Below are 111,911 nucleotides of genomic sequence, written 5' to 3'. Positions count from 1 at the left end.
GAGAACACGCTGCTCTTTGCCTTCATCGGCCAGGCGGCAGGCCAAGCAGGCATCCTGCTCATCGCCGCCTCTGCTGGCGAACATTGAGCCCCGCCGCCGAAAAGGCGACTACGTCAACGGCCTGTTACGCAGCGCGCAAAAAAACCGGGCGACGTGTTCCCACGCCGCCCGGCAGAAATCCCCATGCGTAGCGAGGATCAGAAGCGATAGCTGATCGTCCCCAGCACCTGGCGCGGGGCAATATAGGTTTCGTAGGTCTGCGCGCTGCCATAGGGATCGGAGAAGCGTGAATTGACGCCCGCCTTGTCGAACAAATTGGTCACGGTCAGGCTGAAGGCCAGGTTGGAGCCTTCCGGGGCATATTGCGCGAACAGGTTGACCTGGGCGTAATCGGGCGTGGTGTCGTAGATCGAGTTGTTGAACAGCCGATATTGATACTCGCCGCGATAAATCACCGTAGCCTTTGCGGTCAGCTCACCGCCGGCGACAATGTTCTGATAGCCGAGCGTGGCGCTGCCCTGAACCTTTGGAATCTTGGGCACATTATTGCCGTTGATGTTGGCGCGCGCGCTGTCGCGGGCGAGGGCTGCGGCGTAGAAATTGGCGAAGAACTCGCCGGTGCCGTAATAGCCAGCTGCATTCTGCGCGAGCACCGCCGCCGCCGGGTCCAGCGCCAAGAAATCGGCGTTGAACTTGCCGCGGGTGAACGAAACGCTGCCGTCCAGCGACCAGTGATCGTCGAACTTGAACCCGCCTTCGATCTCCAGGCCATAGATTTCGGCGCTGGGTGCGTTGGCGACCCCTTCGCCGAACAGGATCGCGTCCTCGTCCAGGAACTGAAGGTTCGAATAATCATAGTAGAAGGCCGACAGGTTGAGCCTGCCCTTGCCCCCGGCGAAGCTGTTCTTCGACCCCAGCTCGAACGAATTGACCGTTTCGGGCTGATAGGTCGGGCGGATGCCATTGGCAAAGCCCAGCACCTGCGGCGCCGCGCCCGCCGCCGATGCGTTCAGCCCGCCCGGCTTGAAGCCGCGCGTATAGCTGAAATAGATCATGTTGTTCGGCGTCAGCTTGTAATCGATCGCCGCCTTGCCGGTCCATTCGGTGGTGGTCAGGCCTGGGGTCGGGGTCGGCTGAAGATAGGCGCCCGCGGTGATGGTGGGGCCGCCGCTATTAGTGTCGGACACGCCCGAAAATGAATCGTGATTGTAGCGCAGCCCTGCGGTCAGCTTGAGGCCGTCGACCAGTTCATACGATGCCTCGACATAGCCGGCATAGGCTTCGCGCGTGATTTCGGACAGCTCGGCATAGGTGACGAGCGGGACGAGCGGACTGTTAAACGGCGTCGTAGCGGGTAAGGCGGGGGCATAGGGGTCGCCCGTGTTCGCCCGATATTCGACGATATATTGCGCGTTCTTCGACCACAGATACACGCCGCCGACGATCCAGCTGAACGGCCCGTCCCCGGTCGAGGACAAGTTGACCTCCTGGGTCCAACTTTCGGTATTCTGCTGCCACAAGGGGACGTGGTCGTAACGCGCGCCCAACCGCTCGGGGTTGCCGTTCAGCGCAGGCTTGTACCCACCCAGCACATTGCGCTCGAACAGATCGCCGGTCAGCCCGTCGCCGTCCCACGCCTGGCGGCTGTAGAGCTTCTGGTAGCTGGTGATCGACTTGGCGATCGCGAAACCCGTGTCGAACCGGACGACGCCATAATAAAGTTCGGTGTCGATGATCGACCGCCCCGGATAATCCTGGGTCAGCACGCGCGGGTCGGGATTGGGATCGAGGATGTTCTTCTGCGCCGGACCATGGGTGTCGGCTTCATACTGGATCGTCGTCAGCAGGACCGACAGAGTGTCGGTCGGCTGCCAGATCGCGGCCAGTTTCCAGCCAATCTCATTCTGATCGTCCAGATCATATTCGCTGGTGCCCGGCACCCCCGTCGCGACCGCATAGCCGTCGCGCTTCTGATATTGCACCGCGCCGCGGATCGCGAACTCTCCGACCGGAAGGTTGATCGCGGCGCTGCCCTGCGTCAGCCCGTAATTGCCCACCCCAACGCTGAGGTCGCCGGCAAAGCCGCTGGTCGACGGCTGATTGGTGACGACGTTGATCGTCCCGCCGGTCGACCCCTGGCCAAAAGTGGTACCCTGCGGGCCGCGCAGCACCTCGACCTGGGCGATATCGATAAAGGCCGCGTTGGCGGCGATCGAGTTGAAGATGTAAACGCCATCGACATGGAACGACACGCCGGGCTGGGTGTTGGCGTTTTCCGGCGTTTCGGACCCGACCCCGCGGATCGAGATCAGCCGCTCGCCACCGCCGCTGCGTGCGACGACCAGCCCCGGGACGGTCCCGTTGAGACCGGTGATTTCGGTGATGTTCGATTCCTTCAGCGTTTCGGCCGTGACGGCCGTGACCGACAGCGTCGCGTCCTGAAGGCTGGTGTCGCGTTTGGACGCGGTGATGACGATCTCGCCCGCCTGATCATTCTCGACCGGGTCTGCCGCCGTCCCCGTCTCCGCCCCCCCGGGCGCCGTATCGCGTGCCGCGGCAAGGCCGGGCGTCATTGCCAATGTCGATGCGGTCGCCGCCAATGCGAGCCGCCATGCCGTCACACCGAAGTTGCTAGATGCGTTTTTCATCGCCATCCCCCAATCGTGTTGATCCTCCCGCGATGGGGCTCCCGTTGGCTCAGGATGCTCCCGACAGTGACGGGATTGAGCCACCGCGCTGGGCTGGGGTCTTGTGCGCAAGCGAATAACTAATTGACCCGAAACCGACATAAACGGGCGGAGTCGCGCGCTGAATTGGTGTGCGATCGTTCGTAGTTTGTTGAAATGTAAGTGAAACAGATGGCCGGGCGGAGCGCGGCGATGTATCAGGCGTCCGTCGCTGCGCTGCGGCGCAGTTTTGCGAAATCCACCAGTTGCTGCCCCACCAGCGCGAGTTGCGCGGCAATCGCCGGGTCGCTGCATCCGTCATCCGCAAATCTGCACTGGCTCGAATTGACCGTGACGCCCAGCGGTGTCGGCCAGCCGCGCAAGGCATGGACGATCGCGCGCAGCGTGGCCAGCGTGCTCCCGGTCGCCTGCCACCCATAAGCGGTGACGATCAGCCCGACCGGCAGTCCGTCGAGATAGGGACGCGCGTCCCGTGCCGTTTCTTCGAGATAATCGAGCGCGTTCTTGACGATCCCAGAGACTGAGCCGTGATAGCCGGGACTGGCGATCAGCACCGCGTCGGCACCGCGCACGGCATCGACCAGCGCGCGCCCGATCGCATCATCCGCCGCGGCTGGCGTCAGATAATGCGGCAGCAGTGCGAGTTCGCCGCCGCCGAACAGCCGGGTCCGCGCCCCAGCCGCACCTGCTGCGTCCAGTGCCAGTCGCAACGCCGCTTCGGTCGAAGAAGATGGCTTTGCCGTGCCGCCGATGCCCACGATATTCAGCTGTCGCATGTGCAATCTCCGCTTCCCTCGACACCGCTGGCCGGGAGCGGACGGGATTGGTCAGCACAGCTTCATGGTCAATTGCCTGGTGGGTCGGTGCGCCTCAGCACAGATTTTCGTGCAACCAGCGCCAAATGCCGCCGCACTGCAGCGCGACGATATGCGAATGTGCGGGAGCATAGGGCGCGTTGGAGGCCCGAGCCGGAATCGAACCGGCGTGCAAGGATTTGCAGTCCTCTGCGTAACCACTCCGCCATCGGGCCTCGACAGCGAGGGCGCGATGTGCGCGGGGCAAGCGCCCGTGTCAACCGCTGTTGCGAATTTTGCGCCGGACGTTGCTTGGCGCGGACGGCGGCACGCGATACAAGCGCGCGAGCGAACAAGTGTATTGCATGACTATAACAGTTGTGCGAACAGGGCTGGAGTGATGATGACCGCGACCACCGAACCCATGGGCCATGAGGCCGCCCGCGCCGCGATGGTGGCGAGCCAGCTGCGCACCAGCGGCGTCAATGACGCGCGTGTGGTCGCCGCGATGGCACAGGTCGCGCGCGAAGAATTCCTGCCCGAATCGCAGCGCGCGTTCGCCTATCGCGACCGGTCGCTGCCGCTCGGCAATGGCCGGATGCAGAACCCGCCGCTTGCCACCGGCCTGCTGCTGACCGAAGCGCGGATCGAGGCGGGGGAGAAGGTGCTGATCGTCGGTGCAGCGGGCGGCTATGCTGCGGCGTTGGCCGCACGGGTTGGGGCCGCGGTGACGGCGGTCGAGGAAGATGCGGATCTGGCCGCACTTGCGCGTATCGCGCTGGGCGACAGCGTGACGCTGGTCGAAGGGCCGCTGTCCGCGGGTGCGCCTGCCGGTGCGCCCTATGACCTGTTGCTGATCGACGGCGCGGTGGAGCAGATTCCTGATGCGCTGGCGGATCAGGTGCGCGAAGGGGGGCGGGTGGTCACCGGCCTGTCCGATCGCGGCGTTACCCGCATCGCGTCGGGCGTGCGGACCGCCACGGGTGTCGGCCTCGCGAGCGTTGTGGATAGTGAATGTGCTGTTTTGCCCGGCTTTACCAAGCCGCGCGGGTTCCAGTTCTGAGGAAAGCGAACGTGATGCGATTGAGCCTGATCCTTGCCGGCGTGAGTCTTGCCGGTCTGACGCTTCCCGCGCTGGCGCAGACCGTGCCGCCGGCGGGGCAGGCGCCTGCCGCGCAGCCGACCGAGACGCTGCGCGAGGCGCTGGTCAAGGCCTATCGCACCAATCCGGATATCACCGCCGAGCGCGCCAATCTGCGCGCGACCGACGAGAATGTGCCGATCGCCCGCTCGCGCGGGTTGCCGGGCGTGTCGTCGACCGGTGCCTATAGCGAGAGCCTGTCGAACACCGATTCCTCTCCAGCGTCGGTGCCGCGCCAGGGTAGCCTGGGCGTCGACCTCAGCGTCCCGATCTTTTCGGGCGGCGCGGTGCGCAATTCGGTGCGTGCAGCGGAAACCCGCGTTGAGGCCGGCCGTGCCGGCCTGCGCAGCGTCGAAGCGGCGCTCTTCACCGATGTCGTCGCCGCCTATATGGACGTGATCCGTGACGAAGCGACGGTGCGGCTGAACCAGCAGAATGTCCGCGCGCTCGACGTCAATCTTCAGGCGACGCGCGACCGGTTCGAGGTGGGTGACCTGACCCGCACCGACGTGGCCCAGTCCGAAGCGCGGCTCGCGCTGGCGCAGAGCCAGTTGCAGGGGGCCGAGGCGCGGCTGATCTCCAGCCGCGAGAATTACATTCGCGTCGTCGGCACCGCGCCCGGCACGCTTGCCCCGCCGCCGCCGCTTCCCGGGTTGCCCGCCAATCCGGATCAGGCAGTTGCGACCGCGCTGACCGACAACCCGGCGCTGGAGGGCGCGCGCAAGGCGCGTGAAGCCAGCGGCTATGACGTCCGTGTCGCGCGTGCGGGCCGTTTGCCCACTGTCAGCGTTGGCGTCGGTGGCGACTATTATAACCGCTTTGGATCGGTTCCCGGGGCGGGGCAGCTCGCCGGCGTGCAGAATGACGGCTTTGCCACCTCGGCGGGCGTGAGCCTCAGCATCCCGCTGTTCCAGGGCGGCCGCCCGGCGGCGCAGGTGCGTCAGGCACAGGCGCGCGAATCGGCGTCGATCGAACAGGTTACCGCGACCGAACGTGGCGTGATCGCCCAGGCGCGCTCGGCCTATGCCGTCTATCAGTCGGCGCTGCGCGTGATAGAGAGCAGCCGCGTGGCGGTGCAGGCGAACCAGCTGAGCCTTGAGGGCGTCCGCGCCGAAAACAGCGTCGGCACGCGCACCATCCTCGACATCCTCAACGCCGAGCAGGAACTGCTCAACAGCCAGGTCCAGCTGGTGACGGCGGAGCGCGACGCCTATGTCGCGGGCTTCGCGGTGCTGGCGGCGATGGGCCGCGCGGAGGCCGAGGATCTGGGGCTCGACGGCGGGCCGCTCTACGACCCGGTCGCGAATTACGATCGCGTCCGGGGCAGCTGGTCCGACTGGCGCGACAATCCCACGCCGGAGGCAGAGGCAACCCGCACGGTGAACACACCGGCGCAGAATCCCAATGTTTCCGGTCCGGTCGATCCCCAGCCGCGTTGAACAACGCTTGCTGAAGAGTTGACATTCCTACCGTAAATCTAACAGGTGGCGGCGACTGCGATTCCTGGTTAAGGAATGATGATGGGGGACGTGAGCAACGAGCCGTCGATGGAGGATATTCTTTCCTCCATCAAACGCATCATCGCCGAAGAGGGCGATGCAGCGACTGCGAATCGTTCGCGCCGTCCGGCCCGCGCCGCCGCGCCGGCGCCCGCTCCAGTCGATGATGATGAAATTCTGGAGCTGAACCAGCCCGCGCCGAGCGAGCCGGCTCAGCCCGAGGCGCATCGTGCGCCGATGCCGATGCAGCGTGAGACGCCGCGCGTCGATCTGCGCGATGTTGCGCCGGAAGTTGCGCCGCAGCCTGCGCCCGAACCGATCCTCTCGCCGACCACCGCGCAAGCGACGCGCGGTCCGCTGGAGGCGCTGTCGCGGATGGTGGAGAAGCCCGAGCCCGCTCCGGCCCCGGCGATTCCAGCCGGTGAAACCTCGCTGGAGGGCATGGTTCGCGAGATGATTCGCCCGATGCTGCGCGACTGGCTCGACGCCAATCTGCCGCGCATGGTCGAGGAAATGGTTCAGCGCGAGATTTCCCGGATCGCCGCAGGTCGCGACTGACTTGCCTAACGTGTGTCGCCCGTTAGAGGGCGGGGCATGAGCGAACTTCCGAAGACCTTCGACCCCGCCGAGATCGAGCAGCGCTGGTACGCGCATTGGGAAGCCAACGGGCTGTTCCGGCCCGAGCGTCCGGGCGCGCAGCCCTGGACCATCGTCAACCCGCCGCCCAACGTGACGGGTTCGCTCCATATCGGCCATGCGCTCGACAATACGCTGCAGGACATCCTCGTCCGCCATGCGCGGCTTAAGGGAATGGACGCGCGCTGGGTGGTCGGTATGGACCATGCCGGCATCGCGACGCAGATGGTGGTCGAACGCCAGCTCAACGCGCGCCAGCAGAAGCGCACCGACTTCACCCGCGAGGAATTCATCGCGAAGGTGTGGGAGTGGAAGGCGGAGAGCGGCGGCGCGATTACCGGCCAGCTCCGGCGCCTCGGCTGTTCGATGGACTGGTCCGACGAACGCTTCACGATGGACGAAGGCTTTTCGAAGGCCGTGCTCAAGGTCTTTGTCGATCTCTACAATCAAAAGCTGATCTACCGCGACAAGCGCCTGGTGAACTGGGACCCGGGTCTTGGCACCGCGATCAGCGACCTTGAGGTCGAAACGCGCGAGGTTGCGGGCAAGTTCTGGCACCTGCGCTACCCGCTCGCCGATGGCAGCGGCTTCATCCATGTCGCGACGACGCGGCCGGAGACGATGCTGGCCGATATGGCGGTCGCGGTGCACCCGACCGACGAACGCTACACGGCTTTGGTCGGCAAGCAGGTGCGGCTGCCGATCACCGGTCGCCTGATCCCGATCGTCGCCGACGAACATGCCGATCCGGAGCTGGGTTCGGGCGCGGTCAAGATCACGCCGGGGCATGATTTCAATGACTTCGAGGTTGGCCGCCGCGCCGGAATCGAGGCACGCGACATGCTCAACATGCTCGATGCCAAGGCGGCGATCTGTCAGACCTCGGACGGGTTGATCCCGGCCGAGCTGATCGGCCTCGACCGCTTCGATGCGCGTGAGCAGGTGGTGGCGCGGCTCAAGGATGAGGGCTTCCTCGTCGCCTGGACCGACAAGGACGGCAACGAACACGACGCCGAACCGCGCAAGATCCAGACGCCGTTCGGCGACCGCTCCGGCGTGGTCATCGAACCGTGGCTGACCGACCAATGGTATGTCGACGCCGCGACGCTGGCGAAGCCCGCGATCGAGGCCGTGCGCTCGGGCGCGACCAAGGTGGTGCCGAAGAGCTGGGAAAAGACCTATTTCAACTGGATGGAGAATATCCAGCCATGGTGCGTCAGCCGCCAGCTATGGTGGGGGCATCGGATTCCGGCATGGTTTGCTGAGGACGGCAGCGTCTATGTCGCTGAATCCGAGGCGGAGGCGCAGGCGCAGGCGGGTGAGGGCGTTGCCCTGACGCAGGACGAAGACGTCCTCGACACCTGGTTCTCCTCCGCGCTCTGGCCGTTCGCGACGCTCGGCTGGCCCGAGAATGACGACCCCACGCTCGGCGGACGTTATCCCAACGACGTGCTGATTTCCGGCTTCGACATCCTGTTTTTCTGGGATGCGCGGATGATGATGCAGGGTTTGCACTTCATGAAAGAAGTGCCGTTCAAGACCTTGTATCTGCACGGACTTGTCCGCGCCGCCGATGGCGCGAAGATGTCCAAGTCCAAGGGCAATGTCGTCGATCCGCTCGGTCTGATCGACCAATATGGCGCGGACGCGCTGCGCTTCTTCATGGCGGCGATGGAGAGCCAGGGCCGCGACGTGAAGATGGATGAGAAGCGGGTCGAGGGCTATCGCAACTTCGCGACCAAGCTGTGGAACGCCGCGCGCTTCGCCCAGTCCAACGGCATCCGCGCCAGCGAACAGGTCGAGCCGCCCGCCGCGACCCTCGCCGTCAACAAATGGATCATCGCCGAAACGGTGTCGGCGGTGCAGGCGATGGACCTCGCCTTCGCCGACCACCGCTTCGACGGCGCGGCCAACACCATCTACCAGTTCACCTGGAGCCGCTTCTGCGACTGGTATCTGGAGCTGATCAAGCCGGTGCTGCAGACCGAAGGCGCGGAAGGTGCCGAGGAGACGCGGCAGGTCGCCGGCTGGGTGCTCGACCAGATCCTCGTCATGCTCCACCCGTTCATGCCCTTCATCACCGAAGAGCTGTGGTCGAAAATGGGTGACCGGCCCGACACGCCGATTATCACCGCCAAATGGCCGATGGCGGATGCGCGCGCGCTCGATCCCGAAGCGGCGCAGGAGATCGACTGGCTGATCCGGCTGGTGAGCGAGCTGCGCGCGGCGCGGACCGAGCTCAACGTGCCGCCGGGCGCGCGGCTGGCGCTGCATGTCCGCGATGCGCATGCCGATACGCTGGAGCGGCTGACGCGCCAGAATGCGGCGCTCGCCCGTCTCGCCCGCGTCGACCGCGCCGAAGGTGAGGCCCCGGCGGGCGGTGCGCTGCAGATCGTGGTGGACGAGGCGACCTATGTCCTCCCGCTCGAGGGCGTCATCGACCTCGACGCCGAACGCGCTCGCCTGACCAAGGCGATCGCGGCGGCGGAGAAGGAGCGCGACAGTCTGAACGCGCGCCTGTCCAACCCCGCCTTCGCCGAGAAGGCCAAGCCCGAGGCGGTGGAGAAGGCGCGGGCGGACCATGCCGAGAAGTCGGCCGAAGCGGCGCGGCTGAGCGCGGCGCTGGGGCGGCTGGGGTAATCACCTCTGTCGTCGCCCCGGCCTTGAGCCGGGGCAGTGCTTCTTCGCGTGGGAAGGTCAGCCCGGCCCCGGGTCAAGCCCGGGGCGACGGTGGAGGCGGTGGCAAAACCCGGCTCGTTCAGGGTGGATTTTCCGCTTTCCTACAAACCCCGGTCCAGCATATCTGGATGGTCCGATGACCCATCTGACCCACCCGGCGCTCGCTGCCCTATACCAGCCTGCGTCAAACACCGCCGATGGTGTAAAGCCAGTGTAAACTTACGCGACACCGCACCGCTTGCGACCGCGCGGGACTTGGCTCAAAAGCGCGCCATGTCCCACTATCCCGCACTTCGCCTCCGCCGCACTCGCAGCTCCGCGTGGAGCCGCCGCCTTCATGCCGAGACTTTGCTGACCCCGGCGGACCTGATCTGGCCGCTGTTCGTGACCGACGGGGAGGGGGTCGAGGAGCCGATCGCCAGCCTGCCCGGCGTGTCGCGCTGGTCGGTTGACGGCATCGTGGCACGGGCGAAGGACGCCGCAGCGGCGGGGATTCCGTGCCTGGCGCTGTTCCCCAATACCCCGCCCGCGTTGCGCACCGAGGATGGCGGCGAGGCGCTCAACCCCGACAATCTGATGTGCCGGGCGATCCGGGCGATCAAGGATGCGGTGCCGGGAATCGGCGTGCTGACCGATGTCGCGCTCGACCCCTATACTGCGCATGGCCATGACGGGTTGGTCGATGCGGCCGGCTATGTGCTCAACGACGAGACGGCGGAAGTGCTGGTCGGGCAGGCGCTCAATCAGGCGCGCGCCGGGGCGGACGTCATCGCGCCCAGCGACATGATGGACGGACGCGTCGGCCTGATCCGCGAGGCGCTGGAGGATGAGGGCTTCGTCAACGTCCAGATCATGGCCTATGCCGCCAAATATGCCTCGGCCTTTTACGGTCCGTTCCGCGATGCGGTGGGATCGCGCGGGCTGCTGAAGGGCGACAAGAAGACCTATCAGATGGATCCGGCCAATGCCGAAGAGGCGCTGCGCGAAGTCGCGCTCGACCTCGACGAAGGCGCGGACAGCGTGATGGTCAAGCCGGGGCTGCCCTATCTCGACATCGTGCGCCGCGTGAAGGAGCGGTTCGAGGTGCCGGTCTTCGCCTATCAGGTGAGCGGCGAGTACGCGATGATCGAGGCGGCGGCTGCGGCGGGTGCGGGCGACCGCGACGCGCTGGTGCTGGAAACGCTGATGGCGTTCAAGCGGGCCGGGTGCAGCGGGGTGCTGAGCTATCATGCGCTCCATGCCGCGCGGCTGATGGGCGGATGATCGAGACTGAACGGCTGATCCTGCGCCCGCCGGTGGAGGCCGATCACCCTGCGCTCTACGCGATGTGGGCCGATCCGGCGGTGATGGCCGATCTGGGTCCGGTCAAGGACGATGCGGCGAGCGCGGCGGCGCTGGCGCGGCATGATGGCTATCGGCACGAGGGGCTGGGGTTCCTGAGCGTTGTCCGCAAGGAGGACGATGCGGTCATCGGCTTTTGCGGGCTGAAGCGCGGCGATGCGCAGAACCCGATTGCGGGGCAGGTCGAGGCGGGGTGGATGCTCGCGCGGGCCTATTGGCGACAGGGCTATGCACTGGAGGCGATGCGCGCGGTGCTGGCGTGGGGGTGGGCCAGTTTCGACGTGCCGCACATCGTCGCGATCACGTCGCAGCGCAATGTCGCCAGCCGGGCGATGATGGAGCGGCTGGGCATGGCCTATATCGAAGGCGGCGATTTCGATCATCACGCCTTTGCGGCGGATGACCCCTTGCGCCGCATCGTCACCTACCGCATCACGCGGCCACGTAACGCGTAAGCCGGAAGGGGAGGCGATGAGCGCCGAAGCAGTCGCCGAACCACAATCGGGCGCCCCCGGATGGCTGAAGGGTGCGAGCGGCCCGCTGTTCGTCCTGACGATCTTGCTCGGCAGCTTCCTGCTGTTTCTGGTCCAGCCGATGATCGCGCGGATGGCGCTGCCGCGGCTGGGCGGTGCACCCGCGGTGTGGAACAGCGCGATGCTGATCTATCAGGCGCTGCTGCTGGGCGGCTATGCCTATGCGCACTGGCTGGGCCGGGTGCCGGTGCGGCAGCAGGCGATGATCCATCTGGGCGTGCTCGCCGTCGCGGCACTTTGGCTGCCGATCGGGCTGATGGCGATGCAGATGCCGGCCGATGCCGAGCCGGCGGTATGGGTGCCGTGGCTGCTGGCGGCGTCGATCGGGCCGCTGTTCTTTGCGATTTCGGCGCAGGCGCCCTTGCTGCAGCGCTGGTTCGCCGCCGCGTCGGGCGGGCGCGATCCCTATGCGCTCTATGCCGCGTCGAATGTCGGCAGCTTTGGCGGGCTGATCGCGTATCCGTTGCTGGTCGAGCCTGGAATGGCGTTGCACGCGCAAAGCTGGCTGTGGACCGGTGGCTATGCGCTGGTGTTCGTCGCGGTGGCGGCGTGCGCGCTGCTGTTGCCGCGCAAGGTGGCGCATGAGCCGCATGTGCATGCGACCAGCACCCCGCCATCGAAGCGGCGCGTGGCGCACTGGATCGCGCTTGCGTTCGTGCCGTCGGGGCTGATGCTGGCGACGTCGAGTTTTCTGACCACGGATATCGTCGCGGTGCCGATGCTGTGGGTGCTGCCGCTTGGCCTGTACCTGCTGAGCTTCACGATTGCCTTTGCGACGCGGCGTGGGGTCGCGGTGGTGCTGACGCGGTTCGCGCCGATCACGATCCTGTTGTTCGGCGGGCTGATGATCGCCGGGCACAATGCCAATCCCGAGCTGAATGCGCTGATGGCGCTCGCCCTGCTGTTCATGGTGGCGGTCGCACTGCACACGCATATGTATGATTTGCGGCCCGAGGCTGACCGGCTGACGGGATTTTACCTCGCCATGTCGGTTGGCGGTGCGCTGGGCGGCGTGTTTGCGGCTCTGGTCGCCCCTTTGGTGTTCGACTGGACCTATGAATACCCGATCCTGATCCTCGCGGCCGGGCTGCTGGTGCCGCAGGAGTGGCTGTTGCCCTTTTTCCGGCGGTTATGGGGCGAGGATGCGCAGGGGCGTCGCGTCCGCATCCTTGTCGTAGCGCTGATCGTTGCGCTCATCGTCTGGTTCGGGGTGTCGAAGGGTTCCGACCTGCTGGGCCAGCGGCAGGCGGGCATTCTTTACCTGACCCTCGCATTGATCGGGTTGTTCACGGTCGGCATGCGGGTGCCGTTCATGATCGTGCTGGCGGGGGCGCTGTTCCTGTTCGGCGGATTCCGGTCGATCGCGATGAGCTGGCAGGGCGATTTGCGCACGCGCAGCTATTTCGGGGTCTATACGATCACCGATCTGGCGGATCAGAAAAGGCTGGCGCATGGCACGACGCTGCATGGCGTGCAGCTGGTGGGGAATTCCGAGCGGCTGAAGCTGCCGACGACCTATTATGTCCCCGGATCGGGGGTGGGGCAGGCGATGCAGGCATTGCCACCGTTGTACGGCCCCAATGCCCGGGTGGGCGTGGTCGGGCTGGGGACGGGGACGCTGGCCTGTTACGCCAAGCCGGGCCAATCATGGCGCTTCTACGAGATCGACCCCGCCGTGGTGCAACTCGCGCGCGGGCCATTCCGGTTCCTGGAGCAGTGCCGCCCTGATGCCAAGATCGTCCTGGGCGATGCGCGCGTGCGGCTGAACGACGAACCAGCGCAAAGTCTGGACCTGCTGGTGCTCGACGCCTTTTCGTCCGACGCAGTGCCGATGCATCTGATGACGCTGGAGGCGTTCGCGACCTATGACCGCGTGCTGGCGCAGGACGGTTTGCTGCTCGTCCATATCTCCAACCGTTTCCTGGCACTGGAGCCGGTGGTCGAGCGCGCGGCGAAGCTGGGCGGTTGGTCGGCGGCCCAGCTGACCTATCACCCGCCGCTGATCGAGGAGCTGAACGAAGCGGCGACGTCGGACTGGATCGCGCTGTCGCGTTCGCCGCAGAAGCTGGCGCAGCTGACGGCGCGCGCGGATGGCTGGCGCAGGCTGGAGGGGCGGCCGGGCTTTACGCCATGGACCGACGATTATGCGACGATCCTGCCGGTGCTGCGGAGCTTGAACAAGGATTTGCCGTAGGGGCATCGACCTTCAATTCCCCTCCGTGAAAGGGAGGGGAGTGTAAAGCGGGATGCCGATGCGGGCCGGGACTATCCCGCCAGCGCGTCTTCGAGTGCCTGGACCTTTTCGGCCTGTTCGGCTGCCGCCCGGGACAGGCTGGCGATCGCCGCGTCGAGCGCGGGATAAGCGGGGGTGCCGGCCTGAAGCCGCGCGGCTGCGGTTTCCTCGAGTGCCGTCACGATTTCCACAGTTTCGCCGCGCGCGCGATTGAGGTCGGCGAGTGCGGTTTGCGCCGCGAGCCAGCTGTCGCTGCCCGGCGCGACGCCGCGCGCCACCGCGACGCGTGATTCGGCTTCCATCGCGAGTGAGCGGAAGCGGGTGGCAATGGTCTCGGCTGCCGCCAACTGCTCGGCCACGCGCGAATCGAGCGCGGCGTCCGGCGTGACGACCGGATCGGGGCGCACCACCTCACCCGCGTCGCGCGATTCGATCGGGCGCGGCAGCAGCGAGGGATAGCCGTCGCCAGTGGTGCTGCAGGCGCTGAGCGCTATGGGAAGCGCGAGGAGGGCTGGGTGTCGCATCGCCGCGGGTGTATGCCGCAAAGAAAGTCTGCGCAACGGGCTTGCCTTTCGCAAAAACCGCTTCTATCAGCGCCCCTCCACTGCGCACCCGTAGCTCAGCTGGATAGAGCATCAGACTACGAATCTGAGGGTCGGACGTTCGAATCGTTCCGGGTGCGCCATTCAAAGCCCCGCCAGGCAATCGCCCGGCGGGGCTTTGTTGTTTCCGGGTGCGCACACGGATTGGTGTGAGATGTCATTGCGATTACGCAACGATCCTCTAACTTTCTGGCTTTGTGGGCGTTTCCCGTGCTATCGGGTGGTCATGGGGACGCTGACGGTTATCACCTGTCTGATTCGCGGGCATCGCTGGACGCATAGTCGGACGCGTGAGGGCTATCGCACGTGCAAGCGGTGTCGGCGGCGTGAGCCCGATCCCGCTTACGGGCCGCTGCCGCCGCACGACGACTAAAAGCTATAGGGCACCGGGGCACGGATGTCGGGATCGATCCGGATCTCGCTCGCTGCCGGGGGGAAGGCGCGCTGGTCGCAATCGGCGCGTGGGCAGATGCGACAGCTCGTGCCGATCGGCGTGGCGTTGCCGCCCGGGCGCAGGCCGTCGGCATAGACGAAGTCGGCCGCATGCAGTTCTTCGCAGCCCAGTGCCACGGCATAGCGGCGCGGGGGACGGTCGTAGCTGGCCGATGGCTTGACCAGCCCCTTGGCCATGATGACGTAGCGTGCGCCGTCGGGCGTCTCGGCCAGTTGGGTCAGGATGCGGTCAGGGATCGCCACCGCCTCATGCACCACCCAGAGCGGGCAGGCGCCGCCGAATCGCGCGAATTCGAGGCGGGTCGCCGAATGCCGCTTGGTGATGTTGCCGGCCATGTCGATGCGGCAGAAGAAGAACGGGATGCCCTGTGCGCCGGGGCGCTGGAGCGTCGAGAGGCGGTGGCAAGCCTGTTCGAAGCTAGTGCCGAAACGCTGGCGCAGCCGGTCGATATCGTGGCGCAGCTCGCGCGCGGCGTCGCGGAAGCGGGTGTACGGCATCAGCAGCGCGCCTGCCGCGTAATTGGCGAGGCCAAGCGCGAGGAGTTCGCGGGCCGCCGGTGAGGCGAGGCCGCTGGCGTCAGCGACCGCGCGCATCTCGTTCGCGAATTCGAGCGCGGCGAGGCGTTGCGCGAGGAGGAAGGCGCGGCTTTCGGGGGGCAGGACGCCGCTGATCGCCAGCCGCCGGGTATCGGGGTCGAAGCGCGATAGGCGGGTGTCGTCGTCGCGCGCTTCGGCGATCGCGATGCCGTGCCAGCCGCGTAGCCGGTCCTCGATCGCGCGGGGATGGTCGAAACTGTCGGCCAGCGCCTCAGCGGCGCGGTCGAGCGGGTCGATGTAATTGCCCTCGGCCTGATACCAGTCGCGCACCGCCTCCCACGGCAGCGACCCGTCGCGGCCCGCGCCGCTTTCGACCTTGTCGTCTAGGACGCGCAACTGCGCCTGACTGCGGCGCCAGGCGTCGTGGAGCGCGACCATGCGGCGGGTGAGGGCGGGGTGTTTTTCGACCCCGCGCCGGACTGCGGCCTCGTCGAGCGTTGCGGTGGGGATGCTGGTGTCGGTTGCGGCGTCGATTGCGCGGACCAATTCGGCGGTACTGTCGTCGCTGCCGACCTCACCCCATTGTTCGGGAAATTCGCGGCTGAGTGCGACGAGCACCGGCGGGGTGAGCGGGCGTTCCTCATTCTCGATCTGCGAAAGATAGCTGACCGAGACGCCGAGCCGCGCGGCGAGTGCGGCCTGTGGCAGTCCCAACCGCTTGCGCAGGTCGCGGACTCGGTGACCGGCGAAGAGGCGGCGGCGTTGTTCCATGGTACAAGCATATATGCAGAGTCCTAAGATGCAACTTCGCAACATTGCATTTGCACGGATGCGCGTGTCCTGTGCAGGGGCTGGCCAAGGGAGTACGCCATGTCTTCGACGATCGAGGAACTCGAACGCCGCCGCGCCGCGGCCCGGCTGGGCGGGGGCCAGAAGCGGATCGACGCGCAGCACGCCAAGGGCAAGCTGACCGCGCGCGAGCGGCTGGAAGTGCTGCTCGACGAGGGATCGTTCGAAGAACTCGACATGTATGTCGAGCATAACTGCGTCGATTTCGGCATGCCGGATCAGATCGTGCCCGGTGATGGCGTCGTCACCGGATCAGGCACGATCAACGGTCGGCTCGTGTTCGTGTTCAGCCAGGATTTCACCGTGTTCGGCGGGTCGCTGTCGGAGCGGCACGCGCAGAAGATCTGCAAGATCATGGACATGGCGATGAAGGTCGGCGCGCCGGTCATCGGCCTCAACGACAGCGGCGGCGCGCGCATTCAGGAGGGCGTCGCGTCGCTGGCAGGCTATGCCGAGGTGTTCCAGCGCAATGTGCTGGCAAGCGGCGTGGTGCCGCAGATTTCCTTGATCATGGGGCCGTGCGCTGGTGGTGCGGTCTATTCTCCTGCGATGACCGACTTCATCTTCATGGTGAAGGATTCATCGTACATGTTCGTCACCGGCCCGGATGTAGTGAAGACCGTTACCAACGAGATCGTCACGCAGGAGGAACTGGGCGGAGCTGTGACGCATACCACGAAGTCGGGCGTTGCCGATGTGGCGTTCGAGAATGATATCGAGGCGCTGCTGGCGGCGCGCGACTTCGTGGACTTCCTTCCCGCGAGCAATCGCGAGAGTGTGCCCGAGCGGCCATGCAGCGACCCGTGGGACCGCATCGAGGACAGTCTCGACACGCTGATCCCGCCGAGCGCGAACCAGCCCTACGACATGCATGAGCTGATCGCGAAGACGGTGGATGAGGGCGACTTCTTCGAGGTGCAGCCGACGCATGCGGGCAACATCATCATCGGCTTTGGGCGGATCGAAGGGCGGACCGTCGGCATCGTCGCCAACCAGCCGATGGTGCTGGCGGGCGTGCTCGACATCAATTCGAGCAAGAAGGCGGCGCGGTTCGTGCGCTTCTGTGATGCGTTCGAGATTCCGATCGTGACCTTTGTCGATGTGCCGGGCTTCCTGCCAGGTGTCGGGCAGGAGCATTCGGGCATCATCAAGCATGGTGCGAAACTGCTGTTCGCCTATGCCGAGGCGACGGTGCCCAAGATCACGGTGATCACGCGCAAGGCCTATGGCGGGGCGTATGACGTGATGGCTTCGAAGCATCTGCGCGGTGACCTCAACTATGCCTGGCCGACCGCCGAGATCGCGGTGATGGGCGCGAAGGGCGCGGTCGAGATCATCTTCCGCGGGCGCACGCCGGAGGAGATCGCCGAGAAGACCGCAGAATATGAGGCGCGCTTCGCCAACCCGTTCGTCGCGGCGAGCAAGGGGTTTGTGGACGAGGTCATCATGCCGCATTCGACCCGGCGGCGGATCGCGCTGGGGCTACGGAAGCTGAGGAACAAGAGCCTCGAAAATCCGTGGAAGAAGCATGACAATATCCCGCTGTGAGTAAGGATGTCATCATTGCGGCTAGCCTCTTGGCAGGTGGGTTATGGTTGGCGCTCCATTATTTGAGCGGGGCTGTTGCGGCGCATCGGAGGGGCGTCGTTAAATCTCACCCGTTTGGGAATGAGATCAGGCGCGGTGGTCCGGGTTTTTCGTCAGCAGTATTTGCGAGTTACGTTGCATCGCTGATCGGTATGATTTTCGTTGTGGTAGGAGCAGGTATGCTGATCGCCCTCTTGGCAAGTACCGACTTGTGACACGCGGTCGCTTAAATCATGGCGGCATCGCGTTGGCGGGCGCGGTAGCGCTGCTGGCAGGCTGTCAGCAGGCACCCGAGAGCGGCAATACGACCGCGCCGACCCCATCTGCTACCCCGACCGTTGCCGGCGTGCGCGCCTTGCCCGAGGCGGAGCAGCTCAAGCTCGCCTTCCGCACAGCCTATGGCAAGGATGGGGCGGCGCAGGTGCGCGACGGTGATTCCGACGTCATCAATGTGAAGCCAGGACAGCTGTTGTGGATCGGCGACACCGCGGTGCTGCTAAGTCCCGGCGCGAACGAGTCCGATTGCCACGCCTGTTCCGGCGCACTGGCGATCGCCTATCTGAAGCCCGAGGGCGAGGGGTTCGCTGTAACCGGCAAATGGCCGACTTTGGTGCGCGGTTCCGGTTGGGGCGCGGAGCCGGAGTGGCGGGTGGCGAATGAGTTCACCGACAATCCGGCGATCTATGTCGAGAGCGGCTGGTCGGGGCAGGGCTATTCGTGCGGTGGCGCGTCGATCACCGAATTGAAGCCCGACGGGCCGGTCCAGTCGGAGCGTGTGTGGCTGTCGGCGTCGAACGAGGGTGCGGTCGATGAGACGACGGGTAAGACCTTTGGCGGCGAACCGCTGAGCAATCTCGAGGGCAAGATCGTCGATGTCGTGAAGGGCAAGTCGTTCGCGGTGCAGGCGAGCGGGACGGCGACGTTCGTCGAACGATACGAATATCGCGATGGTAAGTTCGTGCCGCTTCAGAAGGAGTCGCGGCTGTCGTGCTGAGTGGCTTCGTCCTTCAGTCCCCCTCCCGCTTGCGGGAGGGGTTAGGGGAGGGGCTGTCCTCCTCGATCAGAAGCGTCGCGTGCGGACAGGCCCTCCCCCGGCCCCTCCCGCGAGCGGGAGGGGAGTTGCAGTGAAACTCGGCCGTTTGAACCATATCGGCGTTGCGACGCCGTCCATCGCGGAGTCGATCGCCTTCTATCGGGACGTCATGGGCGCCGAGACGATCCACGAACCCTTCGACCTGCCGGCGCAGGGGGTGAAGGTGTGTTTCGTCGATACGCCCAACACCCAGATCGAGCTCATCGAGCCCTTGGGCGCGGACTCGCCGATCCACGGCTTTCTGGCGAAGAACCCGGCGGGCGGGCAGCATCATGTGTGCTACGAGGTGCCCGACATCCATGAAGCCAAGGCGTGGTTCGAGGCGAAAGGCGCGCGGGTGCTGGGCGAACCGCGCATCGGGGCGCACGGGACGCTGATCTTCTTTGTCCATCCGCGTGACATGGGCGGGGTGCTGACCGAGATCATGGAAACGCCGAAGGGAGAGGCGCATTGACCGACGAGACCGTCCTTTACAGCCTCGACAATGGCGTCGCGACGATCCGGCTCAACCGACCCGAGCGGCTGAACGCGGTGACGTTCGACATGCTCGACCTGATCCGCGCGTCGTTGCTGCGCGCGGTAAACGAGGGCGCGCGGGCGGTGCTGCTGACTGGCGAGGGGCGGGCGTTCTGCTCCGGCGCGGACTTGGCGGGACGGATGGATCGCGGGCCGGTCGATCCGGCGGAGAGCCTGGAGTTTCACTACAACCCGCTCGCCGAGACGCTGTCCAAGCTGCCGATCCCGATCGTCACCGCGATCAACGGGCCAGCGGCGGGTGCGGGCGTGGGCATTGCGCTGGGCGGCGACATGGTGGTGATGGCGAAGAGCGCGTATCTGCTGCTCGCCTTCAGCAATATCGGGCTGGTGCCGGATTGCGGCGCGACCTGGCTGGTCGCCAAGTCGGCGGGGCGGGCCAAGGCGCTGGAGATGGCGCTGCTGGGCGAGAAGATGTTCGCCGATGACGCAAAGGACGCAGGGCTCGTGGCGCGGGTGGTCGAGGACGATGCGCTGATGGTCGAGGCGGGCAAACTCGCCGCTACGCTCGCCGCCAAACCGACCATTGCGCTGGGCCTGATCCGCGCGCAGATCAAGGCGGCACTCAACAACACGCTGTCGGAGACGCTGAGCGTCGAGGCGGCGCATCAGCGGATTGCGGGCAAGACCGAGGATTTCCGCGAAGGCGTGATGGCGTTTCTCGGCAAGCGCGCGCCGGAGTTCAAGGGTAAGTAAATGCGTGAGAAACCGACCCCCGCCGACTGGAAGGCGCTGGCCGACAAGGAAGTGAAGGGCCGTGACCTGACCTGGCGCACGCCGGAGGGGATTGACGTCAAGCCGCTCTATACGGCGGACGACGTGACCGCCGATCCGGGTCTGCCCGGCTTTGCGCCGTTCACGCGCGGGGTGCGGGCGTCGATGTATGCCGGGCGGCCGTGGACGATCCGGCAATATGCGGGCTTTTCGACCGCGGAGGAGTCCAACGCATTCTACCGCCGCAATCTGGCGGCGGGGCAGAAGGGGCTGTCGGTCGCGTTCGATCTGGCGACGCATCGCGGATATGACAGCGACCATCCGCGCGTGACCGGTGACGTCGGCAAGGCTGGCGTGGCGATCGACAGTGTCGAGGATATGAAGATCCTGTTCGACGGCATCCCGCTCGACCAGATGTCGGTCAGCATGACGATGAACGGCGCGGTGATCCCGATCCTCGCCTTCTTCATCGTCGCGGGCGAGGAGCAGGGGGTCGACAAGAGCCTGCTCGACGGGACCATTCAGAACGACATTCTGAAGGAGTTCATGGTCCGCAACACGTACATCTATCCGCCCGAGCCGTCGATGCGGATCATCTCGGATATTTTTGCATATACCTCGGCCAACATGCCGAAATTCAACAGCATTTCGATCTCCGGCTATCATATGCAGGAGGCCGGGGCGACGCAGGTGCAGGAGCTGGCCTTCACCATCGCCGATGGCATGGAATATGTGAAATATGGGGTCGCGAGCGGCCTCGACATCGACAAGTTCGCCGGGCGGCTGAGCTTTTTCTTCGCAATCGGTATGAACTTCTTCATGGAAGTCGCTAAATTGCGGGCAGCGCGGGTGTTGTGGCATCGCGTGATGACGCAGCTGGGCGCGAAGGACGAGCGCAGCAAGATGCTGCGGACCCATTGCCAGACCAGCGGCGTGTCGCTGACCGAGCAGGACCCGTACAACAACGTCATCCGCACGACGATCGAGGCGATGGCAGCGATGCTGGGCGGGACCCAATCGCTGCATACCAACGCGCTCGACGAAGCGATCGCGCTGCCGACCGATTTCTCCGCGCGCATCGCCCGCAATACGCAGCTGGTGATCCAGGAAGAGACCGGCATGACCAATGTCGTCGATCCGCTGGGTGGCAGCTATTATGTCGAGGCGCTGACCCAGGAGCTGGTCGACAAGGCGTGGGCGATCATCGAGCGGGTCGAAGGCGAGGGCGGGATGGCCAAGGCGGTCGCCGCCGGCTGGCCCAAGGCGATGATCGAGGAAGCAGCCGCCGCCACCGCCGCGCGGATCGACCGGGGCGAGCAGGTGATCGTCGGCGTCAACAAATACCGCAAGACCGAGGAAGACCCGATCGACATCCTCGACGTCGACAACCATGCGGTGCGCGAAGCGCAGGTGGCGCGGATCGCGCGGGTCAAGGCGACGCGCGACGAAGCGGCGTGCCAGGCGGCGCTGGACGCGCTGCGGGACGGCGCGCGGGGGGATGGCAATCTGCTGGAACTCGCAGTCGTGGCGGCGCGGCACCGCGCGACGCTGGGCGAGATCAGCCTGGCGATGGAGGATGTATTCGGGCGGCACGGGACGGTGCCGACCCCGGTCAAGGGCGTCTATGGCGGCGCCTATAATGCGGACGATAGCTGGGAGCGGTTGAAGGACGGCGTTGCCGCGACCGAACGCCGGCTGGGCCGTGCGCCGCGCATGCTGGTCGCCAAGATGGGGCAGGACGGGCATGATCGCGGGGCGAACCTCGTCTCCTCCGCATTCGGCGATCTGGGGTTCAAGGTGGTGCCGGGTCCGCTGTTCCAGACGCCGCAGGAGGCGGCCGAGCTGGCGCTGGCCGAGGATGTCGATGTGGTCGGCGTCTCCAGCCTGGCGGCGGGGCACAAGACGTTGATCCCGCAGCTGATCGGCCATCTGCGCGACGCCGGGCGGAGCGATATCAAGGTGATCGCGGGCGGGGTGATCCCGGCGCAGGATTATCAGGTGCTGCGCGACGCGGGGGTGCAGGCGATCTTTGGCCCAGGGACCAATTTGGTCAATGCGGCGGAGGAGGTGCTGACGCTGCTCGGCCATAATATGCCGCCGCAGGGCTGGGGGGACGAATGAGCGTGAATCAGGCAAATGTCGAACAGGAGGGCTGTGTGCTCTTCCCTCCCGCCCATGACCATTTACTAGGCGCGACTGGCATCGCGCTGATCTCGGTTGGCAGCGCCGTCAAAGTGAGCTTGGCCCGCGACGCCGTTGATGGGATGGCGGCGCGGTGAGTATCGCGCTGCTCTTTCTCGCATTGGTGCAGCTTCAGCCCGATCCGGTGCTCGACGAGGTGGGCACGGCGTTCGAGCTGGTGCGCGATAAGGGACTCGTCGCGGTAAGTGAGGACCGTATCGCGTCTGCTGCGGCGCGCGCGATAGGCAGCGGCGATCCGGCGACGGTGCGGAGCAAGGCCGATCTGATGGCAGCACTGGCAGTCGCAACCGGGCGCGAGGGGAGCGATCCTCGAATATTGGCGGGGGTGGCAATCGACGCGATGGTAGCCGAGACGGGGTATCCGGGAGGGTACATCGACATCGACGCGGTGTTGCGTGCCGCCGAGCAGCCGCAGGGCCATGAAAATCGGAGTCCGGGGTTGGCGGTGCGGCGAGAAGGCGACGTCGCGATTGTGACCTTCGCTCGGTTCGAGCGGGATAGCCGGAAGACTGTCAATGCGTTGGCAAAGGAGCCTCCGGTCGCAACGGCGCGTGCAGTTGTGCTCGACTTGCGCGGCAATACCGGCGGACCGTTGTCGACCGCCGTCGAGATCGCTGATCTGTTTCTCGATCAAGGTGAGATCGTGAGGCTGTGCGGGCGGCAAGCCGGGGATTGCGAGCGGCAATTCGCTCAAAAGGGTGACGTCGCAGGGGGACGTCCGATCGCCGTGCTGATCGATGGCAAAGTCGGTGGAGGGGCGGAAATCCTTGCCGCCGCCCTGCGTGACCATGGGCGCGCGCGGATCGTGGGTGAAACCAGCTTTGGAAATGGCGTGATCCGGACTTTGTTACAGTTGAGCCGTCGCTCCGCCCTGAGCCTCACCACTGCGCAAGCGTTCAGACCGAGCGGTGCGCCGATTCAGGGCACTGGCGTAACGCCGGATGTGATGGTTCCGGCGACCGCTGATGGTGCCGACGGTGCACTTGCAGCCGCGATCACGCTGCTGGGAGGTGGAGCGTGAACGCCCGGCCCGACGATTTCCTCCTCCACTCCTTGCGTTTCGCCGCTGCACGCGAGAACGGTGCTTCGGCACGCATAGCAATAACGGAAATGACGATGACCACCCGTACCGATTGGACCCGCGACGAGATCGCCGCGCTGTTCGACCTGCCGTTCATGGAGCTGGTCTATCAGGCCGCCACGGTCCACCGCGCGCATTTCGCGGCGGATGAGGTGCAGATGTCGACCTTGCTCAGCATCAAGACCGGCGGGTGTCCGGAGGATTGCGGCTACTGCAACCAGTCGACCCATGCCGAGACGGGGCTGAAGGCGACCAAGCTGATGGATGTCCGCGCGGTGCTGCAGGCGGCGGCGCAGGCCAAGGACAATGGCTCGTCGCGCTTTTGCATGGGCGCGGCGTGGCGCAATCCCAAGGACCGCGACATGCCCGCCATCGTCGAGATGGTGAAGGGCGTGCGCCAGATGGGCATGGAAACCTGCATGACGCTGGGCATGCTGACCGAGGGTCAGGCGGCGCAGCTGGCCGAGGCGGGGCTGGATTATTACAACCACAATATCGACACCTCGCCCGAGCGCTATGGCGAGGTGATCACGACGCGGACGTTCGAGGATCGGCTGGAGACGCTGGACCATGTGCGTGATGCGGGGATCAACGTGTGTTGCGGCGGTATCGTCGGAATGGGCGAAACGCGCGGCGACCGCGTGGGGTTCATCCACGCGCTGGCGACGCTGCCCAAGCATCCCGAGAGCGTGCCGGTAAACGCGCTGGTGCCGGTCAAGGGCACGGTGCTGGGCGACATGCTCCACGACACGCCGCTCGCGAAGATCGACCAGATCGAATTCGTCCGCACGGTCGCCGTGGCCCGGATCACGATGCCGGAATCCATGGTGCGCCTGTCCGCGGGTCGCGAGAGCATGAGCGATGAGACGCAGGCCCTGTGCTTCATGGCGGGGGCGAATTCGATCTTCACCGGCGACAAGCTGCTGACCACCGGCAATGCCGGGGACGACAAGGACGCGGCGCTGTTCGCGCGGCTGGGGATGCGGGCGATGGCGGGTGAGGTGAAGGCGGAGCTGGAGGCGGCGGAGTGATGCGCCTCCAAATTTTGGTCGGCACCTACATCGTCGGATCAATCGCGTTGGCAGTTTTCGTGCTCGCGCACGGCTATGCTTACTCGGGTGCAGAGTTTCATTGCCTTGATCTGCGAGGCGACCTTTCTCGCTGCATTCGCTCAATCCAGCAACCAATTGAGATCAAGGCGGGCATCGCCGCGTTGATCTGGCTCGCAGCGACCGGACTAATCATCCGAGAGTGGAAGAAGAAATAATGTTCAAGAAAATCCTGGTCGCCAATCGGGGCGAGATTGCGTGTCGGGTGTTCCGCACGGCCAAGCGGATGGGGATTGCGACGGTCGCGGTCTATTCCGATGCCGATGCGCGCGCGCCGCATGTGTTGATGGCGGATGAGGCGGTGCGGCTGGGGCCTGCGCCGGCGGCGGAGAGCTATCTCAAGGCGGAGCTGATCCTCGCCGCGGCCAAGGCGACGGGCGCGGATGCGATCCATCCGGGCTATGGCTTCCTGTCGGAGCGCGAGAGCTTTGCCAAAGCGTGTGCGGAGGCGGGGATCGCCTTTGTCGGGCCGCCCGCCAATGCGATTGCGGCGATGGGCGACAAGATCGAGTCCAAGAAACTCGCCAAGGCGGCGGGGGTCAATGTCGTTCCCGGCTATCTGGGTGAGATCGCCGATACCGATGAGGCGGTGAAGATCGCGTCGGACATCGGCTATCCGGTGATGATGAAGGCGTCGGCGGGCGGCGGCGGCAAGGGGATGCGGCTGGCGTGGAGCGAACAGGACGTCCGCGAAGGCTTTGAGGCGACCAAGCGCGAGGGGCTGGCGTCGTTCGGCGACGATCGCGTGTTCATCGAGAAGTTCATCGAACAGCCGCGCCATATCGAGATCCAGCTGATCGGCGATCAGCATGGCAACATCGTCTATCTGGGCGAGCGCGAATGTTCGATCCAGCGGCGGCACCAGAAGGTGGTCGAGGAGGCGCCGTCGCCCTTCGTCACGCCCGAGATGCGCCGCAAGATGGGCGAGCAGGCGGTCGCGCTGGCGCGGGCGGTGGGCTATTATAGCGCGGGGACGGTCGAATTGATCGTCTCGGGTGCCGACAAGACCGGCGATGGCTTCTACTTCCTCGAAATGAATACCCGGCTGCAGGTCGAGCATCCGGTGACCGAGGCGGTTACGGGGTTGGACCTTGTCGAGCAGATGATCCGGGTGGCGGCGGGCGAGAAGCTGGCGTTCACGCAGGATGAGGTCACGCTGACCGGCTGGGCGATCGAGAACCGCGTCTATGCCGAGGACCCGTATCGCGGGTTTCTGCCGAGCACCGGGCGACTCGTGCGCTATGCGCCCCCGGCGGCGCAGGAGACCCCCTATGGCGCTGTCGGCGGCGACGGCTATGTCCGCGTCGATGATGGCGTTGCCGAGGGGGGCGAGGTCAGCATGTTCTATGACCCGATGATCGCCAAGCTGATCACCTGGGGCAACACCCGCGACGAGGCGGCCGATCTGCAGGTCGCGGCGCTTGACCGGTTCCAGCTGGACGGGCTGGGCAACAATATCGATTTCCTGTCGGCGCTGATGCAGCATCCGCGCTTCCGCTCGGGCGCGCTGACCACCGGTTTCATCGCGGAGGAATATCCCGAGGGGTTCGAGGGGGCGCCCGCCGACGCGACGCTGCTGCGCAAGCTGGCGGCGGTGGCGACGGTGCTGGACCTGGTTCAGGCTTCCCGGGCGGTCGAGATTTCCGGGCAGCTCGCCACGCCGACCATGTCGACCGAGCGCGTCGTGCTGATCGGCGGCGAGCGGTTCGATATCAGCGTCGATGGCCACGCCGGAGGGATGCTGGTCAACTTCGACCCGAATGAAGCGCCACTCGACATTGCCACGGGCTGGCAGCCGGGGCAGCGGCTGGCGCAATTCCGAATCGATGGCGAGGAATTGCTGAGCGTCGGCGTGCAGCGTGGCCGTGCAGGATGGACGCTGCGCACGCGCGGAGCGGCGCATGACGTCAAGGTCTATGCACCGCGCGTCGCGGAACTCGCCGGCCACATGATCGAGAAGATTCCGCCGGACATGAGCCGCTTCCTGCTCGCGCCGATGCCGGGGCTGTTGACCCGGATCGAGGTGGGCGAGGGCGAGAAGGTCGAGGCGGGTCAGCCGCTCGCCGTCGTGGAAGCCATGAAGATGGAGAACATCCTGCGCGCCGAGAAGGCGGGCGTGGTCAAGGCGATCAACTTCGCTGCGGGCGACAGCCTAGCGGTGGATGCGGCGATCCTGGAGTTTGAGTGAGGCTTGAGGCCGACGCGGCCTTGAGAAACTGAAGAAGAAGCCCCCCCCAACCCCTCCCGCAAGCGGGAGGGGCTAAGAAGAAGGTGGTCGCTCCGACCTCAAGCCATCGGCGGGGTTGCGGGCAGGACCACGGTGATGCGCAGGCCGCCGATCGGGGAGTTGCTTGCCTCGATCCGGCCGTGATGCCCCTCGACGATCGCGCGGGCGGTGGCGAGGCTGAGGCCCGATCCGCCGGGGGTTTCCTTGGCGTTGGCGCGGTAGAAGGGCTCGAACAACTGCTGGGCGAGCTGCACATCGATGCCCGGGGCATTGTCATCGACAATCAGCCGCCACGCGTCGCGCTGGCTTTCCAGGCCGAGCACGATGCGGCCGCCGCGCGGGACGTAGCGCATGCTGTTTTCGATCAGCGCGCCGAACAATTGCTCGATCCGTTCCGCGTCCCACTTCACAAGGATGGTGTAAGGCGGGAGATTGCTGGTTTCGAGGCGCACGCCCGCCGCTTCAGCGCGCTTGGCATGGCTGTAAATCGCATTGTGGATCAGCGCGCGCGGATCGACATCGGCAAAACGCAGCGGAAGGCGGCCGAGATCGGCGAGCGCGACGGCGTGAAGATCCTCGGCCATGCGGGCGAGGCGGTTCTGGTCGGCCTCGATCGCGGCCTTGAACTCGGGCTCGGCGGTCAGTGCTTCCTGAAGCTCCGACAAATGGCCGCCGAGCGAGGCGATCGGCTCGCGCAGCTCTTCGGCGATCATCACCAGCCAGGTGCGACGCGCGGTCTCGATCCGCTCAAAGCGGTTGGCGATGCGGCGCAGGTTGCGCATTGTACCGACGATCTCACGCGGGCCGCGCTCGTCGAAATAGATGTCGCCATCGCCATCGGCGACCTCATGGCTGAGGCGCAGCAATTCGCGCTGGGGCTTGGACCAGCGCCCGGCCAGCCAATAAGCCGCGCCGAGCAGCAAGGCGAGGAGGCCTGCGAGGATCGCGCCGATCCCGATATAATGGTCGCGCAGCAGCGCGCGGTCGCGATCAGCGAGCTGGGGCGACCGGACGATTCGGGCGCTGGCAACGGTGCGGCCACCGACAACGATCGGGCGGTCGAGCAGCGCAGGCCCGGCGGCGGGACCGCCGAGCAGCCGGTCGTCGGCACCGACGATCGCCACGCGGCCGCCGAGCACATTCGGGTCGCGCCGGTCGAGTTCGGCAACGATGCGATCATAGGGTTTGCCGGCGGCGGCGGCTTCAGCGGCGAGCGCGGCAAAGGCGTCGAGCTGTGCGGCATCGCGGCTGCGCAGCGCGCGCTCGCTGGTGGTGTAGACATTCCACAACAACAGCCCTCCGCCGACCGCAACGATCAGCAGCGCCTGCGCCGCCAGTGCCGTGAACATGCCCCGAAACAACCGCACTCTCATCTCCCCATCCGATCCGTCCCCCGACGGACCGGTCCCGAAAATCGCCTATTCGATCCCGGCATCGAGCGAATCCAGGATCCGCGCGCCCGCCATGAACACCGCGATGGGGCAGACTGCGAACAGCAGCCATCCGCCAAAGCCGGGATATTGCTCCAGATAGTGAATGCCGCGCTCAACCGCCCCGACGCCAAGACCGTAGATCACGGCAAACGCCTCGAATCTCGTCTTGATCGTGAAGAGGCGTTTGATGCGTGACAGCATGGCAATCGTTACGCAAGAGACAGGCCAAGTGCGGAAATGCGCGGCTTCGCATTAACGACTATGGTTACCTGTCAATTAACCCGACAGTGATGCCGGATCGATGTCGAGCGCGTCGAGCAGCGCGGTGCGCGCGGTTGCAATGCGGGCGATCAGCGTGGGGTCGCCGATCTGGTCCTGGGCGATGGCATCGGGCCAGTGCGTCTCGATCACTGCGGCGATGCGGTCGAGCTTTGCCGGATCGACGAGGAAGCGGGGGTCGACGGTCGCCGGGTCGGCAACGACGCGCAGGCGCAGACAGGCGGGGCCGCCGCCATTGGCCATCGATTGGCGGACATCGACCACTTCGAGGTGACGGATCGGCCCGTTTCCGGCGAGATGGCGCTGGAGCCAGCTCCATACGCTTGGAGTATCGCGGGCTTCGGTGGGGAGGATGAGGCCGGTCTCACCGCCCGGCAGCGTCACCAATTGGGCGTTGAACAGATATGAGCTGATCGCGTCGGCCAGGCTGACTTCGGCAGTTGGGACTTCCACGATTTCGACGCGGGGCATCAAGCGGCGCAGATCGGCGTAAAAGCTGTCCTTGTCGGCGAAGGCCAGTTCGTGCGCGAAGAGGATGTTGGCGTTGGCAACCGCGACGACGTCATTGTGGAACGCGCCGGCGGCGATCGCTTCCTCGGACTGCTGGACGAACAGCGTGCGTGCAGCGTCTAGCCCGTGGCGGCGGACGACGGTTGCGCTCGCCTCGCGATGCTGGCGGGCGGGGAAGGGGCCGCCGCTGATGCCATAGACGAACACCTCGACGCCGGGCGCGTCATGGTCGGGGGCAAGGCGCATATGGTTGGCCGCGCCTTCGTCTCCGAACGGGGCGGGGACGGGGCCGTGGACGCGGAAGGCATCGTGCGCGAAGGCGAGGCGGAGCTGGGCCAGCGTCTCGGGCCATTCATGGCTGCGATGCGGCATCGTGACGAGGTTGGCGACGGTCAGGTGGCAGCGTCCGTCGGCTGTGTCGGGCGCGGGGGAGACGGTGGCGGCGTTGGCGGCCCACATTGCAGAGGCCGACAGCGCCTGCGCCTGAAGGTGCGGCGCGGCGTCGGCATAGGTCGTGGCAAGGCTGTCCAGCCAGCGATGGTCGGGCCGGGCATGGGGCAGCAGGATGCCCTGGGTCAGCCCGAGCGCGAGGTTGGCGCGCATCTTGGCAATGCCCTGGAGCGCCGCCGCGCGGGGTTGCGACAACGCCCCCTGATTGCGCGTGGCGGCGAGGTTGCCGTGGCTTAAGCCGGCATAATTGTGACTGGGACCGATGATACCGTCGAAGTTGATCTCAACGCGGGGCATGGCACACGTCCTGGCCCACGCCGACGTCGAGCAGTGCGGCGGCGGCGGGGTCGAGCGTTACGCCCTCATCGCCGCGCTTGATCCGGCCGTGACACGCGCGGAACTCGGCGAGCGTGCCGCGCGCGATAATGCTCGCGTCCCCGCCGGGCGCGATGTGCGCGACTGGCTGGGTCCGGCAGTCGCGGATCGTCACGACATTGTCGGTCCGTGCGGTCATGGTCGGGCCGCCGTCGAAAATGTCGATGTAATTCTCGAACGCGAACCCCTCATGCTCGAGCATCCGCATCGCCGCGCGGCCGGAGGGGTGGGGGACGCCGATGACGCTGCGCGCATGGTCGGTGAGCATCGCGGTATAGACCGGGTGGCGCGGCATCAGGTCCGCGATGAACTGGTTGCCGTGGATCGCGTTGAATTCGTCGGCCTGCTGGAAGCTCATCCCGAAGAAACGCCCCGCAACGCCGTCCCAGAAGGGCGATCCGCCCGCCTCGTCGATCACGCCGCGCAGTTCGGCGAGAATGCGGTCGGCGAAGCGCGCGCGGTGCATCGCGATGAACAGATAGCGGCTGCGGGCGAGCAGCATGCCAAGGCCTCCGGCACGCTCGCCGGGGTGGAGGAACAGCCCGCCAACCTCGCTCGATCCCTCCAGATCGTTGACGAGGTTCAGGATCTCCGCGCGGAAGGTGCGGCCGAGCGCCTCGCTATGCTTGGTCACCGTGCCCATGCGGTAGGAGTAGAAGGGCCAGCGCTGACCGACCTGGGTGAAGATCTGGCACGTGCCGCGCACCTCCTGCGTCGCGGTGTTTTCGAGGACGAGGACGAACAATTCGTCCTTCTTTGCGTCGTCGGTGCGGGCGAAGGCCTCGGCGCTGCGCTCCAGCTTGGCCTTGAGCGCGGGCTTTTCGGGAGGAAGGTTGGTGAAGCCGCCGCCGGTGAGCTTGGCCATCTCGTAGAGATGCTGCAGGTCGTCGGCGCGGGCGGGACGGATGATGAAGGTCATACGCGGCCCTTTTCGATGATGCGCAAAATGGTCAGCGCCGACAGGGCGGCGCGTTCGGGCAGGCTGTCGGCGATCAGAAATTCCTCCTGCGAATGAATGGCGCCCCCGCGCGCGCCCATCGTGTCAACGACGGGGACGCCGCAGGCGGCGATGTTGTTGCCGTCGCACACGCCGCCGGTGGCTTTCCAGGCGACGGGGATGTCGAGATCCGCGCCGGCTTGCTTGACCAGACCGAACAGCCGCTCGGCACCCGGGTCGAGCGGCTTGGGCGGGCGGTTGAAGCTGCCATGGACATGGACCGAGACATCATGGTCGGCGGCGATCGCGTCGGCGAGTGCGTGGACTGCGGCCCCGGCGCGCTGGATGGCGTCGGGCGAGGCTGGGCGGAAATTGACGCGCAGGATCGCGAGATCGGGGACGACATTGTTCGGCCCGCCGCCCTCGATCCGCGCCGGGTTGACCGATAGGTCGTCGGTCATCAGCTGTGACAGCCGCAGCGCGAGATCGGCGGCGGCGACCAGCGCGTTGCGACCGTCGCGCGGGTTGCGACCGGCATGCGCGCTGCGTCCGCGCACGACGATCGAGAAATTGCCGGTGCCGCCACGCGCGCCCGCGAGCGTGCCGTCGGGGAGTGCGGGTTCGTAGGTCAGCGCTGCGACCTTGCCCTTTGCTGCCTGTGCGATCAGCGCGGCGGACGCGAAGGAGCCGGTCTCCTCATCCGAGTTGACCACGACTTCATAGCCGAACCGCGCCGCCGCCGGGGTCGCCTCGACCGCTTGCAGTGCGGCAAGCATCAGCGACAGGCCGCCCTTCATGTCCGCTGCGCCGGGCGCGTTGAGGATGCCGTCGGGGAGCCAGGTCGTGCTCTGGAACGGGTGATCGGCGGGGAAGACGGTGTCCATATGGCCGGTGAACAGCATCTGCACCGGAGCCTCGGGCCGCACGCGCAGGTGGACGTGGCGACCATGTGCGAGCGATTGCACCGTGCCGCTGGTATCGACCATCTCGACCGGGCTGGGTTCGACCAGGGTGAGGTCGCCGGGCAAGGCGGCAAAGGCGTCGGCGAGCAGACCCGCCATCGTCGCCAGCCCATCCAGATTGCGCGTGCCGCTATTGACCGCGACCCAGCGCTCGACCTGCGCCAGCATCGGCGCGGCGCGGGCCGCCTCGACCGCGGCGGCTTCGATTGTGTTCAGCCCCATGCAGGGGGTGTATCGGCTCCCGCGCGGCGGGTGAACCCCCTGTGGCTGGAAAAGTAACGCTTGTTACGAGTTAGAACAGTCGCGTGAGCATGTAGAACAGCGCGCCGACCGCTGCCGAAGCCGGAATGGTGATGACCCACGCCGCGATGACATTCTGCGCCACGCCCCAGCGCACCGCGCTCGCGCGGCGGGCGGTGCCGGCACCGATGATGCTTCCGGTGATCGTATGGGTGGTCGAGACGGGGATGCCGAGCAGCGACGCGGTGAACACCATGATCGAGCCGCCGGTGGAGGCGCTGAACCCCTGATGCTGCGACAATTTTGTGATGCGCGTGCCCATCGTTTCGATGATCTTCCACCCGCCCGACAACGTGCCCAACGCGATCGCGATGTAGCAGGCGATGGCGACCCAGTGCGGCACGTGGAACTCGCCCGACAGATAGCCGGTCGAATAGAGCAGCACGGTGATGATCCCCATCGTCTTTTGCGCGTCATTCAGGCCGTGCGCGGTCGAATAGGCGGCGGAGGAGGCGAGGTGGAGCCAGCGGAAGCTCTTTTCGGCGGTGCGGTTGCTGACGCGGTGGAGCGCCCAACTTGAGAGGAGCATCACCAGCATCGCAAGCAGCATGCCGAGCAAGGGCGATAGCACGATCGCGATGAGGGTCTTGTTGAGGCCGCTCCACTGGATGCCGGTAAAGCCCGCATGCGCGACGCCCGCGCCGACGATCCCGCCGACCAGCGCGTGGCTGGACGAAGAGGGGATGCCTTTCCACCAGGTGACGACGTTCCAGAACATCGCCCCGACCAGCGCGCCGAACACGACTGAAGGGGTGACGAGATCCTTGTCGATCAGCCCCTTGCCGATCGTTTCGGCCACCTTGTGCAGTTCAGGCCAGGCGAGCGTCAGAAAATAGGCGGCGAAGTTGAAGAAGGCGGCAAAGCCGACCGCCTGAACCGGGCCGAGCAGGCGCGTCGCGACGACCGTGGCGATCGAGTTGGCGGCGTCGTGCAGGCCGTTCAGAAAGTCGAACGCCAGCGCGAGGATGATCAGGCCGACGAGCAGCGGAAAGGCGAGTTCGTGCATCGGATCGGATCAGGCGTGGTCGATGACGATGCCGTCAATCTCGTTCGCGACATCCTCCAGCGCGTCGGTGATCCGTTCGAGATGCTTGTAGATCTCGCGGGCGACCATGAACTTCATGGCGTCATCGCCATAGGCCTTGAACGCGCGGCGCACGCCCGCGTCGTGGATGTCGTCGGCATGCCCCTCCATCCGCACAAGACGCTCGGTCAACTCGTGCAGGCGGACGCCGTTCTTCGCGACATCGCGCAGCAGCGGCATGGCTTCGGCAGTCAGCCGCGCGGCATCGACGATGATGGCGACGATGTCGCGCATCTCGGGCTCGAACGTGTCGACCTCATACAGGTCGACTGCGGCGGCGGCGGCCTGCATCTCGTCGATCGCGTCGTCCATCGCGCCGATCAGGCTGGTGATCGCGCTGCGGTCGAACGGGGTGAGGAAGGTCTTGCGGACGGTTTGCAACACTTCGCGGATGATTCCGTCCGCGTCATGCTCACGCTCCATGATCTCCCGGATATGGTCGCTGGTCGCGCCATTGCCCTGGAACAGACGCGATAGCGCGTCGGCGGCGGCGGTAATGGTCACCGCATGCGCCTCGAACAGTTCGAAGAAATTTCCGGTCTTGGGCAGAAGGCGCTGAAACCACGCGAACATTTGGCTTGCTTTCGATTTTTGCGCGACGACGGCGAGCATGCTCGTCCGCCGCGCGGCGGCATTGAATTCGGTCGGGCCGAAGCTGCGGATCAGCTCCCGAAGGTCGGGCTCGTCGACCGCCTCCGCGGCTTCGGCAAGCGTGAACCAGCGGCGCTCGCGCTGATCCTGCTCCTTCCAGCGCGCCAGTTCGGCGGTGACGGCGAGCGGGAACACCTCGACATCCGCCATCAGATGCGCACCGTTGCCGCGCCGCTTGCGATAGCGATAGGCGCCGATCGGGGTGGGGCAGGCGGCACCAATCACGCCCGCCTCTTCCTCCGCCTCCTCGGCGGCGGCGAGGTGCGGGGGCGTGCCGTTGGCGACATTGCCCTTCGGAATCACCCAGCGACCCGTGCCGCGCGACGTGACGAGCAGCACGCGCACGGGGGCGTCGATGGCAGTGCCATCGGTGCGATAGGGCAGGGCGGCGATCTGGCGAATGGCTTTGGCTCCGGGTTGCGGCCCGATGCCCGATTTCACCGAATGTTACAATCGTGTGAAGTTACTGTGACACTTCTTGGCTGATTTCAGCTGCGCTGAAACGGCACCGGCCCGCTCCCCCACCCGGCCACCCATATGATGCTCGCGCTGGGTGGCCGGGTGGGGGAGCGGGCCGGTCCCGCCAAACAGAAGGTGACGCTAGAAATCCACCAGCAGCGACGCGCGTGTCGTCGTGTCGGTGCTCTTGCGGCCGTTCGGCGGCGCGCTTTCGTAGTTCACAGCGTAGGACATCTGGGTCGAGAACGGGCCGAATAGTTTGACGCGCAGCGCCGATTTGCCGGTGATCGTGCTGTTCTGCTGCTCGACGAACGCCGAGGCGTCCTGGCTGAAGGTGACGCCTCGGCTCAGCTTCCAGTCGAGGTCCAGCTTGCCGCGTGCCGCCACTTGGCGCTCGGTCGGGGCGGTGACGAACTCGGTGTAGCGGAACGCCGGGCCGATTTCGAGGTCGAGGGTCAGCGCGGGGGACTTGACCGCCGAATAGCCGGCGCCGGCCGAGATCGCATAGCGCTCGTCGAAGCCAAGGAAGCGGTCGCTTTCAAATTGCGCAGCACCATAGACATAGGCGCGGTCGTCGATCTTCCAGTTCGGCTCATAAGACGCGAGATAGCGTTCGCGGACGGTCTGGCCGAGGCTTTCCTGATAGTCGGCCTGGATGCGCAGCTTGTGCCGCCAGCGCAGCGCCTCCCGCTTGAGGTCGAGGATACCGGTCAGGCCGAGCGTTTCGGTGTTGCCGGTGGTGAAATAGCCGCCCAGCTCGGCGCGCCCCTTGATCAGGTCGAGGAACTTGGCTTCGCGCAGGCGGCGCTCGGCGGCTTCTTTGCGTTCACGTTTCCATGCGCTTGCCGTCTTTTCAAACTGCGCTGCGCGCTCCTTGTCGGCGGCCTTGGCATATTTGACGATCGCGTTGACCGCGCCCTCGTCGCCCGCCTTCATCGCGGCGTCGAGCATCGCCTTGACCTCCGACGAGCGCTCGACCGACTGGTTGGGCGGCGGGGGCGGGGGTGCCTCCTGCGGCGACGATGCGGTGACATCGGCGTTGGCGAGCAGCAGCGGGGCTGCGACGAGCAGGAGCAGGGATGTGCGCATGTAACCGGTTACTATCCGATTCCGGTCAAAAGATCGAGTGCGGTGCAACATCAGGCGCGCTCCCCATCGCTTAGGCCCAGCGGCTCAGCGAAAATGTCGAGCAGCCGGACATAGAGATCGCGCTTGAACGGGACGATCACGTCAGGCAGCTCGCGCGGGTCGAGCCAGCGCCACGCGCGGAATTCGGGTTCGGCCGTCGCGATGTCGATCGCTTCGTCGCCAGCGGTCAGGCGGAACAGGAACCAGCGCTGACGCTGGCCGCGCCATTTGCCCTTCCACACCTTGCCGATCAGATCGTCGGGCAGGTCATATTCCAGCTCGATGTCGGGCGCGGCGAGCAGATCGACATGGTCGCGGACGACGCCGGTCTCCTCCCACAATTCGCGATAGGCAGCGTCGAGCGGGTCTTCGCCCGGATCGATCCCGCCTTGCGGCATTTGCCACGCCTCCAGCGTCGAATCGAGGCGCTGGCCGACGAACACCTGGCCGTGCGCGTTGCGCAGGATCACCCCGGCGCAGGGGCGATAGGGAAGGGCGTCGCGGTCAATCATGCGGCGGCCTGCGCCATCACGCGGTTCGCCTCGGCCTCGGTCAGCAGCGCGCGGAACGCGATGAGCATCGCAGCCACGTCACCTTGGGCGGAGGGGATTGCACGGCGCAGCGTGATGAAGCCGTGGATATTGCCCACTGCCTCACGAAACACGACCGGCACGCCGGCAGCGGCGAGGGCTCCGGCATAGGCGCGACCCTGATCGCGAATCGGGTCGAGGCTGGCGGTGAGGATCAGCGCGGGGGGCAGGCCCTCCAGCGTCGCATGGCGCATCGGCGAGGCGCGCGGATGGGCGACATCGGCGGCATAGCATTCGTTGAACCAGTCCATCGCCTTGGCCGTGAGCAGATAGCCGTCGCCGAAATGGTCGGCCGAGGGGTAGCTGCCGCCGACGTCCGCTGCAGGGTAGATCAGCAGCTGACCGATCACCGGGACCGCAGCGGGGGTGTCGCGCAGGTCGATCGCGGCGACTGCGGCGATCTGTCCCCCGGCGCTGTCGCCCGCGAGCGCAATGCTGGTGACCGCGCGGCCGAGCTCTGCGGGGCTGGTCGCGACCCAGCGCGCTGCCGCTTCGCAATCGTCCGATGCGGCGGGCCAATGGTTTTCCGGAGCCAGGCGATAATCGACCGACACCACCGGCAGGTCGAGCGCGCGGCTCAGCTCGGCGGTGAAGCTGGCATGGCTGTCGATATTGCCGATGACGAAGCCGCCGCCGTGAAAAAACAGCACGACCGGGCCGGGTTCGCGCTTCTCCCGCACGTCGAACAGGCGGGCGGGGATGTCGCCAGCGGGGCCGGGGATCGTCAAATCCTTGATCGTTGCGAGTTCGCCCAGCGGCAGATCGACTAGGTCCTTCATCGCCAGATATTGCGCGCGATAGGCCTCGGGCGTGGGCGGCCAGGGCATTTCGGGCATCGCGGCGAGCATGTCGAGAAAGGCGCGGGTGTCGGGACGGACGAAATGGTCGGCCAAGATCGGGTCTCCTCTTTTGATCCCTATAAGCCGGGGCAAGACCGCTCGTCCATCGGACACCCATGTCATAAACTTGCTATGCCAAGGTCGCGGATTTGTCGCGAAGCCTTCATGCTGCAGTCGCGAAACGACATTAGCCGCCCCCCTAACGATCAGGGGGATCCGAAAATGAAACTGTTGCTGTGCGCCACCGCCACTCTGCCGGCCTTTGTCTTGTCCGCGCATGCGCAGGAGGTTGCCGATGACGAGATCGTCGTGACCGGTCAGCGCGCGCAGCAGGAGCGGGCGATCGAGATCAAGCGCGACGCGATCGGGATCATCGACGTTGCCGCAGCGGACGAGATCGGTCGCCTGCCCGACCGGAACGTCGCCGAAGTGGTCGAGCGGCTGCCCGGCGTCGGCGTCACTTATGACCAGGGCGAGGGCCGTTATGTCGCGATCCGCGGTATTCCCTCCGACCTCAACAATTACACTTTTGGTGGCGTCGAGATTGGCAATCCGGATGGCCAGAACCGCTCGCTGCCGCTCGACATCGTGTCGGGCCAGCTGCTCAATCGCGTTGAAGTGAGCAAGGCGAAGACGGCCAATCAGGACGGGCAGGGGATTGGTGGCTCGATCAACCTGGTGCCTCAGACTGCGTTCGATTTCCGCGATCGCTTCATCCTTCAGGCCAATGGACAGGTCGGCTATCAGGAGCTGAACGAGAAAGTGCCGGTGCGCGGCGACGTGAGCGTCGGCGCGCGCTTCGGTGCGGATGAAGAGTTCGGCGTGCTGATCGGCGGCAGCTATTCGGAGCGGACCTTTGCCAGCTATGGCGTCTATCCCGACGACTGGCGCCCGGTGTCGGGCGCTGCGCGCGGTGGGATGCCGATCAACATCAAATATACCGACTACAGCCTGAAGCGCGAACGGATCGGCGCAGCGGGATCGCTCGACTGGCGCTCCGGCGATCATGAACTCTATCTGCGCGGCATCTATTCGAAGTTCACCGAGGACGAATATCGCCAGCGCTATCGCCTCGATTTCGCGACCGATGCGCTGATCGCATCGCCGGCGTTCAGCTTCGCGGCGGGCGGCAACAGCGGGACAGTCACTGGAACCCCGAATGTCGGCGTCGGCGGTGGCAGCGGCCCGGAGCGCCGTCAGGACTTGCGCCTTGAGTATAAGGAAAAGTCGATCCTGGCCGGGATGCTGGGCGGATCGAGTCGGTTCCGCGACGTGAAGGTCGATTATGTCGTCGCGCGCGTGCACAATGAGGTGCGCGAGCCGAACCAGTTGTGGCAGTTCCGCTGCAACCCCGGCACGGTCGATTTCAACTTCGCCGAGCGGGTCTTTACCGCAACGCCCCGCACCGAATGCGCCGCCAGCCAGCTGAACTTCCGCCAATATGCCGAGCAGTTCGAGACGGGCGACGAGGATATCTGGCAGGGCAAAGCCGACCTGACCTGGACGATCCCGGGCATGGAAGACAGCTTCGTTGCGGCGGGCGGCAAATTCCGCCTGACCGATAAGAGCTTTGACAGCCGCAACGATAGCTGGACCCGTGGTGGCAACGCGACAACGCGGTTCACCCTGGGCCAGTTCAATCTCGCCGGCCCGACCGTGCTGGTCTATCCCGACGGCGACGACCGGCCCTATGCCAACGGCCCGACGATCGACGCGGCTGCGATCACCACCTGGACCGCCGCCAATTTGGCCGGCCCCTATTTCGTTCGAGACAATGCCGCGACGCTGGCGAATGCCACGCTCAACGACATCTTTATCGAGGAAGATGTGTGGGCGGGCTATGCGATGGCGAGCCTGAAGTTCGGGCCGCTGACGATCACGCCGGGTCTGCGCTATGAGCGGACCACCAGCACGGTCACCGGATCACGGTTGCAGAACGGCACGACCATCGTACCGGTGCAGGAGCGCAACCAATATTCCGACTGGCTGCCCAGTATCATCATCCGCATGGACGCGGGCGACAAGTTCAGCTTCCGCATGGCCTATACCCGCAATCTGGGGCGCCCCAACTACAGCCAGCTCTCGCCCGGCGGCGCGCTCTCCTATGAGGAGGGCAACGGCAACGGGACGTTCGAGGGCAGCTTCTCGACCGGCAACCCCGATCTGCTCCCCTATCGCGCGGACAGCCTCGACCTGTCGGCGGAATATTATTTCGCCAAGGGAGGGCTGATCTCGCTCGGCGCGTTCGTCAAATATATCGACAACCCGATCTTCACCCAAAACTACACGCTGACGAACACCAGCTTTGCCGGCCTCAATTTCGAGCGGTTGAGCTTCTCGCAGCCGCAAAATGCCGACAAGGCCGAGCTGATCGGGGTCGAGGCGGCGTTCCAGATGCAGTTCACCTTCCTGCCGGGCTTCCTCTCGGGCTTTGGCTTCGAGGCGAACGGCACGCTGGTCAGCTCGTCGCTGACGCTGCCCAATGGTCGCGTCTCGACCTTCCCGAGCCAGTCGGAGTTTCTCTATGGTGCGCAGCTCTTCTACCAGGCCGGGCCGGTCGAGGCGTCGGTCGCGTACCACAATACCGGCGCATCGCTGATCGCGGTGGGCGGGCTGGCCTATCAGGATCAGTATAATGACGATTTGCGCCGGCTCGACGCCAAGGTGAAGTTCCAGATCACCGAGAATATCTCGGTCTTCGCCGAGGCGCAGAACCTGACCGACGAGCCGACCCGTCAATATCAGGGCGACCGGACCGACTGGTTCGTGCAGAATGAACGCTATGGCCGGACCTTCTGGGCCGGCGCGTCGGCGAAATTCTGATGAGCCTGCTGCTCGCCCTTGCCCTTCAGGCGTCGCTGGTGGCGCCTGAGGTTTCCCGGATCCCCGCCGCCGACGCCGATCAGGGCGTCGCGGCGGGCGTGCGCGACCTGTATGCGATCGACAACAATGTCATTGCGCGGATCGACCGAACGACCGGCAAGACCGTGGCACGCTGGGAGGGCAGCAAGACGTATTACCCGCACATCAACAGCTGTATCCTCAAGGGGCAGCGGTTGGTGTGCGCGGCGTCCAACTATCCCTCGGTGCCGCAGGCGAGTTCGATCGAAATGTTCGACGCGCGGACGCTGAAGCCCGTCGCCAGTCGCAGCCTTGGGCCAGGGCGGGGGTCGCTGACTTGGCTCGACTGGCATCAGGGAAGCTGGTGGGCGTGCTTCGCCCATTATGGCAAGCGCGGGGGCGAGCCGGGCCGCGATGCGCGCTACACCACGCTGGTGCGGTTCGACGCGAACTTCGTCGAGCTGGGCGCGTGGCTATTCCCCGACAGTGTGATCGGACGCATGGCGCCGTATAGCGCGTCAGGTGGACGGTGGAACCGCGACGGGATCCTCTACATCTCCGGCCATGATTTGCCCGAACTCTACGCGGTCAAGCTGCCACCGGCGGGGACGGTGCTGGAGCATGTCGCGACGATCGCGGTCCCGACCGGCGGGCAGGCGATCGACTGGGATCCGATCGACCCGCGGATCTTGTGGACCATCGACCGACAGCAGGGCTTTCTGGTGTCCAGCCGCGTCCCCCCGGTGCTCCCGGCCAAGTGAAGCTTGCCGACAACAATAGAAGAATTTCGCTGTCGTCTGCGCAATCATGCTGCTAGGGGGCCAGCATGTTTCGAAAACGGCCCATTATCACCACCCGGACCGCGACCCGCCGCTGACAGGCTGGTCGCGCGGGTCCGGGTATCCGCCGCGAAACATTTCCGAAGGCGCGCCACGCATGGCCGCTGACTTCCCACCGAAGAATGACTATGTGCCGACCCGTATTCCGGGCGGCTCGACCGCATGAAAGGGTCTATTAATGGGTTACCGTGTCGTAGTCGCAGGCGCCACCGGCAATGTCGGGCGCGAAATGCTCGCCATTCTGGCCGAGCGCGAATTTCCGATCGATGAGCTGGCCGTGCTCGCATCGTCGCGCTCGACCGGCGATATGGTCGATTTCGGCGAGACCGGGAAACAGTATAAGGTCCAGAATATCGACCATTTCGACCCGACCGGTTGGGACATGGCGCTGTTCGCGATCGGGAGCGAGGCGACCAAGGTGCATGCGCCGCGCTTTGCAGCCGCCGGCTGCACGGTGATCGACAATTCGTCGCTCTACCGCATGGACCCGGACGTGCCGCTGATCGTGCCGGAAGTGAACCCGGAGGCGATCGACGGGTATAAGGCGAAGAACATCATCGCCAACCCGAACTGCTCGACCGCCCAGATGGTGGTGGCGCTGAAGCCGCTGCACGATGCGGCGAAGGTCAAGCGCGTCGTTGTCGCGACCTACCAGTCGGTGTCGGGCGCCGGCAAGCAGGGCATGGACGAGCTGTTCGAACAGTCGCGCAACATCTTTGTCGGCGACAGCGCCGAGCCGAAGAAGTTCACCAAGCAGATCGCGTTCAACGTGATCCCGCATATCGACAGCTTCCTGGACGACGGTTCGACCAAGGAAGAGTGGAAGATGGTGGTCGAGACTAAGAAAATCCTCGACCCCAAGGTCAAGGTGATCGCCACCTGTGTTCGCGTGCCGGTGTTCGTCGGCCATAGCGAGGCCGTCAATGTCGAGCTGGAGAACGAGCTGTCGGCTGAAGACGCGCAGAACATCCTGCGTGAGGCGCCGGGGATCATGCTGGTCGATAAGCGCGAGGATGGCGGGTATGTGACCCCGGTCGAGTGCGTTGGCGACTATGCCACCTTCGTCAGCCGCGTGCGCGAGGATTCGACCGTCGAGAACGGCCTCGCTTTCTGGTGCGTTAGCGACAATCTGCGCAAGGGCGCGGCGCTGAACGCGGTGCAGATCGCCGAACTCCTGGGCCGTCGTCACCTCAAGAAGGGCTGAGCGCCCACACATGGGCCTCCCCGCCGCGCAACGCTGGTGGCTGCTCGCATGCCTTGCGGGCGTCCCGCTGAGCGCGGTGGGGGCGGCCTATCCGCCCAACACCTGGCTGCAGGTCGGCCCAGTGGTGGCTGGCGTGCCGCTGGCATGGTGGGCGCTGCGCCGCTGGCCGTTCAGCACCGCCAGCGTGGCATGGGCGTGCAGCTTCGTCTTGCTGCACCTGTTCGCCGCGTGTTGGACCTATAGCAGCGTGCCGTACGATGCCTGGGGGCAGGCGGCGTTCGGCTTCAGCATCGATGCGGCGTTGGGGTTTCAGCGCAACATGTTCGACCGGCTGGTGCATTTCGCGTCGGGGCTATGCTTCGCGCTGCCGCTGGTCGAGGCCGGGATGCGCCACGCTGGCCTGACGCGGCGGATGGCGGTGGTGTTCATGCTGCTCGCTGTTCTGGCGATCGGTGCGGTCTACGAAATCTTCGAATGGATGCTGACGCTGGGCCTCAGTTCCGAAGCGGCCGAGCAGTATAATGGGCAGCAAGGCGACATGTTCGATGCGCCCAAGGATATGGCGCTGGCGCTGCTCGGCGCGCTGATCTGGATGATCAGTGCCCGGCTGCGGCAGGGTCGTGCGCAATCGGTGCCTTGGGGCGCTTGAGGAACAGCACCAGCGGGATCGACGCGGCCGTGACGATCATCATCGCGTGGAAATCGTTGAGATAAGCGATCATCGCCGCCTGGCGCGTGACTTCGGCATTCGCCATCGCCAGCAGGGTATCAGCTTGGCCACCGAGATTGGCGAGCAGGCCCGGGTCGAGCGTCTGGAGCCGTTCGGGCGTGATGTTCGGGGCGAGATCGGCATGGCTGACCTGCGTGCTGCGCGCGAGGATCGTCGTGACAAGCGAGATGCCGATCGACGCGCCGATGTTGCGCGACAGGTTGGTGAGACTCGCCGCCTCGGTCCGCTGATGCGCGGGCAGCGTGGCGAAGGCCATGCCGTTGAGCGGCATGAAGATCAGCCCCATGCCGAGCCCCTGAATGAGCCCCGCCACGATGAACGGCGTCGCGCCCATCTCCAGCGACCAGGTGGTCATGTCGTACAGTGACCAGGCCGCGAGCGCGAAGCCCGATCCGACCAGTAGCCGCGGATCGACCCCGCGCGCGACCAGCCGGGCGGACAGGCCCATCGTCACCAGCACGCCCACCCCGCGCGGCATCATCAGCAACCCGGTGTCGATCACGGGATAGCCGTAGAGCGACTGCAGCATCGGCGGGAGCAGTGCCATCGTCGCCATCATCACCACGCCCACCACTTGCATGAATGCGAGTGCGGTGACGAGGTTGCGGTTCTTCCACAGGCTGCGCTCGAACATCGGGTTCTTGCCCGTCGCCATATGGACGACGAACATCCAGATCGCGGTGCCGGCAACGATCGTCTCGATCCAGATTTCGGGCGAGGAGAACCAGTCCGCATGCTGGCCCCGGTCGAGCATCAATTGCAGCGCGCCGATGCCGACTGCGAGCAGGGAGAAGCCGAACACGTCGAACGCGCGCTTGCGCACCGGGCGGCTGGGCAGCAGCCACCACAGGATAACGAGGCAGATCACGCCGAGCGGCAAATTGACGTAAAACACCCAACGCCAGTTGAAATTCTCGGTCAGCCAGCCGCCGAGCACCGGCCCCAGGATCGGGCCGATCATGATGCCCATGCCCCACACCGCCATCGCCTTTTGCTGATCCTTGGGCGCGTTGATGTCGAGCATCACGGTCTGGCTGAGCGGGTTCATGAATGCCGCTGCGATCCCCTGCAGGATGCGGAACAACACCATCTGCTCCAGGCTCTGCGCAGCGCCGCACAGCGCCGAGGCGATGATGAACCCGACGATCGAGATCAGGAACAGGTTGCGCGACCCGATCCGGTCCGACACCCAGCCGGTGATCGGGATCGCGATGGCCGATGCGACGATATAGCTGGTGAGCACCCAGGTGATGGTGTCCGCCGTCGCGCCGAGCGAGGTCTGCATATGCGGCAGCGCGACATTGGCGATGGTGGTGTCGAGGATCTGCATGATCGTCGCCAGCATCACCCCGAACGTCAGCAGCCCCTTGTTGCGCACGGGCAGCGCCGCCTGACCCGCCGGGGGTGGGGCGGGGGGCGTGTCGGCGGCGGGGATGGCGGCGCTGGCCATAAGTGGCCCCTACTTGCTCGTGTCGACCGTGACTTCAGCGGAAAGGCCGGCGATCAGTTGGCGCGGGCTCTTTTCGTCGATGGCGATGCGAACCGGCACGCGCTGGGTCACCTTGACCCAATTGCCATTGGCGTTCTGGGCCGGGAGTACCGAGGTCTCCGAGCCGGTCTGCGATCCGATGGACGCGACATGACCCTTCAGCTTCAGACCCGGATAGGCGTCGAAGCGGACCTCGGCGGGCTGGCCGATGCGCATGTCGGCGAGGTCGGTTTCCTTGAAATTCGCCTCGATCCACGACCCGCCGGAGCGCACGAGCGTGACCGCAGGCAGGCCCGACATCATCATCTGCCCGACCTGCAACCGGTCGGCTTGGCTGACCACGCCGTCCACCGGTGCGCGGCGCACGGTGCGTTCAAGGTCGAGCAGCGCCTTGGCGCGCTGGGCGCGACCGGCGGCGATGGCGGGATTGACGCCCGGCACTGCGCTGCCGCTCGACAGCTTCGCACGTGCCTCATCGGCGCCAGCAAGCGCGCTTTGCAGGCTGGCGCGGGCTTGTTCGACGGCGTGTTCGGCCTGCTCGAAGCGTGCGCGGGTGGTGAAACCGCGGTCCATCAGCGCCTTTTGCCGGGCATAGTCCTCCTGGGCCGAGGCGATGCGGTCACGCGCTGCCTGGATATCCGCGCCCGTCCCTTGATAATTCGCTTGCAGCGTCGTCACCTGAACCTGGGCATTGGCGATTGCGGCGTCCGCCTGCGCGACCGCGATGCGATAGGGTTCGGGGTCAATGCGGAACAGGATGTCGCCCGCCTTGACGCTCTGGTTCTCCTTGACCGCGACTTCGACGATCCGCCCCGCGACGTCGCTCGCGACCGACACCTTGTCCTGCTGGACATAGGCGTTGTCGGTCGAGACGGTGCCGCCTGACAGCGACCACCACAAAGCGATCGCGCCGATGACGACCAGCGGCACGCCGAACATCAGGATCGGGCGCAGCAGGTTGCGCTTCGGCTTTACCGCCACCGGTTCCGGGGTGGTCGTAGCTTCGATGCGGGGGTCGGCTTCAGCCATTGGCGGCCTCGTTGGACTGGTCGGGGTTGAGATTAGCGCGGAGCTGTTCGAGCAGCGCGTGGAGCTTGGCCTGATCCGCGACGCTGATGCCATCGGCGGCATCGACGAACAGGGAATCGGCGATGCCCTTGAGCTGCAGCAGGATCGGCTGGGCGGCATCGGTCAGGTGGATGCGCCACACGCGGCGGTCGCCGGGATCGCGGCGGCGCTCGACCCAGCCAGCCTCTTCGAGCCGGTCGATCATCCGGCCGAGCGTGATCGGTTCGACTTCGAGCAATTCGGCGAGCATGCCCTGGTTGCTGCCCTCATGCCGCTTGAGCACGCTGAGCGTCCGCCATTGCTGACGAGTGACGCCGATCAGACGCGCACGCTCGTCGAAGCGCTTGCGGAGCAGGCGGGACACGTCGCTGATCAGGAATCCGAGTGAGTCGGTCATGAGCGGCGATATAATAAGCATGCTTATATAATGCTACGTCTATAAGTTGCGTTTTGCGACGTATACGATTGCGCCGAATGCAAGCTGCCGGGGTTCCACCGTCGCGCGATCCGGTGCATCAGGCCGGCATGACCGATACATTCAAGACGTTCGAGAGCTTCGACGGACAGCGCCTGGCCTGGCGCGAGATGGGTGAGGGGCGGCCGGTGGTGCTGATCCACGGCTATTTCTCAGACGCGCAGACCAACTGGATCAAATATGGCACTGCGGAAAAGCTCGTCGCTGCCGGGTTCCGCGTGATCATGCCAGACCTGCGCGCGCATGGTGACAGCGCCCGGCCGCACGATCCCGCCGCTTATCCGTCAGACGCGCTGGCGCAGGATGCGGAGGCGCTGATCGCCCATCTGGGCCTGACCGATTATGATCTGGGGGGCTATTCGCTGGGCGCGCGGACGACGGTGCGGGTGCTGGCGCGGGGGATTGCGCCGAAGCCGCGGCGCGTTGTTCTGTCGGGACTTGGCGATGAGGGCGTGACCGATACTGGGCGCCGCACGGGCTTTTTCCGAAGCGTGCTGACCGGGTTCGGTAGCTTCGTGCGCGGTGACCGCGAGTTCATGTCGCAGGCGTTTCTCAAGACCACCGGCGGCGATCCCGAGGCGCTGCTCGGCATTCTCGACACCTTTGTCGATACGCCGCCAGAAGCCGTGGCGATGCTCGACGTGCCGGTGCTGATCGTTGCCGGGGCGGAGGATGACGAGGTGGGGTCGTTCATCGGGCTGGCCGAAATGCTGCCGGACGCGCGCTTCGTCGAGGTGCCCGGCAATCACATGAGTGCGGTCACCCGCCCCGAACTTGGCGACGCGATCGTAACATTTCTGACCGCTTGACCCCCTGCCGAGGCAGGCGCAGGTTGCGCGCATTCAACATCATAGAATCTGAGAGGGATTGATGATCCGCACCGGAATTTCCACGATCGCGCTGGCGGTCCTGCTGGCGACCCCCGCCGTCGCGCAGACGAAGGCGCCCACGACCGCGCCGACCGCGGCTGAGGCCGACGCGTTCATTGCGCGCGCGACCAAGGCGTTCGAGGAATTCTCCGTCGACGACGCGCGGATACAATGGATTTATGCAACCTATATCAATGACGACACCGCCGCACTGGTCGCAAAGAGCGGCGCCAAGGGCACAGAGCTGGCAGTCAAATACGCGCTGGAGGCGGCGAAGTTCGACAAGGTGAAGGGGCTGTCGCCAGACACGCGTCGTCAGCTCGACATTCTGCGCAGCGCGATCACCTCGCCCGCGCCGACCCGCGACGGAGCAGCGACCACCCTCGCCAAGCTGCAGACCGACATGCAGACCGTCTATGGCACCGGCAAGGGCACGCTGAACGGCAAGCCGATCAACGGAAGCGACATCGAGGCGGCGATGGGCACCAGCCGCAATCCCGATGATCTGAAGGAAATGTGGACCAGCTGGCACGACAATGTCGGCGCTCCTCAGCGTCAGGATTACCAGCGCGCCGCCGGCCTGCTGAACGAGGGCGCGCGCGAGCTCGGCTTCAAGGATGTCGGCGCGATGTGGCGGTCGAACTACGACATGCCGCCGGAAGAGTTCGCCAAGCTCACCGACAAATTGTGGAACGAGGTGAAGCCGCTTTATGAATCGCTGCACACCTATGTCCGCTGGAAGCTGAACGAAAAGTACGGCGACGCAGTCCAGTCCAAGACGGGCCCGATCCGCGCGGACCTGCTCGGCAACATGTGGGCGCAGGAATGGGGCAATATCTATGATCTGGTCGCGCCGGCGGGGGCGGGCGATCTTGGCTTCGACGTCGGCGAATTGCTGGTCGCCAAGGACTATGACGCGATCAAGATGGTCAAGGCGGGCGAGGGCTTCTACTCGTCGCTTGGGCTTGAGCCCATGCCAGAGACCTTCTGGAAGCGATCGCAGTTCGTGAAGCCTGCTGACCGTGAGGTGCAGTGCCATGCGTCGGCGTGGAACCTCGACAACGTCGACGACCTGCGCATCAAGATGTGCATCAAGGTGAATGGGGACGATTTCGTCACGATCCACCACGAGCTCGGCCACAACTATTACCAACGCGCCTATAATCAGAAGCCGCTGCTCTATCGCAACGGTGCGAATGACGGCTTCCACGAGGCGATCGGCGATTTCGTCGCGCTGTCGATCACGCCCGATTACCTCGTCTCGATCGGGCTGCTCGACGAGAGCAAGGTGCCGAGCGCGGACAAGGATACCGGACTGTTGCTGCGTCAGGCGATGGACAAGGTCGCGTTTCTGCCGTTCGGCCTGCTGATCGACAAATGGCGCTGGGGCGTGTTTTCGGGTGGGATCCCGGCGACCGGTTATCAGGGTGCATGGGATGCGCTGCGCCTGCAATATCAGGGGATTACGCCCCCGGTGAAGCGCGACGAGACCAAGTTTGATCCGGGTGCGAAATACCATATCCCGGCGAACGTGCCCTATACCCGCTACTTCCTCGCACGGTTGCTGCAGTTCCAGTTCTACAAGGCGGCGTGCGATCAGGCCGGGTGGAAGGGGCCGCTGCACCGCTGCTCCTTCTATGGCAACAAGGAGGTCGGCGCGAAGCTGAACGCGATGCTGGAAATGGGCGCGTCCAAACCGTGGCCCGATGCGCTCGAGGCGTTTACCGGCAGCCGCGAGATGTCCGGCGCCGCGATGGTCGAGTATTTCGCGCCGCTGAAAGCGTGGCTCGACGAGCAGAACAAGGGCAAGCCCAAGGGCTGGTAACGAATAAGGCCGCCGCGAGATGATCGCGGCGGCCTTGGGCCTTGGGTCAGGTTCGGGTCAGTTGGGCAGCTTGTCGGGGATCGTGCCTTCGTCGGCGATCCCTGCCGCGAACGAGGCCGAGCTATCCGTGCCGTCGGCCTGATGCGCGGTAGCCCCCGTCGGGGTCGTGTCGTCCTTGGACCCGCTTTGGCCCTTCTGTACGGCGTAAAAGATGCCGGCGACGGCTGCCCCGATCGCTGCGACTCCGCCGATCAGGGTCGCGAAGAAATTGCGGTCACCCATCTTCTCGCGCGTCTCGGCCACGAACTGCACGGGGGCGGAGTCGGTGACCGTCTGCGCCGCGCTATGGGCAGCCGACGAGACCTTTGCCGCAGCAGCCTCGACGGCGGCACGCGGACGGCTGGGAGCGGGCTTGCGCGTGGATGCGCGCGGCTTGGCGGCGGTAGCGGGCTTGCGCGCCGCCGCGGTGCGGCGCGGAGGCGGAGCCTTGTCAGCAGCAGCTGGAGCCTTGGCCGCAGCGGGCTTGCGCGCGGGTGCCTTGGTTTGCGGTGCGGGCGTTTCGACGGCGGCAGGCGGCTCGGCGGCCTGCTTGGGTGCGGGCGTTGGTTTGGCCGCAGCCTTTGGCTTCGGCGCAGCTTTGGGCTTCGCCGGTGCCTTGGCCTTGGCCGGTGCCTTGGCCTTGGCCGGGGCCTTGGTCGACGCGGGCGCCTTGGCTGCGTCAGTCTTGGCCGTCGGCTTCGCCGCGGCCCGGCGCGGCTTGGCGGGTGCCTTGGCCGCAGTCGGGGTTTCGCCGTCATTCGATGTGGTCGGGGCTTTCGCCATCACGCAACTCCAAAGGTTTCGTGGCTGTAACCAGCCTGCGGCCAAACGGTTTCCCGCGTCAATGAAAAGCGCGCATTTCGCGTGAAGTTACCGGAACGGCGGCTCGTTAAACGCACGCAGCTTGCGACTGTGGAGCTTTGCACCTTCGCGTCGCAATTCTTCGCAGGTTTCGATGCCGATCTTGAGATGCTCGGCAATCGCGCGCTCGTAGAAGCGGTTGGCCTGGCCGGGCAGTTTGAGTTCGCCATGCAGCGGCTTGTCCGACACGCACAACAGCGTGCCGTAGGGAACGCGGAAGCGATAGCCCTGGGCAGCAAGGGTCGCGCTTTCCATGTCGACGCCGACGGCGCGGCTGAGCGAGAAGCGCAGTGCCGAGCGCGAGAAGCGCAATTCCCAGTTGCGGTCATCGGTGGTGACGATCGTGCCGGTACGCAGGCGGCGCTTGAGCTCGTCGCCCGACTGGCCCGATACGGTCTCGGCGGCGCGGGCCAGCGCCTGCTGCACCTCGGCGATCGCCGGGATCGGGATTTCGGGCGGAAGCACGTCGTCCAGCACATGGTCGTCGCGCAGATAGGCGTGGGCGAGGACATAGTCGCCGATCCGCTGGCTGGGCCGCAGACCGCCGCAATGACCGATCATCAGCCACGCCTCGGGCCGCAACACGGCGAGGTGATCGGTGATCGTTTTGGCGTTCGACGGGCCGACGCCGATGTTCACCAGCGTGATGCCGCTGCCGTCGTCGGCCATCAAATGCCAGGCCGGCATCTGGTGACGCCGCCACGCGCTGTCGGTCAGCAGCATTTCGGGATCGTCTCCGGCCTTGAACACGATGCCGCCGGGTCCCGACACACCGGTAAAGCGGCTGCCTTCGCCGACCTGCTCCGCCGCCCAGCGAACGAATTCATCGACGTAGCGGTGGTAGTTGGTGAACAGGATATATTGCTGCACATGCTCGGTCGGCGTGCCGGTATAGTGGCGGAGCCGCGCGAGGCTGAAATCGGTGCGCAGGCCGTCGAAGAGGGCGAGCGGGCGGGTGCCGTCCTGGCTGATCCAGCTGCCATCGGCGATCTCGTCGCCGATATGTGCGAGCTCGGTCGCCGGGAAATGCCGGGCGAGTTCGAGCACCGACACCTGATCCATCTTCAGCACGTGGCTGGGGTCGATGACATAGGGGAAGGGGATTTCCTGACGCCCGGTGGTTGCGCTGACCTCAACGTCATAATCCTCGATCAGCAGCGTAAGCTGCTCGACCAGATAATCGGCGAACATCGCGGGGCGGGTGACGCTGATCGCATAGTCGCCCGGCTCGACAAGGCGACCGAAGCTGCGTGCCGGGGTCGGGCGATCGACCTCATTGCGGTAGCGGACGCGGATTTCCGGATAGGCGAAACTGCCGTCCGTGCGGCGCTCCGGGTCCGGGGCGATCCCCTGGGTGAGGTAGAGATCGAGGGCCTCACGCAGGCGGGTGACGGAGGCGGTGTGCAGCCGATCCAGTTCGGCGACGATTTGTTCTGCTTGTGTCATCTTCAACGGCTAATTTGCCGCGATGACATTGGCAAGACCGGACGATGTCGCGCCCATGGCACGCCGGTCGCGGGGGCCGGCGTGCCTGAACGGGTTACTTCGCGTCGTCGTCTTTTTCGAGCAGCTTGCTGACGCCGAACGCGGCACCGGCAACTGCGGCAGCCGCGCCCGCGGCGATGGCGGCGGCAGCGACGGGGTTCTTCTTGGCGGCGTCGACGACATCGTCGAACGCTTCGCTGATCGCTTCACCGGCGTCGGTGAGCGCTTCCTTGGCCTGGCTAAACAGCGATTCGTCGCTGCCCGTCGTGTCGGTGGTCGCCGGGGTGGTGGCGGGCTTGGTCTCTTCGGTCATTTCGGGTTCTCCCTTCGACAATGACAACAGCTTCGTCGCGCGCCGGTTCCCGCGTCAACGGTCAACCGGTGCGCGACCGGAACCGTCAGAGGTTTTCCAGCATATGCTCGGCCGAGCTCACCTTGAACTCGCCGGGCGCTTCGACGTGAAGCTGCTCGACCACGCCGTCATTGACCAGCATCGCATAGCGCTGGCCGCGCGTGCCCATGCCGAACTTGCTGCCGTCGAATTCGAGCCCGACCGCCTTGGCGAACGCGCCATTGCCGTCCGACAGCATCGTCACGTCGCCGGCATCGGCGCTCTTCGCCCATGCGCCCATGACGAAGGCGTCGTTGACGGCGGTGCAGGCGATCTCGTCCACGCCCTTTGCCTTCAGCTCATCGGCCTTCTCGACATAGCCGGGCAGGTGACGCGCCGAGCAGGTCGGGGTGAACGCGCCGGGTACGGAGAAGAGCGCGACCTTGCGGCCAGCGAAAAACTCGTCGGAGCTGACCTGCTCCGGGCCATTGTCGGTCGCCTTCACGAAGGTGGTGCTGGGAATGCGGTCGCCGATCTGGATCGTCATCTGGGTTTCCTCTCGCTGCGCTGAACTGCGGCTGGTCGTGGAAGTGGCATGGCCGCAGCAATTTTCAAGCGTGGCGAAGCGCCAGCGGTGCGACTATGTTGCCGACCGATGGAAGAGAGCCGTTTTCTGACCGGGCAGATCCTGCTCGCCCTGCCTGGAATCGGCGATCCCCGGTTCGAGCGCGCAGTGATCGCAATCTGTGCGCATGACGATCAGGGCGCGCTGGGGGTCGGTATCGGGCAGGAGCTCGAGGCGCTGAGCCTGCACGATCTGCTTCGCCAGTTCGAGATCGACCCGGGTGTCGCGCCGGATGCGCCGGTGCATTATGGCGGGCCGGTCGAGCCGCGGCGTGGGTTTGTGGTGCATTCGACCGATTGGGGCGGGCAGGACACGATCGATGTCGCCGGGCGCTGGGCGCTGTCCGGGACCATCGACGTGCTGCGCGCGATCGCCGATGGGACCGGCCCGTCGCGCTGGATCGTCGCTCTGGGCTATGCCGGCTGGAGCGAGGGGCAACTCGACGCGGAGATGACGCGCCATGGCTGGTTCAACGTGCCCGGGGATGCGGCGTTGCTCTACGACGGCGACGCCGAACGCCGGTGGGAGCGCTGCTTCGCCCGCGCTGGCATCGACCCGCGGCTGTTGACGCCGGGGGCTGGCACCGCCTGAGCGGTCTGACGGGTTCAACATGACCATCGTTTCGGTGCCGCTGCCCGCGCGGCTTTTGGGGCGCGGGCAGCGGCATGACTGGCTAGTTACTTCTTCGCCTTCTGCTCCGCCCGGATCGTTTCGGGGGAGGGGATGACCGGCGAAAGCGCTGCGATCACCTGCTCGGCATCCGCAAACATCGGGTCGGACAGGCCGGGATCGCCCTTGTTGCCGGTCATGAACGCGGCCAGCACAAGCCGGTCGCCGACGATCGGGAGCATCGTGAACCCCTGATGCCCGCGCGATTTGGCGAGCAATGCCGCATGCAGCGCATAGGCCGGGAACAGCGCATCGAAATCGGCGCCGTAATAGAACATCCGCTCCATCTTCAGCTTCGACTTGCTGTCGTCCTTGATCTCAAGCACCAGCTTCGACTTGTCGGTCCGCCAAACCTGCTTGGACAGGCCGCGATAGGCGGCGGCGGAGTCGACCGACGGGATCAGGCGGAACAGCGTGGCATTGTCGCTGTCCTTGGCCAGCGCCTCGGCACGGCGGGTTTCCAGGCGTTCCTTCCACAATGCCTCGGGCGTGCGCGACAGGCCGCCGATAAGCTCGTCGGGGGTCGCACCGGTGCGCAGCCGCCGGGTTACCTCGACCACGCTGCCGAACGATGCGGCGACCCATTGCGAGCGGGCCGCGAACAGCCGCCGTGCCGCCGCCAGCTCACCGCGCTGGGTCTGGCGGATGATGCCGTGGAGGTCGAACAGTTCGACGATCTCGCTCGCATCCTTTTCGGTATCGCCCGCCGCGCGGCGCTTCTCCGCGTTCTCGCGAGCCTCGGCAATACGGGTGTCCGACAGCTCCGTATTGCCCGCCAGCGCCAGCGCAATGGCGGCGCGGGCGATGGTCGAACTGCTGCGCGATTCCGGAACGGTGCGCTTGTTGAAATCGACCTGTGCCTCCCGCACGGCGGCGGCTTCGGCGAAGCGGCCCCATTCCTCGAGCCGGTCGGCCTGCGCCCCGGTGCCGAAGCCCAGACGGCTACGCCACGCGCGGAATTCCGCCTCGCGCGGCGACTCGGACGGGTCGTTGAGCAGATATTCGGGGACGCTCAGCAACGGGGTGAGGAGGAATTGCGCATCGCTCAGGTTGCGCAGCGCCGTCTCGCGCGCCTCCACCGGCTTGCCGGCGCGATATTGGGCGGCGGCGGCAATCAGGTCGAACGCGCGGCCCTGCGAGCGGACATAATAGGGATTGGCCATGAACCCGGCGGCCTCAGCCTGCGACCGGGCGAGTTCGGCATCAGCGACCGCACCGTCATAATCCTTTGCCTCGATCCGGTGGATCGCGCGGCCGAGGATCAGGTTGACCCGGCGATAATCGTTGGTCTCGCGCTTTTCGCCATCGATCAGCGTCGAGCAGATCGCGACGCCTTCGGCGCCGAACTTGCGCTTGTCGGGGTCGGCGTTTTCGGGCGGCGGGGCGAACAGCGCGAGCAGGGTGATCGCGCCGATTAGCCGGGCGGCGGTCTCGCCAGCGCTCATGTTATTCGGATTGCCGTCGCACTGAACGTGCAGCGACGGGCCCTTTTCCGCTTTGGCAGCCTGAGCCAGCGCGGGTGCGGAGCCCATGCACGCAACCATCAGCGCCAGCGCCGCAGCGCCGGTGTTCGACCGAATCTTCATTGATAAGCCCCCAAAAACCCTTCCGGGACGAGAGGTGCCAGCGGTCGATTTGGCTGTCAACGCGCCGCGTCCAGGGGTACTCGAAAGGCCATATAAAGATATCTTTATGTTTCATTTGCGCATCGCGGCGGGATCGGCTAGGGGCGCGGGCACAGTCGTGGGCATGCCGCGGCGAGACCCTTTACCAGCCGGAGAAAGATCGTGGCCACCGTGCTCGACAAGACCGATTACGTCATCAAGGACCTCAGCCTCGCCGCGTTCGGCCGCAAGGAAATCGAGATCGCCGAAACCGAAATGCCGGGCCTGATGGCGCTGCGCGAAGAGTTCGGTGCGAGCAAGCCGCTCAAGGGCGCACGCATCACTGGTTCGCTGCATATGACGATCCAGACCGCGGTGCTGATCGAAACGCTGAAGGAACTCGGCGCCGAACTGCGCTGGGCGACCTGCAACATCTATTCGACCCAGGACCATGCCGCCGCCGCGATCGCCGCAGCCGGCATCCCCGTCTTCGCCGTCAAGGGCGAGACGCTGGAAGAGTATTGGGATTACGTCATCCGGATCTTCGACTGGGGTCAGGACCAGACCTGCAACATGATCCTCGACGATGGTGGCGACGCCACCATGTTCGCGCTGTGGGGCGCGCGCGTCGAGGCGGGTGAAGAGCTGTTCACTCCGTCGAACGAGGAAGAGGAAATCTTCGTCGCGACGCTCAAGCGCTTCCTGGCCGAGCGTCCGGGCTACCTCACCAAGACCGTCGCCGCGATCAAGGGCGTGTCGGAAGAGACCACCACCGGCGTGCATCGCCTGTACGAGCTGTCGAAGAAGGGCAAGCTTCCCTTCCCGGCGATCAACGTAAACGACAGCGTCACCAAGTCGAAGTTCGACAACCTCTATGGCTGCAAGGAATCGCTGGTCGACGCGATCCGTCGCGCCACCGACGTGATGCTGGCCGGCAAGGTCGCCTGTGTTGCGGGCTTCGGCGATGTGGGCAAGGGGTCCGCGGCGTCGCTGCGCAATGGCGGCGCGCGCGTGCTGGTCACCGAAATCGATCCGATCTGCGCGCTGCAGGCGGCGATGGAAGGCTATGAAGTCGTGACGATGGAAGAGGCTGCGCCGCGCGCCGACATCTTCGTCACCGCGACCGGCAACGAAGGCGTGCTGACCGTCGATCACATGCGCGCCATGAAGAACATGGCGATCGTGTCCAACATCGGCCACTTCGACAGCGAGATCGAGATCGCGGGCCTCAACAACATGAAGTGGACCGAGATCAAGCCGCAGGTCGACGAGGTCGAGTTCCCGGACGGCAAGAAGATCATCGTGCTGTCGAAGGGCCGCCTGGTGAACCTCGGCAACGCGACCGGCCACCCGTCGTTCGTCATGTCGACGTCGTTCACCAACCAGGTTCTGGCGCAGATCGAACTGTGGACCGCGTCGGAAAAGTACAAGAACGAGGTTTATGTCCTGCCCAAGCACCTCGACGAGAAGGTCGCGGCGCTTCACCTCGAAAAGCTGGGCGTCAAGCTGACCAAGCTCGACCAGCGCCAGGCCGACTATATCGGTGTGCCGGTCGAAGGGCCGTTCAAGCCGGATCACTATCGCTACTAAGCGGCGATCAGGCTGAAGAAATTGGGGGCGCTTCCGGCATCGGGAGCGCCCCCTTTTCGTGTCAGCCGTCGGCGAGCGCGCCGAGCACGGCGCGCAACGGATCGAGCCACTGCGCATAGGGTTTCCAGATATCCACGCCATCGCGGTTGAGCGGGCGGCGGACCTGTTCGCTGCTGGGCGTGCGGACCACGCGGTCAAGCTTGTGGAACTGGAGCACAGCCGCGTCCCAGCCGAGGCCGAGATAGGTCAGGGCCGGGCGCAACTGGCTCTCGGCATCCTCGATCAGCCGGTCATAGGCGATGTGATGCACCAGCCCCGGCGCGATGCCGTCGAGATGCGCCATCAGCCGCACATAATCGACATAGCATTGGCCGATGTCCTTCAGCGCGAAGGACGAGGCGTGGGCGGTCGAGAAGGATTGGGTGAAGTTGGAGAAGCAGCAGTCCATCGCCGGGCGGCGGATGTCGATGAACTTTGCCTGCGGCAGGATGCGCTTGATGAAGAGGATGTTGCTCCAGTTGTGCGGCAGCTTGTCGACGAAGAAGGGGCGGTCGGTCTTGCGGTGGAGCGACGCGCGGCGGAGATAATCCTGGCCCATCGCTGCGGCGACCTGCGCCGGAAGGCTGGCAATGACCTGCGGCACCGTCGCCTTGCCGCGGCGGGTCGCCAGTTCCATCGCGCTGCGCAGGATCGCCGGGATATAGGGAAGTTCGCCCACTGCTTCGATCTGCGGATGACTGCCCAGCATCTGTTCGAGCAAGGTTGAGCCTGAGCGCGGGAGCGAGACGATGAAGATCGGTGTGGCGTCGCCCACGGCTTCGCGCTCAAGCTCCGCTACGAAATCGGCATCGACATGGCGCTCGACCTCCGTGACCTCCGCCGTCAACTCGCGTGCGTCGTAACCGATGCTCTCGGCGCGCTGGCGGTTGCCCTCGGCATAATGGCCAAAGGCCTCTTCATAGGCTTCGCGATCGTGGAGCGCGCGGCCCAGTGCAAAGTGGAGCGGGGCGGTGTTGCGGACGTCGATCGCGATCTTCAGCGCCGCGCGCATCGCCGCGATGTCGGCGTCGGTCAGCACCTTTTGCTTGATGCTGGCGAGGCCCCACCAGGCTTCGCCGATCTCGTCATCGGCGGCGATGGCGTGGCGATAGGCGTCGATGGCGTCGGGCACTCGACCCGCCGCACGCAACGCGTGGCCATAGGCGATCCAATAGGGCGGGCGGCCCGGATGTTCGGCGGCCAGCCGGGCGTGGATCTCCATCGCTTCGTCGTTGCGACCGAGCTTGTCGAGCGCGAGCGCACGCATTCCCGAAAGGGTGGGATCGCCGGTTTCCCGCGCGAGTTGCTCGAACAGCGCGGCGGCTTCGTCGATCCGCTCCTGCTGGTTGAGGATCGAGGCGAGGTGGCGGCGGACATCGAACCCGCTCGCGCCGCGCGCGATCGCCTGACGCAAAAACTGTTCGGCCTGGACCAGCGCGCCAAGCTGCATTGCGATGGTGCCGAGCAGCGCCAATGCACGGGGATCGCCGGGATGGGTGCGCAAATGTCCCATGACATGCTGCGCCGCCATCTCGAGCTTGCCATCGGCGGCAAGCCGCTCGGCTTCGGCGAGGATAGGGGTGGCGTGGATGGTCACCAGCGGGTCCTTTAGCTGTAGCCGAGCAGGCTGCGCAGCCCCGGGGCGTGAAAATCGACCAGCGCGCGATGGCGCTCGCCCAGCGTGTCGGGAAGATCAAGGCCGATGCCCGTCAGATTTTCGCGCGCCGTTCCGCTCTGCTTGCGGTCGGCACCGATGCGCACCCGTTCGCGCCAGTCGTCGGGGCGGTCGATGCCGCAGGCGTCGAGGAGCGCAGCGAAGAACCTGTCGGCGGCGGTCCCGTCGAGATCGGCCAGCGCTGCGGCAATCTCCTCGTACTTCACGGCAAACACCCGCGCGCCGAGCCAGGCGGCCGCGTTGAGTTCGTAATAATCGTGCAGCGACGGCGCTTTGCCGGGGATGCCGAAGATCATCATCGTCAGCAGCTCGTCCGGGCCGAGCGCGCCATGCTTGAGGTGATCGACATTGCCCGAAAACTGTTCCGACAGAAAGAAACGCGCGCGGGCGAGCACCCAGTCATAGGGGTCGCGATAGAGCAGGATACGACGGGTCGGCGCGGTTTCGATGACGGATGCGTCGGCGAAGAACAGATGGCCCCAGCTGAGCATCGGGCGGGCGGGATCGAAGGCGTGGCGATGCTGTTGCAGGTTGGGCCACTGAATGAAATCGGCGTGGTATTGCTGGGCGGCAGGCACGAACATGCGCAGGATGTTGCGCAGCAGGTGGCTGCCACTCTTGGGCACGCTGTTCAGGAACACCCCCTGACGCAGCGGCGCCTGTTCGAACCGGGCATTTTCGGCGTCGAGGGTATCGGGCTGAACCCGCACATTCGGCATAAGGTCGGTCGCTCCCGTCGCTGGAGAAGAGCCGGGGCTCACAAATGAACTGGGCGGCATGTTGCCATGCCGCCCAGCAAACCGAAAGTCCGGTCGGATCAGAACTTCGCGCGGACGTTAATGAAGGCGCGCCGTCCGACAAAGCTGTACTGCGACGCGGCGACCACCGGGCCGAGCATCGAAATCTGCCCGCCGTTGAGCACCGAAACGCGCGGCGGACGGGTGTCGAACAGGTTGCTGACGCCGAGCGTGAGCTCGAAGTCCTTGTTCACCGCCTTGGTGATCGAGAAGTTATGGTAGAAGGTCGCCGGTGTGGTCAGCACGGGGCAGTATACCCCGCGCGTTTCGGGCAGGCCGGTGACGTTGGTGTCGATGCACGGATCGCCGCCATTGTCGTCCAGGAAGTCCTGGACGTCCGACGTGCCGCCGATGACGTTCAGGCCGTAGAACAGCGTCCAGTCATCCGGCATCGACCAGTTGACGCGGAAGTCGCCGACCCACTGCGGTGAGCCCGCCTCGCCATTGTCCGACGTCGGGACCGAGGTCGGCAGCAGCTGGAACGTGTCGCGGGTCTGCCAGGTCATGTCCGCGAGGAACGAGACCGTGCCCCACGAGCCGAGGTCCTGACGGACCTGGACCTGAAGATCGATGCCGCGGTTCTGCTGCTGCGCGATGTTCACGAACTGGTCGGACACGGTGTTGATGTTGTTCGGTGCCGCAGCCTGACCACGCGTGAACAGGTCGCACAGCGGTTCGGTCGCGAAGTTCAGCGAGTCGTAGCAACCGAAGATGATGTTGGCTGCACCGAGCTGGCTGATTTCACCCTTCACCTTGATGTCGAAATAATCGACCGCGATCTGCAGGCGGGTGTCGCCGAGGAAGCTGAACTTCGGCGTCAGGATACCGCCAACCACGAACGCCCGCGACGTTTCGGACTGAAGCTCACCGATACCGCCCCGCGAGATCGCCGTCGCGCTGACGCCCGTTGCCGGGTGGTTCCCCGGGATGCCGTCGGCGGCGCAGTTGTCAGCGACGCGCTGGCTGATGCGACCGGCGGCACGCTCCGACTGCCACTGCCGGCAAATGTCGATCGAGCGCTGTGACGGGAAGCTGGTTTCGTCCGCGAGGAACTGTTCGAACAGCGCAGGGGCGCGGAACGACGTGCCATAGCTGCCGCGGAAGCGCAGCCAGTCGTTGAGCGCCCAGTTGGCACCCAGCTTGTAGGTCCAGTTGCCGTTGTCGCTATCCTCATTGACGCCGCCGGGGATCGCCGTCGTGCGCTCCGCCTTCACGTTGGTGACGCGACCGGCAGCCGAGAAGGTCAGTTCCTTGAAGAACGGCTTGTCGGCGAAGATCGGGACGTTGATTTCGCCAAAGGCTTCGGTCGTGACCGACTGGCCTGCAGTGATGCCCGATGTCGATGCGCCCCATGCGTTGCCAGCCTGGGTGATGTCGCCCGGAACGTCGTTGATCTCGTCCTTGCGTGCGGTCACACCGAATGCGACGCCGACCGCACCAGCGGGCAGGGCGAACAGCTCGCCCGACACCGATGCTTCGCCCGTGATCTGGGTATAGTCGGTGCGCCCTTCTTCCCATGCGGTCAGGAAATTGGCCTGCGCCGCCGTCAGCTGACCAGCGAGGAAGAAGGGATCGGCCCAGGGAAGATCGATGCACTGGCGACCGGAAACCGGGGTGACGGTGCCGACGCACGAGCTGGTCTGGAAATAGCCGGTGTCGTACACGTCCTGCAGGATCTGCTGCGACCGGTATTTGCCGATGCTCTTGCTGTATTGGCCGTAGATTTCCCACTTCCACGCGCCGCCGAAATCACCCCGCGCGCCGAACACGCCGCGATAATAATCGACTGACTGGCTGTTATCCGACAGGTTCGTGATGCCAGTCGGCGAGATCAGGTTGACGCCCTGCCAACCCGGTGCCCAGAAGTTGGTGACCGCGCCGGTGCCATAGAGGTCGCCGGTGTAACCGAAGTTCCAAAACTGGCGCCAGCCATTTTGGTAAGTTTCACGACGGTTGAACAGGAATTCCCCGAACAGCTCGATCGAATCCGTGATCTCGTACGCGCCGTTCGCATAGACCGTGTAGAGGTCGGTCTTCGGGATGATCGTCTGTTCTTCGACGAACGGGTGGTAGGCATTCTGGACCGCAAGCGAGCGCGCGTCATAGCCGGTCGGGAACCAGCCGGCGGGCGTGCCGATGTCACCGAAATAAGCCGGAGCGCCATAGGCCGGGATGCCGAGCACTTCGCCCGGATACTGATACTGCAGCAGGACCGTCGGGTTGCCGAGCGCGCCGGGCGAGGTGTTGATGCCGGTGTTCGGGCCGCCCGGACCGTCGAGCTGGAGGTTGTCGATCAGATTGTAGGTCCACATGTGACCCCAGCGCAGATCTTCGCACTTGTAGTTGCCAGTGCGCGGATCGATCAGATCGGCGCGACCGCCGCCCGGGCGGAAGGTGTAGGCTTCTGGGCAGGCGAGATAATCGCGGTCGCCGCGTGCCAGTTCGTTCACATGGGTATAGTCGCCGGCGATCATGATGTGACCGCGCTCAAACGTCTTACCCCAGACCGCGCTGATTCGATACGATTCGCCACCGCTGTCGAACGGCACCGAGGCATTGGCGCTGAGTTCGATCCCGTCGGTATCGGTTTTGGTGATGATGTTCACGACGCCTGCGACAGCGTCCGAACCATAGATTGACGACGCGCCGGTTTTCAGGATCTGGATGTTGCTGACGATCGACTGCGGCAGCACGTTGAGGTCGAACGACGAGACGCCACCGCGCGTACCTGCCGGACCGGCGCGGCGGCCGTTGAGCAGCACCAGCGTGCGGTTGGCGCCGAGGCCGCGAAGGTCGATCGTCTGCGCGCCAGGGCCGCCATTGGTGACGAAGTTCGACGAAATCGCCGAGGTGATCTGGGTCGAACCCGCCGCGACCGGCGAGCTTTGCAGCATCGAGGCGACGTCGGATTTGCCTTCGCGGATCGAGATTTCCGGATCGATGATCGAAATCGGGTCGGGGCTGTTGAACGGCGTTACGGCGCGGATACGCGAACCGGTAACGACGACTTCACCCTCGGCCGGCGCCTGCGCGGTGGTGGGTGCTTCGGGCTCTTCTGCCGGCGTTTCTTGAGCCAAAGCAGGCGTCAGGCCGATGACTGCGAGACCGACGACTGCGACGGAGCGGAGCGCGGTCGCGCCCAAAAAGCGAGATTTCGCCATATTTTGTGTCCCCTATTACACAAGAATGGCAATGTTGTTGCTGCATTGCAGAAGGATGACAACCCGGTTTCACCCATAACGGCGAATTTCGGTGCACCCGCTCGGCACCTGTTGCAGCGCTGCAACAGCGCTGAGCGATGCGCGTGGCCGTTGCCGGGCGCAATGCGACTTCGTAAGAGCAACGGTCATGAAGGGTGCGGCGCGTTGATCGAGATTTCCCAAACTGCAGCGACCCTGGCCGGTGCGGCGCTTGCGCTGTTGATCGCGACGGGCGGAGCGATGCTGTTCGTGGGCCTTCGCGCGCGGTCGCGGGCCGGGCGGCTGAGCGAGGCGAATGCGCGGCTGCTCGCGCTGGCGGCGGGATCGCCGGCGCTGGCGATGATCGTGCGCGCTGATGGGCGGATCGAATTGTCGATCGCGCTGGCCAATCTGTTCGGGTTCGACACAGTGCCGGTGCAGTTCTCCGACCTGATCGACAATGATGCCGTGCTCGCGCCAGAGGATGCGCAGGTTCTCGAGCAGGAGGTTGGCGCGGCGCAGCGGGCGGGCAAGCCGTTTCGCATGGTCCTGCCAGTGCGCGGGGCGACCCGGACATTGCTGGCCACCGGCATGCGCGCGCCCGACGCGGTGCGTGCGCCGGGTGGGGCGGTGCTGTGGTTTCTAGATGCGACCGAGTCGAGCGAGGAAGTGGCGCGGTTCGCGGCGGAGGCGGATCGCTATCGCGTGGCGTTCGATGCGCTGACCGGCCTGATCCAGTCCGCGCCGATGCCGATGTGGTATCGCGACCCAGAGCTGCGCATCGCCATGGTCAACAATGCCTATGTCGAGGCGGTCGAGGGCAAGGATGCCGAGCAGGTCGTCGCCTCGGGCGTTGAACTGGTCGATGCCTCCGCACCGGGCGGGCCGCTGGCGAGCGCCGCCCATGCGCGTGAGGTGGGCGCACCTCAGATGGTGAAGCTGCCCGCGACGATCGGGGGCAAGCGCCGCACGCTGCACATCCATGACGTGCCGCTGCCGACCGGCGGGGTCGCGGGCTTTGCCGTGGATGTCGAGGAGCTGGAACAGGCGCGCAGCGGGATCAAGCGCGCGGCCGAGGCGCAGCGCGCGATGTTCGACCGGCTGTCGGCGGGCGTGGCGCAGTTCGGGCCCGATCGAGCGCTGGTATTCTGCAACCAGCCGTTCCGCCGCATCTTCGAACTGAAGAACGAGTGGCTCGCCGATCGGCCGGAGTTTGACCGCATCCTTGAGCGGATGCGTGAGGCCAACCGGCTGCCGGTCGTGCGCGACTTTCCGGGGTGGAAGAATGAGCGGCGCGAATGGTTCCTGGCGGCGGAGAGCGCGCGCGAGGAAAACTGGACGCTGCCTGGCGGCACGCATCTGCGCGTCGTTGCCCAGCCGCTGCCCGAAGGCGGGCTGTTGACGATCTTCGAGGATCTGACCGAGCAGGTTCAGCTGGCGAGTGCGCGCGATACGTTGCTGCGCGTGCGCACGGCGACGTTCGACAACCTGTTCGAGGGGCTGGGCGTGTTCGCGGCAGACGGCCGGCTGCAGCTGTGGAACAACCGGTTCAAGAGCGCCTGGGGGTTTGAGGACGCGTTCATCACCGCGCATCCGCGCGTCGATGCGCTGGCCAAGGAAGCGGCGGGCAAGCTCGCCAAGCCGGGCCGCGCGTCGCTGATCGGTGATCTGGTGCGGGCGGCGACGGTCGAGCGGCAGCAGCGCGGCGGGTCGATCGAGTTTGCCGATGGCCGGCATTTCGAGGTGGCGGCGGTGCCGTTACCCGATGGCAATGCGCTGTTCACGATGCTCGACATCTCGGACCGCCGCCGGATCGAGAATGCGCTGCGTGAGCGCAACGACGCGCTCGAGGCGGCGGACCGGATCAAGACCGCGTTTGTTGCGAGCATGAGCTACGAGCTGCGCACCCCACTGACGTCGATCAAGGGCTTCGCCGAGATGCTGTATAATGGCTATGCGGGCGAATTGCCGCAGACCGCCGTCGATTATTCGGGCGCAATCCTGGAGTCGGTCGGGCGGCTGGGCGATCTGGTCGACGACGTGCTCGACCTGACCCGCGATGGCGGGACGCTGGCGCGGGAGGCGGTCGATCTGGAACTGGTCGCGGGCGCGGCGGTCGAGAATGTTCAGCCGTCGATCAAGACCAAGAAGATCGAACTGGCGGTCGAGATTCAGGGCAGCGCGGGCAGTGTTCAGGGCGATGCGCGGCGCGTGCGCCAGATCGTCGAACATCTGTTGCGCCATGCGGTGAGCGGAACGGGTGAGGGTGGGCGCGTGCTGCTGCACATCGACGGATCGGACAAGAAGGCGCGCATCGTCGTGTCGGACGATGGTGCGGGCATGGCGCCTGAGGTCGCGGCCAAGGCGTTCGACCGGTTCGCGCAGGCGGGGATCAGCCGCAATGGCGAGCGGGCGTTGCAGCTTGGGCTGCCGCTCGCCAGGCAGTTTGTCGAGGCGCATCGCGGGACGATCGAGCTGGTGTCCGAGCCGGGGCAGGGGACGATGGTGATCGTGGAGCTGCCGCGCGCATGATCGCGCTGGCGGATGCAGCGGCGACCGAGGCGTTCGGGCGTGCGCTCGCGGCGAGGGTGCGGCCGGGCGATGTCGTGGCGCTGTCGGGGCAGCTGGGCGCGGGGAAGACCAGCATTGCGCGCGGGCTGCTCGCCGCCTTGGGGCTGGAGGGTGAGGCGCCGTCGCCGAGCTTTGCGATCGTGCAGCCTTATGCGCCGCCCGAAACCGCGTTTCCGGTGCTGCATGTTGATCTGTACCGCATCGACGATCCGGATGAGGCCGACGAGCTCGGGCTGGACGACGCGCGCGGCGATTCGCTGTTGCTGGTCGAGTGGCCGGAGCGGCTGCCCGACAGTTTCTGGGCGGACGCCTTGTGGCTGACACTGACGATCGAAGCCGATGGGTCGCGTGGCTTGACAGCGCGGGTACCGGCGGCATGGAAGGACCGATGGCCCCTATGAGCGACGGCGTAATCTCGCCCCCCGACATGAACCCGCCCGCACGGGCACCGCATTTCCTGGCCGAGATCGGCTGGGGGGATGGTGAGATCTTGCCGCTGGCCGGGGATGCGTCGTTCCGCCGCTATTTCCGGGTGCAGGCGCCGGGGCGCAGCGCGATCCTGATGGACGCGCCGCCGCCGCATGAGGACCCGCGGCCGTTCATCTCCATTGCGCGCTGGCTGACCGATCGCGGGTTTGCAGCGCCGCAAATCTATGGCGAGGAGCTGGAAACCGGCCTCGTCCTGATCGAGGATTTCGGCGACGCGCGCTTGCGCGAGACGGTCGACGCCGCGCCCGAGAGCGAGTTGCGACTGTATGAGGCGGCGATCGACGTGCTGATCCGCCTGCGCGGGCATGAGGCGGCGGACATCGACCCCTATGACGCCGAGACGTGCCAGCGTGAGGCGGCGCTGCTGACCGAATGGTATTGCCCGGCGATCGGCGTGGATGCCGATGTCGAGGGCTATCGCGCGGCGTGGAACGCAGTGCTGGCCCCGGCGCTGGAGGGGCAGCGGGTCACGGTGCTGCGTGACTATCACGCCGAGAATCTGATGCTGATCGAGGGAAGCGAGACGCTGGGCCTGCTCGATTTCCAAGATGCGCTGGCGGGGCATCCGGCCTATGATCTCGTCTCGCTGTTGCAGGATGCACGGCGCGATGTGCACCCCGATCTGGAGGCGGCGATGCTCGATCGCTATCGCCGGATTACCGGGGCGGATCAGGCGTTTGTCGACGCCTATCATGTGCTCGGCGCGCAGCGGAATGCGAAGATCATCGGCATCTTCACTCGGTTGTGGCAGCGCGATGGCAAGCCGCGTTATCCCGGGCTGTGCCCCCGTGTGTGGGGCTATCTGGAGCGTGACCTTCAGCATCCATCGCTGGCGCCGGTGAAGGCGTGGTTCGACGCGAACATCCCGGCGCATCTGCGCGGTGACCCGATGGTGGTGGTGCAGGCGTGAGCGCGAAAAAGACGCTGGCGATCCGGCCCGTCCCGGCGGGCGCGGTGCCGCACACCGCGATGGTGATGGCGGCCGGGCTGGGCAAACGCATGCGCCCGCTGACCGCGATGCGGCCGAAGCCGCTGGTCGAGGTCGCGGGCAAGCCGCTGATCGACCATGTGTTCGACCGGTTGCGCAGTGCGGGCGTCAAACGCGCGGTGGTCAATGTCCATTACCTCGCCGACGCACTGGAGGCGCATGTCACGCACCGGGTGAAGGACATCGAGGTGCTGGTCTCCGACGAGCGCAAGCAATTGATGGAGACCGGCGGCGGGCTGGTGCAGGCGCGCGCAATGCTGGGCGCTGATCCCTTTGTTTGCGTCAACAGCGATAACCTTTGGATCGACGGTCCGATCGACGCGATCCGCCAGCTGGCGGCGGCGTGGGACGATGCGCGGATGGACGCGCTGCTGCTGCTGGTCCCGCTCGCCCGTGCGCACTGTCATGGCGGGCAGGGGGATTTTCACCTCGACCCGTTCGGCAAGATCGTCGGGCGGCGCAAGCCGGGGCGACTGGCACCGTTCGTCTATACCGGGGTGCAGATCCTCTCTCCCCGCGTGATCCGCGATTGGCCGGAGGGACCGTTTTCGACGAACCTGTTCTGGGAACGCGCGATCGCTGCGGGGCGAGCGTTCGGCGTGGTGCATCAGGGGTTGTGGTTCGATGTCGGCAGCCCGCCGGCGATTGCGGCAACTGAGGCGGTGCTGGCGGACGGGTGAGTGTGTTCATTCGCGGTTCCGGATGGCTGGAGATGTGCACACTATAACCAAATAGGTTCGTGTAGGAAAGCCGTGGGCTGGAAGCGGCGGTTTTCTGCCAGATTTTCGCAGGCGTCGGATGCCACAGGCGGCGCGATTGGGCGTGATGGCACGGGGCGGTCGCAAAAGGCGATGCGAACATGTCGTGGATGAACGCGCCATTGGGGCCGGAGGCTGTGTGTCGGGGCCTGAGGGTAGAAGCTAAACTGTCCTCCCCCGGAGGGGGAGGGGGACCGGCGCAGCCGGTGGAGGGGTAGCTCTCCTCTCAGCGACATCGCTTGACGAAACTACCCCTCCGTCACCGCTGCGCGGTGCCACCTCCCCCTCCGGGGGAGGAATTTTGGGCGGTCGTCACGATGTGTTGGATGACGCCTTCAAGGTTGCTCAGGACTTCCTGAGCTGGGATGCGGACGGTTCGGACGCCTTGGGTCATCAGCCAGCCGTCGCGGGCTTCGTCGCTCTGGGGGCGGTTACCATATTCATGCGCTTCGCCGTCGACCTCTACGGCGAGCCTGAAGCGGGGGCAGAAGAAATCGAGCACATAGGGTCCGGCGGGGTGCTGGTGGCGGAAGCGAAGGTTGCCGGGGCGCTTTTTGAGCTCTCGCCAGAGGATGATCTCGGGCAAGGTCATGGTTCTGCGCAATTGCTTGGCGCGCTTCTGGGTTTCCTTTGGGCCGTGCAGCATTTGGTGAGCTACCCCTCCACCGCCTTCGGCGGTCCCCCTCCCCCTCCGGGGGAGGAATTTTGTAGCAGGATGCGTGCGCCTTTCCTACGGTCGGCGCTTCTATGACCACCCGCCTGCACCTCTTCACCATCCCGCCGCATCGCGCGTTCGCCGACGCGCTCGCGCAGGGGTTGATCCGGCGGCATGGGGGGGATCCGTTGCGGTTGGCGCGGGGGGTGGTGCTGGTGCCGACCAATCGCGCCAAGCGGACGATGACCGATGCGTTCGTGCGGGCGAGCGGGGGCGGGTTGTTGCTGCCGCGGATGGTGGCGATCGGCGATCCCGAGCTGGACGAGGCGGCGGGGCCGTTTCTTGACCCGGCTGACGATGACGCGCCGATTCCGCCTGCGGTCGAACCGCTGCAGCGGCGGATGATCCTGTCGCGGCTGATCGAAGCGCATGACCGCAACGTCGATGCGGCCGAGGCGGTGCGGCTGGCGGGGGATCTGGGGCGGACGCTGGACCAGATGCTGGTCGAGGAGATCGCGCCGAGCGCGCTGCGCGACGTGGTGCTGCTCGATCATCTGACGGTGCATTGGCAGCGCGCGCTCGACCTGTTCGAAATCGTTTTGGAGAAGTGGCCGCAAGAGCTTGAGAAGCTTGGCCGGATCGATCTGGCCGAGCGGCGCAACCGGCTGCTCGACCGGGTCGCGAAGCGCTGGACGGCCGACCCGCCCGAGCGGTTCGTGTGCGCGGCGGGGATTACCACGAGTGCGCCCGCGATTGCGCGGCTGCTGCGGGTCGTTGCGGGGCTGCCGCAGGGGCAGGTGGTGCTGCCGGGCGTCGATCTGGCGATGGACCCGGACGAATGGGCGATGCTGGGGCCGTTCCCGGCTGAGCCGGTGAGCGGACGGCGGCGGCGCAGTCTGGAGACGCATCCGCAATTCCATCTGAAGCTGTTGATCGACCGGATGGGCGTGCAGCGCGGCGAGTTCGAACCTTGGCGCGTCGCGACCGAGCTGGACGCGCCGCCCGCGCGCAGCAAGGCGATTGCCAGCGCGATGATGCCGGCCGAGCGGACGACGCTTTGGAGCGACCTGCCCGCAGGCGAGCGGCGGCTGGCGGGGGTGCGCGTGCTGGAAGTCGCGACCCCGGCGGAGGAGGCGCAGGGGATTGCGCTGGCGTTGCGCGCCGCGCTCGAGGAGCCCGGTCGGACCGCCGCGCTGGTGACGCCCGACCGCGCGCTGGCCAAGCGGGTGGCGGCGCATTGCGCGCGCTGGGGGATTGCGATCGACGATTCCGCCGGGTCGGCGCTGTCGATCCTGCCGCCGGGAACGCTGTTGCTGGCGCTGGCCGAGGCGGCGGCGCAGGGGTTTGCGCCGATGGCGTTGCTGGCGCTGCTCAAGCATCCGCTGGTGCGCGCGGGTGACGCGCGGATCGGCTGGCTGGAGCAGGTTCGGTCGCTCGATCTGGCGTTGCGGGGGCCGAGGCCGCCTGCGGGGCTGGCCGGGGTTACGGCGCATCTGGCTGATCCTGAGGGCCATGATGCGCGGATGCGGGCGCGGGCGATCGAGCCATGGGCGGAGATTGCGGCGCTGCTGCAACCGATCGAGGCTGCATTTGCGGCGGAGATGGTGCCGCCCGCGGCGCTGTTGGCGCAGCTGCGCGAAGGGGCCGAGCGGTTATGCGGCGAGCGGATCTGGGCGGGCGTCGACGGGCGCGCGGCGGCGGCGCTGCTCGACGATCTGGAGCGCGAGGCGGTGCATGGTCCGGCGCTGATCGCTCCGGCGAGTCTGCCGGCATTGCTGCGAACCCTCATGGATGAGGTGGCGGTGCGGCCGCCGCAGGGTGGGCATCCACGCCTGGCGATCCTGGGCGTGATTGAGGCGCGGTTGCATGCCGCCGATCTGCTGGTGCTGGGCGGGTTGAACGAGGGTGTGTGGCCGGGACTGCCTGCGCCGGACCCGTGGCTGGCACCGCGCATTCGTAGCGAGCTGGGGCTGCCGGGGCTGGAGCGGCGGATCGGGCTGGCGGCCCATGATCTGGCGCAGGGGCTGGGTGCGCGTGAGGTGTTGCTGACGCGGGCCAAGCGCGATGCGGGGGCGCCGACGATCGCGTCGCGCTTCTGGTTGCGGCTGGAGGCGCTGTCGGGCGGGTTGGAGCGGGCGACCGAGATCGAAGTCTGGGCGCGCGCGATCGATGTGCCGGGGGTGCATGCGCCGGTCACGCGGCCCGAGCCGTGCCCGCCGGTGGCGATCCGCCCGCGATCGATTCCGGTGACCGATGTCGATCGGTTGAAGGCCGACCCCTATGCCTTTTACGCCAAGCGCATGCTGCGGCTGCGCCCGCTCGATCCGGTCGATGCCGATCCGAGCGCGGCGTGGCGCGGGACGGCGGTGCATGACGTGCTGGAGCAATGGGCGCGGCATGATGGCTGTGACCCCGACGCGCTGGAGCCGCGCGTGCTGGAGATGCTCCGCGCGGCGCACCCGATGATGCGGGCTCTGTGGCAGCCAAGGTTGATCGAGGCGGTGCGCTGGATCGTGCGCGAGACGGCGGCGCATCCGGCGCGGCGCATCCTGGCGGTGGAGCAGGAGGGCGGGATCGACATTGCGGGCGTGCGCCTGACCGGCAAGTTCGACCGCATTGATGCGATGGGCGACGGGACGATTGGCATTGTCGACTACAAGACCGGCCAGCCGCCGAGCACGAAGGCGGTGCGCGCGGGATATAGTTTGCAGTTGGGCCTGCTGGGCCTGATCGCCGAGCGCGGCGGGTTTGTCGGGATTTCGGGGCGGGCGAGCTGTTTCGAATATTGGTCGCTCGCGCGCAGGAATGGCGAGTTCGGCTATGTCGCGACGCCGGTCGATCCGGCGGAGAAATATGGGCGGATGAAGCCGGAAGAGTTCGTGCCGACGGCGGCGGAGAATTTCGCCGATACGGCGGGGCGCTATCTGACCGGGGGCGAGGCGTTTACGGCCAAGCTGCACCCCGAATATGCGCCCTATTCGGATTACGATCAGTTGATGCGCCGGGACGAATGGTATGGCCGTGAGCGGCGCTAATATCTCCGCACTTCCGCCGCTCGCGGGGAGCCAGGGGGCGGCGTCGCAGCCGGAGGCGAGCGTGTGGCTGTCGGCGAGCGCGGGGACGGGGAAGACGCAGGTGCTGGCCGCCCGCGTGTTTCGCCTGTTGCTGCGCGGGGTCGATCCCGGCGCGATCCTGTGCCTGACCTTTACCAAGGCGGGCGCGGCGGAGATGGCGGCGCGGGTGAGCGGGCGGCTGGCCTATTGGGTGCGGGCGAAGCGGACCGAGCTGTTCGCCGATCTGGAGGCGCTGGGCGAGCCGGCCGACGATGCGCAGATTGCGCTGGCGCGGACCTTGTTCGCCAAGGTGCTGGATGCACCGGGCGGGGGGCTGCGCATCCAGACGATCCATAGTTTCTGCCAGACCTTGCTGTCGGCGTTTCCGGTCGAGGCCGGGCTGACGCCGGGGTTCCGGCCGCTGGAGGCGCGCGAGGAATCGGCGCTGGCGCGCGAGGCGCTGGCGGAGATGCTGGTCACCGCCGAGCGCGAGGGGCGCGGATGGGTGATCGATGCGGTCGGGGCGCTGAGCCTGCGGCTGGGCGAGGGCAAGGCCGAGGCGTTTCTAAGCGCCTGCGCGCGGGCACCCGAGGCGATGGCGGCGATGCCGAGCGGGATCCAGCCGTGGTTGCGGCGGGCGTTCGATCTGCCTTCCGGAGATGTCGCTGCTGCGGCGGCGGAGTGGTGCAGCGACGATGCGTTCTACGTGGACGGGCTGGCGCGGATTGCCGATGCGAACGAGGCGTGGGGGACCGCGACCGGCACGCGCGATGCCGGAGTGGCGCGGGCGTGGATCGCGGCGGACCCGGTGGAGCGGGTCGCGGGGCTGAGTGATCTGCGCAAGCTGGCGCTGACCGGGAAGGACGAGCCGCGCAAGGTTTCGGCGAAGCTGGCGGCGATCGAGCCGCATTATGAAGACCTGCTGATCGCGCTGGGCGAGGCGTGCATCGCGGTGCAGGGCATGGTGGCGCGGGCGGGCTATGTTGATTGCCTGGCGCAGGGGCTGGAGGCCGGGCGGGAATATGCCGCGACCTACACGGCGGCCAAGCGGCGGGCGGGGGCGGTCGATTTCGACGATCTGATCGGGAAGGCGGTCGCGCTGCTTGAGCAGGACGGGATGGGTGACTGGATCCGCTACAAGCTGGATCAGGCGACCAGCCATGTCCTGATCGACGAGGCGCAGGACACGAACGTCAACCAGTGGCGGATCGTGCGCGCGCTGGCCGACGAGTTCTTTGCCGGCGAAGGCGCGCATGGCGAGGAGGTGCGGACGATCTTCGCGGTCGGGGATTACAAGCAGGCGATCTTTGGCTTTCAGGGGACCGACCCGGTCAATTTCCGCGCGGCGCAGCAGCATTTCGATACGCGCGCGGCGGGCGCGCTGGATACGCTGTCGCTGGTGCACAGCTTCCGTTCGACCGCGCCGGTGCTGGAGTTTGTCGATGCGGCGATTGGCGCGCTGCCGCCGCCGGGCATGGGTGAATTTGCCGAGCCCGAGCCCCATGCCAGCCGGGTCGAAGGGCCGGGGACGGCGACGTTGTGGCCGCCGGTAGTGACGGGCGGCGACCCGGAGGATGAGGAAGGCTGGATCGACGACGCGACGCGCGAGCTGGCCAACCGGATCGCGGGGCAGATCCGGGATTGGATCGGCACGCTGGAGCTGGAGAGCAAGGGGCGCATGCTGCGGCCCGAGGATGTGATGATCCTGGTGCGGCGGCGCGGTGAGCTGGCCGGGCTGATCGTCGCACGGCTCTATGCCGAGGGGGTGCCGGTGGCGGGGGTCGACCGGCTGCGGCTGAATGCGCCGCTGGCGGTGCAGGATCTGCTCGCGGCGGTGCGGTTTGCGTTGCAGCCGGACGATGACCTGTCGCTGGCGGCTTTGCTGGTGTCGCCGCTGATCGGGTGGACGCAGGATGAACTGATGGTCGCCGCGATGCGCGAGCGTGGAAGCCTGTGGCGGCATTTGCGCGCGACCCAGACGCCGGAGCGGCTGGAGCCGCTGTTCGGACTGCTCGCGCGGGCGGATTTCATGACGCCGCACCGGTTTCTGGAGGCAATCCTGACCGGGCCGATGGACGGGCGGCGCAAGCTGCTCCACCGGCTGGGCGCCGAAGCGCTTGATCCGATCGAAGAATTGCTGACAGCGGCCTTGGGGTTCGAGGGGGTAGCGACGCCGACGCTGCAGCGCTTCCTTGACTGGTTCGACCGGGGCGATGTCGAGATCGTGCGCGATGCGGCGCAACCGCAGGCGGCGGTGCGGGTGATGACCGCGCATGGGGCGAAAGGGTTGCAGGCGCCGCTGGTAATCCTGGCCGATGCGACCGCCGATCCGGTGGCGGGGAATCGCGGGGATTTTGTCGAGTGGGAGCCGGAGGGCGAGGGGTTCAAGCTCCCGGTGTTCCGCCCGGGCAAGGCCGAGCGTGGCGGGCCGGTCGATGATGCGGTGAGCGCTGCCGAGGCGCGCGAGCTGGAGGAGCATTGGCGGCTGTTCTACGTTGCGGCGACGCGGGCGGAGGAGCGGTTGGTGATCGCGGGCGCGCTGGGGCCAAAGGCGAAGGGCGAGCCGCCGGCGTTGAGCTGGTACACGGCGGCGGCGGCGGGTCTGGATGCGCTGGGTGTCGAAGCGGGCGAGGGCGAGCGGAGCTTCACCGGGATTGCGCCCACGCGTGCGGTGCCGCGCAAGGCGGTTGTGGCGGAGGCTGGCGAGGCGGCGGGAGCAGTGCCCGAATGGGCGCGGCGGGCGGCTCCGGTCGAGGCGCGGCCGCCGCGACCCTTGGCGCCGTCATCGCTGGGTGAGGATCTGGTCGCCGATCCGCCGCCGGCTGCGGCGCTGCGTGCGGCGGCGGAGCGCGGGCGGTTGATCCATGCGTTGCTGGAGCGGCTGCCTGTGGTCGCTGCCGAGCGGCGCGCGGAAGTGGCCGAGCGCTGGCTGGCGGGCGCTGGCGGCGTTGAGGATGCGGGTGAGCGGGCGGAGCTGGCGCGTGCGGCGCTGGGGGTGCTGGCCGAGCCGCGCTTTGCCGAATTGTTCGGGCCGGAAGCGCTGGCCGAAGCCCCGGTCGCGGCGGTCGTGGGCGGGGGGCATGTCGTTTCCGGGACTGCCGACCGGCTGCTGGTGACGGACGATCGCGTGCTGGTGGTGGATTTCAAGACCGGGCGGCGCGCGCCGGGGACGCTCGGCGATGTGCCGCCCTATCATGTGCGGCAGATGGCGGCCTATGTCGCGGCGCTGGAGGTGATCTTTCCGGGGCGCGAGGTGGTCGCGGGACTGCTCTATACGGCGGGGCCTGTGCTGTTCGAACTGCCCGCCGATCTGGTCGCGGCGCACAAGCCGGGCTTCGCGGGCGGCGAACAAAGCTTGCCACTCGATGCTTGAGACGCGCGGCTGCCGACCCTAGTTAGGCAGCAACAGACAGGAGATTTGAGACATGGCGAAGGCCGTTACCGACGAGAGCTTTGCAACCGACGTGCTGCAGTCCGACAAGCCCGTGATCGTGGATTTCTGGGCGGAATGGTGCGGCCCGTGCAAGATCATCGGCCCGAGCCTGGAAGAGCTGGCCGAGGAACTGGCGGACAAGGTCACGATCACCAAGCTGAACATCGAGGAAAATCCCGACACGCCGGGCCAGCTGGGCATTCGCGGCATCCCGACGCTGTTCGTCTACAAGGACGGGCAGAAGGTCGCGCAGCAGGTGGGGATTCAGGACATCAATACGAAGTCCAAGCTGAAGGCATGGATCGAGAGCGTGGTGTGAGAAGGAGTTGGATCGCGGGCGGCGTAGTAACGCTACTCGCGATCCCACTCGCTTATTGGGGGCTCGACGAATGGACGATGTCCGGTCACGCGCCGCGCCCCGTCTCTTTGGCTTGGGACGCCGCGATCCGAGTTGTCGAGGGGTACGATCCCTATCGGAGGTGTGCTCTGCCGGATGAGGTTCAGCCGGACGGCAGCCGGATCGGTCGTTCTGTTCCCGAACGAAACTGCTTCGACTTTGGACTGGTTCAGCGGTTTACCGGCGTCTATTTTGACGAGTTTGAAGGGCAACTTTTCATAGAAGGGGCACCAGCAGGGCCACCATATCTGCAACCGCAGGAACGGATATGGCCCTCCTTCGATGAAAAGACCACGTATCGCGGTGATACGCGACGCGCCCTCTCATCAGACGATTCGGGCGCTACGCGTGTTTTCGAAGTCGAGTGGATCGGACGGAAGACTGTGCGTGCGGGGGAATACGGCCATTTCGGGATGTCCCAGCGCGGCATGATTGTCGATCAGGTGATCAAAGTCCGACTTCTCCACAAGGTCGAGGGTTATGCCGGGCCCGACCTTTTGGTCCGCCAGAAATACTAGCTCCGATAGTCCGCGTTGATCGAGATGTAACCATGGGTCAGGTCGCAGGTCCACACCGTGGCGCGGCCTTCACCGAGGCCGAGGTCGACGCCAATTTCGATCTCGTGGCCCTTGAGATGCGCGGCGACGGGGGTTTCGTCATAGCCTTCGACCGCGAGGCCGGCTGACGCGACCTGCACGCCGCCGAAGGTGATGGCGAGCGTGTCGCGGTCGGCGGGTTCGCCGGCCTTGCCGACGGCCATGACGATGCGGCCCCAATTGGCATCCTCGCCCGCGATGGCAGTCTTTACCAGCGGCGAGTTGGCGATGCTGAGTGCGATGCGGTGCGCGCTGGCGTCGCTTTCGGCGCCTTCGACATCGATGCGGATGAACTTCGACGCGCCCTCACCGTCGCGGACGACGAGATGGGCGAGCTGGAGACACAGCTCGGCGAGCGCGGCGCGGAAGGCGTCGGCGCCGTCGCTGTCGTCATCGGTGAGCGGCGCATTGCCCGCCGCGCCGGTGGCGAAGGCGAGGACGGTGTCGCTGGTCGAGGTGTCGCTGTCGACGGTGATGCAGGAGAAGCTCTTGCGGTTGGCGTCGGACAACGCGCGCTGGAGGAAGGCGGGATCGACGGCGGCGTCGGTGAAGATGTAGCCGAGCATCGTCGCCATGTCGGGAGCGATCATTCCCGAACCCTTTATGATGCCGACCAGGTTGACCGTGCGGCCATCGACGATGGCAGAGGTCATCGCGCCCTTGGCGAAGGTGTCGGTGGTGCCGATGGTGTTGGCGGCATCCTCCCAGTTGCACGGTTCGGCGGTGAAGGCGGCGTCGAGGCCGGCTTCGGCCTTGTCGATCGGGAGGGGGACGCCGATCACACCGGTGGAGGAGACGAACACGTCCGAGGGCTGGCAGTTCAGATGCCCCGCGACCCGCGCAGCGATTGCCTCGACCGCAGCGCGTCCGCGATTGCCCGTGAAGGCATTGCTGTTCCCGGCATTGACCACCAGCGCGCGGGCCTTGCCGAGCGGGAGCGCGTCGCGGCACCATTCGACTTCGGGTGAGGGGCATTTGCTGGTGGTGGTGACGCCCGCGACCGCCGTGCCCTCGTCCAGCGTCACGAAGGTGAGGTCGCAGCGGTCCCATTGCTTGTAGTGCGCGCGGGCGACGCGGAGGGTGACGCCGGGGATTGCCGGAAGTGATGGGAAGGCGGCGGGGGCGAGCGGGGAGCGATTCATTGCAGTTCCTCTATTCCTTTCGTCGCCCCGGCGGAGGCCGGGGCCGCCCTGTGGTGCGGGCATCCCTGAAAAACTTGGCGGCCCCGGCCTGCGCCGGGGCGACGGCAATTCAGGCCAGCGCGCTCGCGGCGCTGAGTACGGCGCGGACGCTGGCGGTGGCGACGTCCTCGTCGATGCCGACGCCCCAGACGGTTCGACCGTCGGCGGTGCGGCATTCGACATAGGCGGCGGCTTGGGCGGTCGAGCCATGGCCGATCGCGTGTTCGGCATAGTCGGCGATGTCGAGATCGACCCCGAACCCGTCGCGGATCGCGGCGACGACGCTGGAGATCAGGCCGTTGCCGCGCCCGCTGACCGACCGCGACACGCCGTCCACCTCGATCGCGCCGGCGAAGATGCGCTCGCCGTTGGATGCGCGGGTTTCGTCATAGGCGCCGAGGGTGAAGCGCTGCGGCGTGGCGAGGCGATAGGCGGACTGGAAGGTTGCCCAGATATCCTGCGCGTTGAGTTCGCGGCTGGTTTCGTCGGCCATGCGCTGCACATGGCGGCTGAAATCGGCCTGGAGCCGCTTGGGCAGCTTCAGCCCCTTGTCCTGCTCCAGCACCCAGGCGACGCCGCCCTTGCCCGACTGCGAGTTGACGCGGATGACCGCTTCATAGCTGCGGCCGAGATCGGCGGGATCGATCGGGAGATAGGGCACTTCCCACAGGTCGTCGTTGCGCGCTTCCTGCGCGGCAAAGCCCTTTTTGATCGCGTCCTGGTGGCTGCCCGAAAAAGCGGTGAAGACGAGGTCGCCGGCATAGGGCGTGCGCGGATGGACGGGGATGTTGGTGCAGTATTCGACCGTCTTCACCACTTCGTCGATGTCGTCGAAGGTCAGGCCGGGATCGACCCCTTGGGTGTACATGTTCATCGCGACGGTCACGAGGTCGCAATTGCCGGTGCGCTCGCCATTGCCGAGCAGGCAGCCCTCGACCCGGTCGGCGCCGGCCATCAGGCCAAGCTCCGCCGCCGCGACGCCGGTGCCGCGGTCGTTATGCGTGTGCAGCGAGATGACGACGCTGTCGCGGTTCGGGATGTGGCGGCAGAAATATTCGATCTGGTCGGCATAGATGTTGGGCGTCGCTGCCTCGACCGTCGCGGGCAGGTTGAGGATCAGCGGGCGTTCGGGCGTGGGGCGAAGCACGTCCATCACCGCACTGCACACCTCGATCGAGAAATCGAGTTCGGCGGTGGAGAAGGTTTCCGGCGAATATTCGAACTGCCAGTCGGTGTCGGGCTGGGCCGCCGCGCCGTCGCGCAGCATGCGGGCGGCGTCGGTGGCGATCGCCTTGACCTGATCGCGCTCCATGCCGAACACGATGCGCCGCCATGCCGGGCTAACGGCGTTATATACATGCACGATCGCCTGCTTCGCGCCGCGCAGGCTTTCGAAACTGGTCTCGATCAGGTCGCGCCGTGCCTGCGTGAGCACCTGAACCGTCACGTCGTCGGGAATGCGGCCGTCGCGGACGAGGCCGGAGATGAAGTCGAATTCGGTCGCGCCCGCGCTGGGGAAGCCGACCTCGATCTCCTTGATCCCGACGCGGCAGATCAGGTCGAAGAAGCGGGTCTTCTTTTCCGCATCCATCGGGTCGATCAGCGCCTGATTACCGTCGCGCAGGTCGGTCGAGAGCCAGCGCGGCGCGCGCGTGATCGTGCGGCTCGGCCATTGGCGATCGGGCAGATCGACCTGGGGGAAGGGGCGGTATTTGACGCTGGGGTCGCGCAACATGGGACTTCTCGCTTCGAAACGGACGGTCGGGGAGGGGTTTTGCTCTGCCCTTAGGCCGTGTGCGCGGCGCGTGGCCACGCGACTCCACGCCCTAAGGGCGGGTAAGTCGAAGCAGGAGGAGGCTGCGGTTCGGCAACATTATGCGCGGCGCTTAGCGCGGGCGCGCAACAAATGTCCAGTACGTAATGCTGCGGCCCGATCCCGTGCGGACGATATCATTCTATAAAGATTTGAGCGGCATAGGATCAGTCGGGGGCCGGACAGGACGAAAAAATGCTTCAAATCATGTACATCAGCAGTGCGGCCAACTGCGCCCCGATCGACGTCGCGCAGATCCTGACGGTCTCTCGCCGGAACAACGAGCGCGATGGCGTTACTGGATTTCTCTACGCCGATGGGCGGCGGTTCCTGCAGGTGCTGGAGGGGCCGGCCGAGGCGGTCGAGCGCGCATTTGCGCGGATCGGCGGCGATACGCGCCACCGCGCGGTCGTAACGCTGTCGCGGCGTGAAATTGCAGCGCGCGAATTTGGCGACTGGGCGATGGCGCATCGCATGCCGGGTAGTGACAGCGATGCGCTGTTGGCGCAGATCGCCGAACGGCTCGAGACCGCGTCGCCGAATGTTCGCGCCACCTTTGAAGGCTTTGCGAAAATTCGGCGCGCGGCCTGAAGTCTTATTTCTGGAATGCGGCGGCGATGGTCAGTTCGACCTCGTCGCTGACCAAAGGCACGGCATAGCCAAGGCCGAAATCGCTGCGCTTGATCGTCGCCTCAGCCTCGAACCCGACATTTTCCTTGCCGCCCATCTGCGCCGGCGCCTTGCCCGCGCCGTAGAAATCGACGTCCAGCGTCACCGGCTTGGTGATGCCGTTGAGGGTGAGGTTGCCGTGCACCTTGGCCTCGTCGCCATCGGCGTCGACCATGACGTGGGTCGACACGAACTTGGCGTCAGCGGGTGCCGAACCGAAGAAGTCGGGCTTGCCGCCATCCTTGCCGTCGCGCAGCAGGTGTGCGGTGAAGCCGGGGACGCCGGTCACCATCTTCGACACGGGGATCGTCACGTCGACCTTGGACGCGGCGGGGTTCTTGGGGTCGAGCTGCATCGTGCCGGTGACCTGGCCGAACAGTCCCCACAGCGGCGAGAAGCCGAAATGGTTGACCTCCCACTTCACCAGCGTGTGGTTGGCGTCGACGGTGTAGCTGCCGCCGGTGATCGCGGCCTTGTCCTTCGACCCCGGCATTTGCTGCGCGACGAGGGGCGTGGCGATGGCGGTTGCGGCGAGCAGGGTGGCGAGGACGATGCGCATAGGGATTCTCCGGATTGCGTTACGGGGGCGCCACGACAATGCGCGACACCCCCGTCGAGTTCAAATCACGAAATGGGAACGCAGGGTTTCCCGACGCGCGATCAAAGTTGCGGCAGGATCAAATATTTCTCACCCGTCGCGCGGCGATTATAGGCGGCGATGCAGCCGGGCTGGACTGCGTCCTCCAGGCTGATGCGGTTGCTGTAGCTGCTGGCGAAGGTGGTACGGATCTCCGCCGCGACCTTGGCGCGCATCCGCATCACTTCCTCCATCCCCGCTTTCATAAGGTAAGGGGTGAGCAGCCAGCCGCCGACGCCCCAGATCATACCGAAACCGCGATTGAGCTCGGTCGGGGCGGTGCTGAGGCCGCCATAGATATAGACCTGCTTCATCGTCGACGAGCCATAGGGGCCGTTGGCCGGGTTGGTGCGGACGGCGGCGGCTTCCATCGCGGTCAATATCTGGCCGGCGAGCTTGCCGCCACCGATCGCGTCGAAGGCGAGGAAGGCCTGGGTCTCGGCGATCGCTTCGGTCAGTTGCGCCATGAAGTCGGGCGCGCTGCTGTCGACGACATGGGTCGCGCCGAGATCGCGCAGCAGCAGCGCCTGGGTCTGGCTGCGCACGATGTTCACCAGCGGCACGCCTTCGGACAGGGTCAGCTTGACCAGCATCTGGCCCAGGTTCGACGCGGCGGCGGTGTGGACCAGGCCCTTGTAACCTTCCCGCCGCATCGTACCGACCATGCCGAGCGCGGTCATCGGGTTGACGAAGGACGAGGCGGCTTCCTCGGCGGCGATGCCGTCGGGGAAGACGAGGCAGTCGCGTGCGCGGAGAAGGCGATATTGCGTGTAGAAGCCGCCGCCCGCTGCGGCCACGGTCTTGCCGATCAGCGCCTGTGCGGCGGGATCGTCTCCCGCGGCGACAACCGTACCGGCGCCTTCATTGCCGATCGGGAGCGGCTTGCCCGCGCGCACCGCGACATGGCGGCGGAGGCCTTCGGGGATTTCCGCCCGCGCGCCATAGCCGAGCGCGGTGAAGGCATTGGAGTCGGCGACGCTGAGCATCACGGCAAGGTCGGACGGGTTGATCGGGGTGGCTTCGACCCGGATCAGCACTTCGTCTCCGGTCGGCTGCGGAACCGGGACGTCGCGCAGGGTGAGTTCGAGGCCGCCGTCCTCGGTCACGGTTGAGAACATCTGCTTGGCCTGGGCCGGGATCGTGTTGCTCAATGCATCCTCCTTATGATGTTTGACATGGGCATACCGTGAATTCGAAAGCGGGATCAATGGGGCGTTAGAAATCGTTGCCGAGCGCATTGTGCCCCCTCGCGTTCGGGCGCGGTTTACGTTAAGGTGAACCTCATGACCCGTGCAGCCACCCCGTTCGAAGTTCCGATCCCGGTCGATCCCGCCGACATCGACTTCATGGGACACGTCAATAACGCCAGCTACCTTAAATGGGTGCAGGAGGCGGTGTTGGCGCATTGGCAGAAGCTGGCTCCGGCGGAAGAGGTGGCGAAACACCTGTGGGTCGCGCTCAAGCACGAGATCACCTATCGCAAGCCCGCCTTCCTCAATGACGAAGTGGTCGCGACGGTGCTGCTGGAGAAGGTTCAGGGCGTTAGCGCGTTTTACGAAACGGTCATCCGGCGCGGCGACACGGTGCTGGCCGAGGTCAAGTCACGCTGGTGCTGTGTCGATGCAACGACGCTGCGCCCGGCGCGGATCGCCGAGCATATCGTCGAGCATTTCTTCGGGAAGCGCGAAGCGTAACGCCGCGCGCTAAAGCCAGCGCGGGACGCTGTGGACGTAGTTGATGTACGCGACGCCGAACTTGTCGGCCATGTAGCGTTCCTCGCGCACGATGACGCCATAGTGGATCGTCATGATCAGCGGGATGAACAGCCATAAGGCGACCGGGGCATTCGCGGCGACGGTAAGGCCGAGATAGGCGAGCGTCATGCCGAGATACATCGGGTTGCGCGTCCAGCGGTAGATGCCCTGCACGACGAAGGCGGTGGTCGGCTGCCAGGGCGGGGCGGGGGTTCCGGCCGCCTTGAACCGTCCCAGCGCTGCGACGATCAGCCCACCTCCCGCGAGCAGGAACAGTGCGACGACGGTCCAGCGCAGCGATCCGGGCATGTCGAGTCCCTGGGTGCGGACCACCAGATATTCGAGCGCGATTCCCGCGATCAGATAGCCGAGGAAGATCAGCGGCGGCGGAGCGATGACGCCGGGAGTGTCGGATTTCGGTTCGGTCATGGGGCTTTCCTAACCTTCCGAATCGAACTTGTCGCGCTTTCGCTTGCCGAACAACAGGCGGCGTTCGAGGTGGCGGCGCGCGGCGGCGTAATAGGCGTCGAGGAAGGCGCGGTCCTCACCGACATGCGTGCCATGATCGGGACGTCCGAGCTTGCGGCGGATTACGCCGGCAACGGTGACGATCGTGTCGGCGTCATCGCGATGCAGGATATCGGCCAGGCGCTGCACCTCCATCTGGCCGTAGGTTTCGAGTTCCTCGGGCGTGAAGGCGTAACGCTCGATCCGCTCGGGCTCTGCATCGGCGAGCAGGTCGGGCGCGATCTTGGGCCGTTCATTCTCGACCACCCAGGTGCCCGCGATGAGGTCGCCCGCGCGCAGCCGGTCGCGGTTGAACAGCGGGAACAGCATGAAGATCGCGGTCCAGCCAAAGCCGAACAGCGTCAGCCAGCGGCTGCTGAACCCTTCCGCCTGCGCGGTGAGCAGGAAGATGAGGGGCAGGAACACCTCGATCTCACGCGTCAAGTTGCGCGCCAGCACCGCCCCGCCGGTCAACCGCCCGCCGTCGCGCGCGACGACGCGCAGTTTGAGCGCGCGCTTGCCCAGCGTCGCCGCGCGCCCGCCGCTTTCGAACAGGGTGAAGTAGAAATTGCGCAGCAGGAAGAAGCCGAGCAGCCACAGGATCGCCGCGACGCTGGCCGATTGCTGGCTGGTCAGCAGACCCGCCGCTGCGATCGTGAGCGCGATCAGTGCCGCCAGCATGATCGCGGCATCGATGGTGAAGGCTGCGGCGCGCGATCCCGCGCTGGCCAGCCGCAGATGCAGCACCGCTCCCTCGGGCGTTACCAGTTCGCGGACCAGGCGGTCCTTCCGCTCAGCCATGGCGGCGGCGCCCGCCGAGCGTGAAATAGACGACCCAGATCGCGAACATGGTCGCGGCAATGGCGAAGCGCGCTGCGTCAGCAGTGATCAACTGGCGCGCGAACCCTTCGAGCAGGCCGGCGACGAGCAGCATGATGACGACGCCGATCATCACCAGCGCGCCGCGACGGCCGGCTTCGCCAGCGGCGGCGAGGCGGCTGCGTTCGCCGGGGAAGGCGACGGCGCGCCCGATATGCAGCCCCGCCGCGCCGGCGAGGATGATCGCGCTCAATTCGGTCGATCCATGGATCATCAGCCAGCCGGTGAAGCCGACGCCCAGCCCCTTGGACACGAACACAGCGTAAAAGGCGCCGACCATCACGCCATTGCTCGCCATCAGGAACAAGGTCGGGATGCCGAAGGCAAAGCCCAGCGCGAAGGCCAGGATCGAAACCTGGCTGTTATGCGTGAACAGGAAGGTCGCGAAGATTTCCAGGCCGTCATGTTCGGGTGCGCCATAGATCGACTCACGCAACGTCTCGACGCTCGCCTGCATGTTGCGACCGCTGGCGAGCTCACCGGAGACGATTGCGCCGAACCAGCCGGGATCGGCCATGACGAGGAAATAGCCGGCGAGCGCGCTGCCGATGAACAACGCCGCGATGATCAGGATTTCGCCGACCATCCCGCGCACTGCGGCGGGCCAGCCCTGTGCGAAGAAGCCGCCCAACTGCTTCCAGAAGGAGTCGCGGCAGCCATAAAGGATGAAATAGGCGCGGGTCGACAGGCTCTCGAGATAGGCGATCATCGACCCGTCGAGCGAGGTTTCGCGCGCGATCGAGAGCGCCGACAGTGTCGAGCGGTAGAGGCGCGGGAGTTCGAACAGATCCTCGCTCGACAAGCGGCGCGGGGATTTCTTCTCGATCAGGTCGAGCATCGCCTCCAGCCGCTGCCAATCGGCTTCGCGTTCGGCGCGGAACTGGCTGACGCCAAAGACGGTGTTGCTCATGGGCGTTCGCGGTCCCGGACATAGCGCTCGGCGAGCGCGAGGGCGAGGTCGTCGGGCGCGGCTTCGAGCACGTCGATGCCGAGCCGCTTCAACCGCTCGATCACGATCCGCCGCTCGCGCAGCAGGGCGTGGGCGACATTGGCGCGGATCACGTCGTCGGCGGTTTCGGGCCGCGCCTCGAGAAACGCCTCAAGCTCGATATCGCGGAACAGGACGAAGATCAGGCGGTGGCGCTTGCGCATCCGTGCCGCTGCGCCGAGCATCAGTTCGGCGCTGGTCGGATCGGTGAATTCGCTGAACAGGATGATCAGGCTGCGGCGCTGAAGACGCTGGTCGAGCGCGACGAGCGAGAGGGTGAAATTGCTTTCCTGCGCGTCATAATCCAATTCGGCGGCGGTGCGGTGCAGCGTCGCGAAGCCGCGCGCGCCGGTGATGCTGCCCGAATCCGCGGTCGGACGCCCGGCAAACCCGAACAGGCGCACCGTGTCGCCCGATTTGAGCGCGACGAACGATGCGAGCAGGGCGGCGGAGACGGCGCGGTCGATGCGCGGGACGCCGGCGACCGGCTCGCTCATCGTGCGACCGCAATCGACCGCGAAGACGACGCTGTTGTCGCGTTCGGTGCGATATTCGCGGGCGAGGAGCGAAAGGTGGCGGGCCGTTGCCTTCCAGTCGATCGCGCGGCGTTCCATGCCGGGCTGGAAGTCGGTCAGCGCCTGAAATTCGGTGCCGTCGCCGCTTTCGGGACGGATGCGCGCGCCGAACTGGCGGCTGCGCAGGAACTGGCGCATCCCCTGTTCGCGCACGGGGCGAAGATCGGGGAGGATCCGGATGCTGTCATCGGTCGCGGCGCTGCGCTGGCGATAGGCGAGCCCGAGCGGGCCCGATGCGCGCGCCCAGATGCGGGAGAGCTTAGCGGTGCCGCGCCGGGTGGCGGTATAAGTTAGTCCGTTCCCCTCCCGCTTGCTGAAGGGGAGAGGTTCTAGTGGAGCGGAAACGTCCGCCGCATAGGCGAGGCCCGGGGTCGCGCCGGCGAGCGCAACCGTTCCGCCGACATCCACCGCGCCCGGCCCTTCGATGCGCAAGTCATTCGTTCGGATGCGTGGCGCGAACAGGCCGTCGAGCAGCACCAACAGCGCGACGCCCGCTGCCCAGGCGACCGCCAGCAGCCAGCCGTCCGGGCGCACGACGCCCAGCAGCAGCGCCATCGGCGCCGCCACCAGCGTCAGCGCGACCGCCCGCTGGGTCGGAACGATCAACGCGGCGCCTCGACCCGGTCGATCAGCTGGGCGACGATATCGTCGGTGCGGCGGCCGTCGATCTCGGCGGCGGGCGACAGGACGACGCGGTGGCGCAGCAGCGGCTGGGCGAGCAGCTTCACGTCATCGGGGATGACATAGTCGCGGCCCTCCAGCGCGGCGGCGGCGCGCGCTGCTGCGGCGAGCGCGGAGGCGGCACGCGGCGATGCGCCGTGCGACAGGTCGGCATGGTCGCGGGTCGCGCGGATCAGATCGACGACATAGGCGATGATCTCATCCGCCAGCCGCACGGTCAGCACGGTGTCGCTCGCTGCCTTGAGCGCGTCGGGGGTCGCGACCTGTTCGACGCCGCTATCCTCGGGGCGCGGCGAGCCGGTGCGGGTGCCATATTGCGCGACGATCGCGCGTTCGGCCTCGGCATCGGGATAGTCGATCGCCAGCTTGAACAGGAAGCGGTCGAGCTGCGCCTCTGGCAGGGGATAGACGCCCTGCTGCTCGATCGGGTTCTGGGTCGCGACCACGGTGAAGCGGTCGGAGAGCTTCTCGGTCGAGCCGTCGATCGTGACCGCGCGTTCCTGCATCGCTTCGAGCAGGGCGGCCTGGGTCTTGGGCGGGGTGCGGTTGATTTCGTCGGCCAGCAGCAATTCGGTGAACACCGGGCCGCGGCGCAGTTCGAACGACGAGCTCTGGAAGTTGAACAGGCTGGCACCGACGATATCGCCGGGCATCAGATCGGGGGTGAACTGGATGCGACCGAAATCGAGCCCGAGCGTGCGCGCGAAGCTCTGCGCCAGCAGCGTCTTGGCGGTGCCCGGTGCACCTTCGAGCAGGACGTGGCCGCCCGAGAGCAAGGCGATGGTCAACAGGCGCGTGGCGCGTCCCTGACCCACCACGGCCTTGGCCACCTGGGCATCGATCGCCGCACCGAGGTTGCGGACGTCGTCGAGTGTCATGCCTTCACTTCCTTTCGCCAGTCATCCAGCGCCTGTGCGGCGTGGAGCAGTTCGGTTTCGGTGGTCGCCGCGCGCACCCGCTGGGTCGCGCTTACGTAGGAGGTTGTCGTGGGGATCGCGTCGAGTTGGGTATCCAGTGCCTCGCCCTGCACGGTGCGGGGCAAAGCGAGGCGGCGTGCGGCCCAGTCGCGGATCGCGTCGGCATAGGCGCTGCCCCCCTCCCGCGTGCGGCGCGCGCGGCGGGCGAGGCTGACGATATTGTCGATCAGCGCGGCCTTGCCGAACGGCACCGCGCGCTGTTCGCGGCGCACCGGGCCGAAGCGGACCAGGGTCGCGATCCCCGCGAGCAATGCAGCGATGAGCAGCGCGATGCTGACCCCGGCAAAGGGTGGTTCGAACGCCAGCTGGAGCAGGTTGCGACCGCCGCTGCCATAAGGAAGCATCGTATCGAAGATCACGGTGCCGGGCGCTTGCGGATCGAGCCCGGCGAGCATCGCCAGCGTCGCGCGGGCGTTGGCGCGATACGCGAGCCCGTGATTGTTGAGCAGGTCCGGGTCGGCGAGGACGAAGATGTTCTTGCCCGGAATCTCCGCCAGCACCGCGCCGCCATCGGGCGCGGCAATCAGCGGATAGAGCTTGTCGCCGCGCACCGATTGCAGCGCTTCGGGCGGGCGGAAGGGGGGGATGGGCAGGCTGGTGCGGATGACCAACGGTCCGGGCTTTTCGCGCTCAACGCTCGCCTCCGCCACCGGGGCGAGCAGGGCGGCGATGCGTTCGGGCGGGAGCAAGCCGAGCCGCTGTTCGCGCCGGGGGTTGTTGCGCTGAGGTGCGGAAATCCATTTGGGCAGGATGACGAGCACCGGCGCGTTCGGCCCGGCGGCCTCGTCCAATGCGATATCCATTTCGGCGCGCGTCGTGCCGGCATTGGGCGTCAGGACCAGAATGCCCTGCTCGGGTCGGTCCGCCGGATCGCCCGACATGCTGACCTTGCCTCCGGCCAGCTCGACTAATTTGGTCAGGCCGTAAAAGCCGGTGGCGAAGCGCGAGGCGGGGCTGGGGATGTTGCCGCGCTGGCGATCGATCCGGTCGCCATAGGCGCTGACCAGCAGGAAGCCGAGTGCGAGGATGAACCCCGCCGCGACGAGGATCAGCACCGTGCGGGTGCGGAACGGGTTGGCGCTGCTCTTGGTCATCGGCCGAGCGCGAACCCGGCATAGTCGGCGCGGGCGCGTTCCCAGTCGGCTTGACCGAGCGGGTGGCCGGCAAACAGGCTACGCTCCACATCGGCGACGATGCGGCCGAACACGGCGCGGGCGGCGTCGGGCAGCGCCTCGATCCGGGCGATGTCGCGGCTGGTCCAGGACGGGCGGAGCGGATCGCCGCGCCAGCGTTCGATATCTTCGACACTGCGGTGGAGCAGCAGGCGCACCGCTTCGTCATAGCGACCGGTCGCGGCGAGCTGGTCCGCCTCGACCAGCAGCGCGCGGGCGACCGATGCTTCGGGCGCCCAGCCGGGCGTTGCGGCCGTTGCGCCATTGGCGGCCATGCGGTTGGCGAGCCATGCGCGCAGCGGCGGGAAGAGCGCGAAGGCCAGCGCGATCACCACCAATGCGATGGCGATCCACATCAGGACTGTCCAGCCGCCGCCGACCCATTCGATGAAATTGCCGAGCGCCCGGAGCGTGTCCCGCAGCCATTCGGGCATTTCGCGCTGTTCCGGGATGAGCCAGGGGAAGTCGAACTGGATGCTGGCATCGCCTTTGAGCGTGCGATGCGCGGCGTCTGCGCTTGCGGGATCGCCGAACGGCGGCGCACCGGACCCGGCGGCCGCGCCATCGCGTGCGGCGGCGCTTGCGCCCTGTGCCGTCATTGCCGTGAATCCCCCCGGAAGCTGTTGATGCCCTTGGAGCAAATCGGCAAATTGCGCGCAACGCTTTTCGTCCCTAACGTCGCTTGAACGGCGCGGCACATCGACCGCGCGGCATCGAACAGGGAGATTTGCGCGTTGATCCGGATCATCATCGGCACGGCGGCGGCGGCGGCGCTGGCGGCCTGTAGCGCGACCGCGGGACCCAAGCCCAAGAGCGCGGCGTCGGACGCCCCTGCGAAAAAGGGGCCGGGAAAGAACAAGGGGTATGACCACAATCCCTATCCCTCGACCTACAAGCCCTATCCGGGCGTGCCGACGCTGTTGACCAATGTCACGATTCTGGATGGCGAAGGCGGCAAGGTCGAGCGCGGCGCGGTGCTGTTCCGCGACGGCAAGATCGTCGAAGTGGGCCAGAGCATCGCGGCACCCGAAGGCGCGACGGTCATCGACGGCGCGGGGAAATATGTGACGCCTGGCATCATCGATGTGCACAGCCATCTTGGTGACTATCCGACCCCCAGCGTCCAGGCGCATTCCGACGGCAACGAGGCGACCGGGCCGGTTACCGCCGAAGTGTGGGCTGAGCATAGCGTGTGGCCGCAGGACCCCGGTTTCAGCCGCGCGCTCGCCAATGGCGGCGTCACCACGCTGCAAATCCTGCCGGGTTCGGCGAACCTGTTCGGCGGGCGCAGCGTGACGCTCAAGAACGTCTATGCGCGCACGATGCAGGGGATGAAATTCCCCGGCGCGCCCTATGGCCTGAAAATGGCGTGCGGCGAGAATCCGAAGCGCGTCTATGGCAGCAAGGGGCGGATGCCCTCGACCCGCATGGGCAATATCGCGGTCGATCGCCAGACCTGGGCGCGGGCGCAGGACTATAAACGGCGCTGGGACCGCTATGAGGAAAATGGCGGGGAGCCGCCTGCGCGCGACATGGCGATGGACACGCTGCGCGGGGTGCTGGCAGGTGAGATCATCATTCACAATCACTGCTATCGCGCTGACGAAATGGCCATCGTCCTCGATATGGCCAAGGAGTTCGGGTACAAGGTCGGCACGTTCCACCATGCGGTCGAGGCATACAAGATCGCCGATCTGCTCAAGGCCAATGGCACTTGCGCCGCGGTCTGGGCGGACTGGTGGGGGTTCAAGATGGAGTCGTACGACGCCGTCTCCGAAAACCTCGCCATCCTCGAACGCGAGGGTGCGTGCGGCATGATCCATTCGGACGACGCCAACGGCATCCAGCGGCTCAATCAGGAAATCGCCAAGGTTCGCGCCGCCGCCAAGCGTGCGGGCTTCGTGATCCCCGAGGAGATCGCGTGGAAATGGGCCGCGATCACGCCGGCCAAAGCGCTGGGCATCGATCAGGTGACCGGCAGTCTGAAGGCCGGCAAGATGGCCGATGTCGTGCTGTGGAATGGCAATCCGTTCAGCGTTTACACGCGGCCTGAGAAAGTCTGGGTCGACGGCGCATTGCTATACGATATGCACAACCCCAAATTGCGACCGGTATCGGACTTCGAGCTGGGCCAGCCCGGATCGGGAGACGTGAAATGAAGGCGCTGTTGCTAGCCGCTGCGGCGATGGGTGCCGCACTCCCCGCCACCGCACAGACGGTTGCGATTACCAATGCGCGCCTGGTGATTGGCGACGGCTCGGCTCCGGTCGATGGCGGCACGGTCGTGGTGCGCGATGGGCGGGTCGTCGCTGCGGGCACGGGTGTCGCGGTTCCTGCCGGGGTGCCGGTCGTGGATGCCGGTGGCCGCTGGGTGACGCCAGGCCTGTTTGCGGGCTTTACCCGCATGGGCATTGTCGAGGTCGATGGCGTCAGCGAAACCGACGATTCCGCCGCTGGCAACTCGCCCTTCAATGCCGCGCTCGATGTGTCGGCTGCGGTGAATCCCAAGACGAGCGCGATCACGGTCAATCGTGCCGAGGGCATCACCCGTGCGGTGGTTGCGCCCGAAGCCCGCGGATCGATCTTTGCCGGGCAGGGGGCGATCATCGACCTCGGCACCGACATGGATCCGGTGAGCAAGCCGCGCGCCTTCCAGTTCATGGTCTATGGCGAAGAGGGCGCGCGCCGCGCCGGCGGCAGCCGACCCGCCGCGATTGCGATGCTCAAGAATATCCTGTTCGAGGTGCGCGACTATGCCCGCGCGCCGGCGAGCTTTGCCGATCGCGGCAAGGATGCGCTGCTGACCCGCGCTGACGCGCAGGCGCTGGTGCCGGTGGTGACCGGACAGGTACCGTTGCTGGTGCATGTCGAGCGGGCGTCGGACATTCTGGTGGTGCTTGAACTCAAGCGTGAGGTGCCTGCGCTCAAGCTGGTGCTAGTCGGCGTCAACGAGGGCTGGACCGTCGCGCGGCAGATTGCGGCGGCGAAGGTGCCGGTGCTGGCATCGGCGCTGTCGGATCTGCCGGCGTCGTTCGAGCAGCTGGCGGCGACTCAGTCGAATATCGGGCGGATGCAGGCCGCTGGCGTGACGGTCGGTATCGGCATGATCAACGATGACGAGGCGCGGCAGGCACGGCTGGTCAAGCAATATGCTGGTAACCTGGTCGCGCTGACCAAAGTTCCGGGCGCGTCGGGGCTCGACTGGGGGCAGGCGTTCGCGACGATCAGCTCCAAGCCCGCCGAAGCGATGGGGATGGGCGGCGAGTTTGGATCGCTGCGCCCGGGCCGTCGCGGCGACGTGGTGGTGTGGGACGGCGACCCGCTGGAGATCGGAAGTGCAGCGGTGCGGGTGTTCATCGACGGCGTCGAACAGCCGATCGAGACGCGCCAGGATCAGCTGCGCAAGCGCTATTTCGATCCGAAGGAAGGCGCCTTGCCCAAGGCGTATCAGCGCTGACCGCGCCGTTCAAACTGGCCTGTGCGGGCGATGAACCGCGCCGTGCGGGCCGCCCGCGCGATCCCGCCAAATATGCGGCGATCGTGGAGGCGGCCCGTCAGGCGTTCTTCACGCGTGGCTTCCATGCCGCCACGATCGAGGAGATTGCGGCAGCGGCAGGCGTGTCGAAGGTGACGGTCTATAATCGCTTCAGCGACAAGGAGACCTTGTTCGAGGAGGTGATCCGCGTCGAAAGCACGCGGATGGCAGAGGTGTTCGATGCCGGGGTCGCCGACCAGCGATCGCTGGAGGACCAGCTGAACGCCTATGGGGTTGCGCTGCTGACCTTCATGTTCAGCGAGGATCATGTCGCGATCGACCGGGTGCTGCTCAACGAAATCTCGCAGATCCCGACGCTGGCGCGCCGCTTTTACGAGGCGGGGCCGGGTGTGTGTTTCGGGCGGCTTGCCGAGGTGCTGGCCGAAGCGCAGGCACGTGGCGAGGTGGAGGTCGATGACCCCAACCTTGCCGCGCAGGATCTGTGCGGGCTGTGGAAGGGCGCGGCGGACATGGGGCTGAAGCTGGGGCTGGAGCCGCTGCCGACGCCCGAGGCGATCCGCGCGCGGGTCGAGCGGGCGACGCGGCTGTTTCTCAAGATGATCGGATCGAAGCCGTGACGATCGGCGTTATGCAGTGACGGAGGTGCGGACGATGCGGACGATGATGGCTATTTTGACGGGCGCGGCGTTGCTGGCCGGATGCGGTGGCGGTTCTGAGCCGGCTCCGGCTCCGGCGGCATCGCAGACGCCGCTGGTGTTGAGCGACACCCAGAAGCGGATCGTGGACTTGCCGAAGCGGCTGCAGGATGGCGTCATGCTGCGCGCGATCCGCGATGCCGGGCTGGAGTGCCAGACGGTGACCGAACTGACGCGGGTCGAAACGCGCGCCGACCGAATCCGCTGGCGCGTCGTGTGCGATAATACCGAACCCTATGTGGTCGAGATTACCCCAGAGGGTACGGCGCAAATTCGCAGCCGCACCTGACCGGCACCGAGCACAGACACAAATAAGGGGGCGGTCGCGAGACCGCCCCCTTTCAGTTGGGGTTCACTAGGTCAGAGGCCGACGACACCGCCGTCGTTCTTGGTGATCACCACGACCGCAGAACGCGGGCGGGTGCCGGCGGGTGCGGTGCCGGTCGCCTGCGTGGCCGGCCAACTGCTGTCCGGGGCGGCGGGGGTGCCATCTTCGCCCGGATGCTGGATGCCGACGAACAGGGTGCGACCGTCCGGCGTGCTGTCGACGCCGGTGATTTCGCACCCGATCGGTCCAACCAGGAAGCGCTTGAGCGTTGCGTCGGTTGCCAGCGCACCGCGACGGGTGGTCTGGGTCCCGGTCGTGCCGCCGCTGCCGCGGTTGGTGATGGTCACGCTTGCGCCGTCATTGGTGATACCCGGCATCGCGAGCAGCATCTGGTTGTTGGTGCGATCGGTGAAGGCGCCGTCATCGGTCTGGATCCACAGCAGCGGCTTGACCTGGCCACCCGGGTTGCTCGGGCGCGAGAACCACAGGCCGTCCGGGCTGGAGAAGTCGTTGTTCGCGGTGAGGCCCGAAATGTTGACGTCGCTGCTTGCCTCAGCCGAGTCAGCACCGAACAGGTAGATATCCCACACGAAGCTGAGCGCGGCGGGATCGTCGGCCAATTCGCGCAGGCGCAGGATGTGGCCGTTGGGGTTGCCATATTGGTTGGACGCGCCCTTGGGGTCGTTATAGTGGCGCGGGTTGGCAGCGTCGGTGCCGGTGATCGGGCGCAGCGACGCATTGTTGTTGGTCAGCGTCAGGTAGATTTCGCCGGTGACCGGGTTGGTCGCGGTCCATTCCGGACGATCCATCTTGGTCGCGCCAACCGCGTCAGCGGCGAGGCGGGCATTGGTCAGGATGTCGGCCTGGTCGGCAAAGACATATTCGGGATCCGCGCCGACCGCCGGGCGGTTCGGAACCTGACCGAACACGAGCGGGAGCCAGCGGCCCGAACCGTCGGCGCCGAAGCGGGCGACATAGAGCGTGCCGGCGTCGAGATATTTGTCACCGATCGCAAGGCGGTCGGCCGCCTGTGCGTCGCTGGCGGTCCAGGTCGCGTTCGAGACGAACTTGTAGAAATATTCGCCGCGCGCGTCGTCGCCGAGATAGACGGCAAGCTTCTTGCCCGGAACCGGGTTGCCGAACCACGCGCCCTCATGGCCCATGCGGCCGAGCGCGGTGCGCTTCCGCGGTGCCTTGGTCTTGTCATAGGGATCGATTTCGACGACCCAGCCGAACTGGTTCGGTTCGTTGCGCCAATCGGTCGTGGCGCTGCCGCCGACCGTCGCGCGCGCGTCCCAGCGGCGGAACAGCGTGTTGCTGGCGTCGGCCGGGGTCACGGTCGACCAGCCATAGCTGCCGCTGCTGCTGGTGACGCCATAGCGGCGCAGTGCGACGACTTCACGTGCGGTGCGCTGGGCGTCATCGCCGCTGCGGCGGAAATAGCCGGCCCAATTTTCCTCGCACGTGATGTTGGTGCCCCAGAAAGTGTGGCCATTGGCGCAGTTGTTGATCGTGCCGCGACCGGCGGTGCCGTCGGTCGAATGCGGCGTGCGGAGCAGCGCTGCGCCGCGCACCGGCCCGTTGAACACCATCGGGGTGCTGGGCGTAACGCGGCGGTTGAAGGTCGAGTTCTGGACATAGGTCCAGGCGCGGTTGGCGCCTTCGACGACTTCGGTCACCGATACGCCATGCGCTTCCATTTCCTTGAGCGCCTCGCTCTCCGGACGGACGCCGCCGGGCGACGTCGGGCCGGCCGGGTGGAGATACTGGACGTTCAGATTCTCGTGGTTCTGGACGATCAGGCCGCGCACCGAGCTGTTGTCGTCGCGCGCGCCGGTCGACGACAGGCCATACCAGTAGAGGGCGTCGCCATGATCGCCGATGCGGTTTGCGAAATCGGTGTCGGTGCCGTCATTCTTGTAGGCCGGGACGCCCGAAGCGATCGGATCGCCGAGGCGGGTCAGGACGGTGACCGAATACCCGGCCGGGACCGTGACGACGTCGTTGCGGTTCTTGCCAATCGAGGTGAAGCCCATCTCCGCGGCATCCACGGTCACCGTGACGCTTTCGACCGTTGTCTGGCCCGCAGTATCAGTTGCGCGATATTCGAAGCGCAGCGGCGTCGCCGTCCGAACGGCCGGCGCGATGAAGGACGGCGTCGTCGAGGTCGGGTTGGTCAGCGTGACCGTCGGCCCCTGGGTCTGCACCCAGGCCGAGCTCACCGCGCCATTGTCGGTCACATTGGCGGTCAGCGTGACGACGCGACCGGCCTTGGTCGTGCCCGACGAACCGACCGAGATGATGTTGGGGAAGGGGTCCGAGCTGGACGCGGCGCTGTCGCAACCGGCCAGCACTGCGCCGCCGAATACTGCCACCGAGGCCGCCATGGCGCCGGAACGCAGCGCGGCGCGGCGCGAATAGCGCTGGTCGATCATGGCGTTGAGGCTGGGATTGCTGCTCGTGTTGGTATCGACGTCGCCGTCGCTATACGCGAAGCCGTGCGCAGTGAGTTCGGTCATGTCTGTGTCCCCTGACCCCAGGTCCCGTTTGGACTGGGTGCAGAGTCGCTGTGGCCGCAGCGCTTTACGGCGTGATGCAGATTTGCGGACGAACGCGTTGCGAATTCGCGGCATTTTCATGACTGCTGGGCAGGCGGCGGCGGCTTCGCTAGAGGCGGCGTCATGAGCGCGCCGCGGGACAGCCTGACCGATCGCCTGATCCGACGCACCGCGCGCGCGGCGCAGGCGCGGCCCAGCCTGGCAATGCCCGACATCCGCGTTGCGCTGGCGCTGGCCGGGCTGGTCGCGCTCGGGCCGTTGCTGACGATCGTCGGCGCGAGCCTGCTGCGCGCTGGTGTCGCGGCGGAAACGCGGGGGATCGAGCAGCAGGTCCGCGCGCGCCATGCGCCACAGGCGACACGCGAAGCGGCGGCGGCGGTGTTGCGCGATGCCGTGCGGCAGCCGGCATTGGTTGCGACGCTCGAGCGGCTGGCACGCGCGCTGCCCGACGATGCCCGGCTCGTTTCGGCTGCACGCGAACCCAATGGCCAGTTGCAGGTCGAGATTTCGGCGAGCGACCCCGATCTCTTGCGCGGTGCGCTGCGCCGCGACCCGCTGCTCGTCGCGTTGCGGGAGAGCGGCCAGCGCCGCACGCCGGACGCGCGCGTCGTCGTGACGTTGCGGACGCGCGCATGAGCCGGGCTAGTGTTGCGCTGGGGCTGGGCGGTGGCGTGCTGGCATTGCTCCTGCTGGCGGCGCCGTTGGGTGCGGCGCTGGCTGGGCTGTGGTCGGCGCGGCAGACCCATGCCGACCTGATGGCCAGCCTGTCCGCGCCGCCGCCGCCGGTGCGCCCGCTGCTGGCGCCCGGCCTTGCGATCACAGCTGCGGATCGTGCCGCCGCCGCGCGCAGCCTTGCCACGATGATACGCGGGCGTGCGGCATCGGCAGGGGTGCTGGTCGAAGCGCTTGCTCCGGCATCGTCGCCGTCCGGCATCGTTGCGCTGCGCATTCGGCTGTCGGGTCAGGAGAAGGCCGTGATCGCCATGCTCGACGGGATCGAGCGCGGAACACCGCTGGTCCGCTTCCGCAGCTGGCGCGCAACCGCGCTCGCCGATGGCGGGGTGCGGGTGGAGGGGGAGATGGTGGCGGCATGGCGCTAAGCCGGACCGAAATGCGGCTCATGATCGCGGCGGGGCTGGTCTCGGCGCTGGTGCCGGTGATCGCGCTCTACCCTTATGGGCATGCGCCAGGGCCAGAAGCGCGTCCCGTTGCCGCAACGCTGGTGCCGCAGCCCCTGCCAGCGCCGGCGCGGGTGTTCGACCGACCGCTATTTGCCGCGGCGGAGGCGAGCGCCGCCCCGGCCGATGCCCCGGAGCTGACGGGCATTGCCGGCCGGCTCAACCGCGACGCGGTGGCGCTGGTGCGGACCGCCGATGGCAGCGCGCGGACGCTGGCGGTGGGCGAGAGCGTCGATGGCTGGCGGCTCGAGAGCCTCGCGATCGACGCGGCCTTCTTCACCCGTGGGCGCGAGCGGGTGCGGGTGGCGATACAGGACGAACCGCCGCCCGCGCAGTGATTATTGGTCGCAGGTCTTGAGCGCCTCTGCGCGGGTGGTCCGACCGCTGGTGATCCAGCTTTCCGGGATCACGCTCAGATTCTGCTGGGTGATGAGGTAGGAACCGGGGCGCTGGCGGTAGATCACCAGCGTGCCGCAATAGGCCGCGATCCGGGGGTAGCTTCCGGTCACCTTGACGAACGCATAGCGGCCGGGATGCGACGCACCCTCCGGATTGTTTGCCCAGCCAAGCGTCTGCAGCGTCCAGCGACCTTTTCCACCGGAATGCTGCTTGAGCATGTTGGGAACGCTGAGCCACTCATCCTTCTCGATCTCGAGGATCGGCTCCATCATCGGCATGCCCGCGAGGTAATCGCTGCGGTCGAGCAGGCCCATATAGCGTTCGGCAAAGGCGGTGAGGTCGGCTTGATCCTGCGCACTCGGCTTCCAGTCGGCGGGCGCGCGTTCATACGGGTCGGTCGCGGGGTCGTAGCAGGAGAAGCTCTGCCGATACTGGATCAGCGCGGCGCGGCCCTGTGCGTCGGTGCTGGTGAAATATTTGTAGCGGCCCATGCGCACGGACAGGCGGCCGCAGCGTTGTTTCGCCAGCGCGGAGATGCGGTCGCTGACTGCCGTGAGTTGCGTGACGGGAAACGTCTCCACGACAGCGGCATAGCCCTTGCCCGGAACGGCTGCGATCTTGATCGCCGGTTGAGGGGGCGGTGGGGGCGGCGACGGCGGTGGGGGCGGTGACGGCGGTGGGGGCGGTGACGGCGGCGGGGGCGGAGCCGCGACGACTCGGTCACTCGTCCGGCCCCCGCAAGCGCGGACAAGGCGATCGACGGCCGCCTTCAGGGCGGCCGCAGCGGCGCCACCGTAAAGAAAACGGCCCCCCGTCGGCTGATCCGGCGCGACGATTACGACATAGGTGTCGTTGTTCGACAGGCGGGTCGACTGAACCTTGCCCCAGGCGATGTTACGCGTGTCGGTGCGTGCCGGGTGCGCGGTGCCGGCAATTTCGTGCGACGGAAAGCTAACCTCGACCTTCGTCGCGCACCCGGCGCCAGAGACTGAATATGTCGCCGTCTTTCCCGCGATGGTTGCACCGGTCGCGGTGTACATCGGCGCCCGAACACGCTCCAGCAGCGCCTTGAGGTCGCCCTGTCCGGTGGACGTGCTGTTTTGCGCCGACGCCGTGCCGGGCAGAAGCGATGCCAGCAATCCAGAAATCAACAAACGCATGCCACAGTCCCCACCATCCTGCACCATAGATTCGCGGATAGTTCATGACTTTACAAGCACATCCTGCAACTAACGAAATCTGACAGATGTTGGCCGTCGCCGCGCGATCAGTAGATTCCGTCGATCTCCAGCGTCAGGCGCGGCTGCAGCGGCTTGAGCAGCAGGTTGCTTGGCGAATTAAGGTCGAGCTCCTCAGCGCGAAGCCGGGCATATTTGGCCTTGGCGATCGCCGCCGCATCGTCACCATTGCGCAGGATCGTCGGCTTGAGGAAGATGAACAGCGTCCGCTTCTGGCGGCTCTCGCGGCGGCTCTTGAACAGCTCACCGATAATCGGAATGTCGCCCAGGATCGGCACCTGACTCTTGACCTGGCCATAATCGTCGGAGGTCAGACCACCGAGCACGATCGTCTGGCCGTTGTCGGCGAGCACGGTGGTGTTGATCGCGCGACGATTGGTGATGAGGTCCGTCGCCTGCGTGAGCTGGGTCGCGGCGATCGACGATGCCTCCTGCACCACCTCCAGCCGGATGGTGTCGCCGGCGTTGATGCGGGGCAGCACTTTCAGCGTGATGCCGACGTCCTTGCGCTCGATCGTGGTATAGGGGTTCACCGTGCTGGAATCGGTCAGGATCGATCCGGTCACGAACGGCACTTCCTGCGCCACGATGAACTCGCCGACCTTGTTGTCGAGCGTGGTGATCTGCGGCGTCGACAGCAGGTTGGACTTGGACGAGGTCCCGAGCGCCTGGACGAGGATCGAGAAATTGTCCCCGATCGCGAGGTTCGCGGTCAGGCCCGGACCGAGCGCGCCGGCGATCGGCACGTCCAGCGCGTCGAGAATTGCGCCGAGCGAGGGGCCTGCAGTGGAGAAGGAGGTTGCTGCACCCTCGACCTGGCTGAGCGTCGCGCCGCTGGTGCCGAGCTGGACGGCAAGCGCTTCGGCTTCTTCGCCGGTGATTTCGGCGATTGCAGCCTCGATCAACACCTGCGGGCGGCGGACGTCGAGATCGGTGATCAGCCCTTCGATCGCGGCGATCGCGCTGGGCGTGCCGCGTACCACGACGGCGTTGATGTCCGGCGAGGGCTGGACGGCGATTTCGGGGGTCGAGAAGCCTTGCGGCGTCGCCTCCTGCTGCTGGCCAAGCTGCGCCTGTTGCGCAGTCGCAGCGGCGCTCGCTGCAGCGGCCGCGGTTTGGGCCGGGCTGGTGCCGCCCGACGCGATGAGGCCGCCCAGTACACCGGTCGGGCTGCGCGGGCTGCTGCGCGACCCAGACAGGCTGCGCGCGACCGGGTTGGTGGTGGTCGCTTCCTGACCCAGGATGCCGCGCAGCACCTCCGTCACCGATTCGGCGTCGGCATAGTTCAGGCGGAAGACGCGGGTCATCGGCGTCGCGCCGCCGGGGGCATCGAGCGAGGCGGCCATGCGGCGGGCATCGGCGACGGCAGCAGGCGATCCGCGCACGATGATGGTGTTGCTACGCGCATCAGCCGCGACGCGCGCGCCGCCGGACGCCGCATCGCCGAGGACGGTCTGAAGCGCCTGCGCCACTTCCGGCGCGCTGCCGTTGCGCAGCGTGATGGTGGCGAAGGTCATGCCGCTGCCATTGCCGTCGAGCGAGCGCAGGATCGCCTCGACGCGGCGGACATTGTCGGCATAGTCTGTGACGACCACGGCGTTGGGCTGGGCGAGCGGTTCGACGCTGCCGAAGCTCGCGACCAGCGGGCGGACGACGCGGGCGGCCTCGGCACTGGGCACGTTGGAGAGGCGGATCATTCGCGTCACCAACTCCTGCCCCGATGCCGAGCGCGAGGACACGCCGCCATCGCGCACCGCATTGCTGGCGGGCACGATCCGCCACGCGCGGCCCGAGCGGACTGCGGCAAAGCCATTGGCGCGCAGGACCGACAGGAACAGCTCCCACACGCCGGACGAGGTCAGCGGGGTGGCGGAGGTGACGGTGACGCTGCCCTTGACCGCCGGGTCGAGGATCAGGGTGCGGCCGGTGAGCCGCGAAATCTGGTCGGCGACATCGGCGATCTCGACCCCGCGCATGTTGACGACGATGTCCGCGCTATCGGCCTGCGCGGCCAGCACCGGTTGAGCGGTCATGGCGGCGAGCGCGAAGATGAGAGCGGTCTTTCGGATCATGTGCGGCACGGTCGTTTACCTAGCGGGTCGGGATGGTCAGCGTCACGGGCTTTCCATCGCGGGTGATCTGGACTTGGACGGAGCCGCGGCCCTGCGCGGCGGCAAAGGCGGACGCGGCGCTGGCAGGGCTGGTGAGCGGGGTGCCGCCGATCGAGGTGATGACGTCGCCGCTTTGAAGCCCGGGCGGGGCGTTGGCACCGACCTGCATCCCGCCGCCCGGGGCGGGGGTCATCGCCGAAAGGGCCGCAGCGGCGGCGCTGGGGGGCGGCGCGGTGGGCGCTGGAGCCGCAGGTAGCGGCGGTGGAGCCGTAGCCACCTTTTGCTGCTGTTCCGTGGTCAGTGCGGGATCGGGAAAGGCGAGATACTCGATCCGGCCCGCGACGCGCAGGATCACGCGGTCGCGCAGGATGCCCTCGATCGTGCCGCCGCCGGGGGCTTCGCCGATGCGGAAGGGCTTCGCGGGCTCCCCGCTCACCTCGATATAGGCGACCGAGAGGGCGGCTGGGCTGGCGGCAAACACGCCCTTGAGCTTGAGCGGCAATGCGGTCGCCTGGCTCGCGTCGGTCGCCGCGCCCTTGCCGAACGGGGCGAAGGCGAGGGCAGGGGTGATGTCGGCGGTGACCGCGACGGGGCGCGCCCCTGAGGGAATGGTGACCGCGCCGGTGCTGGCATGGCCGGCGATGCGCCAGGTGAGGCCCGCAAGCGCGATAGCGACCGAGACGATGACGGCACCCGCAACCAGATCGAGCGTCGTGCGCGCCTGACGCGGCGAAAGTTCAGGGAAGCGGATCATGTCCGTGCGCCCTCCACGAAGCCGTCGAGCGATGCAAGCGGCGAACGTTCGCCCGCCGGAATCACCTGGATGCGGACCTTGTCGATCGCGGGGTCTTCGGTGCGGGTGCGGGCGACATCGACCTGCCATTGCTGACCGAGCAGTTCGACCTGCTTCTGCGCGGCGGCGGGGTCGGCGAGCTGAAGTTCGGCGAGGCGGTTTTCCGCCACCCACATCGCGGCGGCGCGGCGTTCTAGGCCGCGGGTCGAGTCGACATGGCTCTCGACCGCGCGGACCAGGCCGACGGTGGCGATGGCAAGCACCGCGAGCGCGACCAGCGCCTCGATCAGCGAGAAGCCGTGTTCGTCCTTCACGAGGCTTCGGCTCGGCTGGCGGTGGCGGTCATGCCGTCATAGCGCACGACCCAGACCTGCTCGCCATTGCTGATCGTCGCATTGAGTGGCTTACCCGCGCCATCGACGCCCATCATGACGGGCGGGGTTACATCGAGTTCGACCGCAATGCCGCCGGGCAGGCGGTGGAAGGCGAGGCCATCGGATAGCGGGGCCATCGACCCGTCGCGGCCGACTGCGGCAAAGCCATAGCCGTCTTTTTCAACCGTGAAGGCGATGATGCGGTCGCCGATCATCGCATCGTCGGCGGCAGCCTGCAGACGCAAGGCGAGGCGACGCGCCTCGGTCTCGACCGAGGGGGCGCGGGTGGCCGAACCGATGCCGAGCGCGACTCCGCCCGCCGCGACGCCGATGATGACGAGCACGATCAGCATTTCGATGAGCGTCATGCCGCGCTCACCGCTGCGGATGGTCGCCCCCCGCACGGGCCTTATCCGCCCTTGGCGGGCGTCTGGGCCGCGTCGCGCGAATCGAGGTCGGCGTCGAGATCGGTGCCGCCGGGCTTGCCGTCGCGGCCGAGCGATTTGAGCTCGAAGCTGCTGCCGGTCGAGACATAGGTATAGGGATTGCCCCAGGCGTCGACCGGAGCGGACTTCACATAGCCGCCATCGGGCCATGCAGCGGGGAGCGGCGGGGTGGTCGGCTTTTCGACCAGCGCCTTCAGCCCCTGCTCGGTCGTCGGATATTGGCCATTGTCGAGGCGATAGGTGGTGAGCGCGCTGGACAGGGTGACGAGGTTAGTCTTGGTCGTGGTCACCCGCGCCTGATCGGGGCGGCCGACAACGTTCATCGTCACCAGCCCGGCGACGATCGCGATGATGACGAGGACGACGATCATCTCCAACAGGGTAAGGCCCGCTTCGCCGTGCGGAACCGCCGGACGCTTGCTCTTCGCGGCATCGACTGCCACGGTGTCATCGAACTGTTTCAAAACTATGCGCATCGCGGCCCCATGCGTTCCCATCGTGAAAGCCATGTTACAGCCGGAGCACCCGAGAGCATGACCGGCAAAGTCAATTCGAGCGTCCCGGAGCCCCGCGTCACCGGCGTGTGGACGCTGGCGGGCGGTCGGGCGATCATAGCCGAGCCTGATGGCCCTGCAACCATCCTTGTCCCGAGCGAATCGGTGTCGCTGCTCCGCGTCGAGCTGCCGCTGGCGAACCGCGCGAAGCGGATCGAGGCGCTGCCCTTTGCGATCGAGGACCGGATCGCCGATCCGATCGAATCGGTACATATTGCGCTGGGGGCGGAGATCGCGCCACGGACCTATCTTGTGGCGGTCGTGCGGCACACGCAGATGGCGAGCTGGGTCGAGGCGGCCGAGCTGGGCGGGCTGGGGCATGCAGCGATGGTGCCGGACGCGCTGACGCTGCCGACGCCGGAGGCCGGAGAATGGGTTGCCGAGGCGCGCGACGGCCGGGTGCTGGTGCGCAGCGGCGACGGGACCGGATTTGCGCTGCCCGCCGCGTTGGTCGTGCCGGCATGGGAACGGGCAGGGCGGCCCCGCATCTGGAATATCGGACAGACTGCGATCGGCGAGTTGCCGCAAACGCCGTGGACCGGTGGCGGTGACGGGCTGGCCGAGCGGCTGGCGACCCCGGCGATCGACCTGCGGCAAGGGGTCTATGCCCAGCGCGGTGCGGGCGGGAACAGCTGGAAAAACCGGCTGGCTTGGATCGCGGCAGCGGGAATCGCGGCGCATGTCGTGATCGCGGCTGCGGATGTGGTGATGCTGCGGGTGATTGCCGAACGCCGCGCCGAGGATGTGCGGTCGGCGGTTGCGCAGGCAGCGCCGGGGGCGAATCTGTCGGGGGATCTGGAGGCGGCGGTGGTCGGGATGCTGCCGGTATCGGGTCCGCCGCCGGGCCGGTTCGTTCCAGCGGTGACGGCAGCGTCGCGCGCGCTGGCGCCGCTGTCGAGCGTGGTGACCGCGCGGGCGATGCGCTTTGAGGGCAATGCGCTGGTGCTCGAACTCGATCCCGGGCCGCCCGATTTGCCTGACCGGGTCCGGGCCGCATTCCGTGCGGCTGCGGTCCCGGCGCAAATTGGGGCAGGGGCGGATGGCGCCATTCGCGTGACGGTGACGGTATGAAGATCGAACGTTCACCGACCATCGACGCGGCGGTGCTGCGGTTCCAGCTGTGGTGGAGTGGGCTGAGCCCGCGAGAGCGGGTGTTGGTGGGCGCGCTCGGGGTGATCCTGGGCGGACTGGTGCTGGTGTTTGGCATTGTGAAGCCGCTGCAAGGTGCGCGGGCCGATGCGATCGCCGATATTCGGAGCCATGAGACGCTCGCGGCGCGGGTGCGCGCGGCGGGAACGCTGGTCGCACCGGGCACCCAGCCAAAGCTGAGCGACGGGCCGCCAGTCGAGGCAGCGCAGGCGGCGGCGAGCGCAGCAGGGCTGAGCGTGACGTTGGCCCCCGGCGGCGCTGGCGCGACCGGGCAGGTCGCTGAGGCGAGCTATGAAGCCGTGATCGGCTGGATTGCTGCGGTCGAGCGCACGACGGTGCTGCGCGCGCGCCGGGTGGAGCTGATCAAGGGGAGCGCGCCGGGTCGGGTGAGCGCGAGCGTGGAGTTCGGCCAGTGAATGCGGTGACGATGGATTTGCCGAGCCTGCCGTATAGCTATGCGCGCAACCATGGCGTCGTGCTGCGGATCGGCGCGGGCGGGGTTGAGTGCGTGCACCGGCCCGATGCGGCGCTCGACGCGCTACTGGAAGTGCAGCGCGTCGCGCCCGGCGCGCAGTTCGTCGCGGTTGCCGCAGCGGAGTTCGATCAAGCGCTGGCAGCGAGCTATTCGGGCAGCGCCGGGGCGGCGGCGGAGTTTGACCTGGGCGGGATGGACCTGGCCGCGCTGGCCGACAGTGCGGCGGCCGTCGACGACCTGCTCGACTCACGCGACGATTCGCCGGTCATCCGCCTGATCAACGCGCTGCTGCTCGAAGCGGTGAAGGAAGGCGCGTCGGACGTGCATGTCGAGACGCAGGAGAAGCGCGTCGTCGTCCGCTTCCGTATCGACGGCGTGCTGCGCGACAAGCTGGAACCGCGCCGCGAACTCGCGCCGCTGCTGGTCAGCCGGATCAAGGTGATGGCGAAGCTCGACATTGCCGAGAAGCGCGTGCCGCAGGATGGGCGCGTGACGTTGCGGATTGGCGGCCATGACGTCGATGCCCGCGTATCGACCATCCCGACCCAGCATGGCGAGCGGGTGGTGATGCGCTTGCTGGAAAAGGGCTCGCTCAGCCTCGACATGGAGGCGCTGGGGATGAGCCAGCGTGACCGCGATGTGTTCGCTCGGCTGCTTGAGCGACCGCACGGGATGTTGCTGGTCACCGGGCCTACGGGTTCGGGCAAGACGACCAGCCTCTATGCCGCGCTGCACCGGCTGAACGATCGCAAGCGCAACATCATGACGGTGGAAGATCCCATCGAATATGAACTGGCCGGGGTGGCGCAGACGCAGGTGAATGCGCGTACCGGCATGACGTTCGCGCGTGGGCTGCGCGCAATTTTGCGGCAGGATCCGGACGTCATCATGGTCGGCGAAATCCGTGATCAGGAGACGGCGGAGGTCGCGGTGCGATCGGCGATGACCGGGCATTTCGTGCTGTCGACGCTGCACACCAACAGCGCAGTCGGATCGGTGACGCGGCTGATCGACATGGGGGTCGAGCGTTATCTGCTCGCGCCGATGCTGGTCGGTGTGGCGGCGCAGCGGCTCGTGCGGCGGCTGTGCCCGAGTTGCCGGACGCAGGATGTGGCGAGCGATGCCGATGCGACGCTGCTTGGTGGCGGGCTTAAGGCCGGGGACGCGGTGTGGCGCGCGGTCGGGTGCGAGGACTGCCATGGCGATGGCTATCGCGGGCGGGCCGGCCTGTATGAGGTCGTCGCGATCGATGACGCGTTCCAGGCGATGATCCATGACGGGGCGTCGGAGGCCGAGATCGAGGCGCATGCGCGGCGCGAGAACCCGTCGTTGCTCGACGATGGCGTGGACAAGGTGCGCGCTGGCGTGACGACGGTCGAGGAAGTCGCGCGGGTGGTGAGGGACGAGGGCTAGTGGCGGCCTTTGCCTATCGCGCAGCTGACCCGTCCGGGGCGCAGAAAAAGGGTGTCGTCGAGGCCTCCAGCGCCGCCGCCGCGCGGGCGATGCTGCGCGATCAGGGGCTGTTGCCGCTGGCGGTCGAGGCGGCGGGGGAGCGGCGATCCGTGGGGAGCATCCAGCTGCCCAGGCTGGGCCGATCGGGGATGAGCGCGCGCGAACTGGCGACGGCGACGCGGCAGATTTCGACGCTGGTCGGTTCGGACATCCCGGTCGAGGAGGCGTTGCGGCTCGCGGCAAACCAGTCGGAGACGCAGCGCGTATCGGGCATACTGATGGAGGTGCGCGGCGCGATCCTCGACGGGCGCAGCTTTGCCAGCGCGCTGGCGACGCATCCCAAGACCTTTCCCGAATTCTACCGCGCATCGGTTGCGGCGGGGGAGGCGTCGGGGAAACTCACCGATGTGCTCGGCCACCTCGCCCATTTCGTCGAGAACCGGCAGGCCAATGCGCAGAAACTGCAGCTCGCGCTGCTCTATCCGGGGTTGCTGGCGACGGTGTCGCTGGGCGTCATCGTGCTGCTGCTGGTCTATGTCATCCCCGACATCGTCAATGTGTTCGTGTCGCGCGGGACCGATCTGCCGCTGCTGACGCGCATCCTGATCGCGGTGTCGGGGTTTTTGCAGGCCTGGGGGCTGTATTTGCTGATTGCGGGGTTGGCGGCGTATTTCGTGTTCAATCGCTGGGCGGTGATCCCGGCGAACAAGCTGAAGGTGCATCGCGGCTTTACCGAGCGCTGGCCGTTCAAGCGCTTCTCCCGCCAGCATAATGCCGCGCGCTTTGCGGGAAGCCTCGCGACGCTAGTCGAGAGCGCGGTGCCTTTGGTCGATGCGCTGCATGCGGCGGCTGCGGTGACGCCGAACCTGTGGGTGCGCGCGCGGGCGATGCACGTCGCGGCGCGGGTGCGCGAAGGCATCAGCCTGCGCGCGGCGATGGCGGAGGCGGGGGTATTCCCGCTGATGCTGACTGCTATCGTCGCGTCGGGCGAGGCGTCGGGGAAGCTTGGCCCGGCGCTGTCGCGCGCCGCCGATGAACTGGACCGCGAGCTGGATGCGGTGACGAGCGCGCTGGTCGCGCTGGTCGAGCCGATGGTGTTGCTGTTGATGGGCGGGATGGTGCTGATGATGGTGCTGGCGATCCTGCTGCCGATCATCAACCTGAATGATCTGGTGACGTTGTAGGGAACGTCAGTAAAGCCTCATCTTCCGCTCATGACGGTCCGCAGACGGGCTGACAGGCATCGCGCTCTGACACAGGAGTTTGCGATGAAGGTGAAGATGATCCTGCCCGCTTTGACTGAGGCGAAGAGTCCGTTCTGGCGACCGATCAAATATTCGCTGTTTCCCCCGCTCGGGCTCGCCACGCTGGCGGCGTTCCTGGACCCGGACGACGAGGTCGAGCTGATCGACGACCATGTCGAGCCGCTGCGCACTGACGATGCGCCCGATCTGGTCGTGATTCAGGTCTACATCACCAATGCGTATCGCGCCTATGCGCTTGCCGATCTGTACCGTGCACGCGGCGTTCATGTCGCGCTGGGCGGTCTGCACGTCACGTCGCTGCCCGATGAGGCGGCGGCGCATGCCGACACGATCTTCATCGGCCCCGGGGAGCAGACCTTCCCGCAGTTCCTGAGCGACCTGCGCGCGGGCCAGCCGCGCGCCCGCTACAGCTCGACCGGCGGACGGACGATCCACGGAATCCCACCGGTGCGACGCGACCTGATCAAGCGGAACCGCTATCTGGTGCCCAATTCGATCGTGGTAACCCGCGGTTGCCCGCAGCATTGCGATTTTTGCTACAAAGACGCCTTTTTCGCCGGCGGACGTTCCTTCTATGCTCAGCGGGTCGATGAGGCGCTGGCTGAGATTGAGCGCTTGCCGGGTCGACATCTCTATTTCCTCGACGATCATTTGCTCGGCGACCGGCGCTTCGCCGCCGCACTGTTCGATGGAATGCGGGGGATGGGGCGCTTGTTTCAAGGCGCGGCGACGGTCGATAGTGTGCTGCGGGGCGACCTCATCGAGCGCGCGGCGGAGGCCGGGCTTCGCAGCCTGTTCGTCGGGTTCGAAACGTTCAGCCCAAACAACCTGGCGGCCAGCAACAAGAAGCAGAACCTGGCGCGCGATTATGCCGAGGTGACGCGCCGGTTGAGCGATCTGGGCGTGATGATCAACGGGTCGTTCGTGTTCGGTATGGATGACGACGACGAGCACGTGTTCGACCGCACGGTGGACTGGGCGGTGAGGCACGGCGTGACGACCGCCACGTTCCACATTCAGACACCCTATCCCGGGACGCGGCTATATCAGCAACTCGCCAGCGAGGGACGGATCACGAGCCATGATTGGGACCGGTACGACACGCGACATGTTGTATTTGAGCCGCGCAAACTAACCCCGGCGCAGCTCAAATCAGGTTATGACCGGGCGTATCGGGACTTCTATAGCTGGTCGAACATCGCGCGCGGCGCTCTGTCGCACGATGCCGCAAAGCACCGTACCAAGCACTTCTTCTATTCCGCCGGTTGGAAGAAGTTCGAACCGCTTTGGGATCTGGTGATCAAATCACGCCGACTGGCAATGATGACCCCCATGCTGGAAGCTGTTCTGAGCAAGGTCACGGAACGCGGCGCGCGCCCACCCAATTTACAGCTCCCCCGCGATGCTCGCGCCGGCGGGCAGGCCGGCGAAGGGCAGGATGCGCGCACCCTCGGGGGTCATGCGGATCGTCAGCTGGCCATTCTCGCTGAGCGTCGCGGTCATCAGGATCTGGCGCTGCTGGGTGCGGGGGGTGAGGCGGATCTGGGTGGTGGTGCCGATCTTTTCGGAGACCAGCAGCAGCGGGGGGACCGGGACGCTCGCGCCCCCGCCCTTGGGGGTGCAGGTGCCGGCGTCGGTGGTCAGGCGGCCGTCGATGGCCTGGCTGGACCCGCCGATCGCGATCCGGTCGAACTCCAGCTGCATCACCATGTCGCAGGTGAAGGGTAGGTTGGGCTGGAGCGCCTGGAGCATCGTCGAGTGCGCGCTGCCGCTGACTTTGTCGAGCACGGTGCTGCTGAACCCGGCCAGCGCGCGACCGCCCATGTCGGTGTCGGGGCCGGTCGCGGTCCAGTCCGCCGCGAAGCCTAGGCTGGTAAGCGAGCGGAGCGGCGCCCAATGCCATTCGAACTTGCTGCCGCCGGCGACGCCGACTTCGCCATTCCACACGGTTCCGGCGACACCGGTTCGCCATGGGCGGTTCTTGACCACGACGCTGGCGGGCATCGTTGCGACCATGGAGAGGGCATAAGCCGCTATGCCCAGCACGACGAAGACGGTAAGACGCCGCCGAGCCGACCAGGATGCCCGTGACAATGCTGCCGATTCGCCGCCGTGCGCTACTGACCGCTCTGGGATCGGGGCTGGTATTGCCGTCGGCATTGGTCGCTGGTCCCTCTGTCTTCGCGGCCGACAAGGTCAAGCGTGACAAGCGGCCGGTGGCGTTGCTGCTGCCGCTTTCGGGGCCGCGCGCCGCGCTGGGCCTTAGCATGCGGCAGGCAGTGTTGCTCGCTGATTCTGGGCCGGAAATCACGGCTTATGATACCGGCGGGACGCCCGAAGGCGCGGCGCTGGCGGCGCGCAATGCGCTGAAGGCCAAGGCGGCGATGATGCTGGGGCCGGTGACCGCCGAAGAGCTGAACGCTGTGACCGCAGAGGTGGCGCGGCGGGTGCCGGTTATTGCCTTTACCAACAACGCGGTCGCGCGCGGGCCGGGCAGTTTTGTGTTCGGCATTACCCCGGCACAGGTGACCAGCGCGGTGCTGCGCTATGCCCGATCGCGCGGGGTGCGCAGCGTGGTGGTGGTCGATGACGGGTCGCCGTGGAGCGTCGCGGCGGCACTGGCGGCGGGCAAGATGCAGGGCGAGGTCGGACTGGATGTCCGGTCGCTGACCGTGGTCGAGGGGCAGCCGTTGCCCGCGGCCGGGGATGCGCCTGACGCGGTGCTGTTGCCGGGCAGCAGCGAGACGGTGCTGGCGGCGGCGCGCAACCTGAAGGGCTCCGGGGTGCAATTGCTCGGGACAGTGCAGGCGCTCGATCACCGGCCAGCGGCGTTGGAGACTCTGGACGGTGCGTGGATCGCCAGCCCCGACCCCGCGGCGTTTGGACGGTTCGCGGGCGAGTTTCGATCGCGCCATGGCGGCACGCCGGGGGCACTGGCTGCGCTGGCCTATGACGCGGGCGGGGTGGTCAAGACGTTGCGCGACAAGGGGGCGCTGGACGAGGCGGCGCTGCTGGCGGAGACGAACTACACCTGCGTCACCGGCAATGCGCGGTTTCGCAGCGATGGCAGCGTCGCGCGCGAGCTGGCGATCTTGGTCGCGGGTGCACAGGGCTATGAGCCGGTGGCGGTGAGCCTGGGGGCGTGAACGCGCCAATGCCGTCGCCCCGGCGGAGGCCGGGGGCGCTAGAGGCATCGCTGCACGACCAGTTGGGCGGCCCCGGCCTGCGCCGGGGCGACGAGGGGTTCACGCTGCTCGAACTGATCATTTCGCTGGGGCTCTTCGCGTTGATCGCGGTCGCGGGGCTGACGTTGCTCAACAGTGTGATGACGACGCAGGAGCGGACCGAAGGGCGGCTCGATCGGACGGCGGCGATCCAGCGGACGATGTTCGTGCTGCAGAGCGACTTGGACCAGATCACGCGCGGCGCGGTGAGCGGTGGGGGGAGCAATGTCGCCTTTACGCGTGTCGCCGCTGGCATGGGCGGGCCGCCGGTGCCGTTGCGCTACGCTGCGACGGGGGGCGCATTGGTGCGGGCGGCGCCGCAGCCGCAGCTGTTGCTGACCGGGGTGAGCGGGGTGCGCTGGCGTTTTCTCGACGGGCAAAAGTGGATCGACCGCTGGCCACCAAATGAGAATCGCAAGGACGACTGGCCGCGCGCGGTGCAGGTCGAGATGCAGCTGGCGGGCGAGCGCGGGCCGCAGGGGACGCTGCGGCGCGTGGTCGCGCTGCCGGTTCGGCCGCAGGATGACGCTCAATGACCCGGCGGGATGACGAGCAGGGCATGATCCTGGTCAATGTGCTGATGTTCGTCGCCATCGCCAGCGGGCTGGTGCTGCTGATGATCGGGCGCGAGGAACTGGCGCTCGACCGCGCGCTGCGCAGCCGGGAGGCGGCGCGGGCGGCGGCGATCGTGCGCGGGGGCGAGCTGTCGGCGATTGCGGCGCTGCAGCGCGATGCGCTGGCCGCGCCGCAGGTGGACCATGCGGGCGAAGACTGGGCGTCGATCGGCGCCAATGGCGCAGCGATCGACGGGGGCACGTTCGATCTGGCGGTGAGCGATGCCGAGGGGCGGTTCAACGTCAACATGCTGCGCAGTGGTGACGCGGTGCCGGTGATCCTGTTCCAGAAGCTCGCGCGGATCGCCGGGCTGGACGAGCAGCAGACGGTGGAGGCGATTGCCTATATCCGCACGCAAGGGCCGGTGAGCGATGTACGGCCGATCCGGTTGATCCCCGGTGCGGACCCGGCGGCGATTGCGCGGCTGGAGCGGATGGTGACCGCGCTGCCCGGCAAGACGACGATCAACCTGAATGCGGCGGATCAGGAGCTGCTGGCGTTCCTGATCGGCGATCCGGTTGCGGCCGAGCGCATCGTCGCGATCCGCAAGCGCAATGGGCAGATCACGCTGCGCGACCTGTCGGACCTGAAGGTCAGCCAGCCGCCAGGGACGGCGTTCAGTTCCAACACCTATTGGGTGCGGGTGCGCGCGAAGATCGGCGACACGGTGCAGCAGGGGGCGACGCTGATCCAGCGGCGGCGGGCGGCGGAGGGCGCGGTCACGACAGTGCCGGTGGCGCGCTGGCGCAACGCCGCGTTGCCGCCCGAGGCGCCGGCGTTGGCTGGCGGCTGACGGAAGTTTACACTGGCTTTACACTATCGGCGTGGTGCGCGGGCGTCCGTGTTGGGGGCGTGCACAGGCGGGCCAACGGGTTCAAAGAGCGAGGCACGTACTGCCTCCAAGTCCCAGTGGAACATTTGAAATCCAACATTGCAAGGGGGATTGGAGCCGCCCCTTGCAATCGATGATATGAAGTATCACTTGCCTGGCCGTGTAGAGGAGCAGGCGATGCGGGCGCGGTTGGTGAGTTGGTTCGATGGACTGGCGGTGGGGGCTTCGGCGCTGTGCCTGATCCACTGTCTGGCGCTGCCGATCGTGATCGCCGCATTGCCCGCGTTGGCTGCGCGGCTGGATCTGGGCGAGGGGTTTCACCTTGGCGTGCTGGCGTTCGCGCTGCCGGTCAGCGCGGTTGCGCTGGGCGAGGGATGGCGGCGGCATCGCGGGCTGACGCCGTTGTTCGTGGGCGCTTTCGGACTGATGTTGCTGGCCGCCGGGCTGGCGTTCGAAGAGTGGGTCGCGGTCGAGACGGGTGTGACGGTGGCGGGGAGTTTGTTGCTCGCCGGGGCGCATGTGGCGAACTGGCGGGGGCGGGTGGCTTAGCGTCGCGAAGGAGCCCGGCCCCGGGTCAAGCCCGGGGCGACGAGGGGGTTAGAGGATTGCTGGCAGGTCGAGGCCCATTTCGCCCGCGCAGGTCTTGGCGATTTCATAGCCTGCGTCGGCGTGGCGCATCACCCCGGTTGCCGGGTCGTTCCACAGGACGCGTTCCAGGCGCTTGGCAGCTTCGCGCGTGCCGTCGGCGACGATGACCATGCCGCTGTGCTGCGAATAGCCCATGCCGACGCCGCCGCCATGGTGAAGCGAGACCCAGGTTGCGCCGCTGGCGGTGTTAAGCAGGGCGTTGAGCAAGGGCCAGTCGGACACGGCGTCGCTGCCGTCCATCATCGCCTCGGTTTCGCGGTTCGGGCTGGCGACCGAACCGCTGTCGAGATGGTCGCGGCCGATGACGATGGGGGCTTCGAGTTCGCCCGATGCGACCATCTCGTTGAAGGCGAGCGCGAGGCGGTGACGGTCGCCCAGGCCGACCCAGCAGATGCGCGCGGGCAGGCCCTGGAATGCGATCCGCTCCTTTGCCATGTCGAGCCAGTGGTGGAGGTGGTGGTTGCCCGGAAGCAGCTCCTTCACCTTGGCGTCGGTCTTCCAGATATCCTCCGGGTTGCCCGACAGCGCGGCCCAGCGGAACGGGCCGACGCCGCGGCAGAACAGCGGGCGGATATAGGCGGGGACGAAGCCGGGGAAGGCGAAGGCGTCGGCGACCCCGGCGTCCTTCGCGACCTGACGGATGTTGTTGCCATAATCGAAGGTGGGGACGCCCATCTCCTCGAAGGCGAGCATCGCGCGGACATGGGTGGCCATTGAGGCGCGGGCGGCGGCTTCGACCTCATGCGGGGCGGTTTCGCGCTTGGCGAACCATTGGTCGAGCGTCCAGCCAGCGGGGAGATAGCCGTTGATCGGATCATGCGCGCTGGTCTGGTCGGTGACCATGTCGGGGCGGATGCCGCGCCGGACCAGTTCGGGCAGGATTTCGGCAGCGTTGCCGAGCAGGCCGACCGAGACGGGTTTGTCGGACGTTCGAATGATTTCAAGTGCTTCATCGATGCTGTTCGCAGCGCGATCGAGGTAGCGGGTGCGAAGGCGCATCTCGATCCGGCTCGGCTGGCATTCGATCGCGAGGCAGGATGCGCCCGCCATGGTCGCGGCGAGCGGCTGTGCGCCGCCCATGCCGCCGAGCCCGGCGGTGAGGATCCAGCGGCCCGACAGGTCGCCGCCATAATGCTGGCGCCCGGCCTCGACGAACGTCTCGTAGGTGCCCTGAACGATGCCCTGCGTGCCGATATAGATCCACGACCCGGCGGTCATCTGCCCGTACATTGCCAGCCCCTTGCGGTCGAGTTCGTGGAAATGCTCCCAGGTCGCCCAATGGGGGACGAGGTTGGAGTTGGCGATCAGCACGCGCGGGGCGTTCTCGTGCGTGCGGAAGACGCCGACCGGCTTGCCCGATTGGACCAGTAGCGTCTCATCGGCGTCAAGGCGGCGGAGCGTCTCGACGATCTTGTCATAGGCTTCCCAGTTGCGCGCGGCGCGGCCGATGCCGCCATAGACGACCAGGCTCTCGGGCGCTTCGGCGACGTCGGGGTCGAGATTGTTCATCAGCATCCGCAACGCCGCTTCCGCCTGCCAGTTCTTGGCGGAGAGGGTGGTGCCGGTCGGCGCCTTGATGCGGCGGCTATTGTCGGTGCGGGTGGTCATGCTTGAGCTTTCGCGAAGTCGATGGCGGCGGTGAGGATCGGGCGGAGCGTGGCGTGCGCCTGCGCGGCGTGGATGCCGTCCCAGCGCGGGGGCCAATTGGCGGCGGGCACCTCGGTGACATAGGTGCGCATCGCCAGTTCCATCTGGATCGCATGGACGCCGGTGTCGGGCTGGCCATAGTGACGCGTGGTCCAGCCGCCCTTGAAGCGGCCGTCGATGACATGGCTGCGCTGCTGGTCGGCGCAGATCGTGGCGATGGCGTGCGCGAGTTCGGGGGCGCAGGATTGGCCGCTGTTGGTGCCGATGTTAAATTCGGGCAGGCGGCCGTCGAACAGCTTGGGCACCACACTGCGGATCGAATGGGCTTCGTAGAGGACGATGGCGGGATGGAGCGCGCGGAGGCGGTCAATCTCAGTCTGCAGGTCGGCGTGATAGGGGTCGAAATAGGCGGCGCGGCGGCGGGCGATTTCGTCTGCGTCGGGTTCTTTGCCGGGGTGGTAGAGCGGGTCGCCGTCGAAGGTTTCGGTCGGGCACAGGCCGGTGGTGAACTGACCGGGGTAGAGCGTCGCGCCGCTGGGGTCGCGGTTGACGTCGATTACCGTGCGGCTGGTCGTGGTGCGGACGATCGTCGCGCCGAGCTGAAACGCGAAGGCGTAGAGCAGGTCAATATAGAGGTCGGCATCGTATCGCGCGCGGTTGAGCGACACGAGCGACGGCGCGATGTCGGCGGGGATTTCGAGGCCGGCATGGGGGATGCTGACGATCAGCGGGCCGTCGTTGCGGGCGGTGACGATCATGCCGCGATCCCCTGCAGTCATCGTGTAATTTGTGGCTGCTTCCTCGGGCCGGCTGAGCGGCGCACACTTCTGGTTCTCGAAGCCTGAAGGAAGGAAGCAGCCATGAAGCACTATGCCGGATTAGACCTGTCGATGGAAACG

Annotated in this window: 98 protein-coding genes and 2 tRNA genes; 53 read left to right on the top strand and 47 right to left on the bottom strand. The window is 66.5% G+C overall.

Going from position 1 to position 111,911, the window contains the following annotated elements:
- Positions 1–197: 197 nt before the first annotated feature.
- The 3 genes from KYX69_RS15205 to KYX69_RS15195 form a co-directional block, all read right to left on the bottom strand.
- A complete protein-coding gene (locus KYX69_RS15205) occupies positions 198–2,648 on the bottom strand; it encodes a TonB-dependent receptor (RefSeq protein ID WP_300498665.1) in 2,451 nt (816 codons plus the stop codon).
- 236 nt (positions 2,649–2,884) lie between these two features.
- On the bottom strand, positions 2,885–3,463 hold the full coding sequence (locus KYX69_RS15200; RefSeq protein ID WP_300498664.1) for an NADPH-dependent FMN reductase: 579 nt from the start codon (positions 3,461–3,463) through the stop codon (positions 2,885–2,887).
- 180 nt (positions 3,464–3,643) lie between these two features.
- A tRNA-Cys gene (locus tag KYX69_RS15195) sits at positions 3,644–3,717 on the bottom strand.
- Between the two features lie 164 nt (positions 3,718–3,881).
- On the opposite strand from KYX69_RS15195, the gene KYX69_RS15190 reads away from it, so the two are divergent.
- The 7 genes from KYX69_RS15190 (at position 3,882) to KYX69_RS15160 (ending at position 13,504) form a co-directional block, all read left to right on the top strand.
- The gene (locus KYX69_RS15190; protein WP_300498663.1) at positions 3,882–4,544 is read left to right on the top strand and encodes a protein-L-isoaspartate O-methyltransferase; all 663 of its coding nucleotides are present in this window, start codon (positions 3,882–3,884) and stop codon (positions 4,542–4,544) included.
- A 14-nt stretch (positions 4,545–4,558) separates the two neighbouring features.
- Positions 4,559–6,061, top strand: a complete 1,503-nt coding sequence (locus tag KYX69_RS15185; RefSeq protein ID WP_300498679.1) for a TolC family outer membrane protein — start codon at positions 4,559–4,561, stop codon at positions 6,059–6,061.
- 81 nt (positions 6,062–6,142) lie between these two features.
- Positions 6,143–6,679: a DUF2497 domain-containing protein gene (locus KYX69_RS15180; protein WP_300498662.1), complete on the top strand. Its 537-nt coding sequence runs from the start codon at positions 6,143–6,145 to the stop codon at positions 6,677–6,679.
- Between the two features lie 36 nt (positions 6,680–6,715).
- Entirely contained in the window at positions 6,716–9,397 is a 2,682-nt protein-coding gene (locus KYX69_RS15175; protein WP_300498661.1) for a valine--tRNA ligase, read from the top strand.
- 312 nt (positions 9,398–9,709) lie between these two features.
- Positions 9,710–10,699: a porphobilinogen synthase gene (gene hemB / locus KYX69_RS15170; RefSeq protein ID WP_300498660.1), complete on the top strand. Its 990-nt coding sequence runs from the start codon at positions 9,710–9,712 to the stop codon at positions 10,697–10,699.
- Complete coding sequence (locus KYX69_RS15165) at positions 10,696–11,232, top strand: GNAT family N-acetyltransferase (protein ID WP_300498659.1); 537 nt, start codon at positions 10,696–10,698, stop codon at positions 11,230–11,232. Before hemB ends, KYX69_RS15165 begins: the two co-directional genes overlap by 4 nt.
- Before the next feature lie 16 nt (positions 11,233–11,248).
- Positions 11,249–13,504: a fused MFS/spermidine synthase gene (locus KYX69_RS15160; RefSeq protein WP_300498658.1), complete on the top strand. Its 2,256-nt coding sequence runs from the start codon at positions 11,249–11,251 to the stop codon at positions 13,502–13,504.
- A gap of 71 nt (positions 13,505–13,575) precedes the next feature.
- Here KYX69_RS15160 and KYX69_RS15155 read toward each other — a convergent pair whose 3' ends face one another.
- Entirely contained in the window at positions 13,576–14,067 is a 492-nt protein-coding gene (locus tag KYX69_RS15155) for a hypothetical protein (protein WP_300498657.1), read from the bottom strand.
- A gap of 84 nt (positions 14,068–14,151) precedes the next feature.
- On the opposite strand from KYX69_RS15155, the gene KYX69_RS15150 reads away from it, so the two are divergent.
- Positions 14,152–14,228 (top strand) — tRNA-Arg (locus KYX69_RS15150).
- Between the two features lie 286 nt (positions 14,229–14,514).
- On the opposite strand, the gene KYX69_RS15145 is transcribed toward KYX69_RS15150, so the two are convergent.
- Entirely contained in the window at positions 14,515–15,906 is a 1,392-nt protein-coding gene (locus tag KYX69_RS15145) for a short-chain fatty acyl-CoA regulator family protein (protein ID WP_300498656.1), read from the bottom strand.
- A 99-nt stretch (positions 15,907–16,005) separates the two neighbouring features.
- Between KYX69_RS15145 and KYX69_RS15140 the strand changes: the two genes are divergently transcribed.
- From KYX69_RS15140 to KYX69_RS15095, 10 genes are all read left to right on the top strand, one after another.
- Entirely contained in the window at positions 16,006–17,532 is a 1,527-nt protein-coding gene (locus KYX69_RS15140; protein ID WP_300498655.1) for an acyl-CoA carboxylase subunit beta, read from the top strand.
- Positions 17,533–17,782: 250 nt separating this feature from the next.
- Positions 17,783–18,565, top strand: coding sequence for a hypothetical protein (locus tag KYX69_RS15135; RefSeq protein ID WP_300498653.1), 783 nt, complete (start codon positions 17,783–17,785; stop codon positions 18,563–18,565).
- Positions 18,566–18,695: 130 nt separating this feature from the next.
- Complete coding sequence (gene mce, locus KYX69_RS15130) at positions 18,696–19,118, top strand: methylmalonyl-CoA epimerase (RefSeq protein WP_300498652.1); 423 nt, start codon at positions 18,696–18,698, stop codon at positions 19,116–19,118.
- Positions 19,115–19,894, top strand: a complete 780-nt coding sequence (locus KYX69_RS15125; protein ID WP_300498651.1) for an enoyl-CoA hydratase-related protein — start codon at positions 19,115–19,117, stop codon at positions 19,892–19,894. Before mce ends, KYX69_RS15125 begins: the two co-directional genes overlap by 4 nt.
- On the top strand, positions 19,895–22,033 hold the full coding sequence (scpA, locus tag KYX69_RS15120) for a methylmalonyl-CoA mutase (protein WP_300498650.1): 2,139 nt from the start codon (positions 19,895–19,897) through the stop codon (positions 22,031–22,033).
- A complete protein-coding gene (locus tag KYX69_RS15115) occupies positions 22,030–22,191 on the top strand; it encodes a hypothetical protein (protein ID WP_300498649.1) in 162 nt (53 codons plus the stop codon). Before scpA ends, KYX69_RS15115 begins: the two co-directional genes overlap by 4 nt.
- Before the next feature lie 26 nt (positions 22,192–22,217).
- Positions 22,218–23,135, top strand: coding sequence for a S41 family peptidase (locus KYX69_RS15110; RefSeq protein ID WP_300498675.1), 918 nt, complete (start codon positions 22,218–22,220; stop codon positions 23,133–23,135).
- Between the two features lie 89 nt (positions 23,136–23,224).
- Positions 23,225–24,226 carry a biotin synthase BioB gene (gene bioB, locus KYX69_RS15105; RefSeq protein ID WP_300498647.1) on the top strand — a complete coding sequence of 334 codons (1,002 nt, stop codon included), beginning with the start codon at positions 23,225–23,227 and terminating at the stop codon, positions 24,224–24,226.
- Positions 24,226–24,462 carry a hypothetical protein gene (locus tag KYX69_RS15100; RefSeq protein ID WP_300498646.1) on the top strand — a complete coding sequence of 79 codons (237 nt, stop codon included), beginning with the start codon at positions 24,226–24,228 and terminating at the stop codon, positions 24,460–24,462. The genes bioB and KYX69_RS15100 overlap by 1 nt, the downstream gene beginning before the upstream one ends.
- A complete protein-coding gene (locus KYX69_RS15095; RefSeq protein ID WP_300498645.1) occupies positions 24,462–26,492 on the top strand; it encodes an acetyl/propionyl/methylcrotonyl-CoA carboxylase subunit alpha in 2,031 nt (676 codons plus the stop codon). The genes KYX69_RS15100 and KYX69_RS15095 overlap by 1 nt, the downstream gene beginning before the upstream one ends.
- A gap of 98 nt (positions 26,493–26,590) precedes the next feature.
- On the opposite strand, the gene KYX69_RS15090 is transcribed toward KYX69_RS15095, so the two are convergent.
- From KYX69_RS15090 to KYX69_RS15045, 10 genes are all read right to left on the bottom strand, one after another.
- Complete coding sequence (locus KYX69_RS15090) at positions 26,591–27,898, bottom strand: ATP-binding protein (RefSeq protein ID WP_300498644.1); 1,308 nt, start codon at positions 27,896–27,898, stop codon at positions 26,591–26,593.
- A 51-nt stretch (positions 27,899–27,949) separates the two neighbouring features.
- A complete protein-coding gene (locus KYX69_RS15085) occupies positions 27,950–28,165 on the bottom strand; it encodes a hypothetical protein (protein WP_300498643.1) in 216 nt (71 codons plus the stop codon).
- Between the two features lie 75 nt (positions 28,166–28,240).
- Positions 28,241–29,500, bottom strand: a complete 1,260-nt coding sequence (locus KYX69_RS15080) for an N-succinylarginine dihydrolase (RefSeq protein ID WP_300498642.1) — start codon at positions 29,498–29,500, stop codon at positions 28,241–28,243.
- Entirely contained in the window at positions 29,487–30,497 is a 1,011-nt protein-coding gene (locus tag KYX69_RS15075) for an arginine N-succinyltransferase (protein WP_300498641.1), read from the bottom strand. The genes KYX69_RS15080 and KYX69_RS15075 overlap by 14 nt, the downstream gene beginning before the upstream one ends.
- Complete coding sequence (locus tag KYX69_RS15070; protein WP_300498640.1) at positions 30,494–31,699, bottom strand: hydrolase; 1,206 nt, start codon at positions 31,697–31,699, stop codon at positions 30,494–30,496. The genes KYX69_RS15075 and KYX69_RS15070 overlap by 4 nt, the downstream gene beginning before the upstream one ends.
- Positions 31,700–31,769: 70 nt before the next feature.
- Positions 31,770–32,783 (bottom strand): inorganic phosphate transporter, encoded by a 1,014-nt coding sequence (locus tag KYX69_RS15065; protein WP_300498639.1) that lies wholly within the window; start codon positions 32,781–32,783, stop codon positions 31,770–31,772.
- A 9-nt stretch (positions 32,784–32,792) separates the two neighbouring features.
- Positions 32,793–33,896 (bottom strand): DUF47 family protein, encoded by a 1,104-nt coding sequence (locus tag KYX69_RS15060; protein ID WP_300498673.1) that lies wholly within the window; start codon positions 33,894–33,896, stop codon positions 32,793–32,795.
- 216 nt (positions 33,897–34,112) lie between these two features.
- Complete coding sequence (locus tag KYX69_RS15055; RefSeq protein ID WP_300498638.1) at positions 34,113–35,060, bottom strand: YdiY family protein; 948 nt, start codon at positions 35,058–35,060, stop codon at positions 34,113–34,115.
- A 50-nt stretch (positions 35,061–35,110) separates the two neighbouring features.
- Positions 35,111–35,611, bottom strand: a complete 501-nt coding sequence (locus KYX69_RS15050) for an RNA pyrophosphohydrolase (protein WP_300498637.1) — start codon at positions 35,609–35,611, stop codon at positions 35,111–35,113.
- Positions 35,608–36,525: an alpha/beta hydrolase gene (locus tag KYX69_RS15045; RefSeq protein ID WP_300498672.1), complete on the bottom strand. Its 918-nt coding sequence runs from the start codon at positions 36,523–36,525 to the stop codon at positions 35,608–35,610. The genes KYX69_RS15050 and KYX69_RS15045 overlap by 4 nt, the downstream gene beginning before the upstream one ends.
- Before the next feature lie 225 nt (positions 36,526–36,750).
- Here KYX69_RS15045 and KYX69_RS15040 point away from each other — a divergent pair, with 225 nt between their 5' ends.
- From KYX69_RS15040 to KYX69_RS15025, 4 genes are all read left to right on the top strand, one after another.
- Positions 36,751–39,351: a TonB-dependent receptor gene (locus tag KYX69_RS15040; RefSeq protein ID WP_300498636.1), complete on the top strand. Its 2,601-nt coding sequence runs from the start codon at positions 36,751–36,753 to the stop codon at positions 39,349–39,351.
- Positions 39,351–40,130, top strand: a complete 780-nt coding sequence (locus KYX69_RS15035) for a hypothetical protein (RefSeq protein WP_300498635.1) — start codon at positions 39,351–39,353, stop codon at positions 40,128–40,130. The genes KYX69_RS15040 and KYX69_RS15035 overlap by 1 nt, the downstream gene beginning before the upstream one ends.
- 256 nt (positions 40,131–40,386) lie before the next feature.
- Positions 40,387–41,412: an aspartate-semialdehyde dehydrogenase gene (locus KYX69_RS15030; RefSeq protein WP_300498634.1), complete on the top strand. Its 1,026-nt coding sequence runs from the start codon at positions 40,387–40,389 to the stop codon at positions 41,410–41,412.
- A 10-nt stretch (positions 41,413–41,422) separates the two neighbouring features.
- Positions 41,423–42,061 (top strand): DUF2238 domain-containing protein, encoded by a 639-nt coding sequence (locus KYX69_RS15025; protein WP_300498633.1) that lies wholly within the window; start codon positions 41,423–41,425, stop codon positions 42,059–42,061.
- Here the strand turns inward: KYX69_RS15025 and KYX69_RS15020 are convergent.
- Genes KYX69_RS15020 through KYX69_RS15010 form a run of 3 tightly spaced genes read right to left on the bottom strand, consistent with a single transcriptional unit; the run spans position 42,009 to position 45,096 of the window.
- Positions 42,009–43,592, bottom strand: a complete 1,584-nt coding sequence (locus KYX69_RS15020) for a DHA2 family efflux MFS transporter permease subunit (RefSeq protein WP_300498632.1) — start codon at positions 43,590–43,592, stop codon at positions 42,009–42,011. The genes KYX69_RS15025 and KYX69_RS15020 overlap by 53 nt on opposite strands.
- 9 nt (positions 43,593–43,601) lie before the next feature.
- The gene (locus tag KYX69_RS15015; protein WP_300498631.1) at positions 43,602–44,660 is read right to left on the bottom strand and encodes an HlyD family secretion protein; all 1,059 of its coding nucleotides are present in this window, start codon (positions 44,658–44,660) and stop codon (positions 43,602–43,604) included.
- A complete protein-coding gene (locus tag KYX69_RS15010; RefSeq protein ID WP_300498630.1) occupies positions 44,653–45,096 on the bottom strand; it encodes a MarR family winged helix-turn-helix transcriptional regulator in 444 nt (147 codons plus the stop codon). The genes KYX69_RS15015 and KYX69_RS15010 overlap by 8 nt, the downstream gene beginning before the upstream one ends.
- A 128-nt stretch (positions 45,097–45,224) precedes the next feature.
- Between KYX69_RS15010 and KYX69_RS15005 the strand changes: the two genes are divergently transcribed.
- A complete protein-coding gene (locus KYX69_RS15005; protein WP_300498629.1) occupies positions 45,225–45,983 on the top strand; it encodes an alpha/beta hydrolase in 759 nt (252 codons plus the stop codon).
- Between the two features lie 61 nt (positions 45,984–46,044).
- The gene (locus KYX69_RS15000) at positions 46,045–47,868 is read left to right on the top strand and encodes a M2 family metallopeptidase (RefSeq protein ID WP_300498628.1); all 1,824 of its coding nucleotides are present in this window, start codon (positions 46,045–46,047) and stop codon (positions 47,866–47,868) included.
- 57 nt (positions 47,869–47,925) lie between these two features.
- On the opposite strand, the gene KYX69_RS14995 is transcribed toward KYX69_RS15000, so the two are convergent.
- The 4 genes from KYX69_RS14995 to KYX69_RS14980 form a co-directional block, all read right to left on the bottom strand.
- Positions 47,926–48,690: a hypothetical protein gene (locus tag KYX69_RS14995; RefSeq protein ID WP_300498627.1), complete on the bottom strand. Its 765-nt coding sequence runs from the start codon at positions 48,688–48,690 to the stop codon at positions 47,926–47,928.
- Between the two features lie 87 nt (positions 48,691–48,777).
- Positions 48,778–50,214, bottom strand: a complete 1,437-nt coding sequence (locus KYX69_RS14990) for an AMP nucleosidase (protein WP_300498626.1) — start codon at positions 50,212–50,214, stop codon at positions 48,778–48,780.
- A gap of 94 nt (positions 50,215–50,308) precedes the next feature.
- Positions 50,309–50,566 carry a hypothetical protein gene (locus tag KYX69_RS14985; RefSeq protein WP_300498625.1) on the bottom strand — a complete coding sequence of 86 codons (258 nt, stop codon included), beginning with the start codon at positions 50,564–50,566 and terminating at the stop codon, positions 50,309–50,311.
- An 85-nt stretch (positions 50,567–50,651) separates the two neighbouring features.
- On the bottom strand, positions 50,652–51,131 hold the full coding sequence (locus KYX69_RS14980; RefSeq protein WP_300498624.1) for a peroxiredoxin: 480 nt from the start codon (positions 51,129–51,131) through the stop codon (positions 50,652–50,654).
- Between the two features lie 108 nt (positions 51,132–51,239).
- On the opposite strand from KYX69_RS14980, the gene KYX69_RS14975 reads away from it, so the two are divergent.
- Positions 51,240–51,800, top strand: coding sequence for a YqgE/AlgH family protein (locus tag KYX69_RS14975; protein WP_300498623.1), 561 nt, complete (start codon positions 51,240–51,242; stop codon positions 51,798–51,800).
- An 86-nt stretch (positions 51,801–51,886) separates the two neighbouring features.
- On the opposite strand, the gene KYX69_RS14970 is transcribed toward KYX69_RS14975, so the two are convergent.
- Positions 51,887–53,464 carry a hypothetical protein gene (locus KYX69_RS14970; protein WP_300498622.1) on the bottom strand — a complete coding sequence of 526 codons (1,578 nt, stop codon included), beginning with the start codon at positions 53,462–53,464 and terminating at the stop codon, positions 51,887–51,889.
- Between the two features lie 201 nt (positions 53,465–53,665).
- Here KYX69_RS14970 and ahcY point away from each other — a divergent pair, with 201 nt between their 5' ends.
- Positions 53,666–55,072, top strand: a complete 1,407-nt coding sequence (ahcY, locus tag KYX69_RS14965; RefSeq protein WP_300498621.1) for an adenosylhomocysteinase — start codon at positions 53,666–53,668, stop codon at positions 55,070–55,072.
- A gap of 61 nt (positions 55,073–55,133) precedes the next feature.
- On the opposite strand, the gene KYX69_RS14960 is transcribed toward ahcY, so the two are convergent.
- The 3 genes from KYX69_RS14960 to KYX69_RS14950 all read right to left on the bottom strand — a co-directional run bounded on the left by KYX69_RS14960 (position 55,134) and on the right by KYX69_RS14950 (position 60,744).
- A complete protein-coding gene (locus KYX69_RS14960; protein ID WP_300498620.1) occupies positions 55,134–56,708 on the bottom strand; it encodes a tetratricopeptide repeat-containing sulfotransferase family protein in 1,575 nt (524 codons plus the stop codon).
- 11 nt (positions 56,709–56,719) lie between these two features.
- On the bottom strand, positions 56,720–57,505 hold the full coding sequence (locus KYX69_RS14955) for a hypothetical protein (protein ID WP_300498619.1): 786 nt from the start codon (positions 57,503–57,505) through the stop codon (positions 56,720–56,722).
- Between the two features lie 98 nt (positions 57,506–57,603).
- Positions 57,604–60,744 carry a TonB-dependent receptor gene (locus KYX69_RS14950; RefSeq protein WP_300498618.1) on the bottom strand — a complete coding sequence of 1,047 codons (3,141 nt, stop codon included), beginning with the start codon at positions 60,742–60,744 and terminating at the stop codon, positions 57,604–57,606.
- 162 nt (positions 60,745–60,906) lie between these two features.
- Here KYX69_RS14950 and KYX69_RS14945 point away from each other — a divergent pair, with 162 nt between their 5' ends.
- From KYX69_RS14945 to KYX69_RS14930, 4 genes are read left to right on the top strand one after another with little or no spacing between them, the layout of a single operon-like run.
- Positions 60,907–63,294: a PAS domain-containing sensor histidine kinase gene (locus KYX69_RS14945; protein WP_300498617.1), complete on the top strand. Its 2,388-nt coding sequence runs from the start codon at positions 60,907–60,909 to the stop codon at positions 63,292–63,294.
- A complete protein-coding gene (gene tsaE, locus KYX69_RS14940; RefSeq protein WP_300498616.1) occupies positions 63,291–63,734 on the top strand; it encodes a tRNA (adenosine(37)-N6)-threonylcarbamoyltransferase complex ATPase subunit type 1 TsaE in 444 nt (147 codons plus the stop codon). Before KYX69_RS14945 ends, tsaE begins: the two co-directional genes overlap by 4 nt.
- 26 nt (positions 63,735–63,760) lie before the next feature.
- Positions 63,761–64,732 carry a phosphotransferase gene (locus KYX69_RS14935; protein WP_300498671.1) on the top strand — a complete coding sequence of 324 codons (972 nt, stop codon included), beginning with the start codon at positions 63,761–63,763 and terminating at the stop codon, positions 64,730–64,732.
- 59 nt (positions 64,733–64,791) lie between these two features.
- Positions 64,792–65,490, top strand: coding sequence for a nucleotidyltransferase family protein (locus KYX69_RS14930; RefSeq protein WP_300498669.1), 699 nt, complete (start codon positions 64,792–64,794; stop codon positions 65,488–65,490).
- Between the two features lie 337 nt (positions 65,491–65,827).
- Here KYX69_RS14930 and KYX69_RS14925 read toward each other — a convergent pair whose 3' ends face one another.
- Entirely contained in the window at positions 65,828–66,214 is a 387-nt protein-coding gene (locus tag KYX69_RS14925; RefSeq protein ID WP_300498615.1) for an endonuclease domain-containing protein, read from the bottom strand.
- Between the two features lie 101 nt (positions 66,215–66,315).
- Between KYX69_RS14925 and addB the strand changes: the two genes are divergently transcribed.
- From addB to KYX69_RS14905, 4 genes are all read left to right on the top strand, one after another.
- Complete coding sequence (gene addB, locus KYX69_RS14920; protein ID WP_300498614.1) at positions 66,316–69,258, top strand: double-strand break repair protein AddB; 2,943 nt, start codon at positions 66,316–66,318, stop codon at positions 69,256–69,258.
- On the top strand, positions 69,239–72,649 hold the full coding sequence (addA, locus tag KYX69_RS14915; protein WP_300498613.1) for a double-strand break repair helicase AddA: 3,411 nt from the start codon (positions 69,239–69,241) through the stop codon (positions 72,647–72,649). Before addB ends, addA begins: the two co-directional genes overlap by 20 nt.
- Before the next feature lie 52 nt (positions 72,650–72,701).
- Positions 72,702–73,028 carry a thioredoxin gene (gene trxA, locus KYX69_RS14910; RefSeq protein WP_300498611.1) on the top strand — a complete coding sequence of 109 codons (327 nt, stop codon included), beginning with the start codon at positions 72,702–72,704 and terminating at the stop codon, positions 73,026–73,028.
- Positions 73,029–73,105: 77 nt separating this feature from the next.
- Complete coding sequence (locus KYX69_RS14905; RefSeq protein ID WP_300498609.1) at positions 73,106–73,624, top strand: hypothetical protein; 519 nt, start codon at positions 73,106–73,108, stop codon at positions 73,622–73,624.
- Here the strand turns inward: KYX69_RS14905 and argJ are convergent.
- Entirely contained in the window at positions 73,621–74,844 is a 1,224-nt protein-coding gene (gene argJ, locus KYX69_RS14900) for a bifunctional glutamate N-acetyltransferase/amino-acid acetyltransferase ArgJ (protein WP_300498607.1), read from the bottom strand. The genes KYX69_RS14905 and argJ overlap by 4 nt on opposite strands.
- A 109-nt stretch (positions 74,845–74,953) precedes the next feature.
- Positions 74,954–76,618 (bottom strand): 2-isopropylmalate synthase, encoded by a 1,665-nt coding sequence (gene leuA / locus KYX69_RS14895; protein ID WP_300498606.1) that lies wholly within the window; start codon positions 76,616–76,618, stop codon positions 74,954–74,956.
- 273 nt (positions 76,619–76,891) lie between these two features.
- Here leuA and KYX69_RS14890 point away from each other — a divergent pair, with 273 nt between their 5' ends.
- Positions 76,892–77,287, top strand: a complete 396-nt coding sequence (locus KYX69_RS14890) for a BLUF domain-containing protein (RefSeq protein WP_300498605.1) — start codon at positions 76,892–76,894, stop codon at positions 77,285–77,287.
- A gap of 4 nt (positions 77,288–77,291) precedes the next feature.
- Here the strand turns inward: KYX69_RS14890 and KYX69_RS14885 are convergent, their stop codons facing one another.
- Both KYX69_RS14885 and KYX69_RS14880 read right to left on the bottom strand, forming a co-directional pair.
- Positions 77,292–77,924, bottom strand: coding sequence for a YceI family protein (locus KYX69_RS14885; protein ID WP_300498603.1), 633 nt, complete (start codon positions 77,922–77,924; stop codon positions 77,292–77,294).
- A 101-nt stretch (positions 77,925–78,025) separates the two neighbouring features.
- Positions 78,026–79,153, bottom strand: coding sequence for a zinc-binding dehydrogenase (locus tag KYX69_RS14880; RefSeq protein WP_367280210.1), 1,128 nt, complete (start codon positions 79,151–79,153; stop codon positions 78,026–78,028).
- 132 nt (positions 79,154–79,285) lie between these two features.
- On the opposite strand from KYX69_RS14880, the gene KYX69_RS14875 reads away from it, so the two are divergent.
- Positions 79,286–79,696, top strand: coding sequence for a thioesterase family protein (locus KYX69_RS14875; protein ID WP_300498602.1), 411 nt, complete (start codon positions 79,286–79,288; stop codon positions 79,694–79,696).
- A gap of 9 nt (positions 79,697–79,705) precedes the next feature.
- Here the strand turns inward: KYX69_RS14875 and KYX69_RS14870 are convergent, their stop codons facing one another.
- The 7 genes from KYX69_RS14870 to KYX69_RS14840 are packed head-to-tail and all read right to left on the bottom strand — an operon-like array spanning position 79,706 to position 86,134.
- Positions 79,706–80,185, bottom strand: coding sequence for an isoprenylcysteine carboxylmethyltransferase family protein (locus tag KYX69_RS14870; protein ID WP_300498601.1), 480 nt, complete (start codon positions 80,183–80,185; stop codon positions 79,706–79,708).
- A gap of 9 nt (positions 80,186–80,194) precedes the next feature.
- Positions 80,195–81,064 carry an RDD family protein gene (locus KYX69_RS14865; protein WP_300498600.1) on the bottom strand — a complete coding sequence of 290 codons (870 nt, stop codon included), beginning with the start codon at positions 81,062–81,064 and terminating at the stop codon, positions 80,195–80,197.
- Positions 81,057–82,052, bottom strand: coding sequence for a stage II sporulation protein M (locus tag KYX69_RS14860; protein WP_300498599.1), 996 nt, complete (start codon positions 82,050–82,052; stop codon positions 81,057–81,059). The genes KYX69_RS14865 and KYX69_RS14860 overlap by 8 nt, the downstream gene beginning before the upstream one ends.
- Positions 82,049–83,311: a DUF58 domain-containing protein gene (locus KYX69_RS14855; protein ID WP_300498598.1), complete on the bottom strand. Its 1,263-nt coding sequence runs from the start codon at positions 83,309–83,311 to the stop codon at positions 82,049–82,051. Before KYX69_RS14855 ends, KYX69_RS14860 begins: the two co-directional genes overlap by 4 nt.
- Positions 83,308–84,264, bottom strand: a complete 957-nt coding sequence (locus KYX69_RS14850) for a MoxR family ATPase (protein WP_300498595.1) — start codon at positions 84,262–84,264, stop codon at positions 83,308–83,310. The genes KYX69_RS14855 and KYX69_RS14850 overlap by 4 nt, the downstream gene beginning before the upstream one ends.
- A complete protein-coding gene (locus KYX69_RS14845; RefSeq protein WP_300498593.1) occupies positions 84,261–85,457 on the bottom strand; it encodes a DUF4350 domain-containing protein in 1,197 nt (398 codons plus the stop codon). The genes KYX69_RS14850 and KYX69_RS14845 overlap by 4 nt, the downstream gene beginning before the upstream one ends.
- A complete protein-coding gene (locus KYX69_RS14840) occupies positions 85,454–86,134 on the bottom strand; it encodes a DUF4129 domain-containing protein (RefSeq protein ID WP_300498591.1) in 681 nt (226 codons plus the stop codon). Before KYX69_RS14840 ends, KYX69_RS14845 begins: the two co-directional genes overlap by 4 nt.
- 135 nt (positions 86,135–86,269) lie before the next feature.
- On the opposite strand from KYX69_RS14840, the gene KYX69_RS14835 reads away from it, so the two are divergent.
- From KYX69_RS14835 to KYX69_RS14820, 4 genes are all read left to right on the top strand, one after another.
- Positions 86,270–87,694 (top strand): amidohydrolase, encoded by a 1,425-nt coding sequence (locus KYX69_RS14835; RefSeq protein WP_300498589.1) that lies wholly within the window; start codon positions 86,270–86,272, stop codon positions 87,692–87,694.
- Positions 87,691–88,992 carry an amidohydrolase family protein gene (locus tag KYX69_RS14830; protein WP_300498587.1) on the top strand — a complete coding sequence of 434 codons (1,302 nt, stop codon included), beginning with the start codon at positions 87,691–87,693 and terminating at the stop codon, positions 88,990–88,992. The genes KYX69_RS14835 and KYX69_RS14830 overlap by 4 nt, the downstream gene beginning before the upstream one ends.
- Before the next feature lie 83 nt (positions 88,993–89,075).
- Entirely contained in the window at positions 89,076–89,648 is a 573-nt protein-coding gene (locus tag KYX69_RS14825; protein WP_300498585.1) for a TetR/AcrR family transcriptional regulator, read from the top strand.
- Between the two features lie 46 nt (positions 89,649–89,694).
- Positions 89,695–90,015 (top strand): hypothetical protein, encoded by a 321-nt coding sequence (locus KYX69_RS14820; protein WP_300498583.1) that lies wholly within the window; start codon positions 89,695–89,697, stop codon positions 90,013–90,015.
- A gap of 71 nt (positions 90,016–90,086) precedes the next feature.
- On the opposite strand, the gene KYX69_RS14815 is transcribed toward KYX69_RS14820, so the two are convergent.
- Positions 90,087–92,573, bottom strand: a complete 2,487-nt coding sequence (locus KYX69_RS14815) for an alkaline phosphatase PhoX (protein ID WP_300498581.1) — start codon at positions 92,571–92,573, stop codon at positions 90,087–90,089.
- 162 nt (positions 92,574–92,735) lie between these two features.
- On the opposite strand from KYX69_RS14815, the gene KYX69_RS14810 reads away from it, so the two are divergent.
- Genes KYX69_RS14810 through KYX69_RS14800 form a run of 3 tightly spaced genes read left to right on the top strand, consistent with a single transcriptional unit; the run spans position 92,736 to position 94,128 of the window.
- Entirely contained in the window at positions 92,736–93,248 is a 513-nt protein-coding gene (locus KYX69_RS14810; RefSeq protein WP_300498579.1) for a hypothetical protein, read from the top strand.
- Positions 93,245–93,712, top strand: coding sequence for a hypothetical protein (locus tag KYX69_RS14805; RefSeq protein WP_300498577.1), 468 nt, complete (start codon positions 93,245–93,247; stop codon positions 93,710–93,712). Before KYX69_RS14810 ends, KYX69_RS14805 begins: the two co-directional genes overlap by 4 nt.
- Positions 93,703–94,128, top strand: a complete 426-nt coding sequence (locus KYX69_RS14800) for a hypothetical protein (RefSeq protein WP_300498575.1) — start codon at positions 93,703–93,705, stop codon at positions 94,126–94,128. The genes KYX69_RS14805 and KYX69_RS14800 overlap by 10 nt, the downstream gene beginning before the upstream one ends.
- Here the strand turns inward: KYX69_RS14800 and KYX69_RS14795 are convergent, their stop codons facing one another.
- The 6 genes from KYX69_RS14795 to gspG all read right to left on the bottom strand — a co-directional run bounded on the left by KYX69_RS14795 (position 94,129) and on the right by gspG (position 99,627).
- Positions 94,129–95,349 carry a hypothetical protein gene (locus KYX69_RS14795; RefSeq protein WP_300498573.1) on the bottom strand — a complete coding sequence of 407 codons (1,221 nt, stop codon included), beginning with the start codon at positions 95,347–95,349 and terminating at the stop codon, positions 94,129–94,131.
- A 107-nt stretch (positions 95,350–95,456) separates the two neighbouring features.
- Positions 95,457–97,499 (bottom strand): type II secretion system secretin GspD, encoded by a 2,043-nt coding sequence (gene gspD, locus KYX69_RS14790; protein WP_300498571.1) that lies wholly within the window; start codon positions 97,497–97,499, stop codon positions 95,457–95,459.
- Positions 97,500–97,518: 19 nt separating this feature from the next.
- Positions 97,519–98,292 carry a type II secretion system protein N gene (locus tag KYX69_RS14785; RefSeq protein ID WP_300498569.1) on the bottom strand — a complete coding sequence of 258 codons (774 nt, stop codon included), beginning with the start codon at positions 98,290–98,292 and terminating at the stop codon, positions 97,519–97,521.
- The gene (gspI, locus tag KYX69_RS14780) at positions 98,289–98,645 is read right to left on the bottom strand and encodes a type II secretion system minor pseudopilin GspI (RefSeq protein ID WP_300498568.1); all 357 of its coding nucleotides are present in this window, start codon (positions 98,643–98,645) and stop codon (positions 98,289–98,291) included. The genes KYX69_RS14785 and gspI overlap by 4 nt, the downstream gene beginning before the upstream one ends.
- Positions 98,642–99,109: a prepilin-type N-terminal cleavage/methylation domain-containing protein gene (locus tag KYX69_RS14775; RefSeq protein ID WP_300498567.1), complete on the bottom strand. Its 468-nt coding sequence runs from the start codon at positions 99,107–99,109 to the stop codon at positions 98,642–98,644. Before KYX69_RS14775 ends, gspI begins: the two co-directional genes overlap by 4 nt.
- Positions 99,110–99,114: 5 nt before the next feature.
- Positions 99,115–99,627 (bottom strand): type II secretion system major pseudopilin GspG, encoded by a 513-nt coding sequence (gene gspG, locus KYX69_RS14770; protein WP_300498566.1) that lies wholly within the window; start codon positions 99,625–99,627, stop codon positions 99,115–99,117.
- Between the two features lie 9 nt (positions 99,628–99,636).
- On the opposite strand from gspG, the gene gspL reads away from it, so the two are divergent.
- The 10 genes from gspL to KYX69_RS14720 all read left to right on the top strand — a co-directional run bounded on the left by gspL (position 99,637) and on the right by KYX69_RS14720 (position 109,266).
- Positions 99,637–100,776, top strand: a complete 1,140-nt coding sequence (gene gspL, locus KYX69_RS14765) for a type II secretion system protein GspL (RefSeq protein ID WP_300498565.1) — start codon at positions 99,637–99,639, stop codon at positions 100,774–100,776.
- The gene (gene gspM, locus KYX69_RS14760) at positions 100,773–101,270 is read left to right on the top strand and encodes a type II secretion system protein GspM (RefSeq protein ID WP_300498564.1); all 498 of its coding nucleotides are present in this window, start codon (positions 100,773–100,775) and stop codon (positions 101,268–101,270) included. The genes gspL and gspM overlap by 4 nt, the downstream gene beginning before the upstream one ends.
- A gap of 11 nt (positions 101,271–101,281) precedes the next feature.
- A complete protein-coding gene (gene gspE / locus KYX69_RS14755) occupies positions 101,282–102,742 on the top strand; it encodes a type II secretion system ATPase GspE (protein ID WP_300498666.1) in 1,461 nt (486 codons plus the stop codon).
- Positions 102,742–103,965, top strand: a complete 1,224-nt coding sequence (locus KYX69_RS14750) for a type II secretion system F family protein (RefSeq protein ID WP_300498562.1) — start codon at positions 102,742–102,744, stop codon at positions 103,963–103,965. The genes gspE and KYX69_RS14750 overlap by 1 nt, the downstream gene beginning before the upstream one ends.
- Positions 103,966–104,049: 84 nt before the next feature.
- On the top strand, positions 104,050–105,774 hold the full coding sequence (locus KYX69_RS14745; protein ID WP_300498561.1) for a radical SAM protein: 1,725 nt from the start codon (positions 104,050–104,052) through the stop codon (positions 105,772–105,774).
- Complete coding sequence (locus KYX69_RS14740; protein ID WP_300498560.1) at positions 105,701–106,075, top strand: hypothetical protein; 375 nt, start codon at positions 105,701–105,703, stop codon at positions 106,073–106,075. The genes KYX69_RS14745 and KYX69_RS14740 overlap by 74 nt, the downstream gene beginning before the upstream one ends.
- A gap of 64 nt (positions 106,076–106,139) precedes the next feature.
- On the top strand, positions 106,140–107,192 hold the full coding sequence (locus KYX69_RS14735; protein WP_300498559.1) for a penicillin-binding protein activator: 1,053 nt from the start codon (positions 106,140–106,142) through the stop codon (positions 107,190–107,192).
- Positions 107,189–107,806: a type II secretion system protein GspJ gene (locus KYX69_RS14730; RefSeq protein ID WP_300498558.1), complete on the top strand. Its 618-nt coding sequence runs from the start codon at positions 107,189–107,191 to the stop codon at positions 107,804–107,806. The genes KYX69_RS14735 and KYX69_RS14730 overlap by 4 nt, the downstream gene beginning before the upstream one ends.
- Complete coding sequence (locus KYX69_RS14725; protein WP_300498556.1) at positions 107,803–108,678, top strand: general secretion pathway protein GspK; 876 nt, start codon at positions 107,803–107,805, stop codon at positions 108,676–108,678. The genes KYX69_RS14730 and KYX69_RS14725 overlap by 4 nt, the downstream gene beginning before the upstream one ends.
- 216 nt (positions 108,679–108,894) lie before the next feature.
- Complete coding sequence (locus KYX69_RS14720; RefSeq protein ID WP_300498554.1) at positions 108,895–109,266, top strand: MerC domain-containing protein; 372 nt, start codon at positions 108,895–108,897, stop codon at positions 109,264–109,266.
- Positions 109,267–109,314: 48 nt separating this feature from the next.
- Here the strand turns inward: KYX69_RS14720 and hutU are convergent, their stop codons facing one another.
- Positions 109,315–110,973, bottom strand: coding sequence for a urocanate hydratase (hutU, locus tag KYX69_RS14715; RefSeq protein ID WP_300498552.1), 1,659 nt, complete (start codon positions 110,971–110,973; stop codon positions 109,315–109,317).
- Positions 110,970–111,770, bottom strand: a complete 801-nt coding sequence (gene hutG / locus KYX69_RS14710) for an N-formylglutamate deformylase (protein WP_300498550.1) — start codon at positions 111,768–111,770, stop codon at positions 110,970–110,972. Before hutG ends, hutU begins: the two co-directional genes overlap by 4 nt.
- Positions 111,771–111,911: the final 141 nt, after the last annotated feature.

It is taken from the genome of Sphingomonas sp. (genome assembly GCF_030145815.1).
Classification (GTDB): Bacteria; Pseudomonadota; Alphaproteobacteria; order Sphingomonadales; family Sphingomonadaceae; genus Sphingomonas.
This window is presented reverse-complemented; position numbering and strand designations above follow the sequence as displayed.

Bases quoted from the DNA above. Each gene is read 5' to 3' on its own strand.
- KYX69_RS15035 (WP_300498635.1), top strand. From the start codon at position 39,351: ATGAGCCTGCTGCTCGCCCTTGCCCTTCAGGCGTCGCTGGTGGCGCCT.
- KYX69_RS15025 (WP_300498633.1), top strand. From the start codon at position 41,423: ATGGGCCTCCCCGCCGCGCAACGCTGGTGGCTGCTCGCATGCCTTGCG.
- hemB (WP_300498660.1), top strand. From the start codon at position 9,710: ATGTCCCACTATCCCGCACTTCGCCTCCGCCGCACTCGCAGCTCCGCG.
- KYX69_RS15140 (WP_300498655.1), top strand. From the start codon at position 16,006: ATGTCTTCGACGATCGAGGAACTCGAACGCCGCCGCGCCGCGGCCCGG.
- KYX69_RS15185 (WP_300498679.1), top strand. From the start codon at position 4,559: ATGCGATTGAGCCTGATCCTTGCCGGCGTGAGTCTTGCCGGTCTGACG.
- KYX69_RS15085 (WP_300498643.1), bottom strand. From the start codon at position 28,165: ATGCTGTCACGCATCAAACGCCTCTTCACGATCAAGACGAGATTCGAG.
- gspM (WP_300498564.1), top strand. From the start codon at position 100,773: ATGAAGATCGAACGTTCACCGACCATCGACGCGGCGGTGCTGCGGTTC.
- gspL (WP_300498565.1), top strand. From the start codon at position 99,637: ATGCGTTCCCATCGTGAAAGCCATGTTACAGCCGGAGCACCCGAGAGC.
- KYX69_RS14845 (WP_300498593.1), bottom strand. From the start codon at position 85,457: ATGACCAAGAGCAGCGCCAACCCGTTCCGCACCCGCACGGTGCTGATC.
- KYX69_RS14860 (WP_300498599.1), bottom strand. From the start codon at position 82,052: ATGAGCAACACCGTCTTTGGCGTCAGCCAGTTCCGCGCCGAACGCGAA.
- KYX69_RS14805 (WP_300498577.1), top strand. From the start codon at position 93,245: ATGAGCCGGGCTAGTGTTGCGCTGGGGCTGGGCGGTGGCGTGCTGGCA.
- KYX69_RS15175 (WP_300498661.1), top strand. From the start codon at position 6,716: ATGAGCGAACTTCCGAAGACCTTCGACCCCGCCGAGATCGAGCAGCGC.
- KYX69_RS14865 (WP_300498600.1), bottom strand. From the start codon at position 81,064: ATGGCTGAGCGGAAGGACCGCCTGGTCCGCGAACTGGTAACGCCCGAG.
- KYX69_RS15165 (WP_300498659.1), top strand. From the start codon at position 10,696: ATGATCGAGACTGAACGGCTGATCCTGCGCCCGCCGGTGGAGGCCGAT.
- gspE (WP_300498666.1), top strand. From the start codon at position 101,282: ATGGATTTGCCGAGCCTGCCGTATAGCTATGCGCGCAACCATGGCGTC.
- KYX69_RS15055 (WP_300498638.1), bottom strand. From the start codon at position 35,060: ATGCGCACATCCCTGCTCCTGCTCGTCGCAGCCCCGCTGCTGCTCGCC.
- KYX69_RS14935 (WP_300498671.1), top strand. From the start codon at position 63,761: ATGAACCCGCCCGCACGGGCACCGCATTTCCTGGCCGAGATCGGCTGG.
- KYX69_RS14890 (WP_300498605.1), top strand. From the start codon at position 76,892: ATGCTTCAAATCATGTACATCAGCAGTGCGGCCAACTGCGCCCCGATC.
- KYX69_RS14830 (WP_300498587.1), top strand. From the start codon at position 87,691: ATGAAGGCGCTGTTGCTAGCCGCTGCGGCGATGGGTGCCGCACTCCCC.
- hutG (WP_300498550.1), bottom strand. From the start codon at position 111,770: ATGATCGTCACCGCCCGCAACGACGGCCCGCTGATCGTCAGCATCCCC.
- KYX69_RS14820 (WP_300498583.1), top strand. From the start codon at position 89,695: ATGGCTATTTTGACGGGCGCGGCGTTGCTGGCCGGATGCGGTGGCGGT.
- bioB (WP_300498647.1), top strand. From the start codon at position 23,225: ATGACGATGACCACCCGTACCGATTGGACCCGCGACGAGATCGCCGCG.
- KYX69_RS15095 (WP_300498645.1), top strand. From the start codon at position 24,462: ATGTTCAAGAAAATCCTGGTCGCCAATCGGGGCGAGATTGCGTGTCGG.
- KYX69_RS15080 (WP_300498642.1), bottom strand. From the start codon at position 29,500: ATGCCCCGCGTTGAGATCAACTTCGACGGTATCATCGGTCCCAGTCAC.
- KYX69_RS15205 (WP_300498665.1), bottom strand. From the start codon at position 2,648: ATGAAAAACGCATCTAGCAACTTCGGTGTGACGGCATGGCGGCTCGCA.
- KYX69_RS14970 (WP_300498622.1), bottom strand. From the start codon at position 53,464: ATGAAGATTCGGTCGAACACCGGCGCTGCGGCGCTGGCGCTGATGGTT.
- KYX69_RS14850 (WP_300498595.1), bottom strand. From the start codon at position 84,264: ATGACACTCGACGACGTCCGCAACCTCGGTGCGGCGATCGATGCCCAG.
- KYX69_RS14905 (WP_300498609.1), top strand. From the start codon at position 73,106: ATGTCCGGTCACGCGCCGCGCCCCGTCTCTTTGGCTTGGGACGCCGCG.
- KYX69_RS14725 (WP_300498556.1), top strand. From the start codon at position 107,803: ATGACCCGGCGGGATGACGAGCAGGGCATGATCCTGGTCAATGTGCTG.
- addB (WP_300498614.1), top strand. From the start codon at position 66,316: ATGACCACCCGCCTGCACCTCTTCACCATCCCGCCGCATCGCGCGTTC.
- KYX69_RS14945 (WP_300498617.1), top strand. From the start codon at position 60,907: ATGCGACTTCGTAAGAGCAACGGTCATGAAGGGTGCGGCGCGTTGATC.
- KYX69_RS15160 (WP_300498658.1), top strand. From the start codon at position 11,249: ATGAGCGCCGAAGCAGTCGCCGAACCACAATCGGGCGCCCCCGGATGG.
- KYX69_RS14930 (WP_300498669.1), top strand. From the start codon at position 64,792: ATGGTGATGGCGGCCGGGCTGGGCAAACGCATGCGCCCGCTGACCGCG.
- KYX69_RS14800 (WP_300498575.1), top strand. From the start codon at position 93,703: ATGGCGCTAAGCCGGACCGAAATGCGGCTCATGATCGCGGCGGGGCTG.
- KYX69_RS15000 (WP_300498628.1), top strand. From the start codon at position 46,045: ATGATCCGCACCGGAATTTCCACGATCGCGCTGGCGGTCCTGCTGGCG.
- KYX69_RS14975 (WP_300498623.1), top strand. From the start codon at position 51,240: ATGGAAGAGAGCCGTTTTCTGACCGGGCAGATCCTGCTCGCCCTGCCT.
- hutU (WP_300498552.1), bottom strand. From the start codon at position 110,973: ATGACCACCCGCACCGACAATAGCCGCCGCATCAAGGCGCCGACCGGC.
- KYX69_RS15065 (WP_300498639.1), bottom strand. From the start codon at position 32,783: ATGCACGAACTCGCCTTTCCGCTGCTCGTCGGCCTGATCATCCTCGCG.
- KYX69_RS15200 (WP_300498664.1), bottom strand. From the start codon at position 3,463: ATGCGACAGCTGAATATCGTGGGCATCGGCGGCACGGCAAAGCCATCT.
- KYX69_RS15180 (WP_300498662.1), top strand. From the start codon at position 6,143: ATGGGGGACGTGAGCAACGAGCCGTCGATGGAGGATATTCTTTCCTCC.
- KYX69_RS14990 (WP_300498626.1), bottom strand. From the start codon at position 50,214: ATGACACAAGCAGAACAAATCGTCGCCGAACTGGATCGGCTGCACACC.
- KYX69_RS14875 (WP_300498602.1), top strand. From the start codon at position 79,286: ATGACCCGTGCAGCCACCCCGTTCGAAGTTCCGATCCCGGTCGATCCC.
- KYX69_RS14815 (WP_300498581.1), bottom strand. From the start codon at position 92,573: ATGACCGAACTCACTGCGCACGGCTTCGCGTATAGCGACGGCGACGTC.
- KYX69_RS14840 (WP_300498591.1), bottom strand. From the start codon at position 86,134: ATGACGGCACAGGGCGCAAGCGCCGCCGCACGCGATGGCGCGGCCGCC.
- KYX69_RS14870 (WP_300498601.1), bottom strand. From the start codon at position 80,185: ATGACCGAACCGAAATCCGACACTCCCGGCGTCATCGCTCCGCCGCCG.
- KYX69_RS15030 (WP_300498634.1), top strand. From the start codon at position 40,387: ATGGGTTACCGTGTCGTAGTCGCAGGCGCCACCGGCAATGTCGGGCGC.
- KYX69_RS15145 (WP_300498656.1), bottom strand. From the start codon at position 15,906: ATGGAACAACGCCGCCGCCTCTTCGCCGGTCACCGAGTCCGCGACCTG.
- KYX69_RS14885 (WP_300498603.1), bottom strand. From the start codon at position 77,924: ATGCGCATCGTCCTCGCCACCCTGCTCGCCGCAACCGCCATCGCCACG.
- KYX69_RS14925 (WP_300498615.1), bottom strand. From the start codon at position 66,214: ATGCTGCACGGCCCAAAGGAAACCCAGAAGCGCGCCAAGCAATTGCGC.
- addA (WP_300498613.1), top strand. From the start codon at position 69,239: ATGGCCGTGAGCGGCGCTAATATCTCCGCACTTCCGCCGCTCGCGGGG.
- gspG (WP_300498566.1), bottom strand. From the start codon at position 99,627: ATGCGCATAGTTTTGAAACAGTTCGATGACACCGTGGCAGTCGATGCC.
- KYX69_RS14720 (WP_300498554.1), top strand. From the start codon at position 108,895: ATGCGGGCGCGGTTGGTGAGTTGGTTCGATGGACTGGCGGTGGGGGCT.
- gspD (WP_300498571.1), bottom strand. From the start codon at position 97,499: ATGATCCGAAAGACCGCTCTCATCTTCGCGCTCGCCGCCATGACCGCT.
- KYX69_RS14785 (WP_300498569.1), bottom strand. From the start codon at position 98,292: ATGATCCGCTTCCCTGAACTTTCGCCGCGTCAGGCGCGCACGACGCTC.
- KYX69_RS15015 (WP_300498631.1), bottom strand. From the start codon at position 44,660: ATGGCTGAAGCCGACCCCCGCATCGAAGCTACGACCACCCCGGAACCG.
- KYX69_RS15155 (WP_300498657.1), bottom strand. From the start codon at position 14,067: ATGCGACACCCAGCCCTCCTCGCGCTTCCCATAGCGCTCAGCGCCTGC.
- KYX69_RS14795 (WP_300498573.1), bottom strand. From the start codon at position 95,349: ATGCGTTTGTTGATTTCTGGATTGCTGGCATCGCTTCTGCCCGGCACG.
- leuA (WP_300498606.1), bottom strand. From the start codon at position 76,618: ATGTTGCGCGACCCCAGCGTCAAATACCGCCCCTTCCCCCAGGTCGAT.
- KYX69_RS14745 (WP_300498561.1), top strand. From the start codon at position 104,050: ATGAAGGTGAAGATGATCCTGCCCGCTTTGACTGAGGCGAAGAGTCCG.
- KYX69_RS15020 (WP_300498632.1), bottom strand. From the start codon at position 43,592: ATGGCCAGCGCCGCCATCCCCGCCGCCGACACGCCCCCCGCCCCACCC.
- KYX69_RS14810 (WP_300498579.1), top strand. From the start codon at position 92,736: ATGAGCGCGCCGCGGGACAGCCTGACCGATCGCCTGATCCGACGCACC.
- KYX69_RS14985 (WP_300498625.1), bottom strand. From the start codon at position 50,566: ATGACCGAAGAGACCAAGCCCGCCACCACCCCGGCGACCACCGACACG.
- KYX69_RS14740 (WP_300498560.1), top strand. From the start codon at position 105,701: ATGGCCTGGCTGGACCCGCCGATCGCGATCCGGTCGAACTCCAGCTGC.
- scpA (WP_300498650.1), top strand. From the start codon at position 19,895: ATGCGTGAGAAACCGACCCCCGCCGACTGGAAGGCGCTGGCCGACAAG.
- KYX69_RS15100 (WP_300498646.1), top strand. From the start codon at position 24,226: ATGCGCCTCCAAATTTTGGTCGGCACCTACATCGTCGGATCAATCGCG.
- trxA (WP_300498611.1), top strand. From the start codon at position 72,702: ATGGCGAAGGCCGTTACCGACGAGAGCTTTGCAACCGACGTGCTGCAG.
- KYX69_RS15045 (WP_300498672.1), bottom strand. From the start codon at position 36,525: ATGCCCGAAATGCCCTGGCCGCCCACGCCCGAGGCCTATCGCGCGCAA.
- KYX69_RS15190 (WP_300498663.1), top strand. From the start codon at position 3,882: ATGATGACCGCGACCACCGAACCCATGGGCCATGAGGCCGCCCGCGCC.
- KYX69_RS14950 (WP_300498618.1), bottom strand. From the start codon at position 60,744: ATGGCGAAATCTCGCTTTTTGGGCGCGACCGCGCTCCGCTCCGTCGCA.
- KYX69_RS14735 (WP_300498559.1), top strand. From the start codon at position 106,140: ATGCTGCCGATTCGCCGCCGTGCGCTACTGACCGCTCTGGGATCGGGG.
- tsaE (WP_300498616.1), top strand. From the start codon at position 63,291: ATGATCGCGCTGGCGGATGCAGCGGCGACCGAGGCGTTCGGGCGTGCG.
- KYX69_RS15050 (WP_300498637.1), bottom strand. From the start codon at position 35,611: ATGATTGACCGCGACGCCCTTCCCTATCGCCCCTGCGCCGGGGTGATC.
- KYX69_RS15115 (WP_300498649.1), top strand. From the start codon at position 22,030: ATGAGCGTGAATCAGGCAAATGTCGAACAGGAGGGCTGTGTGCTCTTC.
- KYX69_RS15040 (WP_300498636.1), top strand. From the start codon at position 36,751: ATGAAACTGTTGCTGTGCGCCACCGCCACTCTGCCGGCCTTTGTCTTG.
- argJ (WP_300498607.1), bottom strand. From the start codon at position 74,844: ATGAATCGCTCCCCGCTCGCCCCCGCCGCCTTCCCATCACTTCCGGCA.
- KYX69_RS15005 (WP_300498629.1), top strand. From the start codon at position 45,225: ATGACCGATACATTCAAGACGTTCGAGAGCTTCGACGGACAGCGCCTG.
- KYX69_RS14955 (WP_300498619.1), bottom strand. From the start codon at position 57,505: ATGCCGAATGTGCGGGTTCAGCCCGATACCCTCGACGCCGAAAATGCC.
- KYX69_RS14980 (WP_300498624.1), bottom strand. From the start codon at position 51,131: ATGACGATCCAGATCGGCGACCGCATTCCCAGCACCACCTTCGTGAAG.
- KYX69_RS15075 (WP_300498641.1), bottom strand. From the start codon at position 30,497: ATGACCTTCATCATCCGTCCCGCCCGCGCCGACGACCTGCAGCATCTC.
- KYX69_RS15010 (WP_300498630.1), bottom strand. From the start codon at position 45,096: ATGACCGACTCACTCGGATTCCTGATCAGCGACGTGTCCCGCCTGCTC.
- KYX69_RS14995 (WP_300498627.1), bottom strand. From the start codon at position 48,690: ATGGCGAAAGCCCCGACCACATCGAATGACGGCGAAACCCCGACTGCG.
- KYX69_RS15070 (WP_300498640.1), bottom strand. From the start codon at position 31,699: ATGGGGCTGAACACAATCGAAGCCGCCGCGGTCGAGGCGGCCCGCGCC.